Raw genomic sequence first — 115,343 nt, forward strand, 5'->3', positions numbered from 1 at the left:
CCCGACGGCGTCTGTCACATTGGACGAGGAACCCTTAGATGCTGCCCGTGGCCATGTCGATGTCCAGGCGCGGCAGGCGGTCGAACCAAGCGTTTTCGCCGGGGGTGCCCACGTTGACGATCAGGAAGGCGTGGTTGGCGGTTTCGGCGTTGACGACGGTGTCCACGCCGGCGGCGTTAAAGCCACCCATGGGTCCGGCATGCAGGCCGGCAGCACGGACGGCCATGATGAAGTAGCCTGCCTGCATCCAGGCGTTGTTCTTGGCGATCTCGGCACGCATGGCGGCATCGTCCTCAAACATTGCCTTCCGCTCCGCCGCGTGGGGGAAGAAGACGGGGAACTGCTCGTGCCAGTTGGCATCGTAGCTCAACACAGCCAGCGCCGGGGCGGCCAGGGACTTGGGTCGGTTCGCTTCCATCATCTGGGCAACAACTGCCTCGCGGGCCTCTGCACTCTTGACCCAAGTGATGCGCAACGGCTGGTTGTTCATCATCGTCGGACCCATTTTGGTGAGCTCGTAGATGGCTTCCAGGGTCTGGTCGGAGACGGCGTCGTCGGAGAAGGTGTTGGCAGTTCGCGCTTGAAGGAAAAGCTTGTCAGCGGTATCTGCATCGATCGACAGCTGTTCGTACACGGTCGCGGCGGTTTCAACGCTCATGTGGGGGTGTGCTCCTTGCGGTTCAGCGGTAGTTTCCTACTAAAGCAGAACCACCACTGTTGACCGCCACATTCCACCGGCATCCGTGATTCACGTCACCCGGAATGGCCAAGGGTTCGAGAACGGGACACTTTCGTGGTTAAACATCAGCACGCCTGACGACGCCGATGGTAGCTACTCTTGGGGTAGTAGCGACCGGGAACCATGGTTATCAAATGCTCCTTGGGGGAAAGCATTTGACGCGGTTCCCGATGCGGACCAACTTGGGGGCTTGGTCTGCGGGGCTGGCGTCGTCTGGCGTGCTGGAAATGAGTTCTCGAAGCGCCACTCGCAAAACGCTCTTCGTACTCATCAATCGGCTATACGGCCGATGTAGTACCTACTGTATCCAGCGTGGCAACCACAGCACATTAGACTTTTGACCATACTTAGTGAGGAAACCTCACTATAAATCTTGGACCTCGGGTAGTTCCTCGGGCACCTGGTGGGCTCCATCTAGAATCTTGGCGGGCAGCTCGGCCCGAACCACCCAGTCACCTCGGACGCCCTGGGCCGACAGAGTCCCGCCGAAGGCTGCCATGCGGTCGGCCATGCCCACGATGCCGGAGCTATGACCACCATTGTCAAAACCCTGGTCGATCACCCGACCAGGCAGCTTGTTGGCGACTTCAAGCCAAACCCTGTCACCGACAATGAGGGCCTCAATGCGGCACGGCGCATCACGCTCGGCATGTTTGACGATGTTCGTCGTGGATTCCTGCAACACCCGATATAACGCGGCTTGGGCCGACTGGGGCAGCCCGGCAAGCTTTGGGTCGGCCATGGTCTTGGTCGGGTGGCCGAGGTCAACCAATCGCTCGGCAAAGATCTCGACACCAATCAATATTTCCAGGCTGCTGGCCGCATTCCCCGCCTTGTCAACAATCGATCCGTCCAAACGCGTTGCCTGGCCGTCGGATCGAAGCACATTGAGCAGGACGCGCAGGTCCTGGAGCGCCTCCTTAGACGTAGCACCGATAACCTTGAGCGCGGCCTGGGCAACCGCCGGATCGCCGGAAAAACCTGCAGCCTTGGCTTGCATGGAAATCACGGTGATGTCGTGGGCGACGATATCGTGAAGGTCCCTCGCAATGGCCTTGCGCTCCGCTTCAACAGCTTCCCGTTGTTTGCGTCGTAATTCTTCAATGCGCTCCCTGTCGGCTTCGCGCTGTTCCTGGAATTTCCGGACGAATATGGCGATGAAGTAAGCCGCCGCAACCAAAGGAATGATGATGATCAAGAAGCCCACGTCGTAGGATCTGACGACGATGATCAGGATCGGCCAAAGGCCCGTTATGCAGAGGTAGCGGAGCGAGAATTTGCGGGTCTCCGTCAGAGTAACCAAGCCGACGAGGAGGGGAATAATGAGGAGCGAGTACAAATATGCTCCGGTGAATGCTGCCAACGTCATTGCCACTATCGAAACGATGACCGCATATCGGGTACGCACCCACAGTAGTCCGAGCGCCAGAGCGAAGGTCGCATTAACAGCGACCGCTTTAGCAAAGGAGACAAACAGGGCAGGGTCAGTTTCGTTGAGAAGTGTCACAATGTCAGTGCCCAGCAGCAGTGCGACGAATCCACTGGCCACCAGAAGAATCTTCCTCCCAAGACTGGAGGAAGACTGCTCCTTGGCGGCGACAGTTATCGGAGAGTTCATTTCTCCATTCTCATCGAAATAAGGGCTCGCACAAATAAGCCCAGATCTTTAGGAGCTATGAACGGCAGCCGGCACCAAAGTATCGGCACAGCCAGTCATTGAAAGCCAGAGATGCGCCAGCGGTTTCAGCGACTGGCATTGAGCCACCTTGCGCCAGGGAACCCGGAACGGCAGCAGCCTGGGCAGGAATTGCAGCCGGCAGCAGCAAGGCGACGGACATGGTAACAGCAGCGAAGATACGAGTTTTACGATTCATGTTGCCCATTCTCGCACCTATTTCAGTAAGTCAACAGCTACATTCCCGAAAACTTTTGTTGCTCACCTGCAAGTCCCACAATTCCACTCAGGGTCATTAGACTCGTAGTTGTGACCGACATCCAAGTTCTTGTGGTAGATAACGAACCACTCATGCGCCAAGCACTCAAAATCATTCTCGACGCAGCGCCAGGATTTCATTGGCTTGGAGAGGCAACAAACGGCATTGAGGCCGTGAATTTTTGTGCGGGCAACAGCCCGGACGTGATCCTCATGGACATGCAGATGCCGCGTATGGACGGTGTTGAGGCCACAGAAATTATCATCACGAATTACCCGGACATCGGCGTACTCGCCATAACCGCATTCTCCTCGGAAGAATACCTGGTCCCGGCTCTACGCGCCGGTGCTGCAGGATATCTGGTCAAGGACGCCGAGCCCATGGAAATCCTCGGCGCGATTCAGGCAGTGCACGACGGAAGCGCCGCCATTTCGGCATCGCTATCGCAGGATCTCATTCGCGCGGTTCGCGATGCTCACGGCATCAAACCAAGTAGTACGAGCAGACAAAGCCCCATGCCTTTGTCTGAGCGGGAACTAGAAGTCCTACAGTTGCTGGCTCGCGGCCGAAACAATCCAGAGATGGCTGCCGAGTTGCACATTTCCGAAGCCACCGTCAAAGCGCATCTAAGCCGTGTCATGGCAAAATTCGGTGTCCGGGACAGGGTCCAGACCTTGATCCGGGCTGCACAATTCGGACTTGTCGAGCTGCACATGGATTAGACAAGGGCCTACGGTTGTTGCTCGGCAGATGTTGTCACGCCAACCCGGCGTCCTTGCCTCCAACGGATCGGGACGGGCACCGGTTTTGCACGATGAATAGGTGCCCATCCGGCCACCGGCGTCAGGCAGCGGGACCGGGCACATATAAAACTTGTACATTTTACTAATATGATCCCCATTTCATGGATTAGCATTCATTTGCAAATTAGGTGGCAATAACCACCTTTCTTGCTAGGGTCCCCCCTGCATCGCCTAGGCTCGAAAAATGACAACTGAACTGACGAAGGCGCGCGCCCAGCCACGCGTACACCGATGGGTTTTCTGGCCCGCGGCCATCATCATCATTGTTTTTGCCACGTTTGCCATGACCATGCCAAGCACTGCCGAGGCACTCTTCGCGTCCGTCCAGTCGCAGATCATCGGCTACTTCAATTGGTACTACGTCCTTATTGCCACGGGATTTGTGGTGTTCAGCCTGTGGCTGGGATTCGGCAAATTTGGCGAAATCAAGCTCGGCAAGGACGAAGACGAACCGGAGTTCTCCCTCGGTTCGTGGTTCTCGCTGCTCTTCGCCGCCGGCATGGGCATCGGCCTGGTCTTCTATGGCGTCTCCGAGCCGCTGAGCCACTTTGCCTCTCCCAAGCCCGGCGCCTCGGGATCGCCTGGCGAGCTTGCCCAACAGGCGCAGGCGCAAACCTTCCTGCATTGGGGGGTGCATGCCTGGTCGATCTACGTAGTTATCGGGTTGGCCCTCGCCTACGCCATTCACCGCCGTGGCCGACCCATATCGATTCGGTGGACACTCGAGCCACTGCTGGGGCGCAAGGTCCATGGCGGACTTGGAAACCTCATCGACGTTGTTGCGTTGGTTGGCACGATCTTTGGTGTGGCGACCTCTTTGGGATTGGGCGTCTTGCAAATCAGTGCAGGACTGGAAAGCGCCGGACTGGTTCAGGCTTCCCAATTCATCGATCTCGTCATCATTGCAGTCGTCACCGCGTTGGTGCTCTTCTCCGTTCTTTCGGGCGTCGGCAAGGGCATGAAGTGGCTCTCGAACACCAACTTGATCCTGGCAGGCGTGATGGTCGTCTTCCTCTTGATTGTTGGCCCCACGCAATTCCTGCTCAGAAACTTCGTACAGTCCGTGGGCAATTACCTGCAGAACTTCCTTGCAATGTCGTTCAACGTCAGTGCCTTCACCGGGGCCGAGGGCGAGGTCTGGCAGGGCACTTGGACCACGTTCTACTGGGGCTGGTGGATTTCGTGGGCGCCGTTCGTGGGAATCTTCATTGCCCGGATTTCTCGCGGTCGCACGGTACGCCAATTCGTTGCAGGTGTCATTTTGGTTCCCACCATTGTCACGATGATGTGGTTCTCGGTCCTGGGTGGAATCGCCTTGCACGGACAGCTGGAGGGAACGGGCAACCTCATCGCCCCGGACCGCTCGATTGACACCGAGGGCGCCTTGTTTGCCATGCTCGACCAATTGCCTGCCGGCTCTGTACTAACGGTGGGTGCGATCATCATGATTGTCATCTTCTTCGTTACATCGGCTGACTCGGGCGCGCTGGTCATGGGCATGATTGCCACCGGCGGGGACGTGGAGCCCAAGAACTGGATCCGAATCTTCTTCACGCTGGCAACTTCGATCCTGGCCGCTTCCCTCTTGCTCTCGGGCGGCCTTGAGGCACTCAAGACAGCGGCGATCATCATTGCCCTGCCGTTCAGCATCGTCCTGATCTTGATCTGTTGGTCGACGTATCGGGCATTTTCACGTGAAGTGAAGGTATATGAAAAGGCACGGCGCATGGCGTTCGTCGACCACATCGGCGATTTCTATGGTCTGGAAGTCGAAGCCCCGAACCAGGATTCGCAGTTGATCAATCTCCAGAACTTCACTGCACGGCTGCGGCGGTCAGTTCCGCTGGCACGCCGAGGCCATGTGCCGGCGGCTTCGGGCAGGGTTCGCTTGGAAGCTGACAACCATCGAGACGCACCGGAAACCGAAGGCAGCGACTCCGGCCAGCCACCGCAGGCCACGAGCTAGCCGAATCTACATCGCAAAATCGAGGTGTTGGGTTACCGTCATGTACGGGAACCCAACACCTCGAATGCGTTTCGATCAATGTTGCCTGCTGGCGTCGACAAATAGGTGCCGGACTCCACGGCGGTGTTTTGCTGCCCGGTTGGCCGGCACCGATTCGGATCCAAGTCGTGGAAGACAACGATGTGCGGCACCATCCGCGTTCCGCATGTGGTGATCAGTCGGAACTTGTTGCCGGGCTGGACGATCAATGGTCCACGTTGTATCCGTCAGCCCCGAAGCGCAGGCGAATGGCACGGTAGCCCAGGCCCACGGCGAACATCGCCAGTCCACCGACGACGGCGCTGGGTGGCAGCGTGGCAACAAACACGGCGCACCCAATGGCACCCGCGACTCCCAACCACGCGGGGCTCAGGCGCTCGTCCCGCGGCTGTTTGAACGCCGCGATGTTGGCGATTAGGTAGTAGACGAGCACTCCGAACGACGAGAACCCGATGGCGGTCCGCAGGTCGAAGAACATGATCAGCAAAACCACTGCCACGCCAACCGTCAGCTCGGCGCGATGCGGCGTTGAAAAGCGCGGGTGGATGGCGGCCAAGGGATGGGGAAGATCGCGTTCCCGTGCCATGGCCATGGCCGTGCGTCCAATGCCTGCAATCAAAGCAAGAAGCGCCCCAAGGGATGCAAGGGCCGCGGCTATTTGCACCAGCGGCAAGGCCCATGAATCCCCCAGCGCGGTGACCAAAGGCTTGGCGCTTTGGGCAATACCTCCGGCACCCAGAACATTCAGGAGCACCACGGCGACCACCGCATAGAGAACTACGACGATGCCCAGGCCAATCCCGATGGCACGGGGAATGCTCTTGGTCGGGTTTCGTACTTCTTCGCCCAGGGTCGCGATGCGTGCATATCCAGCGAAGGCAAAGAACAGTAGCCCGGCCCCCTGCAAGATACCCAGAGCGCTGGCATTCTCCCCTGCCGCGTGGGCCGGCGGCGCATGGGTGCCGGTAAGGATCACGACCAGAACCACGGCAAGGAGCGCCAATACCGCGATGACGATGATGCGTGCTGCGGCCGCTGTTCGTGTAACTCCCAGATAGTTGACGCCGACCAGCAACGCCACCGCCAGAACAGCGACGGGCTTCACCCAGGCTTCGGGAACCGTGTAAGTTGCGAAGGTCAGTGCCATTGCCGCTGCCGAAGCCGTCTTGCCGACCACGAAGCCCCATCCGGCGATAAAGCCCGGCCACGGGCCAAGCACCTCACGCCCATAAGCATAAGTACCTCCGGACGTCGGGTACCGAGCCGCGAGTTGGGCGCTGGAGCGTGCATTTGCATACGCCAACGCGGCCGCCAAAAACAGGGACACCAGAAGTGCGGAACCGGCCGCGGACGCCGCAGGTGTGAACGCGGAAAAAATTCCGGCGCCAATCATGGCACCCAAACCGATCATCACTGCCGCCTGGGTACCCAATTGACGTTTGAGGCCAGGGCCCACTTCTTCTCCGCTCAAGCTTCGCATTCCCAACAAGTACTACATTGAGATTAACGTTTGGTGGCGCACCAACATCGAGGGACGCGCCCTCAGTCGCCTTTTCACTTCGCGCATGCGCTCCCACGCCATAACCCCACGGATCGACATTGGTCTGGGAACGACCTTTGCAGGTTCGCCTAAGCTCAAAGAGGATTGCTGGATACGCGCAAGAATCGGGGACTCGCATGACACTGGGACATTTCGCAGTCATTGATACGGAAACCACGGGACTTTTCCCGGGAAACCACGACCGCATCGCAGAAATTGCCGTCATTACCATGGACCGTTCGGGAGCGGTACTGGATCGATGGGAAACGTTGATCAATCCAGAGCGTGACTTAGGCAAGCAATCGATCCATGGCATCCGGGCAAAGGACATCCTCGACGCGCCACGCTTCAGTGACGTCGCTGACGAACTTGATTGGCGCCTATCCGGAACCATTGTTGTTGCGCATAATCTCGGATTCGACGCGCGTTTCCTCAGGGCCGAATTTCATCGTGCGGGACTCGAACTTCCCGATTTCTATTTACCACGCGGTTTGTGCACCATGCAGATGGCGCACGAGTATCTGCCTGGGGCGGGGCGCTCCCTGCAGGACTGCTGTGATTCATTCAGCATCGAGCTGCGGCATGCTCACAGCGCCGGGGATGACGCCGAGGCAGCGGCCGTCCTTCTATCCCGATATATGGAGCTCGATCCCGATCTGGGAGACTGGGACTTTCTCCTGACGGAGGCGGCGGAAACATCCTGGCGACAAACACCGCTTACGCCCCTTCGCGAACCCGCGCACCGATCATCGGCGGGTTCTTTGGAACCGCACTTTGTTGACCGGATTGTGGTGCGGCTGCCAGAAATATCCGGACCAGCGGAACACCATGAGTATCTGGCACTACTTGACCGCGCACTGCTTGACCGGTATCTCTCCGCTCACGAAAAGTCCGCACTCGTTGCCACCGCCGATGATCTGGGAATCGGCCAAACCACCGTTCGGGAACTGCACGGGAAGTATTTCGCTTCGGTGTCAGCTGTCGCTTGGGCAGATGGTTCGCTCACCGGAGATGAACTAAACGAACTGACAACCATCGCGGGGCTGCTCGGCATCTCTGCCCAACAGCTCGAGGCCGCTTCCCAAGCAACACAGGAAACGGTCCCGCCGGTCCCTGATACGACTGCTTTGACCTCCTCGTTCCTGGTACCTGGCGATCTCGTCGTACTGACCGGGGACATGAGCAGGCCGCGCAATGCCATCGAAGCCGAGTTGGAAGAAGCCGGCTTCACGCCTCACGGGGCTGTGACAAAAAAGGTCAAGCTTCTCGTGGCCGCCGATCCGGACAGCCTCTCGGGCAAAGCGCGAAAAGCCAGATCCTACGGCATCCCGGTGGTCGGGGAGGATTACCTGTGGAACCGTCTCCTTAGATCGCCGGGCAACTGACGTCTCTTCAGAATTTTTTGACAACGGTACAATCGATCTCGGCTCACTAGTATGCTCAAGTCATCAGCGGCGGCGCCGGGGTTGTAGACGCTGCCAAGAGGACCAAACTGTGCGGAAAAAGATGTCTCCCAAAGATCCGAAATCAGCCAACAAGGTCGAATCGCCACCACGCGGCGCAGCCGATCCTTCCGTCGTAAGCATCGATGAGCTTCGAATTCGCCGCGAACTACCTCGCGTCCTCCCCGCTTTCGATCAATGGTGCTCGGAACGTCGATTCGATATCCGCGGTTCGGATCTCCGCGCGAAAATCGTTGCTTTTCTGGAGCACTATGCGCGCGTAAACAGCAGTCGCGAAATCACCTTCCTGAATCTCCCGGCCTTCGCTGCGACGCTCGATGACCTGATGTTTGGCAAGAAAACCAACGACTTCCTGGAAACGACACACGTCCTGGGGGCCTACCTTGAGTTTCTAGGCACCACGGGAACATGGAGTGGCACCCATGAGGAATTTCAACGCCTCGAATCTTTTTTCAAATGCTTCGATTTTCCCCGGTTCGAGCCGGAATATTCCGCCATTCCCGAACTTCAAAGCGTGATGATCAGTGTTCCGAAACTTTCCCACGAAGAAGTCCATGAAGGGATCGCGGCGTTGGCCCTGACCCGCCGGTTGCTGTCGTTTTTGCGTTGGTTCGGCACGAAGCGCGAAATCACTAGCTCGAAGATCTTGAACCGCAAACATGTACAAGAGGCGGCCGCCGCACTCGAAGTACCAGCCGTTTACGACGGCTCGCCGACACCCGTCGGCGGACCGTCGAAGAACGGTCCGGTCCGGTTCAAGTCCGCCAAGAATGTGGCTCGCCTGAACTTGTACTGGGATGCGTCGGTGGCTGCCGGACTCGTGGAATTGAGCGCCACCCGCGCCTACCCAAGCAAGAAGGCCATCGGCTTGCTTGAAGATCCCTCCGCCAATCTCATCAACGTGGTCCGTAGCGTGGCGCAGCAAATGTACCGTGCAGTGTCGGTGGAGGTAGAAGGACTCCGCCGAGTTCCGGAGATGGGTTACCTAACCCGTTATTTCTTGCTGGAGGCGGCCGTCGAGCCGATCAGCGTCGAAGTCCTCAAGCACCCGGTCCGGGGCTTGAGCGACTTCGATCCGCGCGGAACCCCGGACACCATTGAAGTAGCTTGGCATTACCTGGAACGGTTGCATGCGGAAGGACTCGTGACCATCAACGCACGGCTTTCCATCCCGCCGGTCTTGTGCAAGCCGCTGGTCCTGGAACTCGCGGATGCTTCCGAGGTCGCGTACACGTTCTTGGATCCCAACGACGAGGTTCCCAGCTTCACCGGTCGTCCGTTGTTGTGAACCTAGCGACTCCGGGAACGAATACTCGAATATTTAGGGACTCGGCTGGCGGCCCCGTTGTCCGGCGTTCCCCGTGATATCTTCTCCTACTTCGACGCGTTGAGTGGAGCACCCGCATACGCGGGATGCGGCGCCTACTGGATGAGAGGGGTTCCCAGCGTTTCCCCGTTGACGCTGCGCACCATCCACAGGCCAGCAACGTTGTCCGTCAGCGATACGGATCCATTGAGAATGCTGTCGAATTGGTTTCCGGCGAGCGCGGAAAGGGTGTAGCGGATGATCGTTCCGTGGCACACCACCGCAACGTTCTTCTCCGGGAAGTCCGCGGCGATCAGCTCGATGGCGGCAAGGCCGCGAGCCACCACTGAGTCCAAGTTCTCTATTCCGCCGCCGACCTTGTTGGGCCAGAGCTTCTCCCATTCACCGTCCTGCATGCCTTCGGCCTGACCGTAATCTCGCTCAATGAGTTCGTCGTAGCTGCGTCCCAACTCTATCCCCAGACCACTTGCAATGATTTCCGCAGTTTCGCGCGCCCGGGACAGCGGGGAACTGACAATCGCATCCCAGGAGCCTGCGCCAAGCACCGCCACGGCGTCGCGGGCCTGCTGGCGTCCGACCTCGTTGAGAGGGATGTCGCTGGAACCCTGCAGGCGGCCTTCGGCGTTCCAATCGGTTTGCCCATGGCGAATGAATCCTAGTTTCATGTCTCCATTCTCGCGCTTCCGCGCCCCGACTGCCTACCACCGACACTCGTCGGGGAAGTTCAGCTGCCAATGCAGATGCGTAAATTCAGTGGCTTCGTCTTTCCCGGCCCCCTGTCCAAAGGAAGTGCTTCCATGCGATCCTCTAAGGGTTGAGGGGTGGGACATATGGCAGTTCATCGGCTGGAGGCCGCGCTTGCTGCATTCGAGGATCCGGCGGCCAAGGCCCGATCGCTTATGCCGCTGCATCGGGCGTGGTCCAACACGGAGATCATCCCCGCACCGGTGCGTCCAGTGGTGGCCCGCTCCTGGCAGCGACAGTTGCTGAAGAACCCGGCCATCCGGCCGCTGGGCACCGAGGACATCGTCGACCGCAGGGAACGTGCAGCCGTGCTTTCCGGCTTGGTTCCCCTGCTTGAGGACCGCTTGTTGCAACTTGCCGCCGATGCGGGCAACGAACTGGTCATCAGCGACGACGAGGGCTATGTCCTGTGGGTTGCCGGGCCGTCCCCCATTCGGCGGCGCAGTGAGGGCATCGGATTCATTGCCGGGGCGCGATGGCGGGAAACCGATGTCGGCACCAACGGGCTGGGCGCCGCCATGGCCGAACGCACCGCGGTGCAGATCTTCGGCCCGGAACACGCCCGCGAGGAACAACATACCTGGGTGTGCACCAGTGCCCCGATCATCGAGGAACGCACCGGACAGGTGCTTGGCGCCATCACGCTCTCCGGGTCCTACCGCACCGCGCACCCGCATACCCTTGCGTTGGTCAGCGCCACGGCGCGGGAGGCCGCCGGCCTGCTGTCCGAACGGCACCACCGCGAGCTTCATCTGCTGGCTGCTTCGGTTCCGTCCCCGGTCGGACGCCATGTGCTGGTCGATGCGCAGGGCTGGGTGGCGCATTCGGCGGGCTTCGGTGTGGGGGACCGCCTGCGGCTGCCCGGCGCACTGTCCCCCGGCGGCGCCTGGCTGCCCGAGCTCGGGGCGGTCGTGGCCGAAGAGGTCCCCGGGGGTTGGCTGCTGCACGGCGTCAACCGCGCGTCGGACGTCCGGCTGGAACTCGCCCTTGCCCCGGTGCCGGTTGCCGTCGTTGTCCAGGACGGGCAACGAACCGAGATCCGCCTCAGCGAGCGGCACGGCGAGATCCTGGCGCTGCTGGTGGCCAACCCGGCCGGCCTGGACGCCCACGGCCTCATGGAGCGGCTTCCCGGCATCACCACCACCGTCACGGTGCGCGCCGAGCTCTCCCGGCTGCGCACCAGACTCGGCGGGCTGATCGAATCCCGGCCCTACCGCCTGGGCCTGCCGGCGGCCTTCCGCCCCTGAGGCGGAGCGGGCGTTGCAACCTCTTGCAACCCTCGCGGCACTATGACGCAGCTCATAGCATCGTCTCCATCGCAACATGCTTTCGAAGGAGACGGACATGACCGAAGAGAATGCCAGCACCGCGGCCGGGCAATGGCTCCGCGAGCTGGAACGCGCACTGGAAGCGGGCAACACCGAGGCGGCGGCAGCCCTCTTCGGCGGGGAATCCTACTGGCGGGACCTGTCGGCGCTGACCTGGAACCTGCACACCTCCGAGGGCCGCGGGGAAATCAAGGACATGCTGGACGGGGTCGGGCCCGACGCCTGGCCGCGGGACCTCTCCCTGGTCTCGGCCACCGAGGGCGACGGCGTGATCGAGGCCTGGTACACCTTCACCAACAAATCCATCGACGGCAAGGGGCTGCTGCGGCTGCGCGACGGCAAGTGCTGGACGCTGCTGTCCACCGCCCAGGGCCTGCGCGAGTTTCCCGAACCGGCGGGGTCGCTGCGCGAACGCGGGGCCGACCACGGGTCCGAGATGACATCGGAGAACTGGCTGGATCGGCGCAACCGGCACACGGCGGAATTCGGCATCACCGAACAGCCGTACGTGCTGGTCATCGGCGGCGGGCAGGGCGGCATCGGGCTCGGCGCCCGGCTCAAGCGCCTGGGCGTCCCCGCCCTGGTCATCGACAAGCACCCGCGCCCGGGCGACCAGTGGCGCTCGCGCTACCACTCGCTGGCCCTGCACGACCCGGTCTGGTACGACCACATGCCCTACATCCCCTTCCCCGACCACTGGCCGGTGTTCACCCCCAAGGACAAGATGGGCGACTGGCTGGAAAGCTACACCCGGCTGATGGAGCTGGACTACTGGTCCAACACCGAGGCCACCTCCGCCGTCCACGATCCTGACACCGGGGCATGGACCGTCCAGGTGATCCGCGAGGGCCGGAAGCACACCTTGAGCCCCGCACACGTGGTGATCGCCACCGGCATGTCGGGGATCCCGAACATCCCCTTCTTCGAAGGCCAGGACGTCTTCGGCGGGGAACAGAACCACTCCTCGACCCACCCGGGCGGCGAGGCCTACCGGGGCAAAAACGTGGTGGTCGTCGGCGCCAACAACTCCGCCCACGACATCTGCGCGGACCTCTATCAAAACGGCGCCAAGCCCGTCATGGTGCAACGCTCCAGCACCCACATCGTGCGCTCGGAGTCGCTGATGAACACCGTGCTCGGGCCGTTGTACTCCGAGGAGGCGCTGGCAAACGGCATCGACCACGAGACCGCGGACCTGATCTTCGCCTCCATCCCCTACAAGGTGCTGCCCGAATTCCACCGCCCGGCGTTCGAGAAGATCCGCGCGGACGATGCGGATTTCTACCAGGGGCTCGCCGATGCAGGCTTCGACCTGGACTTCGGCGACGACGATTCCGGGTTGTTCCTGAAGTACCTGCGCCGCGGCTCGGGCTACTACATCAACATCGGCGCCTCCGAACTGGTGGCCGACGGGTCGATCGCCCTGGCCCACGGAGACGTGGCGCATTTGACCGAGGACTCGGTGGTGCTCACCAACGGCACGGTGCTGCCGGCCGACGCGGTGGTCTATGCCACCGGCTACGGCTCCATGAACGGCTGGGCGGCCAGGCTCATCTCCCAGGACGTGGCCGATGCGGTGGGCAAGTGCTGGGGCCTGGGCTCGGACACCACCAAGGACCCGGGTCCGTGGCAGGGCGAGCTGCGCAACATGTGGAAGCCGACCCGCCAGGAAAACCTGTGGTTCCACGGCGGGAACCTGCACCAGTCGAGGCACTACTCCAAGTACCTGGCGCTGCAGCTCAAGGCACGCTTCGAGGGCATCGACACCCCCGTCTACGCGCTGGCCGAGACTCACCACAGCTCCTGATCCGGCGCCAGGGTGCCCCGCCGACCCCGGATTGTCGGGGCCGCGGGGCACAATGGTGGTGTGAGTCCCACCCACCACGATCCGGACCAACCCCAGCTGCCGCTTGATGGGGCATCGACCCGGCCTCCGGCACCGGCAGACACCCGCGCCCCCGCCGATGCCCCTGCCAACACCGGCTCCGTCCAACGCGAGCTTGAGGCGCTGCGCATTGACAACTTGCGGCTGCGCAAGCTCTTGTCCCTGGGCACTGCCGAGGCACGGGCCGCGGCACCCTCCCAGGCCGAGCTCGCGCTGCGCCCCTCGGGCCCGGTGACCGCCAGCTCCCCGGAGGCCGAGAAGATCCGGCTCTACATGGACCTGTTTCGCGCCCGCACCGATGTCTTTGCGCTGCGCTGGGAAAACGCGGCGGAGGGAAAGTCCGGCTGGGTGCCGGCGGTTCCCGGGGGCTGGCGCAAATGGATGGACCGGGACAATACGAACTACACCAGGCTCACCCCGGCCGAGGTCGAGGCCCACCTGCGGGGCACCCAGCACATCGGGCTCTACCCGTTGACGGCGCGGGACAGCTGCTACTTTGTGGCCGCGGACTTCGATGGGGACGCCGCGATGCTCGATGCGCTGGCCTACCTCAAGGCCGCGCGCTACCGCGGCATCCCCGCCGCCCTGGAGGTCTCCCAGTCCGGGCGCGGGGCGCACGTGTGGATTTTCTTCGCGCAGGAGGTCTCTGCCGAGTCCGCGCGCTCCCTGGCCAGCTCGCTGCTGCACGAGGCCATGGGCATCAGGGGCTCGATGTCGTTGCGCAGCTACGACCGGCTTTTCCCCTCCCAGGACCGGCACACCGGCAAGGGCATGGGCAACCTGATCGCCGCCCCGTTGTCCGGCAGGCGCCGCAAGCACGGCACCACGCTCTTTCTGGACACCTCGACCCTGGAGCCCTACGAGGACCAATGGGCGTACCTCTCGGGCCTCGGGCGGGTGAGCCCCGGGGAACTGAAATCGCTGCTGCGGTTGCTGCCGGCACCGGTCACCGGGCGCAAGACCCGCCTGGAGGTCCCGGCCTCCTCCAAGATCTCCCCGCGACCCGCCCCGATCGTCAATGCCTCGATCGCTGCACGCATCACCCTGCGCGCCACGGACCTGGGCCCGGCCATGGTCACCGCGCTGAAGCACGCCGCGGCCCTGCCCAACCCCGACTTCTACGAGCGGCAGCGCCAGCGGCGCTCCACCTGGGGCATCCCGCGCTTCCTCACCAGCTACGACGAAACCCTCGAGGGCGACCTTATCCTGCCCCGCGGGTTGCTGCCCCGGCTGGAGGAACTCGTTCAAACCGCCGGCAGCAAGCTCAGGCTCACCGACCACCGGGTCGTAGGGGAAGCAGCAGACTTCGCCTTCACCGCGACGTTGCATCCCGAGCAGCAGCGGGCGTTCAATGCGCTGGCGGCCCGCACCCACGCGGTGCTGGTCGCCGCGCCGGGCAGCGGCAAGACCGTCATGGCCTGTGCGCTGATCGCGGCCAAGTCCGTCTCCACGCTGGTGCTGGTGGACCGCAAGGCGCTGGCGGACCAATGGCGCGGCGAGATCCTGACCTTCCTCGGCGAGAAATCCGGCCAGATCGGCGGCGGGAAGTCCAAGACCACCGGCCGCATCGACGTGGCGCTGCTGCCCACGCTGGCCCGGCGCAAGAATGTTGCGGAGCTGACCGCCGGCTACGGGTTCGTGGTGGTCGATGAATGCCACCACGTGCCTGCGGCCGCCTTCAGCCAGGTCATGAACCAGGTCTCGGCCCGTTCCTGGCTCGGGCTCACCGCCACCCCGTACCGACGCGACGGGCTGGAGGAGCTGATCTTCCACCAGCTAGGCACCTTCACCCACGAGTTCGCCACGGCCCGCCACGGCGAACTGCCGCAAAGCGCCGCCGAGTTCCCCGCTCCCGCCCTGCAGCTGCGCCTCCACGACACGGCGTTCGACTACGACGGGGACATCGACCCGAGCGAGCCGGGCGGGATCACCCGGATCTACAAGATCCTCATCGAGGACCGAAACCGCCTGGCCCAGGTCGCCGGCGACGTCATCGAGGCGCACGGAAAGGGCCGGCAAATCCTGGTGCTCTCGACCTGGAAGCGGCATCTGCAGCTGATTGCCGAGGAGTTGCGCGGCGTCGGGCTCGACCCGATCGAGCTCACGGGATCGCTGAAGACCTCCGAGCGGCGGGCCGCAATGGAGCGGATCAACTCCACCCCCGAGGACGAAGCGCTGCTGGTCCTGGGCACCGGGTCGTTGATCGGCGAGGGCTTCGACTGCCCGCGCCTGGACACGCTCTTCCTGGCCGCACCCGTTTCCTTCAAGGGACGGCTCGTCCAGTACGCCGGCCGGGTCACCCGGCCACACCCGGGCAAGGCCACCGCCGTGGTGCACGACTACGTCGATGTGCTCACCCCGGTGATCGCCCGCGCCTACGACAAGCGCGCCGGCGGGTACCGGGACCTGGGGTTCGCGACCGAGTCCAAGAACCGCTTGCCTTAAAGCACCGTTGGCGGTTGTCGCGGGGCGAACCCCGGACAACCGCCAACGGCTGATTCACGTGCCTGGTACTACTTGATTTGGCCCGGCAGCCCTTCGTAAGCCACGTTGCCGGTCTTGAGGTTCTCGCTGATCAGCTCGGGCAGCGCCTTAAGGAAGGATTCACGTTCGGTCACCACGTTCTTCATGGCGCCGTCAACATTCTCCTTGGTGATGGCCGGCATGATGTAGACGGGCTTTGCGTTGACTTCCTCGCCCTTGGCCAGCTTGACTGCCACGGCCAGTCCCGCGGCCATTTCCACCGTTCCGTGCTGCAACGAAGTACCGATGAAGTCACCCTGCTTCACGGCTTTCAGTCCATCCTCGATGCCATCGATGCCCACGATCGGGACGCCCTTGATGCCTGCTTCTTTCAATGCCTGCAAGGCTCCGAGCCCCATGTCGTCGTTCTGCGAGATGACGCCGTCGATGTCGTCGCCGAATGCAGAGATCCAGTTCTTCATCTTGTTCACGGCCTCGTCGCGCTTCCAGTTGGCGGTGTCTTTCGCCAGCACCTTGACGTCCGGGTACTTGGCCAAGACCGAGTCGATGCCCGCGCCGCGGTCGATTTCCCCTGAACCACCCAACGGGCCCTGCAGGATCACGACGTTGCCCTTGCCGCCCAGCTTATCCATCATCATCTGGGCTTCCTGGGCACCGGCGGCGACATCGTCCGGCTGCACCGACCCGTCAAGGGCATCGTTCTTCAGCGATGCGTTGACATCGACGAAAGGGATGCCTGCTTCCTTGGCCGCGGCAACCTGCGGCTGCAGCGAGCCGGCCTGAACGGGGTTGACCAGGATCGCGTCGACGCCTTGGTTCACGAACTGGTCAACCTGGGTTGCCTGCGTATTGACGTCGAGGTTGGCCGAGTTCCACAGGATCTTCACATCGTTGGCCGCGGCGTATGCATCGATGCCTTCCTTGCCCTGGGTCACGAAGGAGGACATGTCGTAGACGCTCACGCCCACGGTCAGCTGCTTGTCGGACGAGCCCGCTGCGCCGGCGGCATTCGGGTCGCCTGCTCCGCAACCGGTGAGGACCAGGGAGGCCACGCCGAGTGCGGCCAGGGAGGTGGTGATTTTCTTGAGAGGACGGATCATCGTTGACACTCCTGAAAGGGGATTCGAAAGGTGGGAAAAGGTGAAACGTGGAACGCTATTTGCGGTGCTTGGAGGCCCAGACGTCGACGGCCACGGCCGCAACAATCAGGATGCCCTTGATGACGTCCTGCCAGTAGGCGGGGACGACCAAAAGGTCGAAGCCGTTGTTCAGTGTCTGGATGAGCAACAGGCCCAGGGCGGTGCCCCAGATGCTGCCGCGCCCGCCCATGAGCGAGGCACCGCCAATGACCACCGCGGCAATGGCATCAAGTTCGTAGCCCGAACCCAGGTTCGGCGCCCCCGAAATCACGCGCGAGGCAATCATGATTCCGGAGAGGCCGGCCAGCACGCCGCTGATGGCGTACACGCTGAGCAGGATCCGGGAGCTGTTTACGCCGGCGATTTCGGCGGCCAGGCGGTTGCCGCCCACCGCGTAGACCCGCATGCCATAGGCGGTGCGCTTCATCACGATGGCAAGGCCGATGATGCTGACAATCATGAGGATCACCGGGATCTTCATTCCGAGGACCTCAGTATTCGCGAATGCCCCGAAGCCCGCCGGCAAGCCGTTGATCGGAGCGCCGTTGCCGATCACGTAGGCCACACCGGAAGCCAAGGTCATCATGCCGAGGGTTGCGATGAAGGGCGGAACCTTCATGTAGGCCACCACCAAGCCATTGATCAGGCCGGCCACCATGCCCACCACCACTGCGGCGAGCAGGGCCAGCCAGATTTGGCCTGGGTTTGACTTGGCGACCAGGGCGCCAGCCATGGCGCTGGCGGCAATGACACTGCCGACCGACAGGTCGATGCCGCCGGTGAGGATGACCAGGGTTTGTCCCAGGGCGATCAGGGCGAACGGTGCCGCGGCGACGAGGATGGTGACCAGGTTTTCCGGCGTGCCGAAGCGTGCGCTGCGATAGAGGAAGAACACAATCACCAGCACCATGACCACGACCATGGCATTGTCGATGAGCAATTGCCTGAACCAGGCCCCGCTGAAACGGGCCGGGCCCAACGCGGTCGCTGGGGCCGTTTCGGCCATTGTGGCGGCCTTGGCCGGCTTAGTCGTTAACATTCGGGGTGTCCTTCTGCGAGTCGGCTTCCTGCCCGGAAGCAAGTCTGAAAATGCGGTCCTGTATATCGGGGGCGGACAGTTCCTCGCGGGAGAGCTCGGCGGCGAAGGCACCGTCCCGCATCACCATGGTCCGGTGGGTCAGCGAGAGGATCTCGGGCATATCGGAGGACGCCATGACCACGGCCATGCCAGCCTGGGCGAGTTCGGTGATGATCCGGTAGATCTCGTTGCGCGCGCCCACGTCCACGCCCCGGGTTGGTTCGTCGAGCAACAGCACGTCGACCTTTCCGGTGAGCCAGCGGCCGAGGACAACCTTTTGCTGGTTGCCGCCAGAGAGCTTTTCCACCGGCTGTCCCAGTGTGCGGCGGCGCAGCCGCAGCGAATCCATGACCTCGGTGGCCGTTTGCTGGCGCGAGCGGCCGTGGAGCCAACCCGCGGTGGAAAACGCTGAGAGCCGCGGCAGGATCGTGTTGTCGAGAATCGACATGCCCATGACGGCGCCGGCGCCCTTGCGGTCCTCCGGGACCAGGGCCATGCCGGAAACGATGGAGGCAGCAGGGTTGGCCAGGCGCACCTTGGAGCCGGAGACTGTTACGGTTCCGCCGTTCGGGGCACGCATGCCGAAGATGGTCTCAATCAGCTCGGTGCGTCCTGCGCCGACCAGCCCGGCCAGCCCCAGGATTTCCCCGCGTCTCACGCTCAGGCTGACCGGCGCTCGGTCTCCGACGCCCAGCCCGCTTACCTCAAGCAGCACCTCGTCGGCGTGCGGGTGCACCTGGGGGAACAGGTCCTCGAGCTCGCGGCCGATCATCGCCCGGACGATTCCATCATCGGTGATGTCCGCAATGAGCTGGTCCTCGACCAGGTTTCCGTCGCGCAGCACGATCACGCGGTCGGCCATGGCCCGGATTTCTTCCATCTTGTGGGTGGTGAACAGCAGCGCGACGCCGTCTGCGCGGAGCTGTCGGACGACCGCAGCGAGGCGGGCCACCTCCTTTTCGGCGATGGCGCTGGTCGGTTCGTCGAGCAACAGCACCTTGGCCCCGCGGGTGGTCGCCTTGGCGATTTCGATGATCTGCCGAATGCCCACGGGCAGCGATCCCATTTGGGCGTCGGGCGAGATTTCCAGGCCGAACGTCGAGAGCATCGCTCGGGCCCCGGAACGCATGGCCCGGCGCCTGAGGAATCCGCCGCGGCGCAGCTCCCGCCCGATGTACAGGTTCTCGTACACGGTCATTTCAGGAATGGAAGCCAGTTCCTGAGGCACGATGGCCACGCCCAGCTGGTTGGCGGCCTGCGGATTCCCGACCGGCAGATGCGTCCCGGCCACCTCTACGATTCCGTCATCGGCCCGGTACTGCCCGGAGGCAATCTTCATCAACGTGGACTTGCCCGCACCGTTTTCTCCGGCCAGCGCAGTGACCGTGCCGGGCTCCAGGCTCAGGGTGATGCCCTTGAGCACCGGGACGCCGGCAAAGCCCTTATGGATGTCGACGCAGCCCAGCGCCCCGGGGGCCGCGCTCATGCGCCGTTCCCGGGACGGATCATGGTTTTCAGGCTGATGGAGGCGGTGGATGCCAACAGCGCGGCTTCGACCTCGTCGAGCCCGAAGCCGCCGGTCACCAGGCCGTCCAGGTCCACGCGCCCGGTGCGCACCAGGTCGATGGCGGTCGGCCACGTGTTGTTGTAGCGGAAGATGCCGGTCACGACGAGCTCGCGGTTCTGGATCAGCGGGATCGGCAGGGCAATTTCGTCTGCTCCCATGCCCACCAGCACGGCGACACCGGCGGGGGCCAGGGCCTCGAGCCCGGCGCGCACCGCGGGGGTGGCCCCGGAGCATTCGAGCAGCACGTCCATGCCGAGGCCGCGCAATTCGGCGTCGTCCGCGATGGCGTCCAGCACGCGGTCGGCCCCGAAGGCGAGCGCCTGGGCCCGGCGCTCAGCGTCAAGGTCGCTAACGATGACCTCGGTGGCCCCGAAGGCGCGGGCAACCTGCAGGGCGATGATGCCGATCGGACCAGCACCGGTGACCAGCACGCGGGAACCCGCGGTGATCCCGGCCTTGCGTGCCGCAGCGATGCCCACGGATAGCGGTTCCATCAGGGCGGCCGCGTCGTCGCTGATGTTCTCCGGCACGGCAAAGGCGAAGTGTGACTGGATGGTCACATATTCGGCGAAGGCCCCGTCAATCGGCGGCGTCGCGTAGAACTCCATGTGCGGGCAGAGGTTGTAGGCACCGGACATGGTCTGCTTGCTGGTCGGCGAGGGACGCTGGGGTTCGATCGAAACCCTTTCTCCGACACGGGCCGGATCGACGTCCGCGCCCACCGCGACGATCACGCCGCCCGCTTCGTGGCCCAGCACCAAGGGCGATTCGACCACGAAGTCGCCAATGCGGCCTTCCTTGAAGTAGTGGACGTCCGATCCGCAAATTCCAACCGAGCCAACACGGACCAGTACTTCATCGGATGCCGGAACCGGGACCGGACGGTTCTCGACTACGACCTCGCCCGCTTGGCGCAAAACGCTGGCGCGCATCTCGGTGGGCAGTGGTTCGCGCATGATTTGTGCTTCCTTCTTCTGGTTGCTTCGACGGCGACTCGCCCGCCTCAGGTGCGGCGGTGGACCGTGACGACTGGCACAAGTATCTAACACGTTTACACAAGTGTGCAAGTCCCATGCTCATGTGAGCAAATGTAAGCTAGTCTGGAAATCCATCTTCCAGAGGAGTCTCCTTGGCACCCATCGGCCCCGACGAACTCGTGCGCCTGGCCCATATCGCCCGCGAACACTACATCGCCGGCAAGACCCGCGTTGAAATCGCGGAGGAACTCGGCTTGAGCCGATTCAAGGTGGGACGGCTGCTCGACGATGCGGTGAAAAACGGGATCGTCACCTTTGAGATTTCCGTCCCCGGGCCCGTCGACGTGGAGCGCTCGCTGGAACTGCAACGGCGCTACGGCCTCAAGCGTGCCGTCGTGGTGCGGACCCCCACCGACTCCGCCGAAGCCGTCCAGGAGGAGCTGGGCCGGGTTGCGGCCCAGCTGCTGGAGGAAATCGCCACCGCGGACGACGTCATCGGCATGACGGCAGGGCGAACGCTCGGCCAACTGGCCCGGTCGCTCGGCGCCTTGCCACCCTGCGAGGTCGTCCAGCTAGCAGGGGTCGCCGGCCCTCTCCAGGCCACGGGCGTCGAGGTCATCCGGCGTGTCGGCGAGGCCGCGAATTCCCGGGGCTGGACCCTCTATGCACCGCTGATCGCCTCGGATGCCGAGTCGGCCGCCGCCATCCGGCGGCAGCACGACGTACAACTGACCATGAACCAGTTCAGCCGCGTCACCCTCGCGCTCGTTGCCATCGGAAGTTGGTCTCCTCCGGATTCGCAATTTTTCGACAACCCGGCCATCACCGCGGACGACCATGCGCTGCTGGTTGAGCACAGGGTCCAGGCCGATATCGGATCCATCCTCATCGACCGCGACGGCGGACTGGTCAATGACATCCAGGATCGCTGCATCGCCATCGGGGCTGAGGCCATGGCCAACATTCCCGAGGTGATCGGCGTCGCCGGAGGGGCGTCGAAGGCTGCCGCCGTCCGCGCGGCCCTCGACTCGGGCCTCATCGATTCGCTGGTTACCGACCTTTCGCTCGCCACCCGACTACTGGAGAACCACGCATGAGCCGCACCGTCATCGCCGGAATCGATTCCTCCACGCAGAGCACCAAGGTCCTGAGGGTCGACGCCGAAACCGGCGAAATCTTGAGCAAGACTTCCGCCCCACACCCCGACGGTACGAGCGTCAACCCGGAACGCTGGTGGGAGGCCCTGGCATCGCAGGGGGACCTGGACGACGTCGCCGCCTTGTCGGTCAGCGCCCAGCAGCACGGCATGGTGGCGCTGGATGCCTCCGGAACCCCGGTCCACGACGCGCTGCTGTGGAACGACACCCGCTCGGCCCCGCAGGCCAAGGCGCTGCGCGAGGCGTTGGGTGCGGAGTCCTGGGCCAGGGAAATCGGCATCGTCCCGGTCCCCTCCTTCACAGTCACCAAGTTGGCCTGGCTCGCCGAGAATCATCCCGAGTTGGCCGACCGGGTCGACCAGGTCATGCTGCCCCACGACTGGCTGACCTGGAGGCTTGCCGGGCGCCCCGAAACCGCGACGACCGATCGGTCCGACGCCTCCGGCACGGGCTACTATTCCGTGCCCGAGGGCCGGTACCGCGACGACATACTGCGACTGGCCTTCGGCCGCTCACCTCGCCTTCCCCGGGTACTGGCTCCGGCCGAGGCCGCGGGAAGAACGTCCTCCGGCGCCCTGATCGCCGCCGGCTGCGGGGACAACGCCGGCGCGGCCCTGGGGCTGGGCTTGGTGCCCGGCGAGGTGGTCATCAGCATCGGAACCAGCGGAACGGTCTTCGCGCCGTCGGCGGCCCGCATCCAAGATCCCAGCGGAGCCGTGGCGGGCTTCGCGGACGCCACGGGCCACAACCTGCCGCTGTTGGCCACGATCAATGCGGCCCGGACCCTGTCCGCCAGCTCCCGGATGCTCAACGTCGACCTGGACGAATTGGATGCCCTGGCCTCTGCCGGAGCCCCCGACGCCGGCGGTCTGACGTTGATTCCCTACCTAGACGGCGAGCGAACCCCGGACCTGCCCCACGCAACGGGCACCATGACGGGCCTGACCCGAGCCAACCTGACCCCCGAAAACATGGCCCGCGCATCTGTCCTTGGGCTGTTGTGCACGCTGTCCGACGCGCTGGAGAGACTGCGTGCCCAGGGAGTCAGCGCCAAGCGCATCGTGTTGATCGGCGGCGGCTCAATGTCCCGGTCCGTGCGTCGCGCGGCCGCGGAAATTTTCGACACCGAAGTGGTCGTTCCACCGTCGGCCGAGTACGTGGCACTCGGCGCCGCCCGCCAGGCCGCTTGGGCGCTGAGCGGGGCGACCGAACCGCCCACGTGGACCCGCTCCACCGAGCAGACCTATGAACCCACCGGCGCATCATGGGCCGCCGAGGTTCGCGGGCGCTTCACTGCCGCTCGCATCGCCACCTATGGCATCTAGCCTTTCCGAAGGGAAATACATGACAAACGCCTCGCCGGAACGATCCGGCCATGAATCGACGACGCATTTCGATGTGCAAGCCATCCTCTTCGACCTCGACGGGACTCTCATCGATTCCACCGTCGCCACCGAGCGTGCCTGGACCTCCTGGGGCGGACTGATGGGGCTCTCCGGCTATCGGCATACCGTCCATGGATTGACGGCGCAAAGCCTGGTCAACGAACTCATCGCGGAATCGCGCCGGGCCGAGGCCCTCGAGCTGATTGCACGCCTGGAGATCCAGGACACGGACGGAATTCAAGTGAAGGACGGGGTTCGGGAGTTGCTGCAGAGCCTTCCGGCCGAATCCTGGACGATCGTGACATCCTGCACCAGCGCGCTGGCCGCGGCCCGCATGGGCGCAGCCTCCCTGGGGCAACCGGAGCACATGGTCACCGCTGACCAGATCACTACGGGCAAGCCCTCCCCCGAGGGCTTCCTGTTGGCGGCCGAACGGCTGGGTGTGGACATCGCCCGTTGTCTGGTCGTCGAGGACGCACCCGCCGGGATCAGCGCCGGGAAGGCCGCAGGTGCCGGAACATTGGCGGTCACGGGAACGTATGGCTCCAATTCGCTCGACGCCAACGTCGTCGTGGAGTCGCTCAGCCAGATTGCAGTCTCCCGCACGCCTATGGGGACGCTGCGGGTTTCCATCAACAACTAGCACCCTGACGCGGTGTGGCCCTCCCGACGCCCATAGCCAAGGATCGAAAGGGCCACACCACTTTTGTTTGATGGCTTGGAGCGCGACCTAGCGCAACGGGTTGAAGTGCCGCATGATGGCCGGGGTCGATTCCCCGGTGATCGAGGCGGCAAGCATCTTGCCGGTCAGCGGCCCCAGGGCCACTCCCCACATGCCGTGGCCGCCGGCGACATGCACGCGCGAGGATCGGGTGGCCCCGATCAGCGGCAGCCCGTCGGTGGTGCAGGGACGGGATCCGACCCATTCCTCCTGGCGGTCCTCCCAGTTGATGCCGGTGAACAGCGGGGAGGCCGCGGCGACGATGGCCTCGATGCGCTTGGGCTCCAGCGGGTGGTCGGCGTCGCGGAACTCCATGGTCCCGGCCACCCGGAACCTGTCCCCCAGCGGGGTGCAGGCCACACGCTGGGCGGGGAAGTAGATCGGGTGCGTCGGCTTGACCTCGGGGACCACGGTGAAGGAGTAGCCGCGCCCGGCCTGGACCACGCGCTTGACGCCGAACTTCCGCGCGAGCTTGCCCAGCCAGGCGCCGGTGGCAATGACCACCGCATCGGCACCCTGGATCCGGCCCTGCGCGTCCACGACCTCGACGCCATGGGCGTGTTCAATCACGTCGGCGACCTCGAAGTCCGTGACGATCTCCCCGCCGCGGGCAATCACCGAATCGGCCAGCGAGTCCATGAACTTGGGCGGGTTGATGAAGCGCTGGTGGTGGATCGCGACACCCGCCTGGACACCGTCCCCCAGGGTCGGTTCGATGTCACGGATTTCCGCCGCGCTCATCAGGTCGAATTCGACCTCGCCGCCGGCGGCGCGGATGCCCTCGAATTCGTGGAGCAGCCCGTCGCGGTCCTTGAAGTTCTTGAATCCGGTCAGGAAGGGCTCGGCCGGGCGGGTGGGTTCCACCACGCCGGTCCCCAGCGTCGCGGTGCCCCCGTCGTTGGCCGGGACGCCGGTCCCATTGACGGAGCCCGCCTGCCCGATCCTGCTGATGGTGCTGCCCTCTGAGATCTCGTCGAAGGCGTCCAGCCCGGTGGCGCCGATCTCACTGAAGACGGCCATGGCCTCGCGCCACTTGCCCGGGGTGCAATGCCGGGCAAAGCCCAGCAGGAAGCGGATCAGCGAAGGCTTGGCGGAGAGCGGGATGTAGAGCGGGGAGGCCGGGTCGAACATGGTCTTCAGGCCGTAGGTAAGCACCGAGGGTTCGCTCAGCGGCAGGGTCAGTGCCGGGGTGAGCCACCCGGCGTTGCCCCAGGAGGAACCCGCGGCCACGCCGTCCCGGTCCAGGATGGTGACCTTGACGCCGCGTTCCTGCAGGTACCAGGCGGTGGACAGGCCGACCATGCCCGCACCGATGACGACCACATGTTCCGGACTCGTTGTGCTCATTTCACGCTCCACTCTCTTGCTTGCCGCTCACCCGTCGGCGGACGTCGCTGTCCGCGTGTGGTGCCCGGCCGAATTGCCGATGTTAAATGTCTGGGTTCAATGTCTGGGGGGGGTGGCCGGAAGTGCGCCGGAGGGTGCGGGCACCCTCCGGCTGTGCTCCCCCGCCACGGGGTCGTGCGGATGGAACTGCGGTTTAGACGTAGTCCTTGTACTTCTCCAGGTGGCGGACCGGGGTGGAGAGCGCGTCGCGGCGGAACGGGTCGCCCAGTTCGCGGGTGCACATGATCTCGATGACGGTGGTCTTGCCGTCGACCATCTGGTTGTTCAGGGCTTCCTTGAGTGCCGCCCCGACGTTTTCCAGCTTGTCCACGACGATGCCCTCGGCGCCCATGCTGCGGGCCATCTCGGCGAAGGATTCGCCGTTGTCCAGCTCTCCGGCGATGAAGCGGCGGTTGTAGAACTCGACCTGGTTCTTCTTCTCCGCGCCCCACTGGCGGTTGCGGAAGACGATCGCGGTGACCGGCAGGTCGTGGCGGACCGCGGTGAGGACCTCGCCCATGCTCATGGCCCAGGCGCCGTCGCCCGCGTAGGCGATGGCCGGGCGGTGCGGCGCCGCGGCCTTGGCACCGATCATGGTCGGCAGCGCGTAGCCGCAGTTCCCGAAGGACATGGGGGCGAAGAAGCTGCGCGGCTTCTCGAAGCGCAGGTAGCTGTGCGCCACGGAGTTGATGTTTCCGATGTCGGTGGAGATCATGACGTCCTCCGGCATGGCCTTTTCAAGTTCGCGCAGCACCTGGCGCGGGTGCAGCCAGTTGCCCTCTTCGCCTTCGGCCTCGGCGATCACGTCGAGCGAGTACTCGTCCTGCTCGTGGGTCCACTCGGAGAGCTCCTGCTCCCAGGCTTCCTTTTCGGCCTTGATGTTCGCTGCGCGTTCGGCTTTGGTCGCATCCGATGCCAGTTCGATGCCCTCGAGACGCTTGGAGAGCTCAATGGCAACCGCCTTGGCATCGCCGGTGATTCCGACCGCGATCTTCTTCACCAGACCGAGCTTGGTGTGGTCCGCATCGATCTGGATGATCTTGGCCTCGGTGGGCCAGTAGGCCTGGCCGTACTGCGGCAGGGTGCCGAACGGGCCGAGCCGGGTGCCCAAGGCGATGACGACGTCGGCCTCGGAGATCAGCTTCATGCCAGCCTTGGATCCCTGGTAACCCAGCGGGCCCGCCCACAGCGGGTGGCTGGCCGGGAAGGAGTCATTGTGCTGGTAGCTGTTGACCACCGGTGCACCCAGGCGCTCGGCCAGGGCCTTGGCTTCCTCCACACCGTCTGCCATGACCACGCCGCCGCCGGAGACGATGACAGGGTTCTTGGCGGTCTTGAGCAACTCGATGGCCTCGTCCAGGGACTTGGTGCCACCTGCACCGCGGTCAACGCGGCGCGGGGCGGGGATCTCGGTGATGGATTCGCCGTAGAAGTAGTCGCGCGGGATGTTCAGCTGCGTCGGACCGTTTTCGCTCATGGCGCGGTCGAAGCAGCGGGCGGTGAATTCGGCCATGCGGTTCGGGTGGGTTACGTGGCCCTGGTACTTGGTGAATTCCTGGAACATCGGGAGTTGGTTGGCCTCCTGGAAGCCGCCCAGGCCGATGGTGTTGGTTCCGGCTTCCGGGGTGATGATGACGACCGGGCTGTGTGCCCAGTAGGCGGCGGCGATGCCGGTGACGCAGTTGGAGATGCCCGGGCCGTTCTGCCCGATGACCACGCCGTGGCGGCCGGAAGCGCGTGCGTAGCCGTCGGCCATGTGGGCGGCGCCCTGTTCGTGCACGACGGGTACCAGGCGGATGCCGGCCGGGGCGAAGATATCCATGGCGTCCATGAAGGCGGAGCCCATGATGCCGAAGATGTCGGTGACGTCGTTGGACACCAGCGTCTCAACGAAGGCTTCCGACGACGTCATCTTCTGCGCGCCCTGGACGACCTCGCGGGATGTGGCCTTTTCAGTCATTACAAGTCTCCTTCGGGGATCAAGACCTCGCAATCGCGAAAAGTCTCAAAAAATGATTCGAACTGCTCCCAAAAACGGGATTGATGACAAAGCTATGCGACTCACGTCACATCAGTCAAGCCCCTATTCCATTTATTCTTCGTCCTGATACGATTTATTGAAACTTCGTTCATCGGCAGATTGGATCGATCATGGAAAATCTCACGGAACCGGAGCTCGGGCCCGCGGGCGCTGTCCAGGGAGAAACACCGGCCCTGCGCCTGTTCGCGCTGCTGGAGTTGATCACCACGCGCGACCAGCTCTTCACCTTGCAGTCGCTGGTGGACCAAACGGGACTTCCGAAGCCCACGCTGCACCGCATGCTGCAACAACTCGAAGGCGCCAACCTGCTGACCCGGCAGTCCGACGGCAGGCATTACGGCACCGGCTCGCGCATGCGCCGCATGGCCGAGGACGTGCTGCTCAATGACACCCGGCACGGCACGCGGCACGCCATCCTGCGGGGCCTGGTCGATGAGATCGGCGAGAGCTGCAACATCACCGCCCTGTCCGGCAACGAGGTCATCTACCTCGACCGCGTCGAGACCAACGAGCCCTTGCGCGTGCACCTGGGCCCCGGATCCCGGGTGCCGGTGCATTGCTCGGCCAGCGGAAAGCTGATCCTTGCCCAGTTCGGGCCCACCCAGCGCGAACGCGTCCTGGCCACGGGACCCCTGCAACGCTTCACGGCCCACACGCTCACCGACAAAGCGGAAATCGAGGCCGAACTGGCCCGGATCCGGATCGACGGATACGCCGAGGACCGCCAGGAATACCTGGACGGGCTGGTTTGCCTGGCGGTGCTGGTTCCCAATCCGGCCGGGCGCTCGAACCTCTGCATCGCGGTGCAGGCCCCCATGATGCGCAAGAGCTCGGAGGACCTGCTCAAGTTGCTGCCCGCACTTCGCCGAGCGGCCGAGAGCATCTCGCGCATCGAAGACCACGCGGACCTGGGTTCCCCGGAGTCCGAACCCATCGCGGCGGGATGGTGAGGGAAATGAACCCGGAAGCCACCCCCCTCGCGCAGCAGGAATTGGTCTCCGTCCGCGAGACCTTCGGCATCGACAGCGACCTGCGGGCCCCCAAGTTCACCGAAACCTCGGACCACGTCCCGGCCATCGACCCTGCCTACCGGTTCAACCCGGATGTCACCGTGGCCATCCTCGCCGGATTCACCCACAACAGCCGGGTCATGATCCAGGGTTTGCACGGCACGGGAAAATCCACGCACATCGAGCAGGTTGCGGCGCGGCTGAATTGGCCCCTCATGAGGGTGAACCTCGATGGGCACATCAGCCGGCTCGACCTGGTCGGCAAGGACACCGTGGTGATCCAGGACGGCCAGCCGGCCACCAAGTTCCAGGAAGGCGTGGTTCCCTGGGCCATGGTCCAGCCCATGGCCCTGGTCTTCGACGAATACGATGCGGGGCGGCCCGATGTCATGTTCGTGGTCCAGCGGCTGCTGGAACGCGACGGCGGATTCACGCTACCCGACCAGAACCGCGTGATCCGCCCCCACCCGCACTTTCGGCTCTTTGCCACGGCGAACACCGTTGGACTCGGAAACCTCAACGGCCTCTACCACGGGGTGCAGCGGCTGAACCACGCCCAGCTGGACCGGTGGAACATCGTTGCCGCCCTCGACTACCTTCCGGTGGACGAAGAGGTCCGGATCGTTGCCTCCCGTGTTCCCGAGCTGGCACGAACCCCTGCCGGACTGGAGCTGGTTCGGTCCATGGTGGACGTTGCGAACCTCACCCGCGACGGCTTCGCCGCCGGGGACATCTCCACCCTGATGTCACCACGCACGGTGATCACCTGGGCCCAGAACGTTTCCATCTTCCGCGATCCGGCACTGGCCTTCAGGCTCTCCTTCGTCAACAAGTGCGACGAGGCCGAGCGCTTCATCGTGTCCGAGTACTACCAGCGTGCCATGGCCACCGAACTCGACGAGTCCTACGCACTCGTTCCCGTCGGGGCCTAGGGAAGCCGGGCACGCCATGAGTGCAGCCCAGGCCCCCGCGCGCCGCGCCCAGGAAATCAGGGAACTGTGCGGAGCGTCCCTGCGCGCCCTCGGCGCCGATCCGCGGCTCGAACTGCTCGGTTCCCGCCCATACCGCGGCACCGTCGTGCTTCCGTTCAATGCCCCGCACCTCTATCCGCCGGCGGCAGGGGCCGGCTTCACGTCGTTTCGCGGTGCCGCCGATGGGATGGCCCTGCGCGTGCTGCATTCGGACACCGCCGCGCACTTGGCCCTGCTCCCGCACTCCCCCAGTGCCAGGCTGGTCTTTGAAGTGCTGGAACAATTCCGCTGCGAATCCCTGGCGACCCTGCCAGGGGTCATCGAGAATCTCCGGGCCCGGCACGTCGCATGGTCCAAGGAATACATCGCCTCCGGGCTGACCGAAACCGCCCTGGGCATGCTCCTCTACACGATCTTCCAGGTGGCCCGCTCGCGGATCAGCTCGGAGCCGGTGGTCCTTGAATCCGAGGACATGATCGAGGCGACCCGAGCGAACCTGTCTTCGACGCTCGGCCCGTTGCTCCCGGGCCTTCGCCGGTACAAGCACGACCAGGCCGAGTTCGCCCAGCATGCGCTGCTGGTCGCCGAACTTGTCGCGGAGGCCGTCAGCGCCCTGGAATCCCCGGCACCTGCCCGCAAGGGCGCCAAGGAAAAGCAAGCCAAGGCGCCGGAGTTTTCCCTGCTGGTGGATGTCGAACACGATGCAGCTGCCATCGGGACATCCGGCAGCGCAACCAGCGGCGCCCTTGATTCCTCGCCCGAGGGATACACCGTGTTTACCCGCGCCTACGACAAGATCTCCCCGGCCACCACACTGGTGCGCGAGGACCTGCTTCGCAGCTACCGCGAGCGCATCGCCGCCCGGGTGCACACCGAGGCGGTGAACGTGCAGCTGCTGGCCAAGTCCCTGCAGTCGCTGCTCTGCGTTCCCGGGCGCTCGGACTACGATTCGGGCACGGAGGAGGGCCTGCTCGACGGAACCCGGCTGGGCCAATTGGTGGCCTCGCCCACCGAGCGCCGGCTGTTCAAGACCGAGCGCTTCGAACCTTCCGCGGCCGCGACCCTCACATTCCTGGTGGACTGTTCCGGCTCCATGAAGGAGCATGCGGAAGGACTCGCGGCATTCCTTGACGTGCTGGCTCGGGCACTGGAACGCATCGAGGTGCCCTGCGAGGTGCTGGGCTACACCACCGGCACTTGGAACGGCGGCCGGGCGCTGAAGGACTGGCGCCGCGCAGGCACCCCGCCGAATCCGGGGCGGCTGAACGAACTGAGCCACGTGGTTTTCAAGGATGCGGCGACCTCGTGGCGCACCGGGCGCCTGGGGCTTGCAGCGATGCTCAAGCCGACGCTCTACCGCGAGGGAATCGACGGGGAGGCCGTGCGCTGGGCCTTGGGCCGGCTCGGGCAGCGGGACGAGGAACGCAAGATCCTGGTGGTGCTCTCCGACGGCAGCCCCGCGGACGGCGCCACGGCAAACGCCAACGACGAGAACTACCTGCAGCACGACCTCGCCAATGTGCTGCGCGAGGCCGAGGCGGCCGGCGGCACCACGATTCTGGGGCTTGGCCTGGGACTGGACATGAGTCCGTATTTCAGGCGCAACGCCATCCTGGACGCGGGCCGGCTGGGCGGTTCGGAAACCGTGCGTGACCTGTTGGGCCTGTTGGAGCGCTCGTTGCGTTCAGTGCGCTGAACGGGGGGGGACCGCTCCGAGCGAAGAGATAGCGCGAAAAGGGGAACAGTGCGGGGCCGAAAGATTCGTTCGGCCCCGCACCGTTCCCTCACGACTTGTGGCGGGCGTTGTCTCCCGCCGTCGTACTACATCTGCAGCAGGAGCACCCCCGCGTAGCCAAGTCCGGCAATCAACGCCCAGGAACACATGGCCATCAGGATCGAGGCCCCCTTCGAGGCGAAAAGCTGGCGGATCCGCACGGCCGAACCCAGTCCGAAGAGCGCGGCGGCCAACACCACGTCCTGCACGATCGTCACGGCCTCCAGGACCTCGGTGGGTACGTTGAAGATCGAGCGCACCGCCACCAGCACCACGAATCCAATGATGAATCCCGGAACAATCGGCGGAAGCTTCAGGCCTTTTTCACCGTCACCGGCCCGGCCGTTGCGCCGGCTGATGATGCCGGCTGCGGCTACCATCGGGGCCAGGGTCAGCACTCGGGTGAGCTTGATGACGATGGCAATGGCCAGCGCGGATGCCCCGGCGGTCTGCGCGGTGGCAACGACCTGGCCGACGTCGTGGACCGAGGCGCCGACCCACTGGCCGAAGGCCTCCGGGCCCAACCCCAGCGGACGCATCAGCAGCGGCAGCACGGCAATGGCCAGGGTGCCGCACAAAGTCACCAGCGCCACGGGGATTACGGTGTCCTCGTCCTTTGACCTGCGCACCGCGCTCATCGCACCGATGGCGGAGGCACCGCAGATGGAGAAGCCGGTGGCGATCAACAGCGGCTGGTCTCCCGGCAAGCGGAACGCCTTGCCCAGCAGGTAGGTGCCGCCGAAAGCCAGCAACACGACCAGCACCACCACCCCGAAGGTCGCCCAACCCAGCTCAAGCACATCGACGATGCTCAGTTTCAGGCCCAGCAGCACAATGCCGGCCCGCATGAGTTTCTTCCCCGCGAAGCCCAGCCCCCTCTGCCAGGGCCCTTCCACCAGCCGGCCCGTCCCCGGGAGGTTTGCGGACAGGATGCCCAGCACCACGGCCGTGGTCATGACCGGGATCGAGGGGACGAGCAGGTGGACCAGGAAGGACAGCGGGACCACCACGGCGCAGACCGCCAGCCCGGCCCAATGCCCGGTGACCCAGGCGCGCGCGCGGGCCCGCCGGGTAGGTCTCACGGGAGCGACGGGCGTCGGTGCGCCGCCCCCGGTCGGAGGCCGCACTGCCGGCTCATGTGTTTGATGCACCATGAAGGTGGCTCCTTCGAAGAATGACATTGGCGTGGTGCGGCCGCACGCACCAGGGGATTCTCCCGTCGGGGGCTGCGGACGCACCACGATCAATGTGGTGGGTACGTTGACAATTCTGCCTGCTAATCAGGCTCCGGGCGTCACGGCCGGGGTGCCGGACTTCAGTTTGGTGCCTTCCGGGCGCGGGGCACCCAGGACCAGGATGTCGACCTGTTCGTCGGTCAGGGTCTTGTTGTGCCTACGGCGCATCAGGAAGAATACGACGCCCAGCAAGGTCCAGACGACCAGCGCCGTCATGGATTCCTTGCCCAGCACGCCCGGGGAACCCGGGATCAGCAGCAGCCCCATGAAGACCAGGGCCGTCACGGCGCCCAGCGCGCTGAGCACCTTCTTGGAGGTGGAGCGGGTGCCCTCGAGGTCTCCGGGGCACTCGATGGAGTTGGTCGGGCGGAAGATCTTGAACGCGCACAGGCAGGTGTAGAGGTAGGCAACCGTCACGCCCACCGCGGACATGTCAACGACCCAGGTCAGTGCCGCGCGGCCGAACCACGGGCTGATCAGGCAGACGGCCCCGACGAAGATGACGCCGACGTATGGGGTCTTGTACTTGGGGTGCAGGCGGGCGAACATCTTCGGGACCATCTGCGCCCGGCCCATGCCCAGCAGGATGCGGCTGGCCGAGACGTAGAAGCCGTTCAGGCCGGTGCTCACTCCCATGGTGATGCCGATGGTCAGCAGCAGCAGGCCGGATCCGCCCAGCACGCCGGTCAATGCGTCCGCGGTGCCCCAGGCCGAGTCGCCGGCAACGAGGGCCTCCCACGGGGCGGCCATGGCGACGGCGGCGATCATGGCCGCGTAGAGCAGGGCTGCGGCCAGAAGTGCCAGCACGATCAGCTTCATGGCCTTGGCCGGCGGGAAATCGAATTCCTCTGCCGCCTGCGGCACGTTGTCGAAACCGATGAAGGCCCAGGGTGCGATGGCGACAATCGCGGCGATCGCGGCGACCGGGTTCACGCCCTCCGGAAAGGCCGGAAGCGCGTTGGAGAAGAGGACCTGCGGGCTGGCGATGACCGCCACCAGGATGCAGGCCACGGCGACGAGCATGATGACGCAGGCGATGAACTGGATGCGGCCGGAGAGGGCGGTGCCGCGGATGTTGAGGTAGGCGAAAACCGCCAGGGCGACCATGGAGATGAGCACCTCGACGATGTACACGTCGAAACCTGCCACGGTGTATAGGTATCCCTGTTGGACCACGTCCGGCATGAGCTTGCGGAAGAGCAGGGCCAGCGCCGAGGCGTTAAGGGCCACGATGCAGGTGTAGCCAAGGGTCAGGAACCAGCCGCAGAAGAAGGCGTGGGTCCGTCCGAAGCCGACCAGGGCGAAGGCCAACTCGCCGCCGGAGACGGGAAATGACTTGATCAGGAACCCGTAGCTGACGGCAATGAGCACCATCAGTGCGCCACCGATCAGGAAGCCGGAGACCGCTCCGAGCGGTCCTCCCATGGCCAGCCAGTCGGTGGGGAGGATGAACGCACCCCAACCCACGGCGGAGCCCAGGGCAATGGCCCAGACCCAGTGGGCCTTGAGTGTTTTTTCCATGCGCTCGGGCTGGCCGTTGTCCGGACCTGCCGATGCCGATGCCATGGGAGTAACCACCGTCTTGTCTGTTGTGGCTTTCATTTTAACCTCGTTCTCGGGTGGTGGCGGCGATGCCACCGCTTGCGAAGACCGGCCGCCCCGGCAGGGGCGGGACCGGTGGATCAAGATTTCTGGGATTGCAACATGCTGATGAGTGAAACGTTGACGATGTCCGCGACGCTTGCGCCGCGGGAGAGGTCGTTGACCGGCGCGGCCAGCCCCTGCAGGATTGGCCCGTAGGCCTGGGCACCGGCGAGCCTTTGGGTGATCTTGTACCCGATGTTTCCGGCCGCCAGGTTGGGAAAGATGAAGACATTTGCGTGTCCGGCCACCGTTGAGCCCGGGGCCTTGGACGCGGCCACCGATTCGAGCAATGCGGCGTCGAATTGCAGTTCCCCGTCGATGCTCAGTGTTGGCTCGGCCGCCAGGGCCAGGGCGGTTGCCGCGCGGACCGTGGAAATGCTTTCGTGCTCCGCGGATCCGGCGGTGGAAAAGGAGAGCATGGCGACGGCCGGTTCTTCGCCGGTGAGGATGGCGAAGGTCCGTGCCGTGGCGCGGGCGATGTGCGCCAATTGGGTGGCGTCGGGCGTCGGGATGACGGCGCAGTCGCCGTATCCCACATAGCGCCCGTCGGCCAGCCGCATCAGGAAGGAGGAGGAAATGCTGCCGGCACCCGGGTCCGTGCCCACCACGCGCAGTGCCGCTCTCAGCACGTCGGCGGTGGGCCGGGTGGCCCCGGCGACGACGGCCGAGGCCAGCCCCGCCGGAACCGCCGCGACCGCCAGGAACAACGGGTCATCCATCCACCCCGCTGTCTTGGCGGGGCCGAGGCCGGCGACCTTGCCGGCCAGGAGCGTCCCGGCGGCACTGTCGCGCAGCTCGGCCACGCACAGGACGGTGGTGGCGTCGGTGAGCGTGACGCCTTCGGCGAGCGCCATCGCCTTGATGCACTCGCGCTCCCCCACCAGGATGGTCTCGACGCCGATCTCGCCCAGCACCCCGGCCGCGGCAATGGCCCGCGGATCGTGCCCGTCGGCAAGGATGACTGGTCCGCGGGAACCTTGGTCCGGGCCTGCCAGGAATCGGGCCAGGATTTTTTCGTCGACACCCGGGGGTCTCACCGTTGCGATGGCCATGGGACGGTTTCCTCCCATTGCCCGCTAGACCGCGGCCAGGGTGACGGCCGGCGACTTGAGGTAGCTGTCGGCGGCACTCATCACGTGGTGGACCTTGTCCAGCAAGTCATCGAGCACGTCCTGGTCGGCGACCAGGGGCGGGGAGAGCACCAGCATGGTGGCGCCGCGGTTGTCCGGGCGGGTGATCAGGTTGACCTCGCGCATGGCCTTGGGCATTACCCTGGTCAGCAGGTCCTTGGATTCCTCGGCCGTGAGCTCGCGTCCGGTTTCCCGGTTGCCGGTGAGCTCGATGGCGTAGAAGAATCCGGTCCCGCGGTATTCCTTGATGCTGGTGTGCGCCGAGACGATCTTGTCCAGTCCGTTCTGGAAGTACGGTTCCAGGCTCCGGACGTTGCCCACGATGCCTTCTTCCTTGAGCGCGGTCATGTTGGCCACCGCCACCGCGGTGGAGACCGGGTGGCCTCCCCAGGTGGCGCCGTGGGTAAAGATGCCCGCCAATGGCGAGGAGAGCATGGCGTCGGCCAGCGGTTTGCGGATAATGACCCCGCCCAGCGGCGCGTAGCCGGAGGTGGAGCCCTTGGCGAAGGTGATCAGGTCCGGGACCACGTCGTACTTGATGCTGCCGAACCATTCGCCGAGGCGGCCGAAGCCGGTGATGACCTCGTCGGCGACCAGCAGGATGCCGTGCTCGTCGCAGATGGAGCGCAGTTCCTGCCAGTAGCCGGCCGGCGGGACCAGTGCGCCGCGGGAGTTCTGCACCGGCTCGGCAAAGAGCGCGGCGATGGTGTGGGCGCCTTCGCGGGCGATGACCTCGCGGATCGCCTGGATCGAGGGCAGGTCCGCGGCGGATCCGCCTTCCGGGATGACCTCTCCCAAGGTGTTCGGGACGTGGAAGACGCCGGGCATCAGGGTGCCGAAGGCCTCCTTGTAGGCGGGGATCCCGGTGACGGCCAGGGCGCCAAGGGTGGTGCCGTGGTAGGCCATGTTGCGGGCGATGATCTTGGTGCGCTCGGGTTCGCCCTGCCCGCGGTGGTACTGCCGGGCAAACTTGATGGCCGACTCGACGGCCTCGGAACCGGAGTTCACGAAGAAGACGACGTCGAGGTCCCCCGGGGCCAGCCCGGCGATGAGCGTGGCGGCATCCACGGCCGCCGGGTGGGCCGAGCCCCAGTTGGTCCAGTAGGCCAAGCGCGACATCTGCTCGTACGCGGCCTTGGGAATGTCCTGGCGGCCGTGGCCGATGTTGGCGCAGAAGAGCCCTGCCAGTCCGTCGAGGAACTTGTTGCCGTCCTCGTCAAAAAGGTAGCTTCCCTCGCCCCGGGTGATGATGGGCAGGTTCGGGTCGTTCCACACCTGGCCTGTGGTGAAGTGCGGGTAGAGATGCCGCTGAGCACGATTGCGGATATCTGAGTTGGTCACGAGACCCCTCCATTCAAGGTTTTCCTGTCGGGTCCGCGGGCGCTTCCTTGCCCCGGGGATCCCCGCGCCACCCGACGTTGCCGTGTGGTGTGTATCACTCTGCCCCCATGCTGGGCCCTTTCCCAGACCCAAATCGGCTTCCCTTTTTAGGTACCAGAGGTTGGGGCTACACGTAGATCCGCGGCACTCTGGTCCCCACGCGGGTCAGGATCTCGTACGGAATGGTGCCGGAGGCCTCCGCCCACTTCTCGACGTGCGGCTCCCCGGCATCCCCGGGGCCAAAGAGCAGCGCCGCGTCCCCGGCCGAGACGTCGTCGTCGCCCACGTCGATGACGAATTGGTCCATGCAGACCCGGCCCAGGACGCGGTAGCGCACGCCACCGACCTGGACGGGACCCACCGAGCTGGCGCTGCGGAAGACGCCGTCGGCGTAGCCCAGCGGAACGACTGCCAGCGTGGTCTCCCCTTGCGTGGATTCGGTGTGGCCGTAGGAGATCCCGGCGCCGGCCGGGGCGCGCTTGGTCTGCACAACGGCAGCGCCCAGGGACATGGCCGGCCGCAACCGGGGGCAGTGGATGCGTTCGGATTCGGGGAGCGGGTTCACCCCGTAGACGGCGATCCCGGTGCGGACCATGTCGAAGTGCGCCTCCGGGGTGGCGAGGGTCGCTGCGGAGTTGGCGATGTGGCACAGCGCGGGGTCCAGCCCCAGGGACCTGGCCGTGTCGATGGCGTGCCTGAAGACCTGCAGTTGCGCAGCCACCGAAGGGTGCCCCGGTTCATCGGCGCAGGCCAGGTGGGACCAGACTCCCACCACCCGGATCCGTCCGGCGGCTTCCAGCTCCCGGGCCGCTGTGCACAATGCCGGCCAGTCGGCGGGCGTTGCCCCGCCGCGCCACATCCCGGTGTCGATCTTCAGGTGGATCCGGGGAACGCCGCCGGCCCCGGTTCCGGCGTCAGCGATCTCCCGCAATTGCCCCACCGAATACGCGGCAAGCTCGATGTCCTCGGCGATGGCCCGGGCGTAGGGTGCGCCGGGCGCCGCCAGCCAGGAGAAGAGCGGGGCGTCGATCCCGGCTTCCCGCACCGCGAAGGCCTCCTCGAGCACGGCGGTGCCCAGGTAGTCGGCTCCGCCTTCGAGGGCTGCGCGGGCGGCGGGCACGATGCCGTGTCCGTAGCCGTCGGCCTTGAGCACCGCCAGCAGCCGGACGCCGGCGGCGACCTTCCGCAGCGCCCGCACGTTGGCGGAGATGGCCGCCGTTTCGATGAAGGCTGCCCGCTGCGGCACCGCGCCGAGGGCTGTCTGCGGCCCGGGGGCCTGGTTGTTTTCGAGCGTGCTGAAGGGATTCATTGCGACGTCCTTGTCGTTGGTGGGGTGCGCCGGTGCGCGGGCAGGGGGCGGCGGGCGGCAACATGCCCGCGCTACCTACAACTGTTCTGCAGGTGCGCCGTTCGGCACAGATCCAGATCGGGCAGGGTTCAATGGGTCCACAGGATGTGAAGGGGCCTCGCCCTGCCGCCCGGCAAGCCCTGCAATGACGCGGCCCAGTTCCCTGATGCCCGGTCGGATGGCCTCGAGCTTGATGGCGGCGAATCCCAGGCGGAAGTGGTTCCGGTTGGCTCCTGGATCATCGTAAAAAACGTCCCCGCGCTCGATGACGATTCCTGCCTTCAGCGCCTCGGCCGCCAATTCCACGCAGTCCAGGTCCGCCGGGCCGGTGATCCAGACGCTGACCCCGCCCGGAGGCGCAACGACCTTGAAGGGCACGAATTCCTCCAGCGCCTCGGTGAGCACCTGCCACTTGCGCTGCAATTGGGTGCGGCGCCGCGAAATGGTGCGGTGGTACTGGCCCGATTCGATCAGCAGCGCCATGGCGCGCTGGGGGTGGCCGGGGATGTGCCGGATCTTGTAGCGCCGCTGGTTCCGCAATTCGGTGATCAGCTCCGCCTCGGCCACCAGGTAGCCCATGCGCAGCCCCGGGGCCAGGAACTTGGTGAAGGATCCGAGGTAGATGACGTGCCCGGAATTCGGCAGCGCCTTCAGCGCCGGGGTGGGCTTGCCGCGGTAGCGAAACTCGGAATCGTAGTCGTCCTCGATGATCAGTGCCCCCGCGTCGCGGGTGCTCGCGAGGATTTGCTGGCGGCGGCTGCCCGAGAGGGTGACGTTGGTGGGGCTGTGGTGGCTGGGGGTGAGATAGAGCAGGTCAAGGTCCCCGAAGTCCGCGGGTGGCACCAGGCCGTGTTCGTCGACTTCCAACGGACGCAGCGTGGCACCGGTGCGCGCGAAGGTGTGCCGGGCATCGACATACCCGGGGTTCTCCACCCCGACCACGGTGTCGAGGCCCATCATGGTCTGCGCCAGAAGGTCCAGCCCCTGTTGGGAGCCGGCGGTGATGAGGATGTTTTCCGGCCGGGCCTGGATGCCGCGGGCCGGGAGGACCCGCTTGCACAGCACCTCGAGAAGGTACGGGTCGTCCTCGTCCACCGAGTCGCGCAGCGAGTAGAAGAGGTGCGGTGCGTCCATGGCGTCGCGCAGCGCCCGGGACCAGGCCAGGCGCGGGAAGTCGCGCTCGTCGACCTGCCCGGCCACGAACGGGTACGGGTGGCTCGACCAGTTGCGGACCTTGGTGATCTCCGGCATCCCGGCATCCTCGCGCGGGCGGATGTGCCGGGACCAGTCGACGGCCGACCCCTCAGCCGTGGCGGCGGCGGCGCCAAGCTCGCGGTTGCGCAGCATCTGGGTGTTGATGAAGTAGCCGCGGCGCGACCGGGACTCGATCATGCCCGAGGCCAGCAGCTCCTGGTAGGCAGCGTTGACGGTGTTGCGCGAAAGACCGAGCTCCCGGGCCAGGTCGCGCGACGAGGGCAGGGGCTGCTCCGGCACCAGGGTGCCCACGAGGATCTGGTGCTCCAGCGCCTGCCGCAGCTGCCGGTACAGCGGCTCCCCTGACTGGGCCGACACCGCGATCGGAGCCCTGACCCCTTCGCGGGGTTCCGGCAGGTCTGCGGGGTTGGCGGGGCGCGGGTTCCTAGACGTAGCCATGGTTGGCGCCCGCAGGGACCGGGACGTAGAAGCGCGGGATGACCACGATGGGCACCGGCAGTGCACGCAGCATCTTGTTCGCGGTGGACCCCAGGAAGATCCGGCTCCGCTCCGCCAGGCGGCTGGAGCCGAGCAGGACGATTTCTGACTCGTCCCAGTCAAGGGCGTCCACCGCGGCCTCTGTCGAGCGGCCCTGGGCGACGTCGGCGGTGACAATCGTCCGGTTCCGCACCCCCGCGATGGCCGTCTCGAGGGTCTGCCGGGCGTGCTCGCGCGCCGCATCGATCCGGTCGCCGTGGTGCTTTTCTTTGTCCATGGCCACCAGCGAGATCAGCCGCAGCGGAACGTGGCGGACTGCGGCGGAATCCACCGCGGCCTCCAGGACCGAATCGGCCCCGGTGCGGGTGCCCAGCGCACAGGTGATGCGGGTGATTTCCCGCGGAGGGAGGTAGCCCGAGGGTGCCAGCGCCACCGGGACCGGCGAGGAATGCAGCAGGGCGTTGGCCACGGAGCCCACGGTGAACCGGCGCAGCGGCCCGGTGCTGGCCGCTCCCACCACCACCAGGTCCGCCTTGAACGCCGACACCGCCTCGAGCAGCCCTTCGGCCATCGATGCGGCAAAACGAATGTGGGTCCGCGCAACCATGCTTGAGGGCACCAGCGCCAGCGCCCGGTCCATCCATTTTTGGGCTGCCTGCTCCAGGAACTCCTGGTAGACGCGTTCGCTGCGGGTGGCTGCAGCGGCCGGCTGGACGCCGGGAAGGATGTGGACCAGCTCGATCTCGGCATGAGTGGGAGCCGCCAACGACCTGGCCAGCGCCAGTGCCAGGGAGATTGCCTCGCGGCCGCGCTTGTCCTCGGTGCATCCAACGACATACCTCATGGCGTGGGCTTCCCCCCTTCATTGGGAGTCGATTCGGGCTTACCCCCTTATGCCTACCAGTTCGCGGTGCAGGGCGGAAAGAATGACGCACCTGTGACGCGGCGCACTATTTGTCCATCGAGTGCTGCGCCAGGAAGGAATACACCTCGGTCTCGTCCACGCCAGGAAAGGCACCCTGTGGCATGGCCGCCAACAGATGCGTCTGGGCACGCGCGCTGGGCCAGGCCTGGCCCGCCCACTGCTGCTGCAGCTCCAGTGGCGGGCGGCGGCAGCACGACTCGTCCGGGCAGGTGGATACGGAGCGCTCGGTGGTGTCGCGGCCACGGAACCACTTCACGTGCACGTAGGGCACCCCGATGCTCAGCGAGAACTTCCCGGTGTTGGAACGCTCGGTCCGCGCGGTGCACCAGAAGGTGCCGACCGTCGTGTCGGTGTACTGGTTGTAGGCGCTGAACTGGTCGGCCACGTCGAAGACCTCGCGGCTGGTCCAGTGCCTGCACACCGACTGGCCCTCGATGGCACCGATGTGGTCCATCGGGAAGTTCACGCCGTCGTTCTCGTAGGCCTTGTGGATGATGCCGGACTCGTGCACCTTCTGGAAGTGTACGGTGATGCCCAGGTGCTCGGTGGCAAGGTTGGTGAAGCGGTGGGCGGCGGTCTCGTAGGAGACCGCGAAGGCGTCCCGGATGTCCTCGACGGCGAGCTCCCGCGCACTCTTGGCGTGTTGCAGGAAATCCACGGTTGCCTTTTCCGGCATCATCAGGGAGGCCGCAAAGTAGTTGGTCGCCACACGCTGGCGCAGGAACTCGGCGTAGTCGGACGGGGTGGCGTGGCCCAGCACGTGATGTCCGAAGGCCTGCAACAGCACCGAGCGCGTGGAATGCTCGGAGCGCTGGGACTGGGTGAGGTAGACCCGCATGTTCTTCAGGTCGGTGACCGAGCGGGTGGAGTGCGGCAGGTCCGAGACGTTGTGCAGGGAGAAGCCCAGGTGCGCGGCGATGTCGGCTACCTGGTGGTGCGAGAGCGGACCGGTGGTGTGGCCGATGGCCTTGAGCACGGCCGCGGCTTCCTTCTCGATCGCCGGGAAGTAGTTGTTGCGTGCCTTCATCTCGCCGCGCAGCTCCGCGTTGGCGCGGCGCGCCTCCTCGGGGGTGGCCGATTGCTCGTTGAGCCGCCGCTCCAGCTCCCCCTGCAGCCCGACCAGGGATTCGAGCACGTCCATGGGCGTGCGCGAGGAGATGCGCACCTTGGGCAGCCCGAGCGATTGGTAGAGCGGTCCGCGCTGGGCGCGTTCGAGCTCGATTTCCAGGGCTGCGCGCCGCGTGGGAGGTGCGGCACCGAGCAGCTCGTCCAACCCGACCCCGAAGATGGCGGCCAGGGACTTGAGCATGCTGAGCTTGGGTTCGCGCTTGCCGTTTTCCATCAGTGACAGTTGGCTGGGTGCGGTGCCCACGGCCTCTGACAGGTCGTCGAGGGTCATGGCCTTGGTCTTGCGCAGGTGCCGGATCCGCCGGCCAAGGGAAATGATGTCCAGCTGCTCGGCATCTTCCGGCGACAGGACACTCTTCTCCGGTGTTGCAGGCCGGTTCCATGTGGGGGTGCTCACGTTTTCAGGGTACGCGAAGAAGTGAAGATCTTCCCAGCACTTGACCAAAAAAGCTGCATTGGAAACACCAAACATTCGTTTCAGGGAAGTTGCATGCCAAATCCGCCAGTCCGCACAGCCGTCCACGAACCAGCAGGATTCCATGTGGAGTTATTCGCGTCGTGCTTTCCCGCCGCCCAACGGGGGTTGTGCCGGACCAACCGCCCTGACAGCATGAAACCGGTGACTGACCATGCGAAATACCTCGAGGCCTACGACGACCAGCTCCGCACGGACGCCGAAACGCCCAGCGCGATCCGGGTTGATCTGCTGGACACACTGCGTCTGGTGACGTTCGCCGGAGGGCGTGGCTTCGTTACGTACCGGGATCTGGGATCCGTTGACGAAGTCGGAATCGCCACACTCGTTGGCCGGGCGCTCGACCATTTCCGCAAGGATCCGACGATCGCCGGCATCGAGTGGAAAAGGCGGGGGCACGATCATGCACCGGGGCTGCACGGGGCGCTGCTGGCCCACGGCTTCCGGCCCGGGGAACCCGAGTCGATCATGATCGGTGCCCTCGAAGGATTATGTGCCGATGTCCCGACCCCCGACGGGGTCGGCCTGCGGCGCATCGCCAGCGATTCCGATGTACGCATCATGAGCGAGATGGTCGATCAGGCCTTCGGCAACCCCTCCAACACCCGTCTTGCCGATGCACTCATCAACCGACTGGCGCGCAACGACGGCATGGAGCTGTGGGTGGCCGAGACCGACGGGCGCATGGTCGGTGCAGGCCGGATCGAGCCCGTGCCCGACACCGACTTTGTCGGCATCTGGGGCGGCTCCACCCTCCGGGCCTACCGCGGCCGCGGTATCTACCGCGCGCTGACGGCTGCACGGGCGCGGTCTGCGCTGGTCCAGGGCAAGAAGCTGGTCCACAGCGACTCGACGGAGTACTCCCGCCCCATCCTGGAACGCTCCGGTCTGCTCAAGGTCTCCACGACCACGCCCTATTACTGGTCGCGCTGAGCCCGAAGGCCGCGCCGCCCGGCTACGCCCTTTTTGACGCGCCAATGGCCCAGACCCGCGGCAGGGCAGCGCCGTTGACGGAGTGATCCCCCACCAGGCGGGCCTTGTAGACCCAGGGGTTGTGGTTTCCCGCGGTGCGGGCGTTGCGCCAATGGCGGTCCAGGTTCTTGGTGGTGCTGGTGGCCGAGGCAGCCAGCGCATCGAAGGCGTGGGTCACGGCATTGAGGACCAGCGGGGTCAGTGCCACCTGCGCCTGGGCCGAGGCGAGTTCCGCGGCGTCGTTGGCCGCCTCGTCTTCCTGCTCCGTGGCGTCCCCGGCATGCAGCGCGACGGCGGTTTCGTAGGCGCGTTCCAGGGAAGTGGCCACGCGTTCCACCGCGCCGGCGGCGACGAATGCGGCCGCGGAAACCTCTCCGACGATTTGCAGCAGCTGCGGGTCTTCACCGGCGACGTTGGCCGCGGCGTGGCTGAAGGTGCGCTTGCGCGCGGCCAGCTCGGCGGCGAACTCGCGCTCGACGGCGCGCGCCGTTCCCGCCAACACCGCCAGCAGCACCTCCTGGTAGAAGGCAGTCTGGTACTTGAACCTGGTGTCGAATTCGATGAGGTTCTGCGCCGTGACGACGGCGTCGGTGTAGGTGGAGGTCCCGGTGCCGGTGGTGCGCTGGCCGAATCCGTCCCAGTCGTCCCCCAGCTGCACCCCGGGCTGGTGGGCGCTGACTACCGCAATGACCCGGCTGCCGGTGTCGGTGCGCTGGGCGTAGGTGTCGATCCAGTCGGCGTAAATCGACCCGGTCGAGTAGTACTTGGTCCCGTTGACCACGAATCCGCCGTTGCCGTCGGGGCTGACCTTGGTATTCACCTCGCCCACGGTCACGGTCCCGATCTCGGTCCAGGCACCGCCTACCAGCTCGCCGTCGACAAAGCGCGCCAACCAAGCATCGCGTTCCGCGCCGGGGACGGCGACGAGCCGGTCCTCCACGAAGGCGAAGTGGCTGCGCAGCGCTTGGGTGATGTTGGGGTCTGCCGCGGCAAGCTCGGTGAGCAGCTCGAAGAGCTCGGGCAGCGTGGCCCCGGCACCTCCGTGGGATTCTGGAACGCGAACCGCGCCGAACCCTGCGGCGGCCAACGCCGAGACTTGTTCGCGGGGAAGCGACCCCGTGCGGTCGCGCTCCGAGGCACCGGCGGCGATGTCGGCGAAGAGCGGGGCGAAGCGTGTCGAAAGCTCCTCGAGCCGGCTGCGGTTCAGGGATGTGGTGGTCATGGTTGGACTCCTTTTGTGTGGGAAGGAAAGCGGGACGGGGCTTAGGTGTAGAGCGAGAGCGGTTGCAGCTCTCCATGCAGGAAGTGGGCGCCGACCTCGATCTTCTTGTAGTCGACCGGGTCGTGCAGGGTGTGGGTGCGCACATTGCGCCAGAAGAGGTCGAGGCCCACGGAATTGGCCGTCGAGCTGGCGCCGGTGACCTCATAAATGCGGTTGGCGACCTCGATGCCGGTCTCGGTGGCCACCACCTTCAGCTCGGCGATGGCGATGGCGTAGTCCCCGCGCTGCCCGGCCGTCAGCTCGTTGGAGCGGGCGACCTCGGTATCGAAGCGGCGGTTCAGCTTCTCGGCGAGCGCCTCCACCGCTGCTGTGCGGGCCTTCAGTTCCCCGATGGCGCGCTGGAAGACCACGTCGTGCGCATAGCTTTCGGCGTTTGAGAGGAACCAGGCGTTCTTGCGCGCCAGCAGCAGTTCCCTGCCCTTGGCCAGCGCGCCCTGGGCGACGCCGAGGTAGAAGTTGCCGAAGCCCAACTGAACCCCCGGCGTCAGCAGCGAGGCGATGGGCTCGTCGGTGACCGGCCCGAGGATGTCCTCGGGCAACACCGCGACATCGGTGTACCGCACCGAGCCCGAGGCCGTCAGCCGCTGGCCGAGGTGGTCCCAGTCTCCCACCAGTTCCAGTCCCTCCCGCCCGGTGTCCAGCACGAAGGCCAGCACCTTGCCGTCGTTGGTTCCGCCTTGGATGACGGCGTTGACGATGATGACCTCGCCCACCCCGGAGCCGGTGGAGAAGCGCTTGAACCCGTTCAGGCGGTAGCCCTCGCCCTCTTCGGTGAGCACCAGGGTGGGGTCCACGGGGTTCACCGAGTCGCCCCAGAGCCAGCCGCCCTCCACCGTGCGGCGCCACCAGGCCGGCTGGTCCTCCGGGGCCGCGTAGAAGCCGATGCCCGCCTGGTTGAAGTAGTGATAGGCCAGTAGCTGGGAGATCGAGCCGTCGGCGGTGGCCAGGATACGCACGGCGTGGAAGGAGGACTCGAAGTGTCCTCCGCCACCGCCGAACTCCGCAGGGACCAGCAGATCCAGCAGGCCCGAGGAGCGCAGCAATTCCGTCTCCGCATGGGGTGTCGCGTTGGCGCGGTCCCGGACCAGGGCATCGGTGGCAAGGGTGTCGGCCACCGATTGGGCGATGGCGCTCCAGTGGGCGATCTCCGCCTCGTCGGCGTTCCCGGTCCAGGGGGTGCGGCGCAGGGTCTCGGTGCTTGTGCTCATGTGCTTGCCTCTTTCCTAGGAGTGGTTCGAGGCCAGGACGGCCTCGGGGGTGGCGCTGGCCGCGGCCTCGGCTGCGGAGGGCTTGTCCGCATAGGAGCCGCGGTAGGCTGCCGCCGGGTGGGTGTCGGCGACCTTGGTGTTGCCCTGCCCGGCCACGTATTCGCGCAGCGTGGAACCCTCGTAGCCACCCCAGGCGCGTCCGCGCTTGCGCAGTTCCGGGACCACCAGGTCGGAAAATTGCTCGAAGGACCCGGGGGTCACGGCGTAGGCCAGGTTGATGCCGTCGAGCCCCGATTCGTCCACCCAGCGCTCCACCTCATCGGCAACGGTCTCGGCTGAACCGACAAAGACCGGGCCGATGCCGCCGATGCCCAGGTAGTCGGCGATCGCATTCGGCGTCCACGACTTGGTGGCATCCGCGGTGGTGAAGATCGACAGGGCGGAGCGCGCAGCATTGGTGTCGATGTACTTCAGTTCGTCCTCGCCGGCGTACTTGCTCAAATCCAGGCCCGACCAGCCGCCATAGAAGGTCATGGCGCCCTCGCGGGAGGAATAGGACTGGTATTCGCGGTACAGCGCCTCGGCCTTGGCATCCGAGTCGGCGACAACGGTGGTGACCAGGGCGTAGAGCTTGGCCGCATCGCGCGGGCGGCCGACCAGCTCGAGTTCGTCGCGGATTGCCTCGGTTTGCCGGCGGGTGACGGTGGTGTTGATCGAGTTCAGGAAGATCCCTTCGGCGTGCGTGGCGCCGAAGCGCCGGCCGCGTGAGGATGCCCCCGCTTGGAATATGGCAGGGGTGCGCTGCACCGAGGGCTCGGAGAGGTGGATTCCGGGCACCTTGTAGTACGTGCCGTCGTGGTTGATCGGGTGCACCTTGGAGGGGTCGGTGTAGATCCCGCGCTCCCTGTCCTTGACGACGGCGCCATCCTCCCACGAACCCTCCCAGAGCTTGTAGACGACCTCCATGAATTCATCGGCGAGGTCGTAGCGCTCGTCGTGTCCCAGTTGGCGCGTGTAGCCCAGGTTCCGCGCGGCGGATTCGAGGTAGCTGGTGACAACGTTCCAGCCGATGCGCCCGCCTGTGAGGTGGTCAAGCGAGGAGAACTTGCGGGCCAGTGCGTAGGGCTGTTCGTAGGTCAGCGCGCTGGTCACCGCGAACCCGAGGTTCTTGGTCACCACCGCCATCGCGGAGACCTGCATGAACGGGTCGTTCAGCGGGACCTGGTCGGCGTCCAGCAGTGCCGGGGCGCTGGAGTTTTGGTAGACGTCGTAGATTCCCAGCACGTCGGCCAGGAAGAGGGCGTCGAAGCCGCCGGCCTCGAGGGTCTTTGCCAGGGAAGTCCAGTATTCGAGGGTGTTGTAGGTATCCGCCCGATTTTCCGGGTGGCGCCAGAGCCCGGGGCTCTGGTGGGTCGGGGTGGTCATGTCGAAGGCATTGAGGGAAATGCGTTGTGCCATGGCGTGTGGGGCCTCTTCCTAGTCGGTGCTCTGGGTTGCGTTGCGGTGTGCCGGCCTGGTCAATAGCCGGGCCAGGATCCCGCTTCCGGCCGGGACGCTTCGGGAAAGCAGCACACCGAGCAGGAGGATGGCCAACAGCACGACGCCGCGGCCCAGTCCCTGCCAGAAGAAGGAGAGCCCCACGAGGTTCATCCCGTTGCTCAGCAGAGCGAAGATCAGTACGCCGATGAGCGTCCCGGGCACCGAGACGCGTGAGAAGCGGGAAAGCGTCGCCCCGATGAAAACCGCGCCGATGGCATCCATCAGGTATGCCTGCCCGGATCCGGGCACGAACCCATTGGTCCGTGAGGCCAGGATGACTCCGGCGAACCCCGCAACCAGGGAGCAGAGCAGATAGGCCGAGACCGTGATGCGGTTGATCCGCAGCCCGGAGATCCGCGCCGCGGTGGGCTGCTCGCCGGTGACCGTCACGGTGCGGCCCCAGCGGGTCGCCCCGAGCAGCACGCCGACGACCAGGGCAACGAGCGCGGCGCTGACGATCACCCCGTCCACGTCCAGCAGGTAACCGCGGCCAAGCAGGGCGAACTCGATCGGCACGCGGGGCTTTGACAGGTAGATGGGGGCGCCACCGCCGGTGAGCAGTTGCTGGACGCTGGTGCCAATGAACCAGACGCTCAGCGTGGCCAGGAACGGCGGGATGCGCAGGCCCACGATCAGTGCTGCATTGACGGCGCCGACCAGCAGTCCAAAAAGCAAACCGGCCGCGATGGCGACCCAGGCACGGTAACCGTCGGCGATCAACGCCGCGGACGCAAGCGCGGCCAGGTCCACGGCGACTCCGATGGACAGGTCGATGCCGCCGGCACGGACCACGATGGTCATCCCGATGGCCACCAGCGACAGGATGGCCATCTGGCCCAGCACGCCGGCCAGGTTCCCTGCAGTCAGGAAGACCGGGGACAGCATGCCGAAGCCGAGCAGGATCGCGGCCAGGGCCACCGGGGCAATCAGCCGCGGTGCGATGGCTCCGATCCGGCGCCGCTCCCGGCCGGGAGCGGGCCCGGGGTTGCCCTGCGGCGCCGGCGGGGTGGGCAGCAACGGTGGGGATTGTTGAATGAGGGTCATGATGCGGTGTTCCTTCCTCGGACAACGACGACGGCGAGCACCAGCAGTATCAACAGTCCCTTGGCTGCGCCGACCCACTGGCTGGCAACCCCCAGCAGGGTCAGCCCGTTGGCCAGCCCGGCCACGAAGATTGCGGCGACGACGGTGCCGGGGATGTTGACCACGAGCCGGCGGGAGAAGACGGTGGACATGTAGGCCACCAGGATGATGTCCAGCAGGATCTGCCCGCCGATGCCGGGGACGGCGGCGGATAGCCGCGAGGCCAGCAATACCCCGGCGATGCCGCCCAACACGCCACTGATGACGTAGCTGGAGAAGCGGTAGCGTGCCGGGGACAGCCCGGCGATCGAGGCAGCCGTGGCGTTTTGCCCCACCGCGTAGCTGTTGACGCCCCAGGCGGTCTTGCCCAGCGCCCACCAGGCAAGCAGGGTGCCCGCAACCAGCACCACGACGGCAGCCGGCAGGCCGGCGAAGGTTCCCTGGCGCAGCCACAGGAAGGCTCCCCCATCAAGGGCGACCTTGAGGTTGTCGCTGACCACCAGTTCCAGGGACGTGGCAATGCCCATGGTCGCCAGCGTGGCCAGCAGCGGCCGCAGGCCCAAGATGATGGCAGCTCCATTGACAGCACCCAGCGCCGCGGCAACGGCCAGACCCGTGAGCACGGCGGCCGTGGCTCCGGTGCCTGCCGCGACGGAAACGGCCGTGACGGTCCCGGCAAGCCCGGCGGTGGCCCCGATGGAAAGGTCGATGCCGCCCTCCAGGACGTCGTCGCCACCGGTGACGATCACGATGGCCAAGCCAATGCCGGCGATCCCGAAGACTGCTGCCTGGTTCAGCACCGAGGACACGTTCTCCCACTGCAGGAAGTGCGGCGACCCAAGGGCAAAGAAACCCAGAATGAGGACCACTGCGGCATAACCGGCCCAGGTGATCAGTGCGGGGCGTCTGAGCGGGGCGGCGGCCCCGGCGCCCGGACGGATGGGGTCCAGCGTGGTGACGCTCATGCGTACTGCCTCGCATTCAGGGTTTCGGGGGTGGATTGGACCTGGTCTGGAGCCGAGGCGGCTCCCGAGGCGATCGCCAGAATCCGGTCGGTGGTGACCTCGGGTCCGGAAAGTTCCGCAGCGACCTTTCCGCGGTAAAGGACCAAGGTCCGGTCGGCGATGCCGATGAGTTCCTCCAGGTCCACAGTCACCACCAGCACGGCGGCTCCGGCCTCGACGAGCTCATTGATTTGGGCGTAGATCTGGGCACGGCTGCCGACGTCGACACCGGAGGTGGGCTGGTCAAGCACCAGCACCGAAGCGTCGGCGGCCAGCCACTTGCCCAGCACCGTTTTTTGCTGGTTTCCCCCGGAAAGGTTCCCGGCGATGGCCGAACCGTTGGCTGGGCGAATGTCGAGCTGCTCGATGTATTTCCTTGCAAGCCTGGTCTCCAGCGCGGGGGCAATGAATCCCAGGAGTTTCGAAACGTTGCCCAAGCGCGCCACTGACAGGTTTTCCGCCACGGTGTTTCGCACGAAGATGCCGTCGCGGCGGCGATTCGAGGGCACATAGGCCCCGCCGTTGGCAACGAATCCGGCCACGTCGCGCACCGGTTGACCGCTCAGCTGAACACTCCCGTGGCGCTTGGCGGTGCCGGTGACGGCGTCGGCGACGACATCCACTCCGGAGCCGACCAGCCCGGTGATGGCCAGCACCTCTCCGGGAAGCACCTGGAGGTCAAGCCCCTGCAGGGCGCCGGGAACACTGAGTCCACGGACCTGAAGTGCCGGTATCTTGCTGTCGGGACGGCGTGGGGTCCGCCCGTGGTCGAACTCGACGACCTTGCGACCCACCATCAGCTCGACCACGTCTTCAAGGCTGTCCCCGGCGCGCAGCGACACATTCCCGGCGTTCCCGCCGTTGCGCAGCACGGTGATCTTTTCGGTGATCTCGTTGAGTTCCTGCAGGTAGTGGGAGATGTAGATGATGCCAACTCCGGCGCCCTGAAGGCGGCGCAGGGTGCCGAAGAGCTGGTCGACCTCGCCTGAGGCCAGCGGCGCGGTTGGCTCGTCCAGGATCAGCACCCGCGGTTCGGAAAGCACCGCCCGGGTGATCTGGAGCAGTTGCTGCTGGGCAACAGTGAGCCGTTCCACCAGCAGGGAGGCATCGATGTGCTGGCCGGTGACGCGCAGGATGTCGGAGGCGGCTTTCTGTTCCAGGTTGCCGCGGCGTATCCAGCCGCGGCCGAGGTCCCGGTGCCCGAGGTACAGCTGTTCCGCGACGGAGAGCCTGGGGGCCAGGTGCCGGTCCTGGTGGATCACGTGGATACCCAGCTCCTCGGCGTCGGCCGGCCTGGCGATGGACACGGGGTTGCCGTCCAGCCGGATCTCGCCTGAGTCGGCGGCATAGAGACCGGTGAGGATCTTGATCAGTGTCGACTTGCCGGCCCCGTTCTCGCCAACGAGCCCCAGGATCTGCCCGGAACCGAGCTCGAGGTCGACGTCGGTGAGGACCTGCGCGGAACCGAACGACTTGTTGATTCCGGTCATTTCCAGCAGCGGGACGTTAGATGCCGAGGTCAAGGCGCACCTGATTCACGTTGGACTTGTCGATGAACACCGGGGCCAGGTAGCTGGTGTTGGGGACCTCGTCGGCTCGGTCACCGAGCAAGAGGGCAACGTTGGCAGCCGACTTGGCTGCCATCGCCTTGGTCTGCTGCGCAACGGTTACGGTGTAGGAGCTTTCCGGGTCCGCGATGAGGTCAAGTGCCCCGGGTTCGGCGTCGACGCCGTAGAGCTTGATTTCGTCCCTGCCTGCCGAATCGACGGCCTGGGCCGCACCAATCAGCGGGATGTCCCAGCAGCTCCAGATGGCGTCGATCTCCCCGGCGGGGAGTCTGCGAAGCTGGTCCTGGACCTGCTTCTTGGCATCCTCGATGGTGCCTTCGTATTTGTCCTGAAGCTCGGGCTTCAGGATTTCGATTCCCGGGTAGTCCTCGAGCACCACCTTGAGTTCGCTGTAGCGGATCCGGCACGGGGCCACTCCGGGGAAACCGTTGAAGGCCAGGATCTTGCCCTTGCCCCCGATGTCCTCGGCCAGGGTGCGGGCAACGGTGGAGCCGACCCACCAGTTGTCGCCGGTGACGTTGTTGCTGCTGTACTCGGACTGGAAATCTATGGTGAACAGTGCGATCCCGGCCTCGTCGACCTTCTTCAGGGCGGGACTGAGCGTTTGGGCATCACCGAGGATCACGATGATCGCATCAGGCTGCTGCGTGACGAGGTTTTCCACGTTGCTGACGTGCTTGTCGTCCTTTGCCTCGGCCTGGGTTGCAATCACCGTGCCACCGAGTTCCTCAATTCGGGATTGGAGCTCCTCATAAATAACGCGGCTGTAGTCGTGGACAATGTCCTTCGCGGCGATTCCAACCGTCTTGCCTTCCAGCGAGGGGACGCCGGCGAGGGGGTCGGCTTCTGCAACGGGAGCGCCCGCTGCCCCCGTGCCTGGTTGGTTGGCGACCGGAGCGGCAGTGGCCACTGGTTCCTTCAGCGAGCATCCAGTGACCATCAAGGTCAGCGCGGCTGCCAGGCTCGCGCCCTTAAGAATCGCTCCGCGCAGCGCACGGCCTGACGATGCCGAGTGGGATTTGGTGTTTTCCATGAAACGCATTCCTTCAACAATCTCGGTGGCGAAGAAATCGACAAACAATCCGACCCATGGCCAGCAGGTCCTGGCCGCGGGAGGAATCGCGAGATCTCCATCGGTCCTGGCCGAAGCACTATCCACGGATTGCTCCGTAAACTTGCTGCGGCGTCAACAAGCCAGGTCTCTCGGCCGCTCTGGATGGGTACTCATCGATTCAAACAGCCTGATTCCGCCGAATAAATACGACCGTAATATGTCGGTTGCTTCAGGCCTCATGACGTCGTCTGGCGACTTTCACGTCGTCACACCGGGCCGAATCCCGCCCTTCATCGACCTCGAGATGTCATATGGCGGAAGGAACCGTCACCTTTCGCCTTCAATTTGGAACTAGCCGCCCTCCGCTCCATCCGCTACGGCTTCTCCCGCTGCGGCCGGTGACACATTCACCAGACTCGGCTTCGCAATGCACTTTGTGTCCGGCAGGAATCAAACCGCCCAGGGCTGACGACTGATGCAGTGCGCCTACGGCGCACGATGCCGATGGCAAAAGATGTTGTCGGAATTCATGCTCCGACACTGACAAAAAATCTAGAATTAGGGTACGGATAAAGGACCTGGTGATGAACATGAAAAACAAACGTCCCCGCTCGGCAGGCAATGCAGGCAGTACTTCCAGGATGGGCCCTGCCGCGCTGCACGGTTCGGCGTCAAGCCCCGGACTCCCAAATTTGGCAGGTGCCCAGATCCCGGGCCCGGGTACCAAGCATGTCCTCTACGGCGCGGACGGTACGCTCTCCGACGCGGCTGCCGATCCGTGGGAACTTGAGGGCCATTTGGGTTCCCGCGGCGGGATTCGCTCTTTCCTGGGCAGGATCTTTAGACGCTGAGGTGTCGCAAGGAATCCAATCTGTTGAACTCCACGGAGTAGTACGTCTACCTGAAGCGCAGGCAACCATCATCATGGTTTTCTGCGCTTCAGTTCCCACTCGAAGTCTTAGCGTTGGCCCCGGGCAGCCGGGATCGAGCTCAGGAACCGATCCAACAAGACACCCTGCTTCTGGCCTCGACCACAAGTTACCCGTGCTCGGCCGGTGAGACCCGAACGCGAAGGTTGCCACTATAGGAACGCTCGGAGAACGGTGCAGGCCCGTCTTCGCCATTGAATTCGAGGTCGCGTACGACTCCTTCGACGAGATTCTCCAATGCGCGAAGGGACGCGTGCTGATCGTCGTCGAGCCATGACAGTGAGGGAAATTCCGCAACGGTCGCAACAAATTCCTCGTCTGCAGGCGACCATTCAGCTCAATAGCGGTAATGGGAAATGCGCGGACGAGCGACGGCTTGCATCCTTCGACTCCTTCAAGTTGGCGATCGCTGCTAGCACTTGGGCGACCTGACATGGCTTGGCCGTCCCGCCGCGCCCACACGAAAGGTAACGCAGGCCGTCACAAACCTCCCTTCTTCCAAGCGAACTGGTTTCATATAGCGAGGAACGAGCTTGGAAAGGGCGAATAACCATATGTCCGAGGACTCCACCGAATCATTGGGCGCAATACCCGATCCGGTACTTCGTTCCATCGGCTTCTTGGCATTCTTTGACCGTTTCGCCACCCCGCCCATGCTCGTCGCCCTGGCTACTTTCACTGACCTCTCCTTGGCCCAGGCCGTCCAGCTAGTCGCCGTCTATGCGCTTTTCTATGCCTTCGGACAACCGTTGTGGGGATTTCTCAGCGACCGCTTTGGTCGCCTGACGGTGCTGCGTCTGGCACTCATCGGGGCCGTTCTCGGCGCCGTTGCGAGCACCCTGTTCATTTCATACGTGCCGTTGCTGGTGGCCAGGGCTTTCTCTGGTTTCATGTTCGGCGCCCTGTATCCCACCTTGCTCACGCTGCTGGGTGATACCCGGACGGGGATCGACCGCGCCCGGGGGCTCTCGGACCTGCAGATCTATTCCTCGCTGGGAGCGACCCTGGCCACCTTGGGAGCAGGAGCCGTCGCGACCTTCCTGGATTGGCGGCTGGTCTTTGGAATTCCTGCATTGGGAGCTGCGGCAATCCTGTTTGCGTTGGCCAAGGTTTCGGCTGTTCCGGTGGTTCGTGGCCGCTTCCAGCTTCGCCGCGCCTTTACCGTAGCCGCGGTTGGCGTCTATGTGATTGCCCTGATGGAGGGCATGGTGTTGCTCGGCGCGCTGACCTACATCGTGCCGGCGCTTCAGCACGCCGGCGTGGGGATCGGGGTGGCCGGGCTGTTGGCCACCGGCTACGCCGTGGGGGTGATATTCGGTGCCCGCGCGATGAAGAAATTGGTGCACCGTTTCTCCCGGACCCAGCTGATTTGTGCCGGCGGCTCGGTATTGACGGTGGCTTGCGGGATCTCCATGCTGTGGCCGGTACCTGCGGTGGTCACCGTGACGGCGACCTTGATCGGCGTCGCCAACGCGGTCATGCACTCGTCAATGCAGGGTTGGGCCACCGATGTCGCACCGCAGGCCCGTGCGACGACCGTCTCGTTGTTCGCCGCATCGCTGTTCCTGGGCGGCTCGCTGGGAAACTTCGCCACGGCCACCCTGGCCGAAACGGGCGACTACGCCGCCATCTTCGGCTACGGACTGCTGCTCAGCGCCCTGCTGACAACGGCCGCGACATTCGGCCACACAGCATGGAACCGCCGCCATGCCGAACCCGCCACCCTCGGATAGCAACTCGCAATAGTTTCCGCGCGTCCCGCCCATGAACGTTGACGCCATGGAACCATGGCAAAAACATCGCACGAACATTGCCCGCCCCAGTGTTCACGAATTCGTGGGCGAGTCTTTGCCGGCAGGACCCCTTCCCGGACCACGAACCCCGTTCCCCATTCACCTGCACTTGGAAAGTTGGAGGTGCCGACGAATAAGTCGGCAGGTTTTCCCCCAACCCGGAGGTCCCTCGTGCAGTCGTTCACCCCACCGTCCAAGAAGGCCCATGCCCGTCCCCTTGGCATTGCCGCCGGAACCCTGGCGCTCATGTTCGCCGGATCCGTTCTCTCCCCCGCCGCCAGCGCAGCCCCCGTCAAGGCTGACTGGGACGCAGCTGCCTTCCGCGGCACCGTCGATGTCGTCAAGCCAACCGGCGACGCAGGCCAGGAGGCCATCGATGGAATCGTTTTCGATGACAAGAACAAGAACTCCAAGCAGGACGCCGGCGAACGCGGCGTCAACGGCGTGACCGTGTCGAACGGACGCGACGTCACAAAGACCGATTCGAAGGGCCGCTACGAGCTGCCGGCCTTTGACAACATGACGGTGTTCGTTACGCAGCCGCGCGGCTACCAGGTACCGGTCGACGAAAACAATGTCGCCCAGTTCTCCTACCACCACCTGCCCGCCGGCTCCCCGGAGCTGAAGTTCGGCGGCATCGCCCCGACCGGCGCACTGCCTGAGGCAGTGAACTTCCCGCTGGCCAAGAGCCAGCTGACCCAGTCCCCCGAGCAGCACTGCCTCATCGGTGGCGACATCCAGACCTACAACCAGGACGAGGTCGAATACGCCCGCAACGGCGCTTTCGCCGACCTGGCCCAGCGCACCGACTACGAAGGCTGCGGCGCCCTGTTTATTGGGGACGTGGTCGGCGACGACCTTTCCTTCTACCCGCAGACCCGTGAACTGGCCAGCGTCCTGAATGGCCCGGCCCGCTTCCTGCCCGGCAACCACGACCTGGACTTCGACTCGACCACCAGCGAGCACGCGTTCGACACCTTTAAGGCCAACCTCGGCCCGGAGTACTACTCCTACGACGCCGGCAAGGCCCACGTGGTCGCGCTGAACACCGTCGAGTACCCGACCAAGCAACCCGCCGCGAAGGGCGATTACACCGGCGCCCTGGACGAGCAGCAGCTTCAGTGGCTGCGCAACGACATTGCCCAGGTGCCGATGAACAAGGTCATCGTGCTGGCCGCGCACATCCCGCTGCTTGACTTCGCCGACCAGGGAAGCGCCAAGCACCAGGTCAAGCAGGTAGCCGAGATCTACGAGCTGCTCGAGGGCCGCGAGGTCGTGGCGCTGGGCGGACACACCCACAGCATCGAGAACATGCGCGAAGGCGACAAGCTCGAAGGCTGGAATGACATCTTCGGCATCGACGGACTGCCCTTCACGCACATCACGGCCGGCGCGATCTCCGGCGACTGGTACTCCGGACGCGACACCGAGGGCGGCTACCCGCTCGCCCTGCAGCGCGACGGCGGACGCCCGGGCGTACTGACACTTGACATCAAGAACACCGATGTCGTCGAACGCTTCACCGTCCGCGGCGAAGACGACTCCGTGCAGATGGCCCTGGGGCTGAACACCCCGGCCTACCGCGACTGGTACGCCGCGAACCTTTCCAACAAGGGCAAGGCCCCCGAGTTCGAGAACCCGCTGTCCGTGCCGAAGTCCGACTTGGCCAACAACACCTGGCTGACCACCAACTTCTGGATGGGTTCCACCGGCTCCACCGTCAAGGTGAGCATCGACGGCGCGGCAACCACCGAGGCGACCCGGACCCAGGCGATGGAAGGCGAAGCCCCGCTGGTCGGCGCCGAGTACTCCGACCCGGTGGCCGCTCAGGAGCAGCTGGTCAACGGCGGCAGCCTCGCCGACCGCTCCATGCACCTGTGGCGCCTGGAACTGCCTTCCGGCCTCGCCGTCGGCGAGCACACCGCGGAGGTCACCGCGACCGACGTGCACGGCCGCGAATTCACGCAGACCCTGGCGTTCGAGGTCACCGAGTAACACCCGGTTTCACACATTGAGCGCACTGGCGGTGCGTCGCGGCCTTCGGGCTGCGGCGCACCGCCGCCGTTTTCGGAATCTTCCCTTCGGCGAGTCGCCTCGTCCATGCCACCCGGCGCTCCCCCAATCACTGCTTGCCGTTCACCTGCCGTTGAAACGCTGGACAAGGCCGGTTCCCCGATCGGCCCAAAATCCAATCGCACCGGAAGGCACGTCTTGAAGCCGTTCATCAATCCGTCCAAGAAGCCACCAGTCCGGCCGCTGGCCATCGCGGCAGGTGCCCTGGTCCTGGCCACCGCGGGCACCCTGCTTTCCTCCAGCGCGGGCGCGGCCCCCACCCAGCCCGACTGGGACTCAACTGCCTACCGCGGTGCCGTCGAGGTCGTTGCGCCGACCGGCACCAACAACCAGGAAATGCTCAAAGGGGTCGTCTTTGACGACAAGAACAAGAACTCCCGGCACGACGGCAACGAGCCCGGCCTGAACGGCGTGAGCGTGTCCAACGGACGCGAGATCGCCACAACCGATTCAAACGGCCGCTACGAACTTCCGGCGTTCGACAACATGACGGTGTTCGTCACCCAGCCGCGCGGCTACCAGGTCCCTGTCGACGAGGACAACATCGCCCAGTTCTTCTACAACCACCTGCCCGAAGGCTCCCCGGCCCTGAAGTTCGGCGGCATCGCCCCGACCGGGGCCCTGCCGGACGCGGTCAACTTCCCGCTGGCCCAAAGCACGCTGACCCAGTCGCCCGAGCAGCACTGCGCCATTGGCGCAGACATCCAGACCTACAACCAGAAGGAAGTCGAGTACGCCCGCAACGGCGTATTCGCGGATCTCGCCGCGCGCGAGGACTACGCCGGTTGCGGCGCCCTGTTCATCGGCGACGTGGTGGGCGACGACCTCTCTGTATTCACCCAGACCCGCGAGCTGACCTCCATGCTCAACGGTCCCGCACGTTTCCTGCCCGGCAACCACGACCTGGACTTCGACGCGCTTGACGGGGAACACGAGTTCGACTCCTTCCGCGCCCAGTTCGGGCCGGAGTACTACTCCTACGACTCCGGCATGGCGCACGTCGTGGCGCTGAGCAACATCGAGTACCCGACGAAGGTGCCCGCCAAGAAGAGCAGCTACACCTACGGCCTCGGCGAGCGCCAGCTCGACTGGTTGCGCGCGGACATCGCACAGGTCCCGAAGAACAAGGTCATCGTGTTGGCGGGCCACAGCCCGTTGCTCGAGTTCTACTACAGCGACTCGCACACCGTGAAGCAGCTGAAGGAGATCTACGAGATCCTTGAGGGTCGTGAGGTCGTCTCGCTGGGCGGGCACACGCACATGGCGGAGAACCTGCGCGAGGGTGACTTGATGGCCGGGTGGCGCGACGAGGTCGGCGAGGCGGGTCTGCCGTTCACGCACTTGACCGTTCCCGCGGTCTCGGGCCACTGGTACGGCGGCCGGGTCCTGGACGGAGGCTATCCGACGTCCGTCCAGCGCGACGGCACCCCGCCAGGCGTGCTGACCCTCGACATCAAGAACACGGAAGTCACCGAGCGTTTCACCGTCCGAGGCGGCGATGGGACCCGGCAGATGTCCGTGGGCCTGAACACGCCGAAGTACCGCGCTTGGTACGAGGAGAACATCGACCTGCCGCGCGGTTCCGCTCCCGAGCTGGAGGAACCGCTGTTGGTGTCAAAGGACGATCTTGCCGTCCAGGCCTGGCTGACTGCCAATTTCTGGATGGGCAGCACCGGCTCCTCCGTCGAGGTCAAGGTCGACGGCGGCCGACCCGTCGCGGCCGTACGCACCCAGCAGATGAGTGGAGAGACCCCGCGCATCGGCGCCGAGTATTCCGACCCCGCGGCCATCCAGGAGCAGTTCGTCCACGGCGGCGGACTCGCCGACCGCTCCATGCACCTGTGGCGTCTCGAGCTGCCCGCGGATCTCGCGCTCGGGGAGCACACCGCGGAGTTCACCGCCACCGACATGCACGGCCGTGAATTCACCGAAACCCTGGCCTTCCAAGTCACCGAATAACACCCGGTTTCCCTTATTGAAGGCACCGGCGGTGCGTCGCGGCCTTCGGGCTGCGGCGCACCGCCGTCGTTTTCGCCACTTCTTCCTTGGTGCACCGGGCCGCCGGATGCTGCTTCGACGCTTGATGCAAAGATCCGACCTTAGTTGGCTTACGTATTTGCCAGCATGAATTCGCGGGCTTCGCGAACCTGTTCTTCGGTGGGCGTCAGGCCGGTGTAGAGAACAAACTGCTCCACGGCCTGCAGCGTTGCAACGTCGGCACCGGTCACTACCGGCTTCCCCGCGTTGCGTGCGGCACGGATGAGAGGCGTCTGAACCGGCATGGCAACGACGTCGAACACCACCTGCGAAGCCGTGACCTGTTCCAGCGAGAACGGCATCCGGTCCGCGTCCCCGCCACCGGCCATGCCGATAGGGGTGACGTTGACCAGCAGTTCTGCACCGTCCTCGGCTTCAGCAGCCCACTCGAAGCCATAGGCCCGGGCCAGAATCCGGCCGGCCGATTCATTGCGGGCAACCACCACGACGTCGTCGAACCCCGCGTCCCGCAGTGCTGCCACCACTGCCTTGGCCATTCCCCCGGACCCACGGACCGCAGTTCGCAGCGAAGGGGAAATGTTGCGGGTTTTCAGCAATTCAAGCACTGCCGAATAGTCGGTGTTGTGGGCCGTGAGGACACCGTTGTCATTGACGATGGTATTCACTGAATCGATGGCCGCGGCGGAAGCGGCCACATGGTCGACGAGCGGAATCACCGCTTCCTTGTAGGGCATGGAAACGGCGGCACCACGTATGCCAAGACCGCGGACGCCGGCGATGGCCTGGGCCAAGTCGGTGGGGGCGAACGCCTTGTAGATCCAGTTCAGGCCCAGCTGCCCGTAAAGGTGGTTGTGGAACAGGGTCCCGTTGTTGCTGGGCCGCGCCGCAAGCGAAATGCACAGCTTCATGTCCTTGTTCAATATCGGCATGCTTCAGTCTAATCCGGCGGCCCCGGACCAAAATCGCTGCGCTTACTCGTCGGCCAATGACGTCGCTTGTGCCGCTACTTCACGGGCATCCAGCCCATGCAGTAGTCCAGGTTCGCGATGACGGTGCGCACGGCGGCCTCGCCGTCACCGGCCTCGATCGCGTCCAGCAGGTCTTCGTGGCCCACTGCCATGCAGCCGTCGAAGCCGGCTTCGAGCCGCTGGACCATCTTGGTCCCGTGGAAGACATCCCCGAAGCTTTCGTAGAGTTCGTGCAGCAGAGTATTGCCGGAGGCCTCGGCCACGCGCAGGTGGAATTCCCAATCCGCTGTCGACCAGACCTCGTAGTCGGCGGCCTCCCAGGCCTCGCGCCGTCGGACTAGCAATGCGCGAAGCACGGAAATCACGGTGGGGTCGGCCGAGCCGGCGGCGAGCCGGGCGGCCTGCGTGTCCAGGGCGAAGCGCACCTGGAGCACGTCCTCGTCCGCGTGTTCGCGGTAGACCCGCTGCGCGGTGCCGCTGATTTCACTGGTGGCGCGCACATAGGTCCCGTCTCCGCGCAGGACCTCGAACAGACCGGCGTGTGCGAGCGCCTTGACCGCCTCGCGCAGGGTGCCGCGGGAAACTCCCAGCTCGGCCACGAGTTCGGGTTCGGATGGGATCTTCTCGCCCACGCCCCAGCGCCCCGAAGCGACGGCCTCGCGCAGCCGTGCAACAACCTCGTCGGCCAACGGCGGCCGCAAACCGGGCACGCTCACGCCTGCACCTCCACCGGGACAACCTTTTTCCGGCCGATTCCGCCCAGCCGGTAGCCCAGGACAAACTGCACCAGGGCCACACCGACGAGGATCACCAGGGGAACCGTCCAGGAACCAAGAACACCCTGCAACAGGCCGAGGCCGAACGGGCCGGCGGCGGCGACGAGGTAACCGACTGACTGGGCCAGGGTCGACAGTGCGGTGGTTTCGGCTGCGCTCTCGCCGCTGCGGCTGATCATCAGCATCAACAGCGGGAAAATGCCCAGTCCCAGGCCGGTGAGAACCGCAGGGATCACCGAGAACGCGACGGGGAGCAGCAGCAGGGAAGTGAAGCCGGCGACGGCGCACCCGCAAGTCAGGATGAAGGCGGGGCGCAAGAGCCGCGGCTTCGAGGCCATCCACAACAGGAGCAACACCGTGGGGATGCTGACCGCCTGCACCAGGCCCAGCATGAAGCCCGCCGTGGCGGCATTCGATCCACGCGAAATGAGGATGTGCGGCAACCAGCTCAACAGCGTGTAAACCAGCAGTGACTGGACCGCAAAGACCGAGGTGAACAGCAGGCCCTTGCGTGTTGCCAGCATGGGCCACGGGGAGACGTGGGGTCCGGCGGGTCCGGAAGCGCGGCTTCCCCTGATGGCCAGCGGAAGGAAGACCAGCAGCGCGAGGGCCGCCGGAATTGCCCAGGCAGCAAGGCCGAGCGTCGGCGATCCCAAGACTCCGGCGATCGGCACGCTCAGCGCCGCGGCGCTGGTCGCACCCACCGACATGGTGACGGTGTAGGTGGCGGTCATCGCCGCGGATCTGCTGGCGTGGTGCTCCCGGATGAAGGAGGGCATGGTCACGTTGCAGATGGCCAGGCCGGACATGCCGAGCACGGTGCCGGCCAGCAGCAGCCAGGTGGACTCGAAAGCGCGCACGGCCAGACCCAGGGTCAGCAGCAGCAGGGCGATTCCAATCGCCCGCTCAAGACCCGTGTGCTTGACCAACCAGGCGGTGCCGGCCCCGGCGAAGGCAAAGCAGAGCACCGGGATGGTGGGCAGCAGCGAGGCCACCAGCGTGCCGTATCCGAGCAGGGTTTCCAGGTCGTGATAAAGCGGCGCCGCGGAGGCAATCCCGGCGCGAAGGTTCAGGCCGACCAGGACCACCGCAGCCACGGTCAGGGCCCCGGTGACCCAGCCGTTTCGACGTGCGGGCGCCGGCCCGGCAACCGGAGCACCGACGGCCGCTTCGACCTCGGCCATCTGTCCGGCGACATCCTCCGCGGCCTGCGGTGGGCTGGGTGGTTTCCGGGTCGTCTCTGAGCTCATGGTTAAACATTAGACGTCTGATGTTTGTTGCGGTGAATTTCGTGGCCTTTCCCACGAACCGGCACCCTTTGCCGGGGCTCCGCTAGGCTGGCTTCAGGACCAGGGCACCAATTGGCCACCACGTCCAGAGAGCCCTAAGGAGTCCACCACGCACCGCAGCCCAGCATCGCGCACGGCACTCCCGTGGGTCATCGCCGGCATCGTGGTCGTGGCCTTAAGCCTGCGCGCACCGATCATCGCGCCCACCGCGGTGATCCCCGACATCACGGCCGACACCGGGCTCAGCGCGGTCGGAGCCGGGTTGCTCACCGGGCTGCCGGTGCTGCTCTTCGCGCTCGCCACCCCGCTGGCGACGCGCAGCATCCGTCGCTTCGGCCCGGAGGCAACCATCATCCTGTGCCTGGCCGGCGTGCTGGCCGGGACCGTCATCCGCTCGCTCGGACCGGCCTGGGTGGTGCTGGCCGGAACCATACTGATCGGTGCGGCCATGACCCTGGGGAACATCGCCGTCCCCGTGCTGATCCGTCGGGATGTCCCGTTCAACCGGATCTCCGCCGCCACCGGCGCCTATTCGGCCACCATGAACATCGGTTCCATGGCCACCTTGCTGGGCACCGCGCCGCTGGCGGCCGTTGTTGGTTGGCGCTGGGCGATCGCGGCGTGGGGCATGGTGACCGCTGCAGGACTGGCCTATTGGCTGCTGCGGCAACGGCATGCGCGCAACTCGACATTGGAATCCACGGTAGAGCCGGCCCGCGCACCGGCGGTCCCGGTGGTTTCGGATGGTCCCGGCGCCGCGGCCGCCACAGCTCGCGCAGCCATTGACCGGACCCGCTTCCGCAGGGTCGTAGCCCTGCTGGTTCTCGCCTTTTGCGGACAGTCCGCCGCCTATTACGCCACGACCGCCTGGCTGCCCCTGATGCTTTCGGACACGCGCGGACTTGCGCCGGCCACCTCCGGCGCAACGGCTTCGCTGTTCCAGATCGCCGCGGTCATCGGCGCTTTCGGTGTGCCCCTGTTGGCTGCGCGAACGAAGCTCTGGATCGCGACGGGAGTCATCGCGCTGTTCTGGGTCTCGCTCCCGATCGGCCTGTTGGCGGCCCCGGAGGCGTTCGTGCTCTGGTCCATCATCGGCGGGATCGCCCAGGGCGGCGGGTTCACGGCAATCTTCTCGATCATCCCCCGCGTGGCCCACAACAACGCCGACACTGCCACCGCTTCCGCCCGCATCCAGGCCGGCGGCTATCTCGCCGCCACCTTTGCCCCGCCACTTGCCGGCTGGCTCAACAGCACCACCGGCTCCTGGACCATGCCGCTGTTCCTGGTGCTTGCGGCAACCCTGGCCTTCACCATCGGGTCACTGCTGGCCGCGCGGCTTGCCGAACGGCGCTAGCACCAAAGCGCATGTTGCTCCACCACACCGCGTTCGATCGCTTCCGAGATCATTGCTGACGGGCTTTGAGCCGGAACCCATGCTGCTACCTGCAGGTTCAGGGAATCATTTTAGTTGCCAGGACTAGTTCCCGCCCGCGGCGTTGGATTCCAGTACGACGGCGGTGAAACGACGCTCGAGCTCCACGCCCGAAACCACTTCGCGCTCCACGCGGAAGGACGTTTCCGGAATGTCAAGGACCAAAGCGATCAGGCTGCGGGTGTAGCCGGAGATCTTGCGGGACTTCCTGGTGGCGGTGACTTGATCGATCTCTGGAACCCAGATGTTCCACCAACCGCCTTGTTTTCCGACGACGGCCTGGAATACTCGTGGATCAGGCATATGTTGTTCTACTTTCATGGGTGCGTCTGCCACGCATCCGGCTGGGATTCCGACCCGGTGAGCCGCAATAGACGGTTCACCTCTTGTTTCAATGTTCCTTCATGGATGGCGGTTGGGACAAGGCCGGCGCTGAACCCGCCCCCGTCGCGGCCCCAAGGAATAGGAACCACCGCCGCCATGTTGGCAACGGGTGTGAAGAACATCGGATTCCTGTCATTCGGCCACTGGACCGACCACCCGCAGTCCGGCACGCGCAGTGCGTCGGACTCGCTGCTACAGGCCATCGACCTCGCGGTCGCGGCCGAAGAGCTCGGCGCGGACGGCGCGTACTTCCGCGTCCACCACTTCGCCCAGCAACATGCCTCCCCGTTCCCGCTGCTGGCCGCAATCGGCGCGCGGACCAGCCGCATCGAGATCGGCACCGGCGTGATCGACATGCGCTACGAGAACCCGCTCTACATGGCTGAGGATGCCGGCGCGGCCGACCTCATCTCCGGTGGCCGGTTGCAGCTGGGCATTAGCCGTGGTTCACCCGAGCAGGTCATCGACGGGTGGCGCCACTTCGGCTTCTCCCCTGCAGAGGGCGAGTCTGACTCCGAGATGGGCCGCCGGCACACCGAACGCCTGCTCGAGGTGCTCACGGGCGAGGGCTTCGCAGAACCGAGCCCGAACCCGATGTTCCCGAACCCTCCGGGCCTGCTGCGCGTGGAGCCGCACTCCGAAGGACTGCGCGAGCGCATCTGGTGGGGCTCCGGCTCCAACGCCACGGCCGTCTGGGCGGCAAAGCTCGGCATGAACCTGCAAAGTTCCACGCTCAAGGACGACGAGTCCGGCAAGCCCTTCCATGTCCAGCAGGCCGAGCAGATCGAGCTCTACCGGCAGGCCTGGAAGGAAGCGGGCCACACGCGGGAGCCGCGCGTCTCTGTCAGCCGCAGCATCTTTGCGCTGACTGACGAACGCGACTGGCAGTACTTCGGCCGCGACCGCTACAGCTCCGACCAGGTGGGCAACATCGATGCCAAGACCCGCGCGGTCTTCGGCAAGTCCTACGCCGGGGAACCCGACGAGCTGGCCAAGAAGCTGGCCGAGGACGAGGCGATCGCCGCCTCAGACACCCTGCTGCTCACTGTCCCGAACCAGCTCGGCGTCGAGTACAACGCGCACGTCATCGAATCGATCCTGACGCACGTGGCGCCGTTGCTCGGCTGGCGCTGATCCCATGCCAATCCAAGGCCGTTTCCGTGTTCCCACCCGGGAGCACGGAGACGGCGTTGCCCGCCAAACCGGCATTGCGTGCCAAGGAAACCGCTGGCCCCAAGGTGCGCGGATGGGCATTGTCGATCGCATGGCCAATGGATAGACGCCTTAACCTGCGGACCGACAACAGCGTTCGTTGGCTGTGCGAGCGTGGCCAGGAAAATTCCTAGTCCATTGGAACGGGAATAGGCTTTCGCCGGTAGCCACCAGCCGGCATCCCGAGGATTCGGGGAAACGTTCGACGGAATGACTTGCAATTGCTTCGAATGAAAATTGCTCACCTAGGATGGATTCATGAACGAAGTCTCCCGCAGCCTGGGTGGCCGGCAGAGCCTCGAACGGTTGCGGTTGCTGACCAAAGTAGCTCATAGGCACCACGGGCAGAGCATGCGTCAACCGGCGATCGCTTCGACGCCTGGCAAGTCCCAGTCCAGTGTGTCCAGGTCGCTCAAGGAGGCGGCGGACGTCGCTCCGTTCCCCGCGTCCTCGGTATCGGCGACGGCTCCCGGAAGCTTATGGCGATATCCGGGGCCGTGAGTAACGGCTGGATCAACGTCCTGATCGCGGATCTCGCGACGGCCCGCGCGCGGCTCGACGAAGTTGTCCCTGACTGAGAACACCTAGCATTTTTCGAATCCCAAAATCTGACACAGGAGAACCATGAGCAAGCAGCTGCACGTCGCATTCATCAAGGCCGGCTGGCATTCCGACATAGTGGACCAGAGCCTGATCGGATTCAAGCAGGACATGGAAACATCGGGCCAGTCCCACACGATCCATGTCGTTACCGTGCCCGGAGCCTTCGAAATGCCGCTGCAGGCCAAGCGTCTGGCTGATTCGGGCAAGTACGACGCCGTTGTCGCGGCGGCGCTCGTTGTCGATGGCGGAATCTACCGGCATGATTTCGTCGCCCAGGCAGTGGTCGAAGGCCTCATGCGCGTGCAGCTTGACACGAACGTGCCGACATTCTCCGTGAGTCTGACACCGCACCATTTCCACTCCACACCCGACCACGAAAAGTTCTACTTCGAGCATTTCTTGAAAAAAGGCGGCGAAGCCGCTCGCGCAGTACGTGCCGTCGCAGAACTCGCAGTCTAGTATTGGCGGCCCGAATCTCTTCGATATCAAGATAGGCTCGGACGCTTTACGTAGAACGATAAAGCAAATCGCTTAAGGTCCGGCCCCGCCGTCGTCACTCAGGGCGTCTGCGCCAGCGCATTTACTTGGGCTCCGAATGCAACGCGACCGCCGTCTGGGCCGCGAAATTGGGCGTGAACTCGCAAAGCTCCACGTTCATAGGACGACGAGTCCGGCAAGCCCTACGCCGGGGAACCCGACGAGTTGGCTGGCGCTGATCCCGCGGGCACGGCCAGCCCCCTTGCCGCCCGGTTCCCGCCGTCGATCCCGGTCCTCGGCGGGAGCCGGCACGCCTGCGCGCTGGGGGTGGCGCCGCCGCATTTCCCGATTCGACACACTCTCCCAGGGCATCGATATGTCCTAGCCAGATGGCCATTGCTGTTGCACAATCAGGCATGCACACAATTACGGACGAGCACCAGGGCCGGGACACATTGCGCTATGTGAGGCTGATGCTGCTGGTCATTCCGCTACTGCTGCTGGTCGCCATCGTCGTCTACGGAATCTTGACCGGTACGATCGAGGATTCCATCAGTTCCTACTACCTCGGCCCCGCCAGGGACCTGTTCGTGGCGATGCTGGTGGCCATCGGCGTGCTGTTGGTGGTCTACAAGGGTCCCCCGCTGGAGGACTACGCGCTGAACCTCGCCGGCTTCTACGCGATGTTCGTTGCCCTCGTTCCCACCAAGCTGGGCGAGACGCTCGCGAACCTCGATGCCGCCGCAGCGCAAAAGCTGGTCCATTCCATCCAGGTCTCCGTGCTGGCCCTGCTTGTCGTGGCCACGGCCTTCGTCTGGCTCGATTTCAAGACCATGAACTGGGCTCCCCGGGCCTTGCTGCAGAGCACGTGGACCCGCGTGCTGACCGTTGCAAGCTCCGTGCTGCTGGTCGGGTTCCTGGTGCTGCTGGTGTGGCGGACGATCGAGGGCACGGAGTTTGCCGGCGTCCATGTGGCGGCCGCGCTGCTGCTTATCAGCAGCATGGGCATCGCGATCGCCAGCCATCTGGGCAGTGGCCGGCTCAGCGCCACCGACACCAGCGGCGGGCGGGCACCCCACTACGCCGGGCTGTTGGTCCTGATGCTTTTGGGCGTCGTTGCGTGGCTGGTCCTGACGGCCATCGGGGTCAAGCAGGCCCTCTTCCTGGTCGAATGGTACGAAATCGCGCTCTTTGTCTACTTCTGGTATCTCGAGACCAAACGGACCTGGAACCCGGAGACTGCGCTTCGCACCGGCCGCGGGCGGCACACGGCGACATGACGTCGGGGCCGCCTCCCCAAGGGAAGCGGCCCCGACGTCGTACCGGATTCCGGGGCGCCAGTTGGCACCGTATTGTTGCTGCGCGGAGTTACTTCGCGGCCGGTTCCTTCAGCTCCGCCTCGTCGACGACGACGCCGGCGTTGAACGACGCGGCGAGCATGCGCTCCTGGGCGACCTTGGCTCCGTGCATGGCACGCAGCTCGGCGTGCTGCGGCTTGCTGCGCAGGATCGCGTAGCCGATGCCCAGTGCCACGAACCAGATCGGGGTGAAGAGCAGTGCGGCCATGGTGTCGGCCTGGGTGGTCAGCGCCCAGAGGATGAAACCGAAGAAGGCCAGGACCACGTAGGGCATGAAGGTTCCGCCGGGCATCTTGAACTTGCTGGCCGCGTGCAGCTGCGGGCGGCGCTTGCGGTAGACCAGGTAGCTGATCAGGATGATCGACCAGACGAACATGAAGCACAGTGCCGAAATGGTGGTGACCAGTGTGAAGGCCTCGGCCACGCCGCCCTCGGCGTAGAGCAGTGCCACGCCGGCGAGCAGGAACATGCAGGAGAATAGCAGTGCATTGCGCGGGACCTTGGTCCTCGAGAGCTTGGCGAAGCCCTTGGGCGCGTCGCCTTCCTCTGCCAGGCCGTGGATCATGCGGGAGGTCGAGTAGATCCCGGAGTTCGCGCTGGAGGTGGCCGAGGTCAGCACCACGAAGTTGATGATGCCGGCGGCACCCACCAGGCCGGCCATCGCGAACATGCCCACAAACGGGGATTCCTCGGCGCTGAACAGCTTCCATGGCTGGACGGCCATGAGAATAACCAGCGCACCAACGTAGAAGAAGAGGATGCGGACCGGGATGGAATTGATCGCCTTGGGCAGGGTCTTTTCCGGGTCCTTGGTCTCGGCGGCGGTGGTGCCCACCAGCTCGATGCCGACGAACGCGAACACTGCGATCTGGAAGCCGGCGACGAAGCCCATGAAGCCGGTCGGGAACATCCCGCCGTCGTTCCAGAGGTTTGCGAAGGAGGCGGTGGCGCCGTTGTTCTCGAAGCCGGTGATGATCATGACCAGGCCGACAACGATCAATGCGCCGATGGCGACGATCTTGACCAGGGCGAACCAGAACTCGGTCTCGCCGAAGTTCTTCACGCTTGGCAGGTTCAAGGCCACCAGCAGCAGGATGCAGACCACGGCCGGAATCCAGAGCGGCAGGTCCTTCCACCAGTACGCCACGTAGTGGGAAATCGCCACGACGTCGGCGATGCCTGTGACCACCCAGCAGAACCAGTAGGTCCAGCCCGTGAAGAATGCCGCCCAGGGGCCCAGGATGTCCCCGGCGAAGTCGGAGAAGTTCTTGTAATTGGTGTTGCTCAGCAGCAGTTCGCCCATCGCACGCATCACGAAGAAGAGCATGAAGCCGATAATCATGTACACAAAGATCACGGAGGGGCCGGCGACCGCAATGGTCTTGCCGGAGCCCATGAACAGGCCGGTGCCGATGGCACCGCCGATCGCGATTAGCTGGATGTGGCGGTTGGAGAGCCCGCGCTCGAGGTGGGGCTCGGAACTGTTGTTGCTCATGCTGTTGCCTTCCAAGTGGATGGTGGTGCTTCGGTGACGCGCCATGGTGATTCCCTAGTGCCCGTCGCCGAGTGGGGCCAAGTCTTCGGTCGCGTGTGTCGCGTCGTTCTCCGCGGCGCTCATTCCCAGGCCGTTGCGCTTGCAGGAGAGCACATCGTCGCGGGCGGCAAACTCCTGATCCCGCAAGACAGGATCGAGAAGCTGGCCGGAAGGCGCGTCAAGGGGCAACCGGGCAGTGGCGTGGGTGGCGAGCGTCATGGGGGAACTCCCGAATCGTGCACGGACGGTGCCGTGCTGTTCTTGGTTCCTCCCCAATCTGTTTACTGACCTGAGAGTTTCCATCCCTGCCCGCAATGGGTGAGGGACTTGCTCCTTCGGTGAGCACGAAACTTCGTCGTGCTGCTTTCCAGATTCGCCTCTTCGTGGCGGTACGGGGGCCTGAGAGTTTCCTGGGGAGGAATTGCTCCTACGGCGCCCGCCCATGGTTTGGGCGGGACTCTCCCGCCACGTGCCGACGGCGATTTTCTTGTGACTACTGTCACAATCTACGCGAAAGTTTTCCTGTGGAGCAAACCGCAGAACGTTTCATTACAGCGCAGGGTCGAAAAATGTCATTCTGACGTGGAGCGGATCCTCCAACGGGGACTCGTCATATTCGCGGGCGAGGCAGTGGGTGCGGCCCTCGAGGGACTCCTTGATGGCTGCGTCCTGTGCAACGGCGGGTTCGGGTGCTGCGGGGGGCTTGGTCTGCGTCATGGGTGCCACGCTAGCAACCCGGATTGCCCAGCGGTTTTCGTCGCTGTTTCCACCCTGTAACGGTCATCCAGTACGTGTTTCGCGCGGGTTTCACACGACGACTGCCATCGAGAAGTCCAGTTTCACGTGGTCGGACGCAAGAGGGTCAGCTGCGGTTGACGCCAGCTCCGTCCCCTCCGGCCGGCGGCCGGAACCTTGTGTTGCCTGCCTGCCGCATCCGAAACGCCATCGTGGCCTTGCCTGCTCAGCTGCCCAGGGCAGCGCCCACGTCCCCCAGGAGGTCATCGGCCGTTTCCAGCCCGATGGCCGCACACCCCTCCGGCCCCATGGCGCGATGGGCGGTGGTCGCCGGATGGGCGATTAGGGACTTGTCAATGCTGCTGATCTCATCAAGTCGGGATTTCTATGCTTCGTCTCCGACGGCCCAGGTGATCTACTGGGGCGATCTGGACAGCCACGGATTCGCGATCCTGAACCGGCTGCGCTCCCATGGCGTCACAGCCCGCAGCGTCCTGATGGACATCCAAACCCTTGACGCCTATGCGGACCTGTGTGTAATGGAACCCGTCCCGTCCACCGCCCGGCTGGTCTACCTCACCGCCGCCGAGCTCGAAACGCTCCAGGTCCTCGCCGAACGGGGCAACACCCGGCTGGAACAGGAAAGGATTCCGTGGGAGCGCGCCGTGGCAACACTCTCGCGTGCTGCCGGATCCGCCGAACGAACGGTGGCAGGGCCTGGGAACACGCCCGAAACTCAGCTGTTGGAGTAAAGGACCCGTAGCGCTTCGTGCAGTCCGTGTCGGCGCTCGAGCGGATCCGACCCCGCGGTGCGCAGCGGCTCGGCTTCCTCCAGCGCGTCCCAAAAACCCTCGGTGGGCATGGAGGGCGGAGGCACGATGAACCAGCAATGGGCCAGCGGGTCGGGCGGGCAGTTGAGACCGGCTTCGTTCAGGAAAACGGAGATCGGGTTGCCGGCGGAACCCGCAGTCGGATCAAGCCGGTCTTCGCGCGGCAGGCGGTAGATGACGTGCGGCACGCCGAGCTCCAGTATTCCTGCGACGGCGAGGAAGCCAAAGCCGCTGCGGGGCACCTCCACCGCACCGGGCGGCGGGTCGGCCACGGGGACGGAGTCCCAGTCGATGGTTGGCATCTTTCCTCCTTGTTCGGCGAACGGGGAAATGGCGCCCGCGAAGCCAGACTAGTCGACGCCGGTGGGCCTCGGTAGGGGGCGTCGAGGCGACCATGGCCATTCGTTCGAGGGTGAACGGCCAGAGGGCCAAGGATGGCTCAGATCCGTCCGGCCACGACCCCGGCGAGCTCGAGCCAGGCACGCTCGCGGTTCTCCCGCAGCAGCTTCGCCTGCTCCGGCGAGGTCTCCAGGAGGACGCGGGCCAGGCGACTGCGCCTCAGGGCGGCGTGGGCAGCTGCCCGTGTTGTCCGCTTTCGGGCCACGTGGCGCGCCTTGTCGGGGTTGACGATGGCTGGATGGTCGGTGAATATCTCGGTTGAAATGCTCATGCATCAAGCCTGCAGCCAGGGAGGCCGCACAGCCACCATTCGGCTATTTCCGAATCCTTACGCCGACCCCGTTGCCGGCCTAGACTGTCTTGCATGCGGATCAGCTTGACCTCGGAGGACCTGACCCGGGTGCGATTCACCGTCTCGCCCCTGTGGGAAACGGTCACCAGCGTCCGCGCCCTCCAGTTGGGCACCCGGATGCACCGCCCGTGGATCACCGATGCCACCACGCGCATACTCGCCTCCGGTGACCCGCGGAAACAGGACCACTTGCGGCTGCTGACCACCTTGATCCGCCCCACCGGGTATATCGCCGATTCACTGACCCCCACTCCCCTCCGGCAGGACACCTTCGAGGCGGGGCTCGCCGCGGTCGGCGCCGTCCCGCCGGAATTGTGGGTTCGCGACCTCGACTACCTGTTCTCCACAGGGCTGGAGGGGAGCCGGGTGAGGGAGGTGCAGGCAATCCTCGAGGACCCGGAATCCGGGATACCGCGCGTGGTTTCTGCCCTGCGCTGGTACTGGCAAACCGCGGTCGAACCGTTTTGGCCGCGGCTGCGGGCCATGCTTCTGGCCGACCTGGACTACCGGCTGGCCTTGCTGGCCGAACACGGCATCCACCAGGTCTTCAACACCCTGCACCCCAACGTCCGGCTGACCGGGGACGGCATTGAGGTCACCGCCCATTGCGACGGTTCGCACCATGCGGCCCCGGGCAACGGGCTGATCCTTGTTCCCAGCGCCTTCGTCTGGCCACGCACCCTGGTCCTGGACGTGGATCCGTTTGTCCCCACGCTGACCTATGCCCCGCGCGGAGTCGGCCGGCTGTGGGAAAACACCCGGGAGGTCAAGGACTCCCCGGTGGCCCAGCTGCTCGGGCACACCCGGGCGCAGATCCTGGCCCAGCTCGACTTGCCCATGACCACCACGCAATTGGCCTGCGCCCTGGAGCTGGCGGCGGGAACCGTCAACGGGCATCTGAAGGTGATGGCGGCCTCGGGCCTGACTGACACCATCCGCGCGGGCCGCGAGGTCTACTACCGGCGTGCCGACCTGGGCGAGGACCTGCTGGCCCGCGCTTAACCCCGCGACAGCCCGCGTTATTGTCCCCGCTCTTGGGTAGGGTCGGGGCATGATTGATTTCAACAATGCCTCCGTGTTCAAGCTCAGCCCGTGCAACCCGGATGACGTGGCGGGGGAAGTCACGCCCCTCTTTGTCCAGGGCGAGGAGCTGCTCGCCGCGTTCAAGGGCGCGCGCGACTACGTGGTCTTCACCAACAAGCGGCTCATCGCGGTGAACATCCAGGGCCTGACGGGCAAGAAGCGCGATTACACGTCATTGCCGTATTCCAAGATCCAGGCATTCTCCGTGGAGACCGCAGGCACCTTCGACCTCGATGCCGAGCTGGACCTGTGGTTCAGCTCCCTGGGCAAGGTCCGCCTTGAATTCAAGGGCAAGGTCGATGTGCGTGCGCTCTCGCAACTCATCGGATCCTACGTCCTGTAGCGCCGCACGTCCCGACCGAACGCGGCCGGTCATGCATCCTCAGAGGGATTGGCGCCGGATGAGCCGCGTGCCGGTCTTGACCAGCATCAGGACCAGCAACAGGATTCCCACGTAGCCGTTGATGACATAGACGATGTTGACCATCTGGGAGAACGGCAGGACCAGGCCAATGACGGTCCCGGCGACGGCCAGCGCGATGGTCAGGTACTTGAATCGGGGCGTCTTGTCGGCGAAGAAACGCGAGGAGACGGTCCACAGCAGCGGCACCGCCGTCGTGTAGATGCCCGCAAGGATCATCACGGAGATCCCGGCGGCAAGCACCGGGCTCACGTCGCTGGCCAGCACGAGCATCGGGATCTCGGTCCCGCCGACCTTGGCGATGTTGGCGAGGAGTCCGAGCCCGACGACGATGCAAGCCACCGAGAAGGCGATCGATCCCGCCAGCGCGCCGGAGGAAGCCTCCTTGCGGCTGCGGGCGGTCTTGCCAAGCGCCGTCAGGAAGGCGGCGAGCCACAGCATGCAGAAGCCGACGTAGGACAGGCCCGCCATGAACCAGTTCGTGGAGGCCTGCGTCAGCTCCATCCCGGCCAGCAGTGCATTGCCCTCGGCGATCCCGCCCGGGTTCCGGAGGATCCCCAACAGCCCCAGTGCGATCGCAACCACGACGATCAGCGGGCCGATCTTGCCGATGACGTCGACCAGCGACTTGAGCCCGAACCAGACGCTGATGCCGACGACCACCGCCAGTCCGATGCCGCCGGCGTAGCGCGAGAGCCCGTAGTGCTCCTCGAAGACGGCCCCCGCTCCGGCGACCATCACCGTGAAGCTCAGGAAGACGAACAGGATGGAGAAGAAGTCAAAGAATGTCCCCAGGTGCTTGCCGCAGTAGTAGTGGAAGATCATCGAGGGCCGCTCGAATTTCTTCGCCTGGCCGACCACGAAGAATTCGACGGCAACATATGTCATGAGCACCAGGACCAACAGCCCGGTGCCGAAGACCCCCCAGTAACCGTAGGACGTGAAGTACTGCAGGATTTCCTGGCCGGTGGCGAAACCGGAACCAATGAGGAACGCGATGATTGCACCGGCGTAGGTGAGAACGCGCAGGACGCTCACCTTCTCGACAGTGTCCAAGTGCGCCCTGGTGAATGCCTTCTGTGCCATACCTTGTACTTCTCCCGAAAGTAACCGACGCCGGTGCACGCACGTCAACTCCTGATATATCAATACCCCACGAACGATATGTTTGATATGTGATCCAGTCAACAACTTTTTGAAAGATGACGCGGGTCACAGGGTCGCGGCGGAGCCTTCCCGGAAACGGGGAGCACCGCGGAGCACGAGAATCGTCGGATTCTCAGGTAGGCGGCCCCCGCGAACCGCCCGCTGGCCAAGTAGGCGACCGCGGCTGGCTCCGGGCGCACGCCCGGCGCGAGCGCGGCTTCCTCGATCCCGGCCACACGCATGCTGTTTTGGCAGGCGCAGACCTCGATGCCCCCTTCGGCCGCCAGCGGGGCAACATCCGAGTTCAGGTGCGGGACGGCGGACAGCTGGGCGACGCAGGGACCCCGGACGACGACCTCGATGGCCGTGTCCGGCAATTTGGTGCGCGCCTTGCATGCAATCCGGGCGGCGGCTAGGTCTTGGAATAACCTTGTCCCGGGTCCGGCGAAGTGCAGCAACAGTCTTTGGATCGCGGGCGGACATCTTCGTGTTTGGTGGCGGATGCCCCAGCCTGTCGACTGCCGGCCCGCCGGCGCCGCGCTACCAGGCGTCGCGCGGGCTCAGCCGGGCCGCCGCCATCGAGGCACCCAGGATGATGGTGCGCATGAAGCGCTCCGCGGCCTCGATGAGCAGGCGTTCCCCGTCCTCCACCGCTTCCTCCAAGGTCATCGGGATCGGGACAATCGAGGCGATGGCATCGATCCCGATGTCGTGCACGTCGCGGCAGCCCTTGCCCAGCGTCCCGGCCAGCGCCACCACGGGCACCCCGTGCAGGGACGCGCGGCGCGCGACCTCCGCGGGAACCTTGCCCCGGGGAGTCTGGAAGTCGATGGCGCCTTCGGCGGTGATGACCAAGTCGGCCCCGCGCAGCAGCCCGTCCAGGTCGATCCCGGCCAGTCCGGAGTCCAGGATCGCCTCGAAGCGCGGCATCAGCACCGCCCCGACGGCGGCCAAGCCGGCACCGAGCCCGCCGGAGGCGCCGGTTCCCGGCGCGTTCGCGAAATCGGTGGCCCGGGCAGAGTCCAGCGAATCGCGGCGCAACACCGCGGCCCAGTGTTCGAACCCGGCAGACATGGCCTCGACCTGTTCCGGGGTGGCGCCCTTTTGCGGGCCGAAGACGCGGGCCACGCCGCGCGGACCGGTGAGCACGTTGTGCTGGTTCAGGGCAAGGGTGATTTCCACGGTGCCCGCGGCGATGGCCGGGTGCAGAGAGGCCATGTCGATCCTGTCGACGCGCGCCAGGTGGTTGCCGCCGGCCGGGACCTCGCGCCCGGCGGCGTCCAGGATCCGCGCGCCGAGTGCCGCCAGCGCGCCCATGCCGCCATCGGAGGTCCCGGAATCGCCGCACCCGACGAGCACCTTCTGCGCACCGGCGTCGATGGCAGCGACGATGAGCTCGCCGACCCCGTGGCTCGTGGTGGTTCCGGGATCCCGCTGGTCCCGCGGAACCAGTCGAAGCCCTGCCGCGGCGGCCATTTCGACCACTGCGGTGCCGGTGGCCTCGCCGCCGAGCATGGCGTAGTGGGAGTCGACCGGTTCCCCGACGGGGCCGGTGACCCGGGCAGGGACCAGCCGGCCGCCGGTGGCGCAGGCGAGCGTCTCGGCGGTGCCTTCCCCTCCGTCCGCAATCGGAACGGCCTTGACCACCGCGCCGGGCAGGGCCCGGCGGACACCGGCGCCGATGGCCTGGGCGACGGCTGCGGCATCGAGGGATTCCTTGAATCCGGAGGGGGCAACCAGGATGCGGCGGGGCAGGGCGTTGGACATGATGATGGTTCCTTAACTGTTGGGGAAGGTATTGGGGGGTGGATGTGTGGCTAGAGGAAGAGCGGCATGCCCATCGCGGGCCAGATACAGAGCGCGAAGACCAGCACCAGGGCGACCATGACCGGGGCCAGCACTGCGCTGAGCCGCAGCAGGTCCGCAGGCTTGTAGGTCTCCACGCCCTCGATGTCGGAGAAGAGGTTGACGGGTTTCGCGCTGCTGGTCAGCGTGTGGCAGAAGCCGGCCGCGGCGGTGGATGCGAAGGCGATCGCCACGGCGTTCACGCCAAGGCCGGGGGCCAGTGAGACGACCAGCGGGATCAGCACCGCCGAGCGGGCCGAGCGCGACTGGATGACCAGGTGCGCGGCTGCGGACATGACGACCACCAGCACGGTGAACACCCACGGGGCCGCGGCTCCCAGCCCGTCGACCGGGCCCAGCACGCTGAGCGCCAGCCATTGCGCGGCACCGGTCCCGACCAGGGCGGTGCCCAGGGTCAGGGTGGCGGCCATGAAGATGAGCATCGACCACGGCACCGCTTTCAGTGCCTTGGTCAGGCCGACGGAGCCGAAGCCCGGGCTGGCCACGAGCAGGGAGCCGAGCAGTGCGACGATGGCGGGGTGCAGGTGGTGCAGCGGTTCGGTGCACCAGAGCACCACCACCGCGCAGATCAGCAGGGCTGCCCTTGACTGGCCGACGGCCAGCGGCCCGGTCAGCGGCACCGGGGAGTGTTCCTGCAGCTGCTCGATGCCAACCGCCAGCGGCAGGCGCCGGTCCCCGGGCCGGGTGAAGAGCCACAGCACCAACTCGGCGCACAGGTGCGAGGAGACGAAGGCCAGCGGCAGGCCGTAGAGCAACCACCCGGCGAAGGAGAAGCCCTCGTATCCGGAGGCGGTGAGGATCTGGCTGGTGATCAGGTGAGCCCCGGCACCCAGGTAGGAGGCCACAGCGGAGAGCAGGATGACCGAAGGGAAGACCAGCGACAGCGCCAGCACCACCCGACGGCGCTCCTGCAGGGCCCGGGCCAGCGCAATGAACACCGGGATGGCCAGGGCCGCCCGGCCGGAGGTTGAAGGCACCGCAAACGCGGTGGCGACCAACACCCCGGTCGTCAGATGCACCAGTTGGCGGGGGCTGCGGGCACCTGCGACGATATAGGCCGCTGCCCGGGTGGCCAGGCCCGTGGCGGTGATCCCGGCCGCGATCACGAACGCAGCCAGCAGCAGCCAGATGGTGTCCTCGCCCAGCGAGGAGAAAAGCTGGTCTTCGGGCAGGACTCCCATCAACACCAGCACCAGTGCGGCGCCGAGGGCCACGTAGGTGTCACCGACCGGCGAGAAGATCCACAGCCAGATGGCGACGGCGAAGACCGCGAGCGTCAGCGCGCCCTGGGCCGACAGCGCCGTCGGGGTCCCGGCAGCCTGGCCGAAGGTGCTTGTGGCACACCAGATCAGGAACGCCGCGAGCAGCGCCGCGGCGAGAAGGGCCGCGATGCGCCGGCGGTTGTCGCGTGGGCGCTTGGGACGGGGTGCCGGGGAAAGTACCGCCGGCGCCGGCGCCGGCGTTGCATAGCGGAAACGGGCGGGGGTGCCGGTGGCGGTGTCGGTGGTGTTCACGATTCCTCCCCGAGGGTGGTGGCGAGCCTGTCTGCGAACGCGTCGTCCTGGCGGCTGGCGGGTGCCAGTGCCTCGAGCGGCACCGAGAGCCCGAAACGGGTTCCGGAACCGTCCCCGGATTCGACCCAGGCGGTGCCCTGGTGTGCCTCGGCAACCGCCTTGACCACGGCAAGGCCCAGGCCCATTCCGGGGTCGCTGCCCTCTGCGCTGCGGTAGCTTTCAAGCAGCGCCCGGGCACGCTCTGGATCCAGCGGCGGGCCCGGATTGGCCACCCAGAAGCTGGCGGCGCCGTCGGCGACAGAGGAACCGATGCGGATGGTGTCGCCCGTTTTGGTGTGGGCAACGGCGTTCTCGATGAGTTGGCGCACCGCATCGGCGATGCGGTTCCGGTCCAGCCACGCGTCGGCGTTGCCGGTCGCCTCGATGCGGAAGTACCGTTCGGGGTGGGTGCCGGGCAGGGATGCCTCGGCGGCGACATCGGCCGTCACCTCGCCAACCGAGACGCGGGCGGGCTTCACAAAGCCCGGGTTCCCGCTTTGGGCCAGCACATCGAGGTCCGCGAGCGTGCGTCCCATCCGGGCGATCAGCCTCTGGGCACCGCAGGCGATGCGGGCGCGTTCGGCACGCGGCAGGTCCTCGTCGACCAGTTCGTGCAGGGCCGCGGCGACCCGGCGTTGGGGTTCGTTGAGGTGCTCGCGGGCCTCGGCGATGAAGTGGCGCTGCGCCAGGTGGGAGGCCTCGACCCGGTCAAGCATCGCGTTGAGCGTCTCGGCCAGCTGGGCCAGGTCGTCCCTGCCCTCCACCGGGATGCGTGCCGAGAGGTCGTGGGCGGTGATGGACTCGGCGGTTTCCCGCACGGTCCGGATCGGGCGCGTGATCTGCCGGGCCACCAGCCAGGCGATCCCGGCGGTCAGCGCCAGTCCTCCCGCCGCCACGCCGAAGAGCATGACCGCCTGCCGGTTGGCCTCCTCCTGCGCGGCCCCGGTGAACTGCGCGACCACCAGATGCGCCTGCCTTTCCGGCGGCGTGCCTGCGGGTTCACCGGCGGCGACGGCCTCGGCCTTGCCCCAGCGCACCGTTCCGTGGGCACTCTCATAGACGCCGGCGGTCTTGGGGTCGCGGAGGATCCGTTCGACCAAGGCGGCGTCGCCCACCAAAATGCTGCCGTCATCGTCGGCCACGCCCCGCGCGGCCAGCACTGTCCCGCCGGCCACGCCGACGATCTCCTCGCCGGCCAGCGGCTGCTGCCGGGCGAGATAGCGCTCCATCAGTGCGCCCATCGAGGTGAAGGGCAGGGCCGTCCTGGGGTCACGTCCCTCGGCGGCGAAGGTGCGGAACTCCTCGATTTCCTGCACGACGCCCACGTTGGCGGCCTCAGCGACCTGTCCGGACATGACGGAGCGCATCGTCACTGTCACAGCGAGCAGTGCCAGGGCGGTGGTCAGCACGATCCAGCCCACTATGCGCCAGCGCGCCGACACGGCCGAGCCCTGGCGCTCATGGGTTTCAGTCCTGGTCATGGTCGCGCTCCTGGGAAGGGGCCTGGGCCGACGGTCCCGACGGAGAGGCAAGCTCAACCACGATAGGGTGCTGGTGCGGCAACGGCGGGTTGGCGGTATTGGCCAGTATTTGGCTGGCGGTCGCCAGTCCGGCCGGAATGGCCAAGACGACGAGCAGGAGAAGTATGCGGCGAATCATGTTCCCAACACTAGAAATGCCTTGTGAGAGGACAATGATGGGTCAGTGAGAGGCAAATGAGAGCCGTGCGGGAGCTTTCGTGGGGACGACCGGCAACCCGAACGCGTCCAGGGCCACGCTAGTCGGGGCGAGCGCCATTCACAGACAACGCACAGGCCGGTGCAGGCATCGATTCGCGTGGCCTCGTCGTTGAACCCAATAGCGAACCCAGCAAATCAACCGACGGAGACTATTGCTTTTGACGCCCGCAGCCTCGACCACGGCTACCGCCATGCTTCCGGATCCGCGGCATGACGATATCCCATCGGTCGTGCCGTCGCGCGCCCGGACCGTCGTGTTGCTCGGCATCGATGGAGCAGGCAAGACCACCGTCGGGACAACGCTGGTGGCCGAACTCCGGGAAGCGGGAACGCCGGCCCAACTCCTGCGCAATCCGGCCGGACGCCGTTGGATGTCGCGTGTGGCAGAACGATTCGGAACCGCTTTGACTCCGGTTTGGGCTAACCGGCTGGAATCTGTCGTGCGCCTTGTCAACGTTCTGCTCGCCCACGCGCGAGCATCGGGCTTCGCCGGCACCACCGTGATGGATCGGCACGTGGCGTGCCAGCTGGTCCTGCGTTCAGTCCGCGGACTGCCCCAGGGGGTGCTGTTGCCATGGCTGCTTTCCCGCCTGCCGCAGCCGGACGCGATGATCCTGATTGATGTTCCCGCCGGAATTGCCCACGCCCGCATCGTTGCGCGCGGGGAGGATAGCGAAACACTTTCCTACTTGCAGTCGGCGCGAGAGGCATACCTGGAGATTGCGTTGGCCAGAGGCTGGCACATCATCGACGGTTCCGGCACTCCGCAGCAGGTAGCCGCCACAACGCGACGGGCCGCGACAAGCAACGGTTGACCACGGCGCTCGGCACCATCTGTGCCACGGTTCCCGGACGGCTGAGCGGCACGGCCCTTTGCTCCTGACGTAGTGCGATCCTTCGGCGTGCACTTCCACAGATCGCCGATTCTTGTCGACCCTCAAATATCCCTTCCTTCTTCTACGGTTGCCGCCGATGAGGAGGCCACTTTCGCTTTTGTTGCTGGAATACATGTGTGGACGGCCACAAATTTAGCTTTCGCGAAGAAGTGCAAATCTTTCTTCCGATACCCCCTAGCTGACTCTGGAAAAGTGCGGAAATGTAATTCCTACGCAGAAAGAACGCCGGAACAACCTACCGGGATCATGAAGACGATCCTGGCCCGGCACCCGGCAATCCAGCAAGGAGAAGGCAATGACCGAGCAAAATTCGACCGAGAACCGCATCGCTGCAATCGAAGAGGATTGGGCAAGCAACCCGCGATGGACCGGCACCACTCGTGATTACTCGGCAGCAGACGTCGTGAAGCTCCAGGGCTCCGTGCAGGAAGAGCACACGCTGGCCAAGCGCGGTTCGCAGAAGCTTTGGAAGCAGCTCACCGAGGAAGCCCCGTCCGGCGGATACACCAACGCCCTGGGCGCACTGACCGGCAACCAGGCAGTGCAGCAGGTCAAGGCCGGCCTTCGAGCCATCTACCTTTCCGGTTGGCAGGTCGCGGCCGATGCAAACCTTTCGGGCCAGACCTACCCGGACCAGTCCCTCTACCCGGCCAACTCGGTACCGCAGGTCGTGCGCCGCATCAACAACGCACTGCTTCGGGCCGACCAGATCGAACATGCCGAGGGCATCAAGACCGTTGAGGATTGGCTCGTCCCGATCGTGGCCGACGCAGAGGCAGGCTTCGGCGGCCCGCTGAACGCCTACGAACTGATGAAGTCGATGATTTCCTCCGGCGCCTCGGGCGTCCACTGGGAAGACCAGCTCGCTTCGGAGAAGAAGTGCGGCCACCTCGGCGGCAAGGTCCTCATCCCGACCCAGCAGCACGTTCGCACCCTGAACGCCGCCCGTCTGGCAGCCGACGTCGCCGGAACCCCGTCGGTTGTCATCGCCCGCACCGACGCCGAGGCAGCAACCCTGATCACCTCGGACGTCGATGACCGCGACAAGCCGTTCATCACCGGCGAGCGCACCGCCGAAGGCTTCTACAAGGTCACCAACGGCATCGAACCCTGCATCGCCCGGGCCAAGGCCTACGCGCCGTACTCCGACCTCATCTGGATGGAGACCGGCACCCCGGACCTGGAACTGGCCCGCAAGTTCGCCGAGGCGGTCAAGACCGACTTCCCGGACCAGATGCTCTCCTACAACTGCTCCCCTTCCTTCAACTGGAAGAAGCACCTGGACGATGCAACCATCGCCAAGTTCCAGCGCGAACTCGGCGCCATGGGCTTCACCTTCCAGTTCATCACCCTCGCCGGCTTCCACGCCCTGAACCACTCGATGTTCAACCTGGCCCACGGCTACGCCCGTGACGGCATGAGCGCCTACGTCGAACTCCAGGAAGCGGAATTCGCCTCCGAGGCACGCGGCTACACGGCCACCAAGCACCAGCGCGAGGTCGGCACCGGCTACTTCGACGACATCGCCACCGTACTGAACCCGAACGCCTCGACCCTGGCCCTGGCCGGATCCACCGAAGCCGGACAGTTCCACTAAACACCCACCGGGCGGTTTCCCGCCCACGGCACCGGCGGGGTCGACCCCACACGGTCGGCCCCGCCGGGGCACCCGCCTCGGAGCACCAGCATCCAGGCACACCACCACCCACAAGCATTTGATTCAAGAAGGAGTCACAGCCATGAACGATCCAATCACCCTGAACGGTATTACTTTGGTCGCTGCCCCAGTCCGCCGGCAGGAAGAGATCCTCACGCCCCAAGCGCTGGACTTCTTGGCCCAACTCCACAAGGCATTTGACGGTCGCCGTGCAGAACTCATGCAGACCCGCCAGCTGAACCGCGCCCGGATCGCCAACGGCTCGGACCCGAAGTTCCGCCCCGAGACCAAGTCGATCCGCGACGACGAGTCGTGGAAGGTCGCCCCCATCGCCCCCGGCCTGGAGGACCGCCGCGTGGAAATCACCGGCCCCACCGACCGCAAGATGGCCATCAACGCCCTGAACTCCGGCGCCAAGGTCTGGCTGGCGGACCTGGAGGACTCGTCGACCCCCACCTGGTCCAACGTCATCAACGGGCAGCTGAACCTGCGCGCGGTGCTGGACCGCACCATCGATTTCACCTCCCCCGAGGGCAAGGAATACAAGCTGGCCGGCGAGAAGCTCACCGACCTGCCCACCATCGTGGTCCGCCCCCGCGGCTGGCACCTGCCGGAGAAGAACCTCCTGGTTGCCGGCAAGCCCGTTTCCGGTGCGTTGGTCGACTTCGGACTGCATTTCTTCCACAATGCGCAGCGCCTGATCTCCCAGGGCAGGGGCCCGTACTTCTACCTGCCGAAGATCGAGAACCACCTGGAGGCACGCCTCTGGAACGACGTCTTCGTGCTGGCACAGGACCTGATTGGCATCCCGCAGGGCACCATCCGCGCCACCGTCCTCATCGAAACCATCACGGCCGCCTTTGAAATGGAAGAGATCCTCTACGAACTGCGCGAGCACGCCTCCGGGCTGAACGCTGGCCGCTGGGATTACATCTTCTCCATCATCAAGAACTTCCGTTCCCGCGGCCCGCGCTTTGTGCTCCCGGATCGCGGCATGGTGACCATGACGGCGCCGTTCATGCGCTCCTACACCGAGCAGCTGGTGCGTGCCTGCCACCGCCGCGGTGCCATGGCCATCGGCGGCATGGCTGCCTTCATCCCCAACCGCAAGGATCAGGCCATCAACGCCATGGCCTTCGAGAAGGTCCGTGCAGACAAGACCCGCGAGGCCAACGACGGCTTCGACGGTTCCTGGGTTGCCCACCCGGACCTGGTTCCGGTGGCCCGAGAGGTCTTCGACGCGGTCCTGGGCCAGAACCCCAACCAGCGTGAGCGGACCCGCGAGGACGTCACCCCGGATGACAAGGAGCTGCTGAACATCGCCGGCACCGAAGGCAAGATCACCGAGGGCGGCATCCGCAACAACATCGAGGTGGGCATCCGTTACATGGAGGCCTGGCTGCGCGGCAATGGTGCCGTTGCCATCCACAACCTCATGGAGGATGCTGCAACCGCGGAGATCTCGCGTTCGCAGATCTGGCAGTGGATCCAGCAGGCAGCCATCACCGACACCGGTGAATTGGTTTCCCGCGCCTGGGTCGAGGCCATGACCGAGGAGGAATTCGAGAAGCTCTCCCGCTTCGAGGGCGACCGTTTCGAGGATGCCCGTGAGATCTTCGAGGCCTGTGCCCTGCGAGAGGACTTCCCGACCTTCCTCACCGTCCAGGCGTACAACCGCTTCCTGCGAGAGGCAAAGCCCCTGGAAACGGCCGCCGCGTAAACAGTCTTCGGTGGCGGGGTCAGGGGGCAAGCGCAACGACGCGACCACCCCTTGGATCCCGCCACCAAGAAACAACTTCATAACCTTCGATCGTCCCCACCGGCAGAACTGCCCCAGGCGGGGACGATCGTTTTTTATTCGTACAATCCACCTTTTGGGATTCATTGGCATACACATTTCCCGAACTGACTATGGGTGCTGGGATGATGTGAATTGGGGGATCCCAGGATCGACCAATACACGCACTCGCAAAGCAAATCAGGAGATCCAATTGGACGATCACGAAGCAGATAATTCAGTTGACGGGTCCACTCTGACTCGCGTTTGCCAAGATTGCAGCGTCCAGTCCACATCTGCTGGAAATTTCTGTCCCAATTGCGGAAAGCCCTTCGAAAAGAAGAATCCTAGATCGCAAAAAATGATGGTGCTCATAATCGCAGCGGTCGCGGTCGCACTTTTGGTTGTAGGCATCATCTATGTATTTCAACAGGCGGCTGCCAAACAGGTGGCCGAAGACGCGTTGGCTTCACAAGTAGCCGCCTCGTCATCCGCAGCTGCCAGTTCATCCGCGGCTTTTGCGGCCGCCCAAGCAGCGGCAGCTGCGGAGGCTTCCGCAGCTGCCGCGTCCGAAGACACAGAACGTGCAATCCGCCAGGTCTATGTGGCAGAACTTGAATCCAGTATCGAGAAAGACTCCAAGGCCCGTGTCAAAAAGGGCAGTCTGACTGGCCCCATCAAACGCGTCAGCTGCACGCCCACTGGCGGCGGGTCTCTTGACGACCTCACCAGCCTCACGACAACGTTCGAGTGCATTGCTGTCAATGAAACGAACAAAGACAAGACCGAAAGCGGATATGTCTTTACCGCCACCATGAACTGGGATGATGCATCCTATTCGTGGCATTTGGGCCGATAGTGTTTAGGCGGAGCTTTCGGTAGCGCATGTGGAACGAACCGGTAGCAAAAATGTAAGTATCCGGTAGCGCTTCGGGGGATTCAGAGTCAGGATTGCTTTCACCCACGGCAACAGGTCGTGGACAGTGAAAGGAAACCGACCGTAGTGGCTGATTACAAACAAATCATGGCCCTGCTGGTGCAGGGCAATTCGTATCGGCAGGTCCAAGCGCGAGCCGGTTGCTCGCATCGAACGATCTCCAAGGCCCGCCAGGTCCTTGACGACCAGAAACTGACCACCCTTGATCAGGTCGGTGCGCTTAGCGATGAGGACCTTGACCGGCTTTTCAGCGATGGCCGCAAGAACGTGTCCAGCGAGTTCGTTCCCGTCAACATCGATGCCGTGGTGAAGGCCCGGATCGGCCGGAAAAAGCCACCGTTAAAGGTCATGTGGGCCCGCTACCTGGACACCCCGCACACGGGCTCCGCCCGGTTTTACGGGTATGAACGGTTCTGCCAGATCGTTGCCGAGCACGTGAAGGCCAACGACCTGACCAGCCCGCTTACGCACGAACCCGGACGCACGATGCAGGTCGACTGGGCCGGGACCAAGATGCAGCTGACCGACCCCATCACCCGGGAAACCACGAAGGTCTCGGTCTTCGTGGCGTCGTTGCCGTATTCGGGCATGATCTTCGCGTACGGGTCCCTGGACGAGAAGCTTCCAGCGTGGTGCCAGATGCACCGCAGGGCCTTTGAATATTTTCAAGGCGTGACCCAACTGGTCATTCCCGACAATGCCTCGACCGCCTCGAACCAGATCAGCCGCTATGAAAAGGCCCGGGACGTGAACCAGTCCTATGAGGCTTTCCTGGAGTATTACCAGAGCGCGGCAGTCCCGACCGGATCCTACAAGCCGCAAGAGAAAGGCCACGTCGAGGCCGGGGTGAAGATCGTGACGAACTGGATCATCCACTATCTTGCCGACCGGCGCTTCACGACCCTGGATGAGCTCAATGAGGCCGTGGCCGAACAGATGGACATGATCAACGAACGGACGCCCTTCCGCGGTGAGCCCCGCTCCCGGCGTGAGTGGTTCGAGGAAGCCGAGCGCCCCGAGTTGATCGGCCTCCCGGATGAGCCGTGGCGGGAAGTTCAGTGGCGCAAGGCGAAGGTCTCGCGGGACTGGCACGTGCAGGTCGACACGATCAAATACTCGGTTCCGCACCAGCACGCCGGGCAGACCCTGGACGTGCGGGTGGTCGGTGAGCAGGTCACGATCCTTGCCGGCGGGGCAGTGATCGCTTCGCACCAGCGTGGGGCGCGGCGTCATTCCTACGTCACCGACGCCGACCATGCGCCGCACGGGTATGAGGACACCTCACTGCTATGGACCCGGGCCTATTTCATCCGGCAAGCGACCAAGGTCGGCCCCTACACGGTCCAGGCTTTGACCCGGTTGCTGGAGCGGAAGAAGATCGAAGCCCAGGGCTACCGGTCGTGCTTGAACATCCTCGAGCTGGGGAAAGGCAACAACCGCAGCCTGTTGGAACAGGCCTGCCACGACCTCTGCGTGCACGACGCGAGGAACCCGATCAGCTATACCGCGGTCAAGCATCGCATCGCCGTCCTGCGTGCGGACCATGCCGGGCGTCCTGCAACTCTCGCTCCTGGCCCGGGGCCGTCCGCTGCGACGGGGAGAACGGTGGGCGTCCGGGATACCAGCCGTGCCCACCTGGACGGGATCTCGCAGTTCAGTCTCGAGGCGCTGACCAACGCAAGCCTGACCGAGCCGACGACGGGGGAAGGCCGTGCTTGACCACCACCTGACGGAAGATGACATGGGGCTGTTTACCAGGTTGCGGATGACCGCGTTCGGCCAGGCTGTCATCGACATGGCCAACGATCCGGCCTATGACGAATGGACGTTCTCCCGCAAGGTCCGTCACGCCTTGGACCAGGAGACCACGGCCCGGGCCCAGCGTCGGGTGGTGAAACTGCTCAAGGAGTCGAAAACGCCCAACCCGGCCGCTTGCATTGAAGAGATCCACTATCTGCCCGATAGGACGCTGAACCGGGAGGTCGTGGCACGGCTCGCGTCGTGCCAGTGGATTGAGCAGACGACGAATCTGGTGATCCTCGGGAAATCAAGTGTCGGCAAATCGTATTTGGCCCAGGCCTTGGTCAACGCGGCTTGCCGGCACGACCACACGGCACGCTACTTCCGGCTTGATGACCTGGCCAATAAGCTCGCGGTCTATCATCGGGCGGACTCCGAACGGCTGAAGTTCCTCGGAGACCTGCACGACTGCGATGTCCTGGTCCTGGATGATTTCCTGACCACGCCGATCAGCCCGGAGACTGCGAGCGAACTGCTCAATATCCTTGCAGGACGTGAACACCGGGGCGCCACGGTGGTGACGTCGCAGTTCGATCCCGAGGACTGGTACAAGTCGCTGCACGATGCGGTGATCGCCGAGTCAATCCTTAACCGCATTGTTTCCAGCAGTGAACTGATCCAGCTTGACGGGCCGAATATGCGCCGGCGCGCCCACGCCGATCAAGGAGCTGAGCCTGCAAGCTAAAGCGGTGGGGTGCTGGTGCGAGGGTTCGGGCACTACCGGGTCCTCGCACCAGTGCTACCGGTTCGTTCCACAGGCGTTACCGAAAGCTCCGTCCATACACCGATAGCCACAAATACCCTGGAGAATCCGGAAACCGCCAACGCCTCGACACCAAAAGCGGTCAACGTCTCCCGGGGCTGTCGCCAATGACACCACCTTGGGCACCTATAAATGCCGAAGCTGGCTCTAATCAAGGTCAATAATGGGACATGGCTCCTCCTCCGGGCCGAATGCGGAAAAACCCAAGAAGGAGCGCGGTGAGCCAGCCACATATTCCCCCCACGAAGCTTTTCACCCGGGATTTCCTGCTCGCCGGCGTCGCAAACCTATTCATTTCCATGGTCTTCTACCTATTGATGACCTCCATGGCGCTCTACGCGGTGGACAGGTTCCAGGCCTCCGACAGCGCCGCAGGGTTGGCCTCGAGCGTATTTGTTATCGGCTCGGTCATCGCCCGGCTCTTCGCCGGAAAATTGCTCCGGACCATGGGGCGGAAGCGGCTCGCCATACTCTCACTGGGCCTCTTTGCCCTTGCCTCCGTGTTCTATATCTTCAGCAGCACGCTGTTTCTCTTGCTGATCGTGCGTCTAGTCCACGGGGTTGCGTTCGGCATGGGCAACACCGCCATCGCCACGGCCGTCCAGTCGACCATTCCGCCAGCGCGACGCAGCGAGGGCACAGGCTACTTCGGCCTTTCCACCACCCTTTCCACCGCTGTCGGCCCTTTCCTGGCGGTCCTGCTTTCAGGCAACGGCAACTACACGGCCGTCTTCGTGTTTTGTACCGCATTCTCGACCGCGGCCCTGCTCTTCACGTTGCTCGTCCGCATGCCCGAACCGCCGAGGCCGGCCCAAAAACCCCATGCACACGCCCGGCGCGGCAGCTTTATCCGGTCCATCATCAGCCCCGCGGCACTGCCCATTTCCCTGGTGATCCTGATCTGCGGCATCGCCTACTCGGGCATCATTTCCTTCCTGGCACCGTTCCTGATTTCCAAGTCCATGGCGGAAGCCGCCAGTTGGTTCTTCATTGTCTATGCCGTCACCGTGCTGATCTCCCGGCTATTTGCCGGGCGCATCCAAGACCGGCGGGGCGACAACGCCATCATGTATCCCCTGCTACTGGTGTTTGCGCTGGGCATGGCGGCACTCGCGTTCGACCCGAGCATCCTGACGGTGGCTTCCGCTGCCGCCCTCACGGGTTTCGGCTTCGGCGCATTGATGCCCTGCGCGCAGGCCATTGCCGTTTCAGCGGTGCCACCCGCGGAACTTGGCGTGGCCACTTCGACATTCTTCCTGATGCTTGATGTCGGGATCGGCTTCGGGCCGGTGGCCCTCGGCCTGCTGATCCCCCATCTGGGATACACGGGCATGTTCGGGATGCTCACCGTGCTCTCGGTCCTGGGCATCGCCCTGTACTTCCAGGTGCATGGACGCCACGCCCGCGGGATGCAGGGAGCCTAGGTTCGGTGCCCGAAGCCCATGCCCGGGCTGTCGCGCACGAAGGCCACCGCAGTCCAGGCCACTAGCGCCAGCGCTGCGCCCCAGAGGATCTGCAGGCCTACGTGCAGGTACAGGAAGGCACCGACAAAGGATCCGAGCGTGATCATGGCCCATAGGGCGCCGTACGGAAGCCACGCCCACCTGGGACCGCCGATCAGTGACGCGGCAAGATGCTGCCCCATCTTCACCAGGGCACCGGTCATGTACGTCAATCCCACGCTTACTTCGCCGCGGCGCGTATAGGTCGCGTTGATTGCCCCCATGGACATGGCCATCAAGATGGCGGTCAAGACCCCACCAGCCGACCCCAGGGTGGTGAATGCCGAAGCCGACAAGAAGGCCGAGGACACCGAGAGCACGGCCCCGCGCCTGTGGACCGAGGGAACCTGGCTGGCCAGGGTCGCCGCGGCCACGCCCAGCACGAAGCCGAGCACCAGCCCGATGGCCAGCGCCCACTCCAAAAAGTTGCCTTCTGCCAGTCCCGCACTTGAACGGGTCGAGTTCCCGCTCATGAACGAGACAAAGTATCCGCCAAAGTGAATGAACGCCACGCCATCGACGAAACCTGCAATTGCAGTTAGTCCACTGGCATACGCGATCCCCCGCCAACCCAACGACCGCGCCACGTGTTTTCTCCTTCATCCGTCCCAGACCCGAAGCAGCGCTCCGCCCTGCGGCCCCGTCACGGTCGTTGGTACCGGCCGGCATCCACAACGGCATCGGGCTCCTGCCCAGTCTAGTGATCCAACCGAAGTGCACCGTTCGGTCCCACGCGGGCGATGCCCCGGGTATCCCTTCACGGCGCCCAAAACCGGCTCCGCACCTCAGGTGATCCGTGCCACGGGATCATGGTGGATCTGGGCCATCGACTTACCATTGAATGTCCCCTTTCCTACCAAAGGTTTGTTTTCGTGCCCCAATTTGCCCAGGCGCTTGCCCGCGGACTCAATGTCCGCCACGTCCGGTTCATGGCCCTCGGTTCGGCCATCGGAACCGGTCTGTTCTACGGTTCCGCATCCGCCATCCAGGCCGCCGGACCGGCGGTCCTGCTGGCCTACATGATCGGCGGCGCGGCCGTCTTCATGGTGATGCGTGCGCTGGGCGAGATGGCGGTACGCCACCCCGTCTCCGGTTCGTTCGGCCAGTACGCTTCCAAGTACCTTGGCCCGTTCGCCGGATTCATCACGGGCTGGACGTTTGCCTTCGAGATGGCCATCGTGGCCATTGCCGACGTCACTGCCTTCGGCATCTACATGGGCTTCTGGTTCCCGGATGTCCCACGCTGGATCTGGATCCTGGCCGTGGTCTTCTTCATTGCCGCGTTGAACATGATGAAGGTCAAGGTCTTCGGCGAGACGGAGTTCTGGCTTTCGCTGATCAAGGTCTCTGCCATCATCGCCATGATTGCCGGCGGCGTCCTCATCGTGCTCTTCGGCTTCGGACTGCCCGCCGAGGCAAACCCGGGCATCGGCACGCTGTTGGCCGCCGGAGGGTTCTTCCCCAACGGATTCTGGGGCCTGCTGGCCTCATTCTCGATCGTGATGTTTGCCTTTGGCGGCATCGAGACCATCGGCATCACCGCCGGTGAGGCAGAGAACCCCAAGTCAGTGGTGCCCAAGGCGATCAACACCGTTCCGGTGCGCATCCTGCTGTTCTACGTTTGCACCCTGGGCATCCTGATGATGATCTACCCGTGGAACCAGATCGGTTCCGAAGGCAGCCCGTTCGTGCAGATCTTCGACAACCTGGGCATCCCCGCGGCCGCACACATCCTCAACGCCGTGGTCATCACCGCCGCGATCTCCGCGATCAACTCCGACATCTTCGGCGCCGGACGGATGATGTTCGGGCTGGCCCAACAGGGCCATGCCCCGGCTTCCTTCGCCAAGATCTCCCGCAACGGGGTGCCGTGGATGACGGTCCTGACCATGGGCATCGTGCTTCTGGCCGGCGTGGTGCTCAACGCGGTGTTGCCCGAGTCGCTGTTCCTGATCATTGCCTCCATCGCCACGTTCGCCACGGTCTTCGTGTGGGTCATGATCCTGCTCTCGCACATCTCCATGAAGCGAACCATTGCGCGGGAGAACCTCCCGGCGTCCGAGTTCCCTTCGCCTTGGTGGCCTGCGGCATCCTATGCGGCTCTTGCCTTCATGGCCTTTGTAATCGTGCTGCTGGGCATCATCCCCGCAACCCGCGTTGCCATGGTGGTCGGCCTCGTGTGGATCGTGCTCTTGTTTGTTGCCTACAAGGTCTGGGTCCGCGGCAAGGGGCACGAGCGCGCCGAGCTGGTCGACGAGACCGGGCGCGAATACGTGCCGGTCGATTCGCACTAGCAAGTCCTCCCAACCCCCAACTTTCCCATCGTCACGAAGCCGAGCCGCTTGCACAGCGGCTCGGCTTTCCGCGTACCGTTGCCGGAAAGATCACGCCAGCACCCGCAGCGTGCGGGGAATACGCGCCCTGGACCCGCTGTTGCCCAAGGTATGACTGAAACCCGCTTGAGCGTTGACATTTTTTCCGACATTGCCTGCCCGTGGTGCTTCATTGGCAAGCGCCGCTTCGAAACCGCCTTGGCGGCCCTCCCCTTTGGCGAGAAGGTCGACGTAAAGTGGCATGCGTTCCAGTTGGACCCCTCGTTGCCCGACCACTTTGAGGGAAGCGAACTGGACTACCTCACCCAGGCCAAGGGCATGCCCGCCGAGCAGGTGGCCGGAATGCTCGAGCACGTCACCACCCAGGCCGCCGGCGAGGGCCTGAAGTACGATTTCGATGCCCTGCACGTCGCCAACTCGTTCACCGCGCTGCGCTTGCTGGCGCTGGCCAAGGAACGCGGCCTCGGCAACGAAATGAAGGAAGCACTGCTCTCTGCGCACTTCGAGCAAGGTGTGGATACCGGCAGCAATGAAGCTCTGCAGGGCATCGCCGACTCCGTTGGCCTGGACCCGGCGGAAACCGCCGAGGTGCTCGCAAGCGACAAGTATTCCGATGCGGTGCGGGCCGACGGCGTACGTGCCCGCGAGCTGGGCGTCAGCGGCGTGCCGTTCTTCGTCCTGGACAACAAATACGGCATCTCCGGCGCCCAGCCCTCGGAGGTCTTTGAGCAGGCACTGAGCCAGGTCTGGAAAGAAATCGGCGGCGAGAACCTGCAGATGATCGGTACCACGGGGCAAGACGGCGCGGTTTGCGGGCCCGAGGGCTGCAACTAGGGGCTAGTCGCCCTTGCTCTGTGTCGACGGTTCCGGCTTGGCCGGGGCCGTCGACTTTTTTACATCGGCCTTCGGTTTCGGCGGCGTGCAACCAAGCTTGCCGGCCTTCTTGTTGACGGATTTCTCCTTGACCAGGTCCTTGTACTTGGTACCGATGACCACGTCCACGGTTTTCCCGGGACGCTTCGCGTCGTAGACATAGGTCAGGCCCTTGATGTGCCGCTGTACCGTCATGGCCTCGGCATAACCATCGGGCCCGGACCTCACCGCACCGACGACCTGGACGTTGGACAGCTGGGCGTTCCCCACCTCCCCCACAGTGAATCCGCGCTTCTTCAACTTGGTCGCGGTGGCCCCTGCCAGGCCGTAGATCTGGGTTGCGTTCAGCACGTTGACCTTCATCTTGGCAGGGTCGACGTAGCTGAATTGCTTGGTGGGGCATGCTTCGTTCACTGATGCGGGAGCCTCGGCTGCCGGTTTGGGTTCGAGCGCATCGATGACCAGGGTGCGCGTATTGACCATGTAGGCCAGGACCAGGGCGGCGGCAAGCAGCAGGACCACAAGCACCAAGATGACGCCGTGGCGGATGTGTCGGCGGCGCTTGATCCGGCTATCGGTGGTGAACTGGGGGCTTCCCAGCTCGTCCTCGGAGATGATGTGGTGGCCGTGCCAATCATTCGGATCCGTGTTGCGTGCCAATCTGTTGCCTAGTCTTCCAGCACGAGCACGCGGGCGTGCAGTATCGAACGCTGGTGCAGGGCGGTGCGGACTGCCCGGTGCAACCCGTCTTCAAGATAGCGGGTACCTTTCCATTGCACGACGTGCGGGAACAAGTCGCCGAAGAACGTGGAGTCCTCGGCGAGCAGCGCGGCAAGGTCCAGGGTGCTCTTGGTGGTCACCAGCTCATCCAAGCGAACCTGCATGGGCGCGACGGAGGCCCAGTCCTTGGGGGTCACGTAGCCGTGTTCCGGGTATGGGCGCGAATCGCCGACAGATTTGAAGATCACTTGACCAGCTTAGGAAACTTCTGACGCCTATTGGGGCGATTGGCAGATTTTTGTGCGAGTCGTCCTTCGGCTACGCGACTTCGGGGTCCGCGTCAAGGGCTACGACTCATGGATTCACAGTACGGAACGTGAAGTAACTTCCGCTGTCACAAACCGGTCTCGCGGGTGCATTCTTGAACCATGAGTACAGTTCTCACCACCGTTCCGGTCCTTGACATGTCTACCGCACGTCGCGCCGATGGCACTTTTGATGAAGACTTCATTACGGCATTGCGCGATGCAGCCCACCGCGTGGGCTTCTTCCAGATCACCGGCTTTGGCGCCGGTCCGGGAACAACGCAGAACTTGCTCAAGACCCTGGCCGACTTCTTCGCCCTGCCCGTTGAGCAGAAGCTAAAGCTGGACAATCGCACCTCGGCACAGTTCCGCGGTTACACCCGGCTTGGGGCCGAAATCACCCGCGGGCGTGCAGACTCGCGCGAACAGATTGACTACGGACCCGAACGCGAGGTCCTTTCCGATGTCCCGTCCGACGCCCCCTACCTGAACCTGCAGGGGCCGAACCAGTGGCCGGAGAATTTCCCGCAACTTGAATCGGCCGCCATGGACTGGGCGCAGCTGATGAACAAGGTGGGTGCCGAACTGCTCTCGGCCCTGGCCGTGGGCCTGGGATTGCCGGAGGAGTACTTCGACGAGCCGTTCGCCGAGAGTCCCGCGTGGATGGGCAAGCTGGTGCACTACGTCAGTGGCGACATTGTTCCCGAGGCGGGCACCCAGGGCGTTGGCGCGCACGCCGACTATGGTTTCATCACCCTGCTGCTGCAAGATGCGGTCGGAGGTCTGGAAGTAAAGCCCTACGGCCAGGACGAATGGATCTCAGTGGAGCCGATCGAAGGCGCCCTCGTGGTCAACATCGGAGAAATGCTCGAGGTCGCCACCAACGGCTACCTGATGGCCACGATTCACCGTGTCATCGCCCCGCCGGCCGGTGTGGACCGCTACTCGGTCCCCTTCTTCTACTCGCCGCGCCTGGATTCGGTCATCAGCACCGTGCCGCTCCCGGAGAAGCTTGCCGCCGATGCCCGCGGAGTCTCCGACGATCCGCACAACCCCATGTTGGCTTCCTATGGCGCCAACGTTCTCAAGGGTTGGCTCCGCGCCCACCCGCAAACGGCCAAGGCGCATTACCCCCACCTGGTGAAGTAGCGCAAGCGCCGACGGGGCAGGGTGGAGTTGGTCCGAAACGGTCCGAATTCACCCCGCCCCGTCGTCATATCGGTGCTGATCAGGCAATCAGTCACTAAGCTATGTCCATGAGCGCCGCACGAACGGGCCGCCAGCGCCATGGAGGCATTTGGCTGTCGTCGTTATTCCCCCGGATCATCACCAAGGGCGTGCCGTTTTCCCAGTTGCCTGTGCGCCGCAAGGTCGGGTGGTCGCAGGCCCCCATGCTCATTGCAGTGGTCACCGCTTGCTTCTTAGCGCTCATCACTTCCCCGACGGAGATCTTCGGGGATGGGCACTTTGTTGCGGGTGTGCTGCTGACGCTGCTTAACAGCGTCTTGGCGTGGACCATCCCGTGGAAGTCCATCGGTCCGGAACCGACCTATCTGGCCATTCCGGCGCTGGGGCTGGTCTCGGCAGCCTTGATGGCAACTGGCGCCTACCCGTGGCTCAACGGGGTGTCCCTGCTGATTGCCTTCCCGATCTTCTGGTTTGCTTGGTCGGGATTTGTCCCGCGTTTGACGCTCATGCTCTCGTTCCTGGTTCCGCTGACGACGACCTTGCTGCAATTGTGGAACTCGGGCACCCCCTTCTCCCTGGAAACCATGGCCAAGCCGATGTTGATCCCGCTGACCATCCTCGCGCTGGCCACCACCACCGTCATTGTCGAACACAACTCCGCGCTGGCGGAACGACAATTGCGCGCCACCCTGGCCACGAGCCGGCGTCAGACCCGACTGCTCAATGCGGTACTCAATGCCGCCAACGTCGGCGTTGTCGTAGTTGACCGCGATGGCCACGACCTGTTCATGAACGATGTCCAGCGCTTCCAGCATCGGCACGCCACTCCGCCTGGCAATCCCGACCCCGACGAGTCGCAGCTTTTGGTGCGCGCCGTGTCCAGCGCCTACGAGCCCGTCCCGGAACTCTTGGACCCCAAGGACCGTCCCGTCATTCGATCCATCCGCCAGGAAGAATTCACTGACGAGCTCTTTGCGCTTGGCCCGCTAAACGACGCCATGTACCTCTCGACCTCGGCCCGTTCCTTCTTTAACGAAGACGGAGAGTACGACGGCGCGGTGACCATGTTCAAGAACATCACCCCGCTCATCGAGGCTTCAAAGACCCGGGACCGCTTCCTCGCCAACGTGAGCCATGAACTGCGCACCCCGCTGACCTCCATCCTCGGCTACCTGGAATTGCTCGAGGACGATCATCGGCTCACCGACGACCAGCGGCAATCCGTCGATGTCCTGTCCCGAAATTCCGAGCGTATGCTGCACATGGTCAACGACCTGCTTACCGCGGCAGCTGGCCAGCACCAGGTCAATATCGGCACCATTGACCTCGGTGCGGTGATCCACGGACAAATCGAATCCATGCGCCCGCGTGCCGCGGCGGAAGGCCTCGAACTGGTCGAGGGGAATCTTTGCCATGAGCCCGTGTTGGGCGATGCGCTGCGATTGGGCCAGGTGGTGGACAACCTAGTCTCCAACGCCATCAAATATTCCGGGGCAGGAGGAACGGTTACCGTTGACATGAACTGCAACAGCAAGGAAATTTCTCTGCGGGTTGCCGACACCGGACGTGGCATGGCCGCCGAGGACTTGAAGAAACTCTTCACCCGGTTCTTCCGCACCGACGGGGCACGGCGCTCCGGGCTTCCAGGGGTGGGTCTCGGGCTGGCGATCAGCAACGAGCTTGTCATGGCCCATGGCGGGCGGATCTCGGCAGAGAGCGAGCTGGGGAAGGGTACAACGATGACAGTCGTGCTGCCTCGCAAGGATGCGGACGGCAATTCGGCCTCCTCGACCCGCAGGATAGGATTCCCGACGATGCATCCGGAATCGCGGCACTGATCCGGTGTATTAACGCCAAAGTGTGGGTTCTCGACGCGCCGGAAACCCACACTTTGTCTGGTTCGTCATGTCCACTCACGCCCCCATGAAGCGAGTGAAGAACCCTGTCCTGTACCGGGGAATCGAAAACTTCCCCGTTGTCGGCGGAACTGGTGGACCAAACCACCGCCTACCAAGGACTATTCCTTGTCGACATCAAGTTTCCACTCAATCGGCAACAATTTTGACGCACAGTATGCTCAAGATTCAGGGGCATACCTTGAGGTTGCCTTGAGCATATTTGGGGTCGGATCGTGAGCTTCACCCATCATGATAGGGAACATGGAGTTGCAGCCAATTTCCCCGGACGCCGTCGTGTGCGCGCAGACCCTGGGAAAACTGTGCGCCGAGCTCGGCCCGGAGTCGGTCAACGAGTTCATCTCCCAGTTCAGGTCGCTGTGGCCCACACGAATCGGTCGACTGAATAAGGCGATCGCGGACAATGACCGCGCCGCCGGCGAGGATTCGGCGCTATCCCTGAAATCGGCGGCGACCATGGTCGGGGCGCACGACCTGGCCACGCTGGCAGTCCAGCTGCAGGCGGCCTTCCGTACGGACAACCAGGCTCTGCAGGGCTCTCTCGTGGGCCGCATCGAGGGAGCCGGCAATGCCATCTTGGCCGAGTTGACCAAGCCAGGCTTCCCCGAGCATGCCTTGGATATGTACCGCCAGTCCGCCTAGCGCCCGATCACAGCTCGGTACCCCACGCCGCGCACTGTTTCGATCCAGCGCGGCTCGTGGACGGAATCACCCAGCTTGCGACGCAGGTTTCCCACATGCACTTCCACCGACCGCTCATCCGCCGCCGAAACGAAGGTCCCGGCGTCGGAGTCCTCGTTGCGAAGTCGCCTGACCAGATCGGCCTTGGTGCGAATGTGGCCCTTGGCACCCAAGAGCAAATCAAGAAGAGTGAACTCCGTCGGGGTGACACTTAAGTTTTCACCGTCAACCTGGACCGAATACGTCGAAACGTTCATCACCAGCCCGTTGAGGGTGCGCACAAGTTCCGAGTCGGCCTCGGGGCCCACACCTTCGCCTGACGGCATTTCGACAGGTCCCGTATCTTCATGGGTCGCCGGGCGTGCGGTGCGGCGGCGCATGATCGCATCGACCCTGGCGCGAAGCTCACGGGGACGAAATGGTTTAGTGACATATTCGTCGGCACCGGATTCAAGTCCCAGGACCGTGTCAATCTCATCGGCCCTGGCGGTCAACATGAGGATGTGCGCATCCGAGATCATGCGAATGCGGCGTGCGGTTTCAAATCCGTCGATGTCAGGCAACCCGATATCCAAGGTCACCAGATCGGGCTCGTGAAAACCAACCATTTCCACGCCGGAAACTCCGGAGTCAGTGGAGTGCACGTCAAACCCGGATTGCTGCAGGACAACCTCGAGCAAACCCCGTATGTCTGCATCATCTTCAACGACCACTGCGGTACGGGCTCTAGTCACGACGGTTACCTCTCCAGCTGGGTCCAATCGGCGATTCCAGTGGTTCGCCAAGGGCATGTTCGTTAGTCTAACGATTTTCCGACTGAAAGGTGGCTTAAACGAAATCGGCCTTGACCAGATTTCTCAAGTCAAGACCGATTCCGTATCCGCGGAGGATGGGGGATTTGAACCCCCGAGGGCGTGAACCCAACACGCGTTCCAGGCGTGCGCCATAGGCCGCTAGGCGAATCCTCCAGCTTGCTCCAAAGAGCAGGTTCCAGCATAGCGGACATTTTCGACGACAACTAATCGAGGCATGTTCAACCTCGCCATGCGACCGTTCCAGCGCCCTGGCGCACCTTCCCCCACAGGCCTTGGCCGCGGTCGCTCCTGAGCCACAGACAGCCAAGGCCACCGCCCTGGCAAGACGTATCGGGGCTGTACTGGATTATGGGAAAGTTCGCGGCTCACCACGGCAATACGGGGCCCGAGGGCGGTGGCGTACCACCGCCCGGGTCGCGCTATTACACCGGATTGGACGGTGCCTGGACGGCATGCGTGGAAGGTTTTCTTGAGCGGAACCCCCTTATGACGGCCGTTACGAAGCTCACATCTGCCCAGCACCCTCGAAGCCCGGCGCAGGGGCTCGAACAGCTTCGTGAGATCAGCAGGATCCGGGCCATGCTCGACGGACTGGAATCCACGCTTCTGGCAGATACCAGCGAGATGGTGCAGCGCGGAATGCCCACTCCTCTATCGGAGGAAAATCCCACGCTTTTTGACTACAAGCGCGAGATCGAAGAGCACGGTTTCCCGCTTTCCCGGGCGGACCAGGATCTAAATCGCTCCTCGTTCGTTGCCGAGGCCGCCATGGTCACCCGCACATCCGAACGCTCCACCTTCAACCGCCTGGCCACGGCGGAGGGCCTACGGTACGTTCACGAACATTCCCTTTTCGCCCTCTACACCGGCAGCATCACCTCACGCACTGCTGCCGCGCTCGTTAAGCAGACGCGCGGCATCCCGAGGGCAACTGCCCAACAAATTGAAGCGGGCCTACTGCCGACGGCGACCACTGCCTCCGACGCCTCAATGTCCCTGCGCATCAAGCGGGCACGGGAACGGCTACATCCGCAACCGGCCGCGGATCGCCGCACCCGGGCCGAAATGGGGCGCTCGCTGATGTGGTGGCCCGAAGATGACGGAATGGCGGTTCTGCAGGCCTACTTGCCGGCCGAGGACGTCTTGTCCATTTTCAACACCGTAACCACCCACGCCAACCTGCTGCTTTCAAGCGAACAGGAGCGGCCCCTGGGCCAGCTGAGGGCCGATGTGTTCCGGGATTCGCTGCTCGATGGCTGGCCCGGACAGGTCAAGAGGAAGCCCTCGCTCTTTGTTGGTCTGACGATTCCCGCGCTGGAGTTGCTGACCAACCCCGAACGAGGCATCGCCAACTTGGAGGGATACGGCCCGATTCCCCTGGGGGTCGCGTTGCGCCTTGCCGCCAACGCGCCATCACTCAAACCCATCCTCACCGACCCCTGGACAGGTTCAATCCTGGATTTGGGCCGCAAGCGCTACAAGCCCTCGAAGGCGTTGCGGGATTTCCTGCGCGTCCGCGACGAGCATTGCCGCTTTCCCGGCTGCCGCAGGGCGCCGGAGACTTCGGAATTCGACCACATCGACGATTGGGCGACCGGCGGAACGACCTCGGTGCAGAATGCGCAGCTGTTGTGCAAGCGACACCAGATCTACAAGCATGTGCTGGGCTGGCAGGCGGTCCATCTGGGCAACGGGTCACTGCAATGGCGCACTCCCCACGGGGTGACACACCTGGAACTGCCCGACGGCCTGCTCTTCCCGCGCGCACTGGGCCCCGAACCTCCACCCGTCCAACTAATGCTGCCCGGAACCACGATCGACGCGCAGAGCAAGAGGTTGCTGGGCTGGGATGAGACCGAGGACATCCCGGGGTTTCCAGACAACTCACCGGAGCCGTGATCGGACCCGGCGGGCGACCCGGGGAGCGCGGATTTCGGGCCAAGGCCCTCCCTCGGGTAGACTACTTGTCGGCCCCTCATGTGGTGTCATCCTGTTGAACTCCCCCAGGACCGGAAGGTAGCAAGGGTAGATGGGCTCTGGCAGGTGCATGAGGGGCCTTTACTATTTGCCCGGGGATCGTTGACCCATTCACCTCGAATCCGGGAGTCGAAAGGGAGTTGTCGATGGGTGCCGGACGCTTCGCCCCCAGCCCCTCGGGGGATCTGCATCTGGGCAATCTGCGCACGGCGATCCTGGCATGGCTCTTTGCTCGGTCCACCGAACGAAAGTTCCTCATGCGGGTGGAAGATCTTGACCGCGCACGCGCCGGAGCCGAAGCCCAGCAACTTTCCGACCTTGCGGCCATGGGTCTGTCGTGGGACGGAGAGGTCGTGAGGCAAAGCGAGCGATCCAACCTGTATGCAGCCGCACTTGACGGCCTTCGGGACCGTGGCTTGCTCTATGAATGTTTCTGCACCCGGCGCGACATCGCCGACGCCCCCAGCGCCCCGCATGCCGCCCCGGGAACCTACCCGGGAACCTGCCGTGATCTCACCGAGGCCGAACGCGCCGCGAAGCGCGAAATGCGCCCGGCGGCACTGCGGCTGCGCACCGAGGTGGGCTCCTTCACCGTCACCGACGAACTCCACGGCGCCTACACCGGAGTCGTCGATGACTTTGTGGTGCTGCGCAACGACGGGGTTCCCGCCTACAACCTGGCGGTGGTGGTCGACGACGGAATCCAGGGCATCGACCAGGTGGTCCGCGGCGACGACCTGCTCTCTTCGGCTCCGCGGCAGGCATACCTGGCAAAACTGCTCGGTTACGGGATTCCCGCTTATGCCCATGTCCCCTTGGCCCTGAATTCGGAAGGCAAGCGCCTTGCCAAACGGGACGGTGCGGTCACGCTGGCCCAATTGGCGGCCGAGGGAATCGACGCCGATGCGGCCCGCACGGTGATCCTGGCCTCGTTGGGTCTCCCGACGTCGTCGATCGACGCGGCCCTGGCGGTCTTTAGGCCGGCCTCGTTGCCCACCGACCCATGGGTCTTCACAACAAGTCCGGATGCACGCGGCACCGGAAAACCGATAGGGTGGCCCTCGTGAGTACAGCTCTTTACCGTCGCTACCGTCCAGACAATTTTGCGGACGTGATCGGGCAGGAACATGTCACCACACCGCTGATGACAGCCCTGGAAAAAAACAGGGTCAACCATGCCTATCTCTTCTCGGGTCCGCGCGGCTGTGGCAAGACCACGTCCGCCCGCATCCTTGCCCGCTGCCTGAATTGTGCCCAAGGCCCGACGCCCACCCCGTGCGGCACCTGCCCCAGCTGCATCGAACTGGCCAGCGGCGGTCCGGGTTCCCTTGATGTGATTGAGATCGACGCGGCGTCCCATGGCGGCGTCGACGACGCCCGCGACCTGCGCGAACGTGCGACCTTCGCCCCGGTTCGCGATCGCTACAAGATCTTCATCATCGACGAGGCCCACATGGTCACCTCGGCCGGTTTCAATGCCCTGCTGAAGATTGTCGAAGAACCGCCGGAGCACATCAAGTTCATCTTCGCGACGACCGAGCCGGACAAGGTCATCGGCACGATCCGCTCGCGCACCCACCACTACCCCTTCCGGCTGGTGCCGCCCGAGCCGCTGATCAAGTACCTCGAGTACCTGTGCACCGCCGAAGGCGTCACGGTTGCCCCAGGTGTGCTGTCCCTGGTCATTCGCGCCGGCGGCGGTTCCGTGCGTGATTCGCTGTCCGTGCTGGACCAGCTGATCGCCGGAGCCGGACCGGGCGGGCTGGACTACGAGCTGGCGGTTTCGCTGCTGGGCTACACCCACGCTTCGCTGCTTGACGACGTGGTCGATGCCCTGGGCGCCGGCGACGCCGCGACGGTGTTTGGCGCCGTCGACCGAGTGGTGCAGACCGGACACGACCCGCGGAGATTCGTCGAGGACCTGCTCGAGCGTTTCCGCGACCTGATCATCGTGCGTGCGGTGCCCGAAAACGCCTCCCAGATCATCCGCGGCCTGCCCGAGGACCAGCTCCAGCGCATGCACGCCCAGGCAGCGGGACTTGGCCAAGCCGAACTCAGCCGCTGGGCCGATGTCACCAACGCCGGGCTGACCGAGATGACGGGAGCGACGTCGCCGCGCCTGCACCTCGAGCTGCTCTGCGCCCGTTTGCTGCTTCCGGCATCCGACGCCACCGAGCGCGGTTTCAATGCGCGCATGGACCGGGTCGAGCGCCGTTTGGCGTACGCCGGCGACGATCTTCCCCCGGCGCCGTCCGGCGATGGAGCCTACGCGCATGCCGACGGTTCGGCAGGGTCTTCCGGAGCCTCCGGCTACGAGGCCGAGAACTCCGGCGCCGGTGCTGCAGCGGTCCGCGAGGCACTGCGTGCCGCCCGCGCCCAGAAGGAAGGCGGGGCACCCGATGCGCCGTCGGCTTCCGAAGCCGTTTCTGCCCCTCCAGCGGCGCAGGAACCGACGGTCCAACCGGCTTCCGAGCCAGCACCGGAATCGGCCCAGCCGCCTGCACCGGCCGATCCTGTAGCGGCAACCGCTTCCGCACCGGCGGCTCCAACACCGTCGGTTCCCACCCAGGAAGCTCCCCCGATGGAGGATTCCACCGGGCACTCCCCCGATTGGGGCGGCACGTGGGGACCCGTTCCCGACGCCCCCGCCAACCCGGTGACCGAGCCGGTGTCGCCCGTCCAGGGCACCCCGGTTCAACCTCCGGCAAACGTCCCGCCATTCAGCATCCTGCCCGACCGCGCCCCCGAGACCGAGGGTGAAGGCCAGTCCAGCGCTCCGGCAGCGGAGCCCGCGCCGATCCAACAGAACCAGGCCATGGCCGACTTCGCGAAGAAGGTCAAGGAAGAGCAGGCAGCCAAGGATCGGGCCGCCGCGGAGCAGGCAGCGGCCCAACGCGCTGCCCAGGAAAAGGCGGCAGCCGAACAACGCGCCGCCCAGGAACGAGCGGCACAGGAACGTGCAGCGGCCGAGCAACGCGCCGCGCAGCAACAGCAACAGCAACAGCAACAGCAACAGCAACAGCATGCGCCATCGCAGGTTCACCAGGCCCAGCGTTCCGACGCGCCGCAACAGCACCAGGCACCACAGCAACCGCAGCAGCAACAGCCGCCGCAATCGCCTGCACCCCAGCGGCAGCCCGCCCCCCAGCAACAACGTCACGCTCCACAGCAAGGCCAGGGCCCGCAACAAGGCCAGGCCCCGGCTGGAACCTCCGGCGGCACGGGATCGGTTGAGATGTTCCGCCGGGCATGGCCCGACATCCTGGAAGAACTCAAGAGCAACAAGAAGTTCGTCTGGATGATGGTGGCGCCCAACGCCTCTGTGACCGGGTTTGACGGTCGCACGTTGACCGTCAGTTTTGCGCACACCGGCGCGCTGACCGCGTTCACCGCGCGGCAGGAAAACGTCGCGATCCTGGGACAGAGCGTCAACAGGGTGCTCGGCGTGAACGTTGAATTGGCCATCGCAGCGGGAGGGTCCGCACCGGCGGGTGGTTCTGGCCCAAAAGTTGATCGCCGGCCCGAGCCGGCGGTGACCCAAGGTCCAGCTGAATCCGCACCACAGCAGCACACCGCCCCGACACCCTCCAGTGCGCCCGCTCCCGGCGAACCCGGACACGGCACCGCCCCGATTGCGGCGACCGAGCAGGATGCAGTGCCGCCTGTCTCCCAGCCCGCTGCTCCCCGGCCGGTTGTCCAGCAGGAAGCCCCACGGCTGGCCGCCGAGCCCGTGCGCCCGGTTTCCGCTACCGAGCAACCCGTCCAGGTCTCGGCGCCGTCCCCGTCTGCGCCGTTGTCCGACGAGGATCCGGGCTTCGGACCGGAACCCACCTGGGACTCGGAACCATGGGACGATGGCGGCGGAGACTGGGATGCCTCCTCCGTTCCGGTGCCCGATTGGGAAGCCGACCTCGGCTCCGCCTCGGCGGAACCTGCCCTCGACACCGACACTGCAGCACCCTTACACGGTGCCGGCGAAACCTCGCGGCCGGCCGCCCCCGCCCCTGCCGCGCCCAAGGGCTACGTAGCCCCGGCGCCGTCGTTGGGCGATGCGGATCGTCCGGTGGCACCCCCCCCAGGCGCATCGGCAGCAACCTGGGGCATGCCGGTTGCGGCTCCCTCGGTTGCCTCTTCCGGGGAACCCGGCGCACCTGCAGCCTCCGCCCCGGTCGCCAACGGCGGAAAGCTCAGCCGCTACCAGCGGCTGATGAACCGCGCCGCGGGGATCGCCGACTCCGCCCCGGCACCCGCACACGCCCGCATCACCACGGACCCGGCCGCAGGCGCATGGGGAAACCCCGACGAGGCCCCGGACCTCGCACGCCCGAGACCCACCGCACCCGTTGAAGACTCACGCCCCCCGGCACCTGTTGCACCCGTAGAATTGGATGAGACGGAGTTCGTCCCCAGCGACGACGACATCGCCATCGAGGATTCCTCGCTGATCGGGGTCCCCGCCATCGAGCGAATCCTCAACGGCCGTGTCATTGAGGAACGGGATGCCGCCGGCAACGTGATCGAGCGACCCAACCGGCCCCGCTGATCCGTTCGGACCCCGACCGGAAGGCCGGAACCTGCACGGTGAAGCGTCGCCGCGAACGTGTAGTGTCTGCTGCACGGAACCGTAATTCCCAGGAACAGCAAGATTAGGCAGTGTGAATCCAAGTGTACGAAGGCGCAGTCCAGGAACTGATTGACGAGTTGGGTAGGCTTCCGGGCATCGGCCCCAAGTCCGCCCAGCGCATTGCCTTTCACATCCTCGAGGCGGACCCGGAGGACATGAAGCGCCTGGCCCAGTCCATCTCCGTGGTCAAGGAACGGGTAAAGTTCTGCACCGTCTGCTTCAACGTCTCCGAGTCCGAGACCTGCTCGATCTGCCGGGACGAACGTCGCGGCGATGACATCATCTGCGTCGTCGAGGAGTCCAAGGACGTCATCGCCATCGAGCGTTCGCGCGCCTTCACCGGCAAATACCACGTGTTGGGCGGGGCCATCAACCCGATCAACGGGATCGGCCCGGAACAACTGCACATCCGCGAGCTGATCGCCCGCCTGGGAGATGAGCGCATCACCGAGATCATCCTGGCCACCGACCCCAACCTGGAAGGCGAGGCGACGGCCACCTACCTGGTGCGCACGCTGCGCCCGCTGGGCATCAAGATCAGCCGGCTGGCCTCCGGGCTGCCGGTGGGCGGAGACCTCGAGTACGCCGACGAGGTCACCCTCGCCCGCGCCATCGAGGGCCGCCGCAACACCGCGCCGGCGGCACCCGCCGCACCCCTGGTGCGTACCCCGCTGCCGGATCAGGAAGCGGTTTCCGCCTCCTGATCCGGCCGGCGGGGTGCCCCGCCTAGCCGCGCAGGCGCTCCATCTTCGGATCGAAGAGCGGATCTGCCGCCACCGTGGCGGGAATCCGGCGGCCGAAGTACTCGATCTCCACCTGGTCTCCCTCCACCGTTGAGGCCGGGAGCCAGGCGTAGGCCAGCGGCGTGCCCACGGTGTAGCCGTAGGCAGCGGAGGTGACATACCCGGCCGGGGCACCATCGAGGTACACCGGTTCCTTGCCCAGCACCATCGACGTCCCGTCGTCGACGGTCAGGCAGCGCAGCGCCCGCGTGGAGGGCTTGTTGCGCAGCACATCCACCGCGTCGGCCCCCACAAACCCCGTCTTTCCCTTGGCGATGGAGAACCCCAGGCCGGACTCGAACGGGTGGTGCTCGGGTGTCACGTCGGTGCCCCAGAGCCGGTAGCCCTTCTCCAAGCGCATGGAGTTGAACGCCCCGCGCCCTGCTGCGATGATCCCGTGTTCGGCCCCTGCCTCGAAGAGCACATCCCAGAGCCGCTGCCCGGTCTCGGCACTCGCGTAGAGTTCCCAGCCAAGCTCCCCCACGTAGGACAGGCGCATCGCGGTGACCCGGATCCCGCCGATGACCACCTCGGCACTGCGGAAGTACTTCAGTGATTCGTTGGAGAAGTCGTCGTCGCTGACCTTGGCCATGACCTCGCGGGCCAGCGGCCCCCACAACCCAATGCAGCAGGTGGCTCCCGTGATGTCCGCGACGTGGGCCCACGCCGCGGGGTCCGCGGCTGCCTGCCGCCGCGCCTCCACGGTGAAGTAGTCGAAGTCAATGTTCGAGTTCACGCCGAGCTGGAAGCGTTCCTCCCCCAGCCGCGCAATGGTCACGTCCGAGCGGATCCCGCCGTCGGCGTTCAGCAGCAGGCAGTAGGTGACGGCCCCGGGCTTCTTGGCGATGTTGCCGGTGCTCAGCCGCTGCAGCAGTGCCAGGGCCCCGGGGCCGGTGATCTCCAGGCGCTTGAGCGGGGTCATGTCGTACATTGCCACGGCGGTGCGGGTCGTGTAGGCCTCGGCCGCAGAGATCTCCGAATGGAACTGGTTCGACCACGCGTCGCGCTCGGGACCGCGCCAGGCCTCGGGCAGGGTATCCACCAGGTGCCGGTTCGCCTCGAACCAGTGCGGACGTTCCCAGCCTGCCGATTCCAGGTAGAAGGCGCCGAGTTCGTCCTGGCGGGCGCGGAACGGGCTCGAGCGCAGGTCGCGCGGGGAGGTGCGCGGCTCCAGCGGGTGGCGGATGTCGTAGATCTCCACGAAGTTCTGCTGGGAGGTCTCGCTGACGTATTCCTTCGTGGTTTGCAATGCCTCGAAGCGGGTCACCTCGCCCTCGTGCAGGGAGATGGAGGACTGGCCGTCGATGAGCAGCTCGGCCATGGCGCGGGCGATGCCGGCCGAGTGCGTCACCCAGACGGCCTCGGCAAGGTAGAAGCCCTCCAGCTCCGGTGCGGCGCCCACCAGCGGGCCACCGTCCGGGGTGAAGGAGAAGATCCCGTTGAAGCCGTCGTCGATCGACCTGTCGCCCAGCGCCGGCAGCAGCACCTTCGAATCCTCCCAGGAGTCCAGAAAGTCCTCCTGGGTGAAGTCCAGCCGCGACGGCATCTCGTGTTCGGACATGCGGTCGGCAGGCACCTTCGCCAGCGTGTGAAGCTCCACCGGCATCGGGCGGTGGGCATAGGAGCCGATGCCGATCCTATCCCCGTGCTCGCGGTAGTACAGGTCCTTGTCCTGGTGGCGCAGGATCGGAAGCGTCGCCCCGTTGGGGCCCTCGTTGCGCCCGGCAAGCTCGGGCAGCGCGTCGGTGGTGACGTATTGGTGGGCCAGCGGCAGCAGCGGCACGTCCATCCCGATCATTTCCCCGATGGCCGGACCCCAGAACCCGGCGCAGGAGACCACGATGTCGGCCTCGATGACCTCGTCCTCCCCGATCCGCACCCCGGTGACCTTGCCGCCGTCCTGCTCGATCCCTGTGACCGTCGTGTCCCCGAGGAACCGCACCCCGGCAGCGGTGGACTTCTCGATGAGCAGTTGCACCGCCCGCGCCGCGGACGCCAGCCCGTCGGAGGGAACCAGGAAACCACCCAGCACCGTCTCCTCGGCAAGCAAGGGGTAAAGCCGCTTGCATTCGGCGGGGTCGACCAGCCTCGACTCAAGTCCCCACGAGGTGGCGAAGCCGTGCCGGCGCTTGAGCTCCTCGAGCCGTTCCGGCGTGGTCGCGACCTCCAGACCGCCGACCTGGTTGAAGCAGGAGGTGCCGTCCTTTTGCAGGGACAGCAGCTTTTCGACGGTGTAGCCGGCGAACTCGGTCATCGACTTCGAGGCGTTGGTCTGGAAGACCAGTCCCGGCGCGTGCGAGGTGGAGCCGCCGGCCAGGTGCAGGGGTCCCTGCTCGATGACGGTGGTGTTCGCCCAGCCGCGGGTCGCCAGCTCGTCGGCAAGGTTCGCGCCGACGATGCCGGCCCCGATGATGACGACGCGGGGTGCTTGGTTCATGGAAATGCTCCTTTTCGGGGGTGTTTAGCGGAAGACGACGGTGCGGGTGTTGTTAAGCAGGATGCGGTGCTGGCAATGCCAGGTGATGGCGCGGGCCAGGGCCTGGGCCTCGGCGTCGCGCCCGATCCGTGCCAGCGCGTCGGCGTCCGGGACGTGGTCGACCCGAAACACTTCCTGTTCGATGATCGGGCCTTCGTCGAGGGACTCGGTGACGTAGTGCGCGGTGGCCCCCACCATCTTCACGCCGCGTTCATAGGCCTGGTGGTAGGGCTTGGCGCCCTTGAATCCGGGCAGGAACGAGTGGTGGATGTTGATGGCCCGTCCGTGCAGTGCCCGGGTCAGCTCGTTGGAGAGCACCTGCATGTAGCGGGCCAACACCACGACGTCTGCCCGGTGGTCGGCGATGACCTCCTGGAGCCGGGCCTCTGCTGCGGGCTTGGTGTCGGCAGTGACCGGGATGTGGATGAACGGCAGCCCGGCGGCCTCGGCCATGGGGCGCAGGTCCTCGTGGTTGGAGACGACACCGACCAGTTCGGCGCCGAGGGTTCCGGTGCGCCAGCGGTAGATCAGGTCGTTGAGGCAGTGCCCGAACTTCGAGACCATGACCAGCACCCGCTGGGCGCGCCCGTCGTGGAAGGCGAAGTCCATGCCGAACTCACCTGCCAGCCGTCCGAACGCGGTTTCCAGCTCCTCGGCGGTGTCATCCGGGTTCCCCCCGGCCAGTGCGGTGCGCAGGAAGAGCCGGCCGCCGACGTGGTCGTCGAATTGCTGGTGCTCGGCGATGTCGAACCCGCGGTCGTCGAGGAACCCTGTCACTGCCCGCACGATGCCGGGCTTGTCGGGGCAGGAAAGGGTCAGGACGAAGCGAATGCTGCGCGGGTGCGTGGCGTCCCGGGTCACTGCCGTCTCGTGGATCATGGTGCTCACGTTTGCTCCCTTGGCTCGTTGAAAGGTGGTTGGTTGTGGCTGGATATTGGTGTGTGGATTGCGGACGTTCTCATGCGCCGTCGGCGCCTCGGCCAGGGCAGCGGTCTTCGGCGTCGCAGGCCTCGGTGCAGTCGTGTTTGGTCACCAGTTCGAAGGGCACTCCGCCGTGTTCGTCCACGCCGCTGCGGATGGCCCGTTCGACCACCGAGTCGGCCAGCTTCCTGCGAAGTGCCAGCGGATCGCGGCGCAGGTCCTTGACCAGGGCGATGCACAAGATAAACATGACGGCAGCGAACGGCAGAGCGGAGACGATGGTGATGTTTTTCAGCCCGTTCAGCGCCTGTCCGGGATTGTCCCCGCCGGCCAGCAACATGATGGAGGCAACCGCCCCGGTGAGCACTCCCCAGAACACGATGACGCCCTTGGAGGGTTCCAAGCGCCCATTGGTGCTCAGCGAGCCCATCACGATCGAGGCGGAGTCTGCGCCGGTGACGAAGAAGATGCCGATCAACACCATGGCCAGGATGGCAATGGCCAAGGTGACACCGGGGCTGGCGCCAAGGTGCTGGATCAAGTCGAACATGGCGCCCTCGAAGTCGATCGAGGGTTCCCCGTCGACCATGCTCACCATCGAATCCGACGCCCCGTTTGAAGCTGCGGACTTGAGCTGGATGTCGAAGGCGGCACCGCCGAAGATCGAGAACCAGATAACGGAGACCAGCGACGGGACCAGCAGCACCCCGGTGACGAACTGGCGGATGGTGCGTCCGCGACTGATCCGGGCAATGAACATGCCCACGAACGGCGCCCACGACACCCACCAGGCCCAATAGAAGATGGTCCAGCTCGACATCCACGCCCGCACCGACTCGTCACCGGCGGACTCGGTGCGCGAGGCCATCGAGGGCAGGTCCCGGACGAAGTCGCCGATGGCCGACGGGATCAAGTTGAGGATCAGCAGCGTGGGCCCCAACACGAACACGAGCACCGCCAGCAACAGGGCCAGGACCATGTTGATGTTGGAGAGCCACTGGATGCCCCGCGAGATCCCCGAGACCGCGGAAAGCACGAAGCAGACGGTCAGTACCGTGATGACCCCAACCAGCACCGGCGAGGCGACCTTGCCGACCCAGCCGTTGAATTCGATGCCGCTGGCGATCTGCATGGCCCCGAGCCCCAGCGAGGCGGCGGTGCCGAAGAGCGTGGCGAAGATGGCCAGGATGTTCACGATCTTGCCGGCTGGCCCTTCGACCCGCGGACCGAAGAGGGAAGTGAAGGCCGAGGAGATCAACTGCCGGCGACCCAGCCGGAAGGTCGAGTAGGCCATGGCGATGCCGACCACCGCGAACATGGCCCAGGGGTGGATGCTCCAGTGGAAGATCGACGTGGCCATGGCCGTCTGGATGGCCTCGGGCGTGCTCCCGTCAACCGTTCCCGGTGGCGGGGAGACGTAGTGGTAGAGCGGTTCGGCCACCCCGTAGAAAACGAGGCCGATTCCCATGCCGGCGCTGAACATCATCGAGATCCAGGAGACAGTGCGGAACTCCGGCTTTTCCCCGTCACGCCCCAGCGGGATGTTGCCGAACCGGCCCAGAGCCAGCCAGAGCACGAAGATCACGAAGAACGAGGCCAGCGAAACAAAAAACCAGCCGGTGTTCTCGGTGACCCAGGACAGTGCAGCGTTCGAGGCCGCCGAGAGCGAGGCGGTTTTGACCAGGCCCCAGATGACGAAGGCCAGCGCGAAGGCCCCGGCGACCCCGAAAGTGACCTTGTCCAGTCCCTCGGGCAGGCGCGGAATCATCCGTGTTGCCTTCCGCTCCGATTCGCCGTCCCTGAGCTCCTGCAGGATGGCGGTGTCAACTGGTGGCGCGGAACCCGCGACCGGATCCTCGACCACGTACTCGTCGGGCACGTCCGGTTCTTCGGACATGGTCTCGTCGGTGTTCACTGCCATGGGTGTTTTCCTTTGCCTGGTGAATGCGAACGTGTCTTTGGTCCGTGGACCGGGGGCGGTCACCCGCCGAGAGAACCGCTATCCCGCGGGATTGCAGTCCTGGAAATCGGGGCATCGGAGTGGCTTCGTCGCCCGTGGTGGAGCTTTGCAAGACCGTGGCGTATTGGATGCGAGCCTGCAACCGGGTGAACAGGGGCCTCCTGCGTTCAGGTGCAGTAGCTGGCGAGCAGCCCAGCGCCGTCGATAGGCATTGCGGCAATCAGGGCCGGCTTGTCCAGAAGGGCGCCACTGCGGGACAACCGTTTCGATGGACAGGCTTCGTGCATCGCGCATCGACTTCCTTTCGGCTGTTTCGTTCGATGGTTCGGCGGCGATTCAGTCTCGCTATGATCAACAGCCTTCGCCCTGTGCAACAACTGTGGCGCACGCCACAGAAGGGTGTCAAGAGGTTTAGGTCTTTTTCCTTCCGGCCATCCCGACTCTGGGGCCGCCCTGCGTCGCGCCACACCGGAATCACCCCTTTGTTGTGGAACCTGGCCCAGGCGACGCATTGGCGTAACAGTAGAAGAGTTGCGCCTACAGATGCTTGATGTTTATTACGCAATTGGGAAACAGAGGTCCCAGTACAAATCGAACCGACTTCCCGAATGCCCCGAAGTCAGGGGTTAGCCAGCCGGCTGATGATCATCTGCGGCCATTCGCAGGACCACTGCGATTGCATCTCCGCCGTACGCGAATCACCCCGGGAAAGGTCACGGAGTCCAATTTCTCTGGTACGGATAGATCGGGAACCCGGGCGCCGCATGAGGGCAGGGAAGGGAGGCCGTCCCTCCAGGACGACATCATGGGATCTTCCGGGATTCGCCCGGGAGACTTGGTGCGAGCCAGGACCCTGGCATCACAAACCTCGGTTGATGACCGTGGTATCGACCACGACGCGATGGCCAGATGGAAGGCCATCGTCGGTCATGCAGCCCGGCACGTCGTCAGCAGCGCACGGAGTGCGCCGACATCATCGACCGGCGAGCCTCAGCCGGCGGTGTAGCCAAGCGACGCGCTGACCTGCAGTCCTGCCTGTTTGAGCCCCTCCAGCAGACCGGGCTCCATTTCGGGGGCGAAGCGGAAGGCAGGGCCCGAGATGCTGATGGCACCAACGACCACGCCGAGGTGGTTGCGCACTGGCGCCGCATAGGAATTGATGCCCATCTCGAACTCCTCGAGCGCCTGAGCGTAACCGTCCTTCACGACCTGAAGCAGTTCTTTTTCCAGAGCCGTCCGGGTCCGAATGGTTTTGGCGGTGCGCTGAGGAAGCTTGGTGGCTTTCAGGATCCGCCCCCGTTCATCGGAGCTGAGGCCCGCCAACAGGACCTTGCCGCTGGAGGTCGCATGCAGGGGGGTGAGGCTGCCCAGCCAGTCATATGTCGCCAGGGTCGAAGGGCCCATGGCCTGGTCCACGTTCACCGCGTATTCCTCGCGCAGCACGGCAAGGTTGACAGTCTCTTTGTACTGCTCGGCCAAGGCCTCAATGACCGGGCGGGCCAGAGCCACCAGTGAAAGCCGGCCTGGAATGGTGCTGGCCAGCTTCAGGATGCCGAATCCCAGCTCGTATTTTCCCCGATTGGTGTTCTGCTGCACCATGCCGCGGGCCAGCAGCGAGCCCAAGAGCCTGGAAGCCGTGGACTTGTGGATCTGCAGTTCTTCGGCAACTTCGCCGACCCCGGAACTTCCGTCCCGGCCGAGGATTTCCAGGATGGCCAGGGCGCGGTCCACCGATTGGACACCCCCATGCACGGCATCGTCGTCGTCCATTTCCGGGCGATGGGATTTATCGACTGCCAAGGGCCTGCCGTCCTTTGCGTTCATCTTCATACTTGGTCGCTTTCGTCCAGCTTATGCGCTGGCCCCGGCAAGGTGCGCGCCATCGCCCCGGCGCCCAGCGCCAAGGCGGGTTGGAAGCCCCGGCGACGAGCCGGCAATACCGGCTTGGCAAGCTGCTCAAATCACGCTTTCGTCCAATCCGTTACCAAATGACCCCCTCGCCGCGTGGGGCCGACCAGTCTTCCGGACGAGGTGACCTCGCCGACACCAAACCGAGCAAATAGACCAGCCAAACCACCCTTTATGACCTAGATCGGTCACGCATTGGCGTCCCGGTGCATCACAATGGCTAATATGGGGGTTGGGCCAATTATTGTCGCGCCCTTTGAAGTCCCACCTGTTCCCGTCCCATGGAGTGTGCTGACGCATGAGCCTGATTGTCCAGAAATTCGGCGGATCTTCCGTTTCAGATGCCGAAGGCATCAAACGTGTTGCCCGTCGGATTATTGACACCAAGTCCGCCGGCCACGATGTCGTCGTGGTGGTTTCCGCCATGGGCGACACCACCGATGAACTACTCGACCTCGCCGAACAACTGACCGAAGATGCCCCCGCCCGCGAGATGGACATGCTCCTGTCTGCAGGCGAACGCATCTCCATGGCCCTGCTGGCCATGGCCATCGACGGCCTGGGTGCCAAGGCGGCTTCCTTCACTGGCTCACAGGCCGGCATGATGACCGATGCCATCCACGGCAAGGCACGCATCATTGAGGTTTCGCCGCAGCGCGTGCGCCGCGCCATCGATCGCGGCTACGTCGCCATCGTCGCCGGGTTCCAGGGCATGAGCAAGGAATCGAACGACATCACGACCATGGGTCGCGGCGGTTCGGACACCACCGCGGTGGCGCTTGCCGCCGCACTGGGTGCCGATGTCTGTGAGATCTACACCGATGTCGATGGCATCTACACCGCCGATCCCCGCGTGGTTCCGGCGGCCCGCAAGATCGACACCATTTCCAGCGAGGAAATGCTGGAGATGGCCGCCTCCGGCGCCAAAATCCTTCACCTGCGTTGCGTTGAATATGCGCGTCGTTTCGGGGTTCCGCTTCACGTGCGGTCCTCGTTCAGCACCAATGAGGGAACCTGGGTTATGCCCAGCCCCGATGACCAGATCAAGATTCAAGAGGGAGAACCCTTGGAACAGCCCATCATTTCCGGTGTCGCCCACGACCGCTCCGAAGCCAAGGTCACGATTGTTGGCGTGCCCGACATCCCCGGCAAGGCCGCACAGATTTTTCGGGTCATTGCCGGCGCCCACGCCAACATCGACATGATCGTCCAGAACTTCTCGACTTCAGGTTCGGGCCGCACAGATATCTCCTTTACGCTTCCCATGGTCGATGGCAAGCAAGTCAAGGAGGCCCTGCGATCCGCCCAGGAGGAAATCGGCTTCGAGGACATCTCCTACAACGAGAACGTTGGCAAGCTTTCGCTCATCGGGGCAGGTATGCGTTCAAACCCGGGCGTTTCCTTCACGTTCTTCGAGGCCCTGCACCAGGCCGGCGTGAACGTGGACATGATCTCCACCTCGGAAATCCGAATCTCCATCGTCACCGACGCCAACAAGCTCGATGCCGCGGTGCGAGCCATCCACGCGGCATTCGACTTGGATGCTGAGGACGAGGCAACGGTCTACGGCGGCACCGGCCGCTAAGGTACATATGCCTTAACGCCACGCGGTCCGTGGCACCGGGGCACGCCAAGGGGCGTGCCTTCGGTGCTGCGGACCGTTTTTGGTGGTGGGCGTGGTGCGGCGGCGGAACTCTGCGGTGTTCAGGCGGGGGTGCCGGGCAGGGCGGGTGCCGTGGAGGTGTATTGGGCCCCGGTGGGGGTGGTGATCAGGATGGTGTGCCGCCCGCCGGTGTCCAGCACTTGTTCTTCCCAGCCGGTCTGTTCCTTTGTCTGGTTGCAGGCGGCGCATCGTCCGGCACTGTTGGCTTCGTTGGTCGGTCCGCCGCGGCTGTGTTGGACCACGTGGTCGAAGTGCTTGATCGGTGCGTTGCAGTAGGGTGTGCGGCAGTACTGGTCGCGGATGCGGATCAGGTCCTTGAGCGCCTTGGGAAATTGGCGGGAGCGTGAGTCCATGCCCACCAGGGCCCCGGTGTCGGGGTGGGTGTAGAGCCGCTTCAGGGCCACCTGGGAGCGGCGGCGTTCCCGGTCCTGCGGTTCGCGTCCGCCGACCAGGTTCCTGGCCCAGGTGGAGGGGACAGTGCCGTAGCCTTCTAGGAACGCCGGCTCGCTGCCGCCCTGGAGCAAGGTCCGGTCGGACATCGCCAGGTACAACATGAGCTGGGTTCCTTCAGCGGTGGACCTGCCGGTGATCCGGTCCACCGCGACGTCGACCATGATTTGGGCCCGTGTCCGGGTGTCCCCGGCCGCCTTGAGCCTGTCAACTTCGAGGGTGAGGGCCTGGCGGATCGCCAGCCCGTCCTCGACAGAGAGCATCCCGGCGACCTGCATCATCGCGTCCCGGGCCGGGAACACCGCGAGGTACCGACAGGACTTGGCCTCTTCCAGGCGCGTCAGCGCGTCGGAGCTATCGTATGCGTAGGCGAGCCGGCGGACCCGGTCGACGACGGCACGCACGCACAGGCCCTTGAGCCCTTCCGGATCGCGAAGCAGTGCCGCGTCGATCTCGCCGCGCTGCGCCGAAGGCAGGTTCGCGGTTTCGCGGTCAATGGTCCGCGCCTGGGACTCGCCGATCTTGCCGCGCACCAGGGCAATGAGGGTGAATGGCAGGTCCGAGACCAGGCGGCCGGATAAGCCCAGGAAGGCCCTGCCCTGTTCCGGGGATTCGCGGCGTGCCAGGGCGACTTGTGCCCCGACCCCGTAGGACGGGTTGTTTTCCCGCACGCCGGCCTCGGTGCGCCGGGCCACGACGTCGGCTTCCATGAGGGTTGCGGATATGACCTGGGCGCCGGCCGCGGCGCTCTTGATCTCCTCGGCCAGGGCGATCTTTTCGTGATGTTCCTTGGCGGTGCCATCCGTGTCCAGGGCCGCCAACCCGTCGCGCACGTATCGCAGGAACGCCAGGTCATCCTCGTGGCATCGCCCCGGGACAGGCGGGAGACAGGCGACGGGTGCGGGTGCGACAGGAAAGTATTCGTCGGGAGGTTCGTCTATGGAATCTCCGCTGGGATATTCATCGAACATACCTCCATTCTACGCCCGAAAACCTTCGAAAAGAAGGGCAAAAAACAAAGGAAATTACCCCAAACGCTCATGTCAAATACGCTTTATGGTTGTTCACAATCCTGCGCGGGGGGCCTTGACAAAGGTCGTTGAATCGGAGCATGCGATTCAATAATTAAGGCTTTCCCGGCCGGCGCGGCGATAATGAATGGATGCTCTCCTCCTCGCTTGCCTGGCTGCCCGAAGAGCAGTGGCTGTCGTCCGCCGCCGCTCATCAGGTGCGCGCAAAGCGTTTTGGCGAACCGTTCACGGAGCGCAGGATGAAGCGCCAGAAGCACCCGATCGAGGACTTCCTCTTTACCTATTACACACAGAAGCCTGGGCAGCTCTATCG

General features: G+C 64.9%; 92 protein-coding genes, 1 tRNA gene, 1 other RNA gene and 1 riboswitch (1 of these 95 only partly in view). Of the genes, 43 read left to right on the forward strand and 51 right to left on the reverse strand.

What is annotated here, in order from left to right:
- Positions 1 to 34: 34 nt before the first annotated feature.
- The 3 genes from Q2T94_RS04820 to Q2T94_RS04830 all read right to left on the reverse strand — a co-directional run bounded on the left by Q2T94_RS04820 (position 35) and on the right by Q2T94_RS04830 (position 2,622).
- Positions 35 to 658, reverse strand: a complete 624-nt coding sequence (locus tag Q2T94_RS04820) for a malonic semialdehyde reductase (RefSeq protein WP_302263076.1) — start codon at positions 656 to 658, stop codon at positions 35 to 37.
- Positions 659 to 1,103: 445 nt separating this feature from the next.
- Positions 1,104 to 2,357: a sensor histidine kinase gene (locus Q2T94_RS04825; protein WP_302263077.1), complete on the reverse strand. Its 1,254-nt coding sequence runs from the start codon at positions 2,355 to 2,357 to the stop codon at positions 1,104 to 1,106.
- 55 nt (positions 2,358 to 2,412) lie between these two features.
- Complete coding sequence (locus Q2T94_RS04830) at positions 2,413 to 2,622, reverse strand: hypothetical protein (protein ID WP_302263078.1); 210 nt, start codon at positions 2,620 to 2,622, stop codon at positions 2,413 to 2,415.
- A gap of 101 nt (positions 2,623 to 2,723) precedes the next feature.
- Between Q2T94_RS04830 and Q2T94_RS04835 the strand changes: the two genes are divergently transcribed.
- Positions 2,724 to 3,395 carry a response regulator gene (locus tag Q2T94_RS04835; protein WP_264269921.1) on the forward strand — a complete coding sequence of 224 codons (672 nt, stop codon included), beginning with the start codon at positions 2,724 to 2,726 and terminating at the stop codon, positions 3,393 to 3,395.
- Positions 3,396 to 3,660: 265 nt separating this feature from the next.
- Positions 3,661 to 5,442 (forward strand): BCCT family transporter, encoded by a 1,782-nt coding sequence (locus Q2T94_RS04840; RefSeq protein ID WP_302263079.1) that lies wholly within the window; start codon positions 3,661 to 3,663, stop codon positions 5,440 to 5,442.
- 244 nt (positions 5,443 to 5,686) lie between these two features.
- On the opposite strand, the gene Q2T94_RS04845 is transcribed toward Q2T94_RS04840, so the two are convergent.
- A complete protein-coding gene (locus Q2T94_RS04845) occupies positions 5,687 to 6,961 on the reverse strand; it encodes an APC family permease (RefSeq protein WP_302263080.1) in 1,275 nt (424 codons plus the stop codon).
- Between the two features lie 197 nt (positions 6,962 to 7,158).
- On the opposite strand from Q2T94_RS04845, the gene Q2T94_RS04850 reads away from it, so the two are divergent.
- Positions 7,159 to 8,406 (forward strand): exonuclease domain-containing protein, encoded by a 1,248-nt coding sequence (locus Q2T94_RS04850; RefSeq protein WP_264269919.1) that lies wholly within the window; start codon positions 7,159 to 7,161, stop codon positions 8,404 to 8,406.
- Between the two features lie 109 nt (positions 8,407 to 8,515).
- Positions 8,516 to 9,772: a hypothetical protein gene (locus Q2T94_RS04855; RefSeq protein ID WP_302263081.1), complete on the forward strand. Its 1,257-nt coding sequence runs from the start codon at positions 8,516 to 8,518 to the stop codon at positions 9,770 to 9,772.
- Positions 9,773 to 9,906: 134 nt separating this feature from the next.
- Here Q2T94_RS04855 and Q2T94_RS04860 read toward each other — a convergent pair whose 3' ends face one another.
- The gene (locus tag Q2T94_RS04860) at positions 9,907 to 10,476 is read right to left on the reverse strand and encodes a histidine phosphatase family protein (RefSeq protein WP_302263082.1); all 570 of its coding nucleotides are present in this window, start codon (positions 10,474 to 10,476) and stop codon (positions 9,907 to 9,909) included.
- A gap of 165 nt (positions 10,477 to 10,641) precedes the next feature.
- On the opposite strand from Q2T94_RS04860, the gene Q2T94_RS04865 reads away from it, so the two are divergent.
- The 3 genes from Q2T94_RS04865 (at position 10,642) to Q2T94_RS04875 (ending at position 16,213) form a co-directional block, all read left to right on the forward strand.
- Positions 10,642 to 11,802: a GAF domain-containing protein gene (locus Q2T94_RS04865; RefSeq protein ID WP_302263083.1), complete on the forward strand. Its 1,161-nt coding sequence runs from the start codon at positions 10,642 to 10,644 to the stop codon at positions 11,800 to 11,802.
- Between the two features lie 97 nt (positions 11,803 to 11,899).
- Entirely contained in the window at positions 11,900 to 13,690 is a 1,791-nt protein-coding gene (locus Q2T94_RS04870) for a flavin-containing monooxygenase (RefSeq protein WP_302263084.1), read from the forward strand.
- Positions 13,691 to 13,750: 60 nt separating this feature from the next.
- Positions 13,751 to 16,213 (forward strand): DEAD/DEAH box helicase, encoded by a 2,463-nt coding sequence (locus Q2T94_RS04875; RefSeq protein WP_302263085.1) that lies wholly within the window; start codon positions 13,751 to 13,753, stop codon positions 16,211 to 16,213.
- A 68-nt stretch (positions 16,214 to 16,281) separates the two neighbouring features.
- On the opposite strand, the gene Q2T94_RS04880 is transcribed toward Q2T94_RS04875, so the two are convergent.
- The 4 genes from Q2T94_RS04880 to Q2T94_RS04895 are packed head-to-tail and all read right to left on the reverse strand — an operon-like array spanning position 16,282 to position 20,992.
- A complete protein-coding gene (locus Q2T94_RS04880) occupies positions 16,282 to 17,352 on the reverse strand; it encodes a substrate-binding domain-containing protein (protein WP_302263086.1) in 1,071 nt (356 codons plus the stop codon).
- 55 nt (positions 17,353 to 17,407) lie between these two features.
- Positions 17,408 to 18,430 carry an ABC transporter permease gene (locus tag Q2T94_RS04885; protein WP_302263087.1) on the reverse strand — a complete coding sequence of 341 codons (1,023 nt, stop codon included), beginning with the start codon at positions 18,428 to 18,430 and terminating at the stop codon, positions 17,408 to 17,410.
- Positions 18,417 to 19,955, reverse strand: a complete 1,539-nt coding sequence (locus tag Q2T94_RS04890; RefSeq protein ID WP_302263088.1) for a sugar ABC transporter ATP-binding protein — start codon at positions 19,953 to 19,955, stop codon at positions 18,417 to 18,419. Before Q2T94_RS04890 ends, Q2T94_RS04885 begins: the two co-directional genes overlap by 14 nt.
- Positions 19,952 to 20,992, reverse strand: coding sequence for an NAD(P)-dependent alcohol dehydrogenase (locus Q2T94_RS04895; RefSeq protein WP_302263089.1), 1,041 nt, complete (start codon positions 20,990 to 20,992; stop codon positions 19,952 to 19,954). The genes Q2T94_RS04890 and Q2T94_RS04895 overlap by 4 nt, the downstream gene beginning before the upstream one ends.
- Positions 20,993 to 21,165: 173 nt before the next feature.
- On the opposite strand from Q2T94_RS04895, the gene Q2T94_RS04900 reads away from it, so the two are divergent.
- From Q2T94_RS04900 to Q2T94_RS04910, 3 genes are read left to right on the forward strand one after another with little or no spacing between them, the layout of a single operon-like run.
- Positions 21,166 to 22,110 (forward strand): sugar-binding transcriptional regulator, encoded by a 945-nt coding sequence (locus Q2T94_RS04900; RefSeq protein WP_302263090.1) that lies wholly within the window; start codon positions 21,166 to 21,168, stop codon positions 22,108 to 22,110.
- Positions 22,107 to 23,495, forward strand: a complete 1,389-nt coding sequence (gene xylB, locus Q2T94_RS04905) for a xylulokinase (RefSeq protein WP_302263091.1) — start codon at positions 22,107 to 22,109, stop codon at positions 23,493 to 23,495. Before Q2T94_RS04900 ends, xylB begins: the two co-directional genes overlap by 4 nt.
- A 19-nt stretch (positions 23,496 to 23,514) precedes the next feature.
- Entirely contained in the window at positions 23,515 to 24,198 is a 684-nt protein-coding gene (locus Q2T94_RS04910; protein ID WP_302263092.1) for an HAD-IA family hydrolase, read from the forward strand.
- Between the two features lie 87 nt (positions 24,199 to 24,285).
- Here Q2T94_RS04910 and Q2T94_RS04915 read toward each other — a convergent pair whose 3' ends face one another.
- Together Q2T94_RS04915 and xsc are read right to left on the reverse strand one after the other, a co-directional pair.
- Positions 24,286 to 25,623: an NAD(P)/FAD-dependent oxidoreductase gene (locus tag Q2T94_RS04915; protein WP_302263093.1), complete on the reverse strand. Its 1,338-nt coding sequence runs from the start codon at positions 25,621 to 25,623 to the stop codon at positions 24,286 to 24,288.
- 193 nt (positions 25,624 to 25,816) lie between these two features.
- Positions 25,817 to 27,622, reverse strand: coding sequence for a sulfoacetaldehyde acetyltransferase (gene xsc, locus Q2T94_RS04920; protein ID WP_302263094.1), 1,806 nt, complete (start codon positions 27,620 to 27,622; stop codon positions 25,817 to 25,819).
- A gap of 191 nt (positions 27,623 to 27,813) precedes the next feature.
- Here xsc and Q2T94_RS04925 point away from each other — a divergent pair, with 191 nt between their 5' ends.
- Genes Q2T94_RS04925 through Q2T94_RS04935 form a run of 3 tightly spaced genes read left to right on the forward strand, consistent with a single transcriptional unit; the run spans position 27,814 to position 31,380 of the window.
- Positions 27,814 to 28,653: an IclR family transcriptional regulator gene (locus Q2T94_RS04925; RefSeq protein WP_302263095.1), complete on the forward strand. Its 840-nt coding sequence runs from the start codon at positions 27,814 to 27,816 to the stop codon at positions 28,651 to 28,653.
- Positions 28,654 to 28,658: 5 nt separating this feature from the next.
- Positions 28,659 to 29,645 (forward strand): AAA family ATPase, encoded by a 987-nt coding sequence (locus tag Q2T94_RS04930; RefSeq protein WP_302263096.1) that lies wholly within the window; start codon positions 28,659 to 28,661, stop codon positions 29,643 to 29,645.
- 16 nt (positions 29,646 to 29,661) lie between these two features.
- The gene (locus tag Q2T94_RS04935) at positions 29,662 to 31,380 is read left to right on the forward strand and encodes a cobaltochelatase CobT-related protein (RefSeq protein ID WP_302263097.1); all 1,719 of its coding nucleotides are present in this window, start codon (positions 29,662 to 29,664) and stop codon (positions 31,378 to 31,380) included.
- 125 nt (positions 31,381 to 31,505) lie between these two features.
- On the opposite strand, the gene Q2T94_RS04940 is transcribed toward Q2T94_RS04935, so the two are convergent.
- The 8 genes from Q2T94_RS04940 to Q2T94_RS04975 all read right to left on the reverse strand — a co-directional run bounded on the left by Q2T94_RS04940 (position 31,506) and on the right by Q2T94_RS04975 (position 42,412).
- The gene (locus Q2T94_RS04940; RefSeq protein WP_302263098.1) at positions 31,506 to 32,612 is read right to left on the reverse strand and encodes a YeiH family protein; all 1,107 of its coding nucleotides are present in this window, start codon (positions 32,610 to 32,612) and stop codon (positions 31,506 to 31,508) included.
- Positions 32,613 to 32,738: 126 nt separating this feature from the next.
- Positions 32,739 to 34,295 carry an APC family permease gene (locus Q2T94_RS04945; RefSeq protein WP_302263099.1) on the reverse strand — a complete coding sequence of 519 codons (1,557 nt, stop codon included), beginning with the start codon at positions 34,293 to 34,295 and terminating at the stop codon, positions 32,739 to 32,741.
- Positions 34,296 to 34,375: 80 nt separating this feature from the next.
- Complete coding sequence (locus Q2T94_RS04950; protein ID WP_302263100.1) at positions 34,376 to 35,389, reverse strand: phosphotransacetylase; 1,014 nt, start codon at positions 35,387 to 35,389, stop codon at positions 34,376 to 34,378.
- 24 nt (positions 35,390 to 35,413) lie between these two features.
- The gene (locus Q2T94_RS04955; protein ID WP_264269905.1) at positions 35,414 to 36,808 is read right to left on the reverse strand and encodes an aspartate aminotransferase family protein; all 1,395 of its coding nucleotides are present in this window, start codon (positions 36,806 to 36,808) and stop codon (positions 35,414 to 35,416) included.
- A gap of 166 nt (positions 36,809 to 36,974) precedes the next feature.
- Positions 36,975 to 38,156, reverse strand: coding sequence for an alanine racemase (gene alr, locus Q2T94_RS04960; protein ID WP_302263101.1), 1,182 nt, complete (start codon positions 38,154 to 38,156; stop codon positions 36,975 to 36,977).
- Positions 38,157 to 38,231: 75 nt separating this feature from the next.
- Complete coding sequence (pdxR, locus tag Q2T94_RS04965) at positions 38,232 to 39,848, reverse strand: MocR-like pyridoxine biosynthesis transcription factor PdxR (RefSeq protein WP_302263102.1); 1,617 nt, start codon at positions 39,846 to 39,848, stop codon at positions 38,232 to 38,234.
- Positions 39,835 to 40,731: a universal stress protein gene (locus Q2T94_RS04970; protein WP_302263103.1), complete on the reverse strand. Its 897-nt coding sequence runs from the start codon at positions 40,729 to 40,731 to the stop codon at positions 39,835 to 39,837. Before Q2T94_RS04970 ends, pdxR begins: the two co-directional genes overlap by 14 nt.
- Positions 40,732 to 40,837: 106 nt before the next feature.
- Entirely contained in the window at positions 40,838 to 42,412 is a 1,575-nt protein-coding gene (locus Q2T94_RS04975; RefSeq protein WP_302263104.1) for a helix-turn-helix transcriptional regulator, read from the reverse strand.
- Positions 42,413 to 42,550: 138 nt separating this feature from the next.
- Here Q2T94_RS04975 and Q2T94_RS04980 point away from each other — a divergent pair, with 138 nt between their 5' ends.
- The gene (locus tag Q2T94_RS04980; RefSeq protein WP_302263105.1) at positions 42,551 to 43,348 is read left to right on the forward strand and encodes a GNAT family N-acetyltransferase; all 798 of its coding nucleotides are present in this window, start codon (positions 42,551 to 42,553) and stop codon (positions 43,346 to 43,348) included.
- 22 nt (positions 43,349 to 43,370) lie between these two features.
- On the opposite strand, the gene Q2T94_RS04985 is transcribed toward Q2T94_RS04980, so the two are convergent.
- The 7 genes from Q2T94_RS04985 to Q2T94_RS05015 are packed head-to-tail and all read right to left on the reverse strand — an operon-like array spanning position 43,371 to position 52,104.
- Positions 43,371 to 44,609, reverse strand: a complete 1,239-nt coding sequence (locus tag Q2T94_RS04985) for an acyl-CoA dehydrogenase family protein (RefSeq protein WP_302263106.1) — start codon at positions 44,607 to 44,609, stop codon at positions 43,371 to 43,373.
- Between the two features lie 41 nt (positions 44,610 to 44,650).
- Positions 44,651 to 45,877 carry an acyl-CoA dehydrogenase family protein gene (locus Q2T94_RS04990; RefSeq protein ID WP_302263107.1) on the reverse strand — a complete coding sequence of 409 codons (1,227 nt, stop codon included), beginning with the start codon at positions 45,875 to 45,877 and terminating at the stop codon, positions 44,651 to 44,653.
- Positions 45,878 to 45,892: 15 nt separating this feature from the next.
- Positions 45,893 to 47,335 carry an LLM class flavin-dependent oxidoreductase gene (locus tag Q2T94_RS04995; RefSeq protein ID WP_302263108.1) on the reverse strand — a complete coding sequence of 481 codons (1,443 nt, stop codon included), beginning with the start codon at positions 47,333 to 47,335 and terminating at the stop codon, positions 45,893 to 45,895.
- An 18-nt stretch (positions 47,336 to 47,353) separates the two neighbouring features.
- Positions 47,354 to 48,460 (reverse strand): ABC transporter permease, encoded by a 1,107-nt coding sequence (locus Q2T94_RS05000; protein ID WP_302263109.1) that lies wholly within the window; start codon positions 48,458 to 48,460, stop codon positions 47,354 to 47,356.
- Complete coding sequence (locus Q2T94_RS05005; protein ID WP_302263110.1) at positions 48,457 to 49,464, reverse strand: ABC transporter permease; 1,008 nt, start codon at positions 49,462 to 49,464, stop codon at positions 48,457 to 48,459. Before Q2T94_RS05005 ends, Q2T94_RS05000 begins: the two co-directional genes overlap by 4 nt.
- Complete coding sequence (locus Q2T94_RS05010) at positions 49,461 to 51,026, reverse strand: sugar ABC transporter ATP-binding protein (RefSeq protein ID WP_302263111.1); 1,566 nt, start codon at positions 51,024 to 51,026, stop codon at positions 49,461 to 49,463. The genes Q2T94_RS05005 and Q2T94_RS05010 overlap by 4 nt, the downstream gene beginning before the upstream one ends.
- A complete protein-coding gene (locus tag Q2T94_RS05015) occupies positions 51,010 to 52,104 on the reverse strand; it encodes a substrate-binding domain-containing protein (protein ID WP_302263112.1) in 1,095 nt (364 codons plus the stop codon). The genes Q2T94_RS05010 and Q2T94_RS05015 overlap by 17 nt, the downstream gene beginning before the upstream one ends.
- Before the next feature lie 1,483 nt (positions 52,105 to 53,587).
- Here Q2T94_RS05015 and Q2T94_RS05020 point away from each other — a divergent pair.
- From Q2T94_RS05020 to Q2T94_RS05030, 3 genes are all read left to right on the forward strand, one after another.
- A complete protein-coding gene (locus Q2T94_RS05020) occupies positions 53,588 to 54,787 on the forward strand; it encodes an MFS transporter (RefSeq protein ID WP_302263113.1) in 1,200 nt (399 codons plus the stop codon).
- A gap of 231 nt (positions 54,788 to 55,018) precedes the next feature.
- Positions 55,019 to 56,842 carry a calcineurin-like phosphoesterase C-terminal domain-containing protein gene (locus tag Q2T94_RS05025; protein ID WP_436836815.1) on the forward strand — a complete coding sequence of 608 codons (1,824 nt, stop codon included), beginning with the start codon at positions 55,019 to 55,021 and terminating at the stop codon, positions 56,840 to 56,842.
- Positions 56,843 to 57,058: 216 nt separating this feature from the next.
- Positions 57,059 to 58,879, forward strand: a complete 1,821-nt coding sequence (locus Q2T94_RS05030) for a calcineurin-like phosphoesterase family protein (RefSeq protein ID WP_302263114.1) — start codon at positions 57,059 to 57,061, stop codon at positions 58,877 to 58,879.
- Positions 58,880 to 59,028: 149 nt separating this feature from the next.
- Here Q2T94_RS05030 and Q2T94_RS05035 read toward each other — a convergent pair whose 3' ends face one another.
- The 3 genes from Q2T94_RS05035 to Q2T94_RS05045 form a co-directional block, all read right to left on the reverse strand.
- Complete coding sequence (locus Q2T94_RS05035; protein ID WP_302263116.1) at positions 59,029 to 59,847, reverse strand: shikimate 5-dehydrogenase; 819 nt, start codon at positions 59,845 to 59,847, stop codon at positions 59,029 to 59,031.
- Between the two features lie 74 nt (positions 59,848 to 59,921).
- On the reverse strand, positions 59,922 to 60,602 hold the full coding sequence (locus tag Q2T94_RS05040; RefSeq protein WP_302263117.1) for a FadR/GntR family transcriptional regulator: 681 nt from the start codon (positions 60,600 to 60,602) through the stop codon (positions 59,922 to 59,924).
- Positions 60,599 to 61,912, reverse strand: a complete 1,314-nt coding sequence (locus Q2T94_RS05045; protein ID WP_302263118.1) for an MFS transporter — start codon at positions 61,910 to 61,912, stop codon at positions 60,599 to 60,601. The genes Q2T94_RS05040 and Q2T94_RS05045 overlap by 4 nt, the downstream gene beginning before the upstream one ends.
- Before the next feature lie 202 nt (positions 61,913 to 62,114).
- Between Q2T94_RS05045 and Q2T94_RS05050 the strand changes: the two genes are divergently transcribed.
- Positions 62,115 to 63,305: an MFS transporter gene (locus Q2T94_RS05050; RefSeq protein ID WP_302263119.1), complete on the forward strand. Its 1,191-nt coding sequence runs from the start codon at positions 62,115 to 62,117 to the stop codon at positions 63,303 to 63,305.
- A gap of 123 nt (positions 63,306 to 63,428) precedes the next feature.
- On the opposite strand, the gene Q2T94_RS05055 is transcribed toward Q2T94_RS05050, so the two are convergent.
- On the reverse strand, positions 63,429 to 63,686 hold the full coding sequence (locus Q2T94_RS05055) for a hypothetical protein (protein WP_302263120.1): 258 nt from the start codon (positions 63,684 to 63,686) through the stop codon (positions 63,429 to 63,431).
- Between the two features lie 177 nt (positions 63,687 to 63,863).
- Here Q2T94_RS05055 and Q2T94_RS05060 point away from each other — a divergent pair, with 177 nt between their 5' ends.
- Positions 63,864 to 64,901, forward strand: a complete 1,038-nt coding sequence (locus tag Q2T94_RS05060) for an LLM class flavin-dependent oxidoreductase (protein ID WP_302263121.1) — start codon at positions 63,864 to 63,866, stop codon at positions 64,899 to 64,901.
- Positions 64,902 to 65,335: 434 nt separating this feature from the next.
- Here the strand turns inward: Q2T94_RS05060 and Q2T94_RS20645 are convergent, their stop codons facing one another.
- The gene (locus tag Q2T94_RS20645; RefSeq protein ID WP_302263122.1) at positions 65,336 to 65,563 is read right to left on the reverse strand and encodes a hypothetical protein; all 228 of its coding nucleotides are present in this window, start codon (positions 65,561 to 65,563) and stop codon (positions 65,336 to 65,338) included.
- 40 nt (positions 65,564 to 65,603) lie between these two features.
- Between Q2T94_RS20645 and Q2T94_RS05070 the strand changes: the two genes are divergently transcribed.
- A complete protein-coding gene (locus Q2T94_RS05070; RefSeq protein ID WP_302263123.1) occupies positions 65,604 to 66,041 on the forward strand; it encodes a 6,7-dimethyl-8-ribityllumazine synthase in 438 nt (145 codons plus the stop codon).
- Between the two features lie 434 nt (positions 66,042 to 66,475).
- Positions 66,476 to 67,339 carry a hypothetical protein gene (locus Q2T94_RS05075; protein WP_302263124.1) on the forward strand — a complete coding sequence of 288 codons (864 nt, stop codon included), beginning with the start codon at positions 66,476 to 66,478 and terminating at the stop codon, positions 67,337 to 67,339.
- Between the two features lie 88 nt (positions 67,340 to 67,427).
- Here Q2T94_RS05075 and cycA read toward each other — a convergent pair whose 3' ends face one another.
- The 3 genes from cycA to Q2T94_RS05090 all read right to left on the reverse strand — a co-directional run bounded on the left by cycA (position 67,428) and on the right by Q2T94_RS05090 (position 69,668).
- A complete protein-coding gene (gene cycA, locus Q2T94_RS05080; RefSeq protein ID WP_302263126.1) occupies positions 67,428 to 68,912 on the reverse strand; it encodes a D-serine/D-alanine/glycine transporter in 1,485 nt (494 codons plus the stop codon).
- 54 nt (positions 68,913 to 68,966) lie between these two features.
- Positions 68,967 to 69,170, reverse strand: coding sequence for a hypothetical protein (locus tag Q2T94_RS05085; RefSeq protein ID WP_302263128.1), 204 nt, complete (start codon positions 69,168 to 69,170; stop codon positions 68,967 to 68,969).
- A gap of 158 nt (positions 69,171 to 69,328) precedes the next feature.
- Positions 69,329 to 69,426: riboswitch (glycine riboswitch) on the reverse strand.
- A 74-nt stretch (positions 69,427 to 69,500) separates the two neighbouring features.
- Positions 69,501 to 69,668, reverse strand: coding sequence for a hypothetical protein (locus Q2T94_RS05090; RefSeq protein WP_302263130.1), 168 nt, complete (start codon positions 69,666 to 69,668; stop codon positions 69,501 to 69,503).
- A gap of 374 nt (positions 69,669 to 70,042) precedes the next feature.
- Here Q2T94_RS05090 and Q2T94_RS05095 point away from each other — a divergent pair, with 374 nt between their 5' ends.
- On the forward strand, positions 70,043 to 70,438 hold the full coding sequence (locus Q2T94_RS05095; RefSeq protein WP_302263131.1) for a Wadjet anti-phage system protein JetD domain-containing protein: 396 nt from the start codon (positions 70,043 to 70,045) through the stop codon (positions 70,436 to 70,438).
- On the opposite strand, the gene Q2T94_RS05100 is transcribed toward Q2T94_RS05095, so the two are convergent.
- Together Q2T94_RS05100 and Q2T94_RS05105 are read right to left on the reverse strand one after the other, a co-directional pair.
- Entirely contained in the window at positions 70,423 to 70,818 is a 396-nt protein-coding gene (locus Q2T94_RS05100) for a hypothetical protein (protein ID WP_302263132.1), read from the reverse strand. The two genes, Q2T94_RS05095 and Q2T94_RS05100, sit on opposite strands and share 16 nt — an antisense overlap.
- 137 nt (positions 70,819 to 70,955) lie before the next feature.
- Positions 70,956 to 71,186, reverse strand: coding sequence for a hypothetical protein (locus tag Q2T94_RS05105; protein ID WP_302263133.1), 231 nt, complete (start codon positions 71,184 to 71,186; stop codon positions 70,956 to 70,958).
- A gap of 93 nt (positions 71,187 to 71,279) precedes the next feature.
- Between Q2T94_RS05105 and Q2T94_RS05110 the strand changes: the two genes are divergently transcribed.
- Together Q2T94_RS05110 and Q2T94_RS05115 are read left to right on the forward strand one after the other, a co-directional pair.
- Entirely contained in the window at positions 71,280 to 72,269 is a 990-nt protein-coding gene (locus Q2T94_RS05110) for an ArsR/SmtB family transcription factor (protein ID WP_302263134.1), read from the forward strand.
- 49 nt (positions 72,270 to 72,318) lie between these two features.
- A complete protein-coding gene (locus Q2T94_RS05115) occupies positions 72,319 to 72,693 on the forward strand; it encodes a PH domain-containing protein (RefSeq protein WP_302263135.1) in 375 nt (124 codons plus the stop codon).
- 39 nt (positions 72,694 to 72,732) lie between these two features.
- Here Q2T94_RS05115 and Q2T94_RS05120 read toward each other — a convergent pair whose 3' ends face one another.
- The 5 genes from Q2T94_RS05120 to Q2T94_RS05140 form a co-directional block, all read right to left on the reverse strand.
- Positions 72,733 to 73,857 (reverse strand): YkvI family membrane protein, encoded by a 1,125-nt coding sequence (locus tag Q2T94_RS05120; protein WP_302263136.1) that lies wholly within the window; start codon positions 73,855 to 73,857, stop codon positions 72,733 to 72,735.
- A gap of 600 nt (positions 73,858 to 74,457) precedes the next feature.
- Positions 74,458 to 75,684: a glycerate kinase family protein gene (locus Q2T94_RS05125; protein WP_302263137.1), complete on the reverse strand. Its 1,227-nt coding sequence runs from the start codon at positions 75,682 to 75,684 to the stop codon at positions 74,458 to 74,460.
- A 50-nt stretch (positions 75,685 to 75,734) separates the two neighbouring features.
- Entirely contained in the window at positions 75,735 to 77,297 is a 1,563-nt protein-coding gene (locus Q2T94_RS05130) for an SLC13 family permease (protein WP_302263138.1), read from the reverse strand.
- On the reverse strand, positions 77,294 to 78,817 hold the full coding sequence (locus Q2T94_RS05135; RefSeq protein ID WP_302263139.1) for a sensor histidine kinase: 1,524 nt from the start codon (positions 78,815 to 78,817) through the stop codon (positions 77,294 to 77,296). Before Q2T94_RS05135 ends, Q2T94_RS05130 begins: the two co-directional genes overlap by 4 nt.
- Entirely contained in the window at positions 78,804 to 78,995 is a 192-nt protein-coding gene (locus Q2T94_RS05140) for a hypothetical protein (RefSeq protein WP_302263140.1), read from the reverse strand. The genes Q2T94_RS05135 and Q2T94_RS05140 overlap by 14 nt, the downstream gene beginning before the upstream one ends.
- A 271-nt stretch (positions 78,996 to 79,266) precedes the next feature.
- Here Q2T94_RS05140 and Q2T94_RS05145 point away from each other — a divergent pair, with 271 nt between their 5' ends.
- The 7 genes from Q2T94_RS05145 to Q2T94_RS05175 all read left to right on the forward strand — a co-directional run bounded on the left by Q2T94_RS05145 (position 79,267) and on the right by Q2T94_RS05175 (position 88,329).
- A complete protein-coding gene (locus tag Q2T94_RS05145) occupies positions 79,267 to 79,890 on the forward strand; it encodes a dTMP kinase (protein WP_302263141.1) in 624 nt (207 codons plus the stop codon).
- A gap of 376 nt (positions 79,891 to 80,266) precedes the next feature.
- Entirely contained in the window at positions 80,267 to 81,568 is a 1,302-nt protein-coding gene (aceA, locus tag Q2T94_RS05150) for an isocitrate lyase (RefSeq protein WP_302263142.1), read from the forward strand.
- Positions 81,569 to 81,710: 142 nt separating this feature from the next.
- Positions 81,711 to 83,348, forward strand: coding sequence for a malate synthase A (gene aceB / locus Q2T94_RS05155; RefSeq protein ID WP_302263143.1), 1,638 nt, complete (start codon positions 81,711 to 81,713; stop codon positions 83,346 to 83,348).
- Positions 83,349 to 83,619: 271 nt separating this feature from the next.
- Complete coding sequence (locus Q2T94_RS05160) at positions 83,620 to 84,264, forward strand: hypothetical protein (protein WP_302263144.1); 645 nt, start codon at positions 83,620 to 83,622, stop codon at positions 84,262 to 84,264.
- Positions 84,265 to 84,408: 144 nt separating this feature from the next.
- Positions 84,409 to 86,061, forward strand: a complete 1,653-nt coding sequence (gene istA, locus Q2T94_RS05165; RefSeq protein WP_302262615.1) for an IS21 family transposase — start codon at positions 84,409 to 84,411, stop codon at positions 86,059 to 86,061.
- A 22-nt stretch (positions 86,062 to 86,083) separates the two neighbouring features.
- On the forward strand, positions 86,084 to 86,827 hold the full coding sequence (locus Q2T94_RS05170) for an ATP-binding protein (RefSeq protein WP_302262616.1): 744 nt from the start codon (positions 86,084 to 86,086) through the stop codon (positions 86,825 to 86,827).
- 296 nt (positions 86,828 to 87,123) lie between these two features.
- Positions 87,124 to 88,329: an MFS transporter gene (locus Q2T94_RS05175; protein ID WP_302263145.1), complete on the forward strand. Its 1,206-nt coding sequence runs from the start codon at positions 87,124 to 87,126 to the stop codon at positions 88,327 to 88,329.
- Here Q2T94_RS05175 and Q2T94_RS05180 read toward each other — a convergent pair.
- Positions 88,326 to 88,994: a YoaK family protein gene (locus Q2T94_RS05180; RefSeq protein ID WP_302263146.1), complete on the reverse strand. Its 669-nt coding sequence runs from the start codon at positions 88,992 to 88,994 to the stop codon at positions 88,326 to 88,328. The two genes, Q2T94_RS05175 and Q2T94_RS05180, sit on opposite strands and share 4 nt — an antisense overlap.
- Before the next feature lie 342 nt (positions 88,995 to 89,336).
- Between Q2T94_RS05180 and Q2T94_RS05185 the strand changes: the two genes are divergently transcribed.
- Entirely contained in the window at positions 89,337 to 90,701 is a 1,365-nt protein-coding gene (locus tag Q2T94_RS05185; protein ID WP_302263366.1) for an amino acid permease, read from the forward strand.
- Between the two features lie 165 nt (positions 90,702 to 90,866).
- Complete coding sequence (locus Q2T94_RS05190; RefSeq protein ID WP_302263147.1) at positions 90,867 to 91,574, forward strand: DsbA family oxidoreductase; 708 nt, start codon at positions 90,867 to 90,869, stop codon at positions 91,572 to 91,574.
- Between the two features lie 3 nt (positions 91,575 to 91,577).
- Here Q2T94_RS05190 and Q2T94_RS05195 read toward each other — a convergent pair whose 3' ends face one another.
- Together Q2T94_RS05195 and Q2T94_RS05200 are read right to left on the reverse strand one after the other, a co-directional pair.
- Positions 91,578 to 92,273 (reverse strand): LytR C-terminal domain-containing protein, encoded by a 696-nt coding sequence (locus Q2T94_RS05195; protein WP_302263148.1) that lies wholly within the window; start codon positions 92,271 to 92,273, stop codon positions 91,578 to 91,580.
- Between the two features lie 8 nt (positions 92,274 to 92,281).
- The gene (locus tag Q2T94_RS05200) at positions 92,282 to 92,581 is read right to left on the reverse strand and encodes a type II toxin-antitoxin system VapB family antitoxin (RefSeq protein WP_217388812.1); all 300 of its coding nucleotides are present in this window, start codon (positions 92,579 to 92,581) and stop codon (positions 92,282 to 92,284) included.
- A gap of 180 nt (positions 92,582 to 92,761) precedes the next feature.
- Between Q2T94_RS05200 and Q2T94_RS05205 the strand changes: the two genes are divergently transcribed.
- The 3 genes from Q2T94_RS05205 (at position 92,762) to Q2T94_RS05215 (ending at position 96,384) form a co-directional block, all read left to right on the forward strand.
- Positions 92,762 to 93,787, forward strand: coding sequence for an isopenicillin N synthase family dioxygenase (locus tag Q2T94_RS05205; RefSeq protein ID WP_302263149.1), 1,026 nt, complete (start codon positions 92,762 to 92,764; stop codon positions 93,785 to 93,787).
- Positions 93,788 to 93,894: 107 nt separating this feature from the next.
- Positions 93,895 to 95,664, forward strand: a complete 1,770-nt coding sequence (locus Q2T94_RS05210) for a sensor histidine kinase (protein WP_302263150.1) — start codon at positions 93,895 to 93,897, stop codon at positions 95,662 to 95,664.
- A 321-nt stretch (positions 95,665 to 95,985) separates the two neighbouring features.
- Positions 95,986 to 96,384 (forward strand): Hpt domain-containing protein, encoded by a 399-nt coding sequence (locus Q2T94_RS05215; protein ID WP_302263151.1) that lies wholly within the window; start codon positions 95,986 to 95,988, stop codon positions 96,382 to 96,384.
- Here the strand turns inward: Q2T94_RS05215 and Q2T94_RS05220 are convergent.
- A complete protein-coding gene (locus tag Q2T94_RS05220; protein WP_302263152.1) occupies positions 96,381 to 97,157 on the reverse strand; it encodes a response regulator transcription factor in 777 nt (258 codons plus the stop codon). The two genes, Q2T94_RS05215 and Q2T94_RS05220, sit on opposite strands and share 4 nt — an antisense overlap.
- Positions 97,158 to 97,306: 149 nt before the next feature.
- Positions 97,307 to 97,391 (reverse strand) — tRNA-Ser (locus Q2T94_RS05225).
- A gap of 426 nt (positions 97,392 to 97,817) precedes the next feature.
- On the opposite strand from Q2T94_RS05225, the gene Q2T94_RS05230 reads away from it, so the two are divergent.
- From Q2T94_RS05230 to recR, 5 genes are all read left to right on the forward strand, one after another.
- The gene (locus tag Q2T94_RS05230; protein ID WP_302263153.1) at positions 97,818 to 99,137 is read left to right on the forward strand and encodes an HNH endonuclease signature motif containing protein; all 1,320 of its coding nucleotides are present in this window, start codon (positions 97,818 to 97,820) and stop codon (positions 99,135 to 99,137) included.
- Between the two features lie 67 nt (positions 99,138 to 99,204).
- An RNA gene (ffs, locus tag Q2T94_RS05235) (signal recognition particle sRNA small type) lies at positions 99,205 to 99,301 on the forward strand.
- A 60-nt stretch (positions 99,302 to 99,361) separates the two neighbouring features.
- Positions 99,362 to 100,282: a tRNA glutamyl-Q(34) synthetase GluQRS gene (gene gluQRS / locus Q2T94_RS05240; RefSeq protein ID WP_302263154.1), complete on the forward strand. Its 921-nt coding sequence runs from the start codon at positions 99,362 to 99,364 to the stop codon at positions 100,280 to 100,282.
- Positions 100,279 to 103,758, forward strand: coding sequence for a DNA polymerase III subunit gamma and tau (locus Q2T94_RS05245; RefSeq protein WP_302263155.1), 3,480 nt, complete (start codon positions 100,279 to 100,281; stop codon positions 103,756 to 103,758). The genes gluQRS and Q2T94_RS05245 overlap by 4 nt, the downstream gene beginning before the upstream one ends.
- A 122-nt stretch (positions 103,759 to 103,880) precedes the next feature.
- Complete coding sequence (recR, locus tag Q2T94_RS05250; protein ID WP_302263156.1) at positions 103,881 to 104,543, forward strand: recombination mediator RecR; 663 nt, start codon at positions 103,881 to 103,883, stop codon at positions 104,541 to 104,543.
- A gap of 22 nt (positions 104,544 to 104,565) precedes the next feature.
- Here recR and Q2T94_RS05255 read toward each other — a convergent pair whose 3' ends face one another.
- The 4 genes from Q2T94_RS05255 to Q2T94_RS05270 form a co-directional block, all read right to left on the reverse strand.
- Entirely contained in the window at positions 104,566 to 107,058 is a 2,493-nt protein-coding gene (locus Q2T94_RS05255; RefSeq protein WP_302263157.1) for a GcvT family protein, read from the reverse strand.
- A 24-nt stretch (positions 107,059 to 107,082) separates the two neighbouring features.
- A complete protein-coding gene (gene purU / locus Q2T94_RS05260) occupies positions 107,083 to 107,976 on the reverse strand; it encodes a formyltetrahydrofolate deformylase (protein ID WP_302263367.1) in 894 nt (297 codons plus the stop codon).
- Between the two features lie 79 nt (positions 107,977 to 108,055).
- Entirely contained in the window at positions 108,056 to 109,939 is a 1,884-nt protein-coding gene (locus tag Q2T94_RS05265; RefSeq protein ID WP_264269863.1) for a BCCT family transporter, read from the reverse strand.
- A gap of 1,029 nt (positions 109,940 to 110,968) precedes the next feature.
- Positions 110,969 to 111,748 carry an IclR family transcriptional regulator gene (locus Q2T94_RS05270; RefSeq protein WP_264269952.1) on the reverse strand — a complete coding sequence of 260 codons (780 nt, stop codon included), beginning with the start codon at positions 111,746 to 111,748 and terminating at the stop codon, positions 110,969 to 110,971.
- 436 nt (positions 111,749 to 112,184) lie between these two features.
- On the opposite strand from Q2T94_RS05270, the gene Q2T94_RS05275 reads away from it, so the two are divergent.
- Positions 112,185 to 113,471: an aspartate kinase gene (locus Q2T94_RS05275; protein ID WP_302263158.1), complete on the forward strand. Its 1,287-nt coding sequence runs from the start codon at positions 112,185 to 112,187 to the stop codon at positions 113,469 to 113,471.
- A gap of 119 nt (positions 113,472 to 113,590) precedes the next feature.
- On the opposite strand, the gene Q2T94_RS05280 is transcribed toward Q2T94_RS05275, so the two are convergent.
- Positions 113,591 to 114,970, reverse strand: coding sequence for an HNH endonuclease (locus Q2T94_RS05280; RefSeq protein ID WP_264269861.1), 1,380 nt, complete (start codon positions 114,968 to 114,970; stop codon positions 113,591 to 113,593).
- Positions 114,971 to 115,161: 191 nt separating this feature from the next.
- Here Q2T94_RS05280 and Q2T94_RS05285 point away from each other — a divergent pair, with 191 nt between their 5' ends.
- Positions 115,162 to 115,343, forward strand: partial view of a 3-methyladenine DNA glycosylase gene (locus tag Q2T94_RS05285; RefSeq protein ID WP_302263159.1) — the 5' portion only. Its footprint extends 724 nt past the window's final position; the window shows 182 of its 906 coding nt (coding positions 1–182); it begins with the start codon at positions 115,162 to 115,164; its stop codon lies beyond the right edge, outside the window.

The organism is Paeniglutamicibacter sulfureus (genome assembly GCF_030512175.1).
GTDB classification, from domain to species: domain Bacteria; phylum Actinomycetota; class Actinomycetes; order Actinomycetales; family Micrococcaceae; genus Paeniglutamicibacter; species Paeniglutamicibacter sulfureus.

Coding starts and splice junctions, on each gene's coding strand:
- Q2T94_RS04820 (WP_302263076.1), bottom strand. CDS start 658: ATGAGCGTTGAAACCGCCGCGACCGTGTACGAACAGCTGTCGATCGAT.
- Q2T94_RS04825 (WP_302263077.1), bottom strand. CDS start 2,357: ATGAACTCTCCGATAACTGTCGCCGCCAAGGAGCAGTCTTCCTCCAGT.
- Q2T94_RS04830 (WP_302263078.1), bottom strand. CDS start 2,622: ATGGGCAACATGAATCGTAAAACTCGTATCTTCGCTGCTGTTACCATG.
- Q2T94_RS04840 (WP_302263079.1), top strand. CDS start 3,661: ATGACAACTGAACTGACGAAGGCGCGCGCCCAGCCACGCGTACACCGA.
- Q2T94_RS04845 (WP_302263080.1), bottom strand. CDS start 6,961: ATGCGAAGCTTGAGCGGAGAAGAAGTGGGCCCTGGCCTCAAACGTCAA.
- Q2T94_RS04850 (WP_264269919.1), top strand. CDS start 7,159: ATGACACTGGGACATTTCGCAGTCATTGATACGGAAACCACGGGACTT.
- Q2T94_RS04860 (WP_302263082.1), bottom strand. CDS start 10,476: ATGAAACTAGGATTCATTCGCCATGGGCAAACCGATTGGAACGCCGAA.
- Q2T94_RS04865 (WP_302263083.1), top strand. CDS start 10,642: ATGGCAGTTCATCGGCTGGAGGCCGCGCTTGCTGCATTCGAGGATCCG.
- Q2T94_RS04870 (WP_302263084.1), top strand. CDS start 11,900: ATGACCGAAGAGAATGCCAGCACCGCGGCCGGGCAATGGCTCCGCGAG.
- Q2T94_RS04880 (WP_302263086.1), bottom strand. CDS start 17,352: ATGATCCGTCCTCTCAAGAAAATCACCACCTCCCTGGCCGCACTCGGC.
- Q2T94_RS04885 (WP_302263087.1), bottom strand. CDS start 18,430: ATGTTAACGACTAAGCCGGCCAAGGCCGCCACAATGGCCGAAACGGCC.
- Q2T94_RS04890 (WP_302263088.1), bottom strand. CDS start 19,955: ATGAGCGCGGCCCCCGGGGCGCTGGGCTGCGTCGACATCCATAAGGGC.
- Q2T94_RS04895 (WP_302263089.1), bottom strand. CDS start 20,992: ATGCGCGAACCACTGCCCACCGAGATGCGCGCCAGCGTTTTGCGCCAA.
- xylB (WP_302263091.1), top strand. CDS start 22,107: ATGAGCCGCACCGTCATCGCCGGAATCGATTCCTCCACGCAGAGCACC.
- Q2T94_RS04910 (WP_302263092.1), top strand. CDS start 23,515: ATGACAAACGCCTCGCCGGAACGATCCGGCCATGAATCGACGACGCAT.
- Q2T94_RS04915 (WP_302263093.1), bottom strand. CDS start 25,623: ATGAGCACAACGAGTCCGGAACATGTGGTCGTCATCGGTGCGGGCATG.
- xsc (WP_302263094.1), bottom strand. CDS start 27,622: ATGACTGAAAAGGCCACATCCCGCGAGGTCGTCCAGGGCGCGCAGAAG.
- Q2T94_RS04925 (WP_302263095.1), top strand. CDS start 27,814: ATGGAAAATCTCACGGAACCGGAGCTCGGGCCCGCGGGCGCTGTCCAG.
- Q2T94_RS04930 (WP_302263096.1), top strand. CDS start 28,659: ATGAACCCGGAAGCCACCCCCCTCGCGCAGCAGGAATTGGTCTCCGTC.
- Q2T94_RS04935 (WP_302263097.1), top strand. CDS start 29,662: ATGAGTGCAGCCCAGGCCCCCGCGCGCCGCGCCCAGGAAATCAGGGAA.
- Q2T94_RS04940 (WP_302263098.1), bottom strand. CDS start 32,612: ATGGTGCATCAAACACATGAGCCGGCAGTGCGGCCTCCGACCGGGGGC.
- Q2T94_RS04945 (WP_302263099.1), bottom strand. CDS start 34,295: ATGAAAGCCACAACAGACAAGACGGTGGTTACTCCCATGGCATCGGCA.
- Q2T94_RS04950 (WP_302263100.1), bottom strand. CDS start 35,389: ATGGCCATCGCAACGGTGAGACCCCCGGGTGTCGACGAAAAAATCCTG.
- alr (WP_302263101.1), bottom strand. CDS start 38,156: ATGAATCCCTTCAGCACGCTCGAAAACAACCAGGCCCCCGGGCCGCAG.
- pdxR (WP_302263102.1), bottom strand. CDS start 39,848: ATGGCTACGTCTAGGAACCCGCGCCCCGCCAACCCCGCAGACCTGCCG.
- Q2T94_RS04970 (WP_302263103.1), bottom strand. CDS start 40,731: ATGAGGTATGTCGTTGGATGCACCGAGGACAAGCGCGGCCGCGAGGCA.
- Q2T94_RS04975 (WP_302263104.1), bottom strand. CDS start 42,412: ATGTTTGGTGTTTCCAATGCAGCTTTTTTGGTCAAGTGCTGGGAAGAT.
- Q2T94_RS04980 (WP_302263105.1), top strand. CDS start 42,551: ATGAAACCGGTGACTGACCATGCGAAATACCTCGAGGCCTACGACGAC.
- Q2T94_RS04985 (WP_302263106.1), bottom strand. CDS start 44,609: ATGACCACCACATCCCTGAACCGCAGCCGGCTCGAGGAGCTTTCGACA.
- Q2T94_RS04990 (WP_302263107.1), bottom strand. CDS start 45,877: ATGAGCACAAGCACCGAGACCCTGCGCCGCACCCCCTGGACCGGGAAC.
- Q2T94_RS04995 (WP_302263108.1), bottom strand. CDS start 47,335: ATGGCACAACGCATTTCCCTCAATGCCTTCGACATGACCACCCCGACC.
- Q2T94_RS05000 (WP_302263109.1), bottom strand. CDS start 48,460: ATGACCCTCATTCAACAATCCCCACCGTTGCTGCCCACCCCGCCGGCG.
- Q2T94_RS05005 (WP_302263110.1), bottom strand. CDS start 49,464: ATGAGCGTCACCACGCTGGACCCCATCCGTCCGGGCGCCGGGGCCGCC.
- Q2T94_RS05015 (WP_302263112.1), bottom strand. CDS start 52,104: ATGGAAAACACCAAATCCCACTCGGCATCGTCAGGCCGTGCGCTGCGC.
- Q2T94_RS05035 (WP_302263116.1), bottom strand. CDS start 59,847: ATGCCGATATTGAACAAGGACATGAAGCTGTGCATTTCGCTTGCGGCG.
- Q2T94_RS05045 (WP_302263118.1), bottom strand. CDS start 61,912: ATGAGCTCAGAGACGACCCGGAAACCACCCAGCCCACCGCAGGCCGCG.
- Q2T94_RS05055 (WP_302263120.1), bottom strand. CDS start 63,686: ATGCCTGATCCACGAGTATTCCAGGCCGTCGTCGGAAAACAAGGCGGT.
- Q2T94_RS05060 (WP_302263121.1), top strand. CDS start 63,864: ATGTTGGCAACGGGTGTGAAGAACATCGGATTCCTGTCATTCGGCCAC.
- Q2T94_RS05070 (WP_302263123.1), top strand. CDS start 65,604: ATGAGCAAGCAGCTGCACGTCGCATTCATCAAGGCCGGCTGGCATTCC.
- Q2T94_RS05075 (WP_302263124.1), top strand. CDS start 66,476: ATGCACACAATTACGGACGAGCACCAGGGCCGGGACACATTGCGCTAT.
- cycA (WP_302263126.1), bottom strand. CDS start 68,912: ATGAGCAACAACAGTTCCGAGCCCCACCTCGAGCGCGGGCTCTCCAAC.
- Q2T94_RS05085 (WP_302263128.1), bottom strand. CDS start 69,170: ATGACGCTCGCCACCCACGCCACTGCCCGGTTGCCCCTTGACGCGCCT.
- Q2T94_RS05090 (WP_302263130.1), bottom strand. CDS start 69,668: ATGACGCAGACCAAGCCCCCCGCAGCACCCGAACCCGCCGTTGCACAG.
- Q2T94_RS05095 (WP_302263131.1), top strand. CDS start 70,043: ATGCTGCTGATCTCATCAAGTCGGGATTTCTATGCTTCGTCTCCGACG.
- Q2T94_RS05100 (WP_302263132.1), bottom strand. CDS start 70,818: ATGCCAACCATCGACTGGGACTCCGTCCCCGTGGCCGACCCGCCGCCC.
- Q2T94_RS05105 (WP_302263133.1), bottom strand. CDS start 71,186: ATGAGCATTTCAACCGAGATATTCACCGACCATCCAGCCATCGTCAAC.
- Q2T94_RS05110 (WP_302263134.1), top strand. CDS start 71,280: ATGCGGATCAGCTTGACCTCGGAGGACCTGACCCGGGTGCGATTCACC.
- Q2T94_RS05115 (WP_302263135.1), top strand. CDS start 72,319: ATGATTGATTTCAACAATGCCTCCGTGTTCAAGCTCAGCCCGTGCAAC.
- Q2T94_RS05120 (WP_302263136.1), bottom strand. CDS start 73,857: ATGGCACAGAAGGCATTCACCAGGGCGCACTTGGACACTGTCGAGAAG.
- Q2T94_RS05125 (WP_302263137.1), bottom strand. CDS start 75,684: ATGTCCAACGCCCTGCCCCGCCGCATCCTGGTTGCCCCCTCCGGATTC.
- Q2T94_RS05135 (WP_302263139.1), bottom strand. CDS start 78,817: ATGACCAGGACTGAAACCCATGAGCGCCAGGGCTCGGCCGTGTCGGCG.
- Q2T94_RS05140 (WP_302263140.1), bottom strand. CDS start 78,995: ATGATTCGCCGCATACTTCTCCTGCTCGTCGTCTTGGCCATTCCGGCC.
- Q2T94_RS05145 (WP_302263141.1), top strand. CDS start 79,267: ATGCTTCCGGATCCGCGGCATGACGATATCCCATCGGTCGTGCCGTCG.
- aceA (WP_302263142.1), top strand. CDS start 80,267: ATGACCGAGCAAAATTCGACCGAGAACCGCATCGCTGCAATCGAAGAG.
- aceB (WP_302263143.1), top strand. CDS start 81,711: ATGAACGATCCAATCACCCTGAACGGTATTACTTTGGTCGCTGCCCCA.
- Q2T94_RS05170 (WP_302262616.1), top strand. CDS start 86,084: ATGGGGCTGTTTACCAGGTTGCGGATGACCGCGTTCGGCCAGGCTGTC.
- Q2T94_RS05185 (WP_302263366.1), top strand. CDS start 89,337: ATGGCCCTCGGTTCGGCCATCGGAACCGGTCTGTTCTACGGTTCCGCA.
- Q2T94_RS05205 (WP_302263149.1), top strand. CDS start 92,762: ATGAGTACAGTTCTCACCACCGTTCCGGTCCTTGACATGTCTACCGCA.
- Q2T94_RS05210 (WP_302263150.1), top strand. CDS start 93,895: ATGAGCGCCGCACGAACGGGCCGCCAGCGCCATGGAGGCATTTGGCTG.
- Q2T94_RS05215 (WP_302263151.1), top strand. CDS start 95,986: ATGGAGTTGCAGCCAATTTCCCCGGACGCCGTCGTGTGCGCGCAGACC.
- Q2T94_RS05230 (WP_302263153.1), top strand. CDS start 97,818: ATGCTCGACGGACTGGAATCCACGCTTCTGGCAGATACCAGCGAGATG.
- gluQRS (WP_302263154.1), top strand. CDS start 99,362: ATGGGTGCCGGACGCTTCGCCCCCAGCCCCTCGGGGGATCTGCATCTG.
- Q2T94_RS05255 (WP_302263157.1), bottom strand. CDS start 107,058: ATGAACCAAGCACCCCGCGTCGTCATCATCGGGGCCGGCATCGTCGGC.
- purU (WP_302263367.1), bottom strand. CDS start 107,976: ATGATCCACGAGACGGCAGTGACCCGGGACGCCACGCACCCGCGCAGC.
- Q2T94_RS05265 (WP_264269863.1), bottom strand. CDS start 109,939: ATGGCAGTGAACACCGACGAGACCATGTCCGAAGAACCGGACGTGCCC.
- Q2T94_RS05270 (WP_264269952.1), bottom strand. CDS start 111,748: ATGGACGACGACGATGCCGTGCATGGGGGTGTCCAATCGGTGGACCGC.
- Q2T94_RS05275 (WP_302263158.1), top strand. CDS start 112,185: ATGAGCCTGATTGTCCAGAAATTCGGCGGATCTTCCGTTTCAGATGCC.
- Q2T94_RS05280 (WP_264269861.1), bottom strand. CDS start 114,970: ATGTTCGATGAATATCCCAGCGGAGATTCCATAGACGAACCTCCCGAC.